This window comes from Hyphomicrobium methylovorum, from assembly GCF_013626205.1.
Classification (GTDB): domain Bacteria; phylum Pseudomonadota; class Alphaproteobacteria; order Rhizobiales; family Hyphomicrobiaceae; genus Hyphomicrobium_B; species Hyphomicrobium_B methylovorum.
Genome location: NZ_QHJE01000001.1, coordinates 1,650,691 through 1,761,823, shown reverse-complemented (window position 1 = coordinate 1,761,823; position 111,133 = coordinate 1,650,691). Strand labels below are relative to the sequence as shown.

At 59.7% G+C, this 111,133-nt stretch carries 119 protein-coding genes and 1 tRNA gene (1 of these 120 cut by a window edge); 62 read left to right on the top strand and 58 right to left on the bottom strand.

Annotated features, from left to right (window positions below; genetic code table 11):
• Nucleotides 1-2,016, bottom strand: the 5' portion of a protein-coding gene (locus DLM45_RS08660) for a hybrid sensor histidine kinase/response regulator (RefSeq protein ID WP_181336743.1). The gene continues 342 nt to the left of window position 1, outside the view; only the first 2,016 of its 2,358 coding nucleotides appear in the window; its start codon is at nt 2,014-2,016; its stop codon lies off the left edge, out of view.
• Nucleotides 2,017-2,274: 258 nt separating this feature from the next.
• Between DLM45_RS08660 and DLM45_RS08655 the strand changes: the two genes are divergently transcribed.
• Nucleotides 2,275-2,604 (top strand): helix-turn-helix domain-containing protein, encoded by a 330-nt coding sequence (locus DLM45_RS08655; RefSeq protein WP_181336742.1) that lies wholly within the window; start codon nt 2,275-2,277, stop codon nt 2,602-2,604.
• A gap of 100 nt (nt 2,605-2,704) precedes the next feature.
• Here DLM45_RS08655 and DLM45_RS08650 read toward each other — a convergent pair whose 3' ends face one another.
• Nucleotides 2,705-3,292, bottom strand: coding sequence for a glutathione S-transferase N-terminal domain-containing protein (locus DLM45_RS08650; RefSeq protein ID WP_181336741.1), 588 nt, complete (start codon nt 3,290-3,292; stop codon nt 2,705-2,707).
• Between the two features lie 233 nt (nt 3,293-3,525).
• On the opposite strand from DLM45_RS08650, the gene DLM45_RS08645 reads away from it, so the two are divergent.
• The 4 genes from DLM45_RS08645 to DLM45_RS08630 all read left to right on the top strand — a co-directional run bounded on the left by DLM45_RS08645 (nt 3,526) and on the right by DLM45_RS08630 (nt 7,661).
• Nucleotides 3,526-5,013, top strand: coding sequence for a sensor histidine kinase (locus DLM45_RS08645; protein ID WP_181336740.1), 1,488 nt, complete (start codon nt 3,526-3,528; stop codon nt 5,011-5,013).
• 28 nt (nt 5,014-5,041) lie between these two features.
• Entirely contained in the window at nt 5,042-5,455 is a 414-nt protein-coding gene (locus DLM45_RS08640; RefSeq protein WP_181338251.1) for a response regulator, read from the top strand.
• 2 nt (nt 5,456-5,457) lie between these two features.
• Nucleotides 5,458-6,486: a histidine kinase dimerization/phosphoacceptor domain -containing protein gene (locus DLM45_RS08635; protein WP_181336739.1), complete on the top strand. Its 1,029-nt coding sequence runs from the start codon at nt 5,458-5,460 to the stop codon at nt 6,484-6,486.
• Between the two features lie 95 nt (nt 6,487-6,581).
• Nucleotides 6,582-7,661, top strand: a complete 1,080-nt coding sequence (locus DLM45_RS08630) for an ROK family protein (protein ID WP_181336738.1) — start codon at nt 6,582-6,584, stop codon at nt 7,659-7,661.
• 30 nt (nt 7,662-7,691) lie between these two features.
• Here DLM45_RS08630 and DLM45_RS08625 read toward each other — a convergent pair whose 3' ends face one another.
• The 4 genes from DLM45_RS08625 to DLM45_RS08610 all read right to left on the bottom strand — a co-directional run bounded on the left by DLM45_RS08625 (nt 7,692) and on the right by DLM45_RS08610 (nt 11,925).
• Complete coding sequence (locus tag DLM45_RS08625; protein WP_181336737.1) at nt 7,692-8,228, bottom strand: RNA pyrophosphohydrolase; 537 nt, start codon at nt 8,226-8,228, stop codon at nt 7,692-7,694.
• A gap of 159 nt (nt 8,229-8,387) precedes the next feature.
• A complete protein-coding gene (locus tag DLM45_RS08620) occupies nt 8,388-8,918 on the bottom strand; it encodes an RNA pyrophosphohydrolase (protein WP_181336736.1) in 531 nt (176 codons plus the stop codon).
• Between the two features lie 98 nt (nt 8,919-9,016).
• Nucleotides 9,017-10,441: a S41 family peptidase gene (locus DLM45_RS08615; protein ID WP_181336735.1), complete on the bottom strand. Its 1,425-nt coding sequence runs from the start codon at nt 10,439-10,441 to the stop codon at nt 9,017-9,019.
• On the bottom strand, nt 10,441-11,925 hold the full coding sequence (locus DLM45_RS08610; protein ID WP_343062268.1) for a murein hydrolase activator EnvC family protein: 1,485 nt from the start codon (nt 11,923-11,925) through the stop codon (nt 10,441-10,443). The genes DLM45_RS08615 and DLM45_RS08610 overlap by 1 nt, the downstream gene beginning before the upstream one ends.
• A gap of 330 nt (nt 11,926-12,255) precedes the next feature.
• Between DLM45_RS08610 and DLM45_RS08605 the strand changes: the two genes are divergently transcribed.
• The 5 genes from DLM45_RS08605 to DLM45_RS08585 all read left to right on the top strand — a co-directional run bounded on the left by DLM45_RS08605 (nt 12,256) and on the right by DLM45_RS08585 (nt 16,098).
• Nucleotides 12,256-12,444: a twin transmembrane helix small protein gene (locus DLM45_RS08605; RefSeq protein ID WP_181336734.1), complete on the top strand. Its 189-nt coding sequence runs from the start codon at nt 12,256-12,258 to the stop codon at nt 12,442-12,444.
• A gap of 43 nt (nt 12,445-12,487) precedes the next feature.
• Nucleotides 12,488-13,069: a cob(I)yrinic acid a,c-diamide adenosyltransferase gene (locus DLM45_RS08600; protein ID WP_181336733.1), complete on the top strand. Its 582-nt coding sequence runs from the start codon at nt 12,488-12,490 to the stop codon at nt 13,067-13,069.
• Between the two features lie 370 nt (nt 13,070-13,439).
• Nucleotides 13,440-14,195 carry an electron transfer flavoprotein subunit beta/FixA family protein gene (locus DLM45_RS08595; protein WP_181338249.1) on the top strand — a complete coding sequence of 252 codons (756 nt, stop codon included), beginning with the start codon at nt 13,440-13,442 and terminating at the stop codon, nt 14,193-14,195.
• Nucleotides 14,195-15,139 carry an electron transfer flavoprotein subunit alpha/FixB family protein gene (locus DLM45_RS08590; protein ID WP_181336732.1) on the top strand — a complete coding sequence of 315 codons (945 nt, stop codon included), beginning with the start codon at nt 14,195-14,197 and terminating at the stop codon, nt 15,137-15,139. The genes DLM45_RS08595 and DLM45_RS08590 overlap by 1 nt, the downstream gene beginning before the upstream one ends.
• Nucleotides 15,140-15,168: 29 nt before the next feature.
• A complete protein-coding gene (locus DLM45_RS08585) occupies nt 15,169-16,098 on the top strand; it encodes a 3-hydroxybutyryl-CoA dehydrogenase (protein WP_181336731.1) in 930 nt (309 codons plus the stop codon).
• A gap of 48 nt (nt 16,099-16,146) precedes the next feature.
• On the opposite strand, the gene DLM45_RS08580 is transcribed toward DLM45_RS08585, so the two are convergent.
• Nucleotides 16,147-16,947: a zinc ribbon domain-containing protein gene (locus tag DLM45_RS08580; RefSeq protein ID WP_181336730.1), complete on the bottom strand. Its 801-nt coding sequence runs from the start codon at nt 16,945-16,947 to the stop codon at nt 16,147-16,149.
• 117 nt (nt 16,948-17,064) lie between these two features.
• Here DLM45_RS08580 and DLM45_RS08575 point away from each other — a divergent pair, with 117 nt between their 5' ends.
• On the top strand, nt 17,065-17,823 hold the full coding sequence (locus DLM45_RS08575) for an SDR family oxidoreductase (RefSeq protein WP_181336729.1): 759 nt from the start codon (nt 17,065-17,067) through the stop codon (nt 17,821-17,823).
• Nucleotides 17,824-17,832: 9 nt separating this feature from the next.
• Here the strand turns inward: DLM45_RS08575 and DLM45_RS08570 are convergent, their stop codons facing one another.
• Together DLM45_RS08570 and argB are read right to left on the bottom strand one after the other, a co-directional pair.
• On the bottom strand, nt 17,833-18,576 hold the full coding sequence (locus DLM45_RS08570; RefSeq protein ID WP_181336728.1) for a pyrimidine 5'-nucleotidase: 744 nt from the start codon (nt 18,574-18,576) through the stop codon (nt 17,833-17,835).
• Nucleotides 18,576-19,526 (bottom strand): acetylglutamate kinase, encoded by a 951-nt coding sequence (gene argB, locus DLM45_RS08565; RefSeq protein WP_181336727.1) that lies wholly within the window; start codon nt 19,524-19,526, stop codon nt 18,576-18,578. The genes DLM45_RS08570 and argB overlap by 1 nt, the downstream gene beginning before the upstream one ends.
• Before the next feature lie 272 nt (nt 19,527-19,798).
• Between argB and DLM45_RS08560 the strand changes: the two genes are divergently transcribed.
• Nucleotides 19,799-21,736 carry a Clp protease N-terminal domain-containing protein gene (locus tag DLM45_RS08560; RefSeq protein WP_181336726.1) on the top strand — a complete coding sequence of 646 codons (1,938 nt, stop codon included), beginning with the start codon at nt 19,799-19,801 and terminating at the stop codon, nt 21,734-21,736.
• 21 nt (nt 21,737-21,757) lie between these two features.
• On the opposite strand, the gene yihA is transcribed toward DLM45_RS08560, so the two are convergent.
• The 4 genes from yihA to rpmH form a co-directional block, all read right to left on the bottom strand.
• A complete protein-coding gene (gene yihA / locus DLM45_RS08555; RefSeq protein ID WP_181336725.1) occupies nt 21,758-22,417 on the bottom strand; it encodes a ribosome biogenesis GTP-binding protein YihA/YsxC in 660 nt (219 codons plus the stop codon).
• Nucleotides 22,418-22,474: 57 nt separating this feature from the next.
• Nucleotides 22,475-24,352: a membrane protein insertase YidC gene (yidC, locus tag DLM45_RS08550; RefSeq protein ID WP_181336724.1), complete on the bottom strand. Its 1,878-nt coding sequence runs from the start codon at nt 24,350-24,352 to the stop codon at nt 22,475-22,477.
• Nucleotides 24,353-24,443: 91 nt separating this feature from the next.
• The gene (rnpA, locus tag DLM45_RS08545; protein WP_181338248.1) at nt 24,444-24,848 is read right to left on the bottom strand and encodes a ribonuclease P protein component; all 405 of its coding nucleotides are present in this window, start codon (nt 24,846-24,848) and stop codon (nt 24,444-24,446) included.
• 229 nt (nt 24,849-25,077) lie between these two features.
• Nucleotides 25,078-25,212: a 50S ribosomal protein L34 gene (gene rpmH, locus DLM45_RS08540; protein ID WP_181336723.1), complete on the bottom strand. Its 135-nt coding sequence runs from the start codon at nt 25,210-25,212 to the stop codon at nt 25,078-25,080.
• A 419-nt stretch (nt 25,213-25,631) separates the two neighbouring features.
• Between rpmH and DLM45_RS08535 the strand changes: the two genes are divergently transcribed.
• The 3 genes from DLM45_RS08535 (at nt 25,632) to DLM45_RS08525 (ending at nt 28,842) form a co-directional block, all read left to right on the top strand.
• Nucleotides 25,632-27,089 carry a dihydrolipoyl dehydrogenase family protein gene (locus DLM45_RS08535; RefSeq protein WP_181336722.1) on the top strand — a complete coding sequence of 486 codons (1,458 nt, stop codon included), beginning with the start codon at nt 25,632-25,634 and terminating at the stop codon, nt 27,087-27,089.
• Between the two features lie 25 nt (nt 27,090-27,114).
• Nucleotides 27,115-28,629, top strand: coding sequence for a sensor histidine kinase (locus DLM45_RS16675; RefSeq protein WP_343062266.1), 1,515 nt, complete (start codon nt 27,115-27,117; stop codon nt 28,627-28,629).
• 136 nt (nt 28,630-28,765) lie between these two features.
• Nucleotides 28,766-28,842, top strand: a tRNA-Arg gene (locus DLM45_RS08525).
• 307 nt (nt 28,843-29,149) lie between these two features.
• Here the strand turns inward: DLM45_RS08525 and DLM45_RS08520 are convergent.
• Nucleotides 29,150-30,484 carry an MFS transporter gene (locus DLM45_RS08520; protein WP_425485204.1) on the bottom strand — a complete coding sequence of 445 codons (1,335 nt, stop codon included), beginning with the start codon at nt 30,482-30,484 and terminating at the stop codon, nt 29,150-29,152.
• Nucleotides 30,485-30,664: 180 nt separating this feature from the next.
• On the opposite strand from DLM45_RS08520, the gene cyoA reads away from it, so the two are divergent.
• Genes cyoA through DLM45_RS08495 form a run of 5 tightly spaced genes read left to right on the top strand, consistent with a single transcriptional unit; the run spans nt 30,665 to nt 35,380 of the window.
• Nucleotides 30,665-31,663 (top strand): ubiquinol oxidase subunit II, encoded by a 999-nt coding sequence (cyoA, locus tag DLM45_RS08515; protein WP_181336720.1) that lies wholly within the window; start codon nt 30,665-30,667, stop codon nt 31,661-31,663.
• A gap of 9 nt (nt 31,664-31,672) precedes the next feature.
• The gene (gene cyoB, locus DLM45_RS08510) at nt 31,673-33,682 is read left to right on the top strand and encodes a cytochrome o ubiquinol oxidase subunit I (RefSeq protein ID WP_181336719.1); all 2,010 of its coding nucleotides are present in this window, start codon (nt 31,673-31,675) and stop codon (nt 33,680-33,682) included.
• Nucleotides 33,679-34,311 carry a cytochrome o ubiquinol oxidase subunit III gene (gene cyoC, locus DLM45_RS08505; RefSeq protein ID WP_181336718.1) on the top strand — a complete coding sequence of 211 codons (633 nt, stop codon included), beginning with the start codon at nt 33,679-33,681 and terminating at the stop codon, nt 34,309-34,311. The genes cyoB and cyoC overlap by 4 nt, the downstream gene beginning before the upstream one ends.
• The gene (cyoD, locus tag DLM45_RS08500) at nt 34,308-34,694 is read left to right on the top strand and encodes a cytochrome o ubiquinol oxidase subunit IV (protein WP_343062265.1); all 387 of its coding nucleotides are present in this window, start codon (nt 34,308-34,310) and stop codon (nt 34,692-34,694) included. The genes cyoC and cyoD overlap by 4 nt, the downstream gene beginning before the upstream one ends.
• Nucleotides 34,691-35,380, top strand: coding sequence for an SURF1 family cytochrome oxidase biogenesis protein (locus tag DLM45_RS08495; RefSeq protein WP_181336717.1), 690 nt, complete (start codon nt 34,691-34,693; stop codon nt 35,378-35,380). Before cyoD ends, DLM45_RS08495 begins: the two co-directional genes overlap by 4 nt.
• Before the next feature lie 41 nt (nt 35,381-35,421).
• Here the strand turns inward: DLM45_RS08495 and DLM45_RS08490 are convergent, their stop codons facing one another.
• Genes DLM45_RS08490 through DLM45_RS08475 form a run of 4 tightly spaced genes read right to left on the bottom strand, consistent with a single transcriptional unit; the run spans nt 35,422 to nt 37,445 of the window.
• Nucleotides 35,422-36,315: an MBL fold metallo-hydrolase gene (locus DLM45_RS08490; RefSeq protein WP_181336716.1), complete on the bottom strand. Its 894-nt coding sequence runs from the start codon at nt 36,313-36,315 to the stop codon at nt 35,422-35,424.
• 23 nt (nt 36,316-36,338) lie between these two features.
• Nucleotides 36,339-36,785: a DUF6691 family protein gene (locus tag DLM45_RS08485; RefSeq protein WP_181336715.1), complete on the bottom strand. Its 447-nt coding sequence runs from the start codon at nt 36,783-36,785 to the stop codon at nt 36,339-36,341.
• Complete coding sequence (locus DLM45_RS08480; protein WP_246317239.1) at nt 36,782-37,237, bottom strand: YeeE/YedE family protein; 456 nt, start codon at nt 37,235-37,237, stop codon at nt 36,782-36,784. The genes DLM45_RS08485 and DLM45_RS08480 overlap by 4 nt, the downstream gene beginning before the upstream one ends.
• A gap of 10 nt (nt 37,238-37,247) precedes the next feature.
• Nucleotides 37,248-37,445, bottom strand: a complete 198-nt coding sequence (locus DLM45_RS08475; protein WP_181336714.1) for a YgaP-like transmembrane domain — start codon at nt 37,443-37,445, stop codon at nt 37,248-37,250.
• A gap of 185 nt (nt 37,446-37,630) precedes the next feature.
• On the opposite strand from DLM45_RS08475, the gene DLM45_RS08470 reads away from it, so the two are divergent.
• Nucleotides 37,631-38,386: a DsbA family protein gene (locus DLM45_RS08470; protein ID WP_181336713.1), complete on the top strand. Its 756-nt coding sequence runs from the start codon at nt 37,631-37,633 to the stop codon at nt 38,384-38,386.
• A 9-nt stretch (nt 38,387-38,395) separates the two neighbouring features.
• Here DLM45_RS08470 and DLM45_RS08465 read toward each other — a convergent pair whose 3' ends face one another.
• Nucleotides 38,396-39,061: a Crp/Fnr family transcriptional regulator gene (locus DLM45_RS08465; RefSeq protein ID WP_181336712.1), complete on the bottom strand. Its 666-nt coding sequence runs from the start codon at nt 39,059-39,061 to the stop codon at nt 38,396-38,398.
• A gap of 22 nt (nt 39,062-39,083) precedes the next feature.
• Nucleotides 39,084-39,530, bottom strand: a complete 447-nt coding sequence (mntR, locus tag DLM45_RS08460) for a manganese-binding transcriptional regulator MntR (RefSeq protein ID WP_181336711.1) — start codon at nt 39,528-39,530, stop codon at nt 39,084-39,086.
• A 119-nt stretch (nt 39,531-39,649) separates the two neighbouring features.
• Between mntR and DLM45_RS08455 the strand changes: the two genes are divergently transcribed.
• Complete coding sequence (locus DLM45_RS08455) at nt 39,650-40,510, top strand: transporter (RefSeq protein WP_181336710.1); 861 nt, start codon at nt 39,650-39,652, stop codon at nt 40,508-40,510.
• A 90-nt stretch (nt 40,511-40,600) separates the two neighbouring features.
• Here DLM45_RS08455 and ycaC read toward each other — a convergent pair whose 3' ends face one another.
• On the bottom strand, nt 40,601-41,230 hold the full coding sequence (gene ycaC / locus DLM45_RS08450) for an isochorismate family cysteine hydrolase YcaC (RefSeq protein ID WP_181336709.1): 630 nt from the start codon (nt 41,228-41,230) through the stop codon (nt 40,601-40,603).
• Between the two features lie 99 nt (nt 41,231-41,329).
• Nucleotides 41,330-42,208, bottom strand: coding sequence for a pirin family protein (locus tag DLM45_RS08445; RefSeq protein ID WP_181336708.1), 879 nt, complete (start codon nt 42,206-42,208; stop codon nt 41,330-41,332).
• Nucleotides 42,209-42,332: 124 nt separating this feature from the next.
• On the opposite strand from DLM45_RS08445, the gene DLM45_RS08440 reads away from it, so the two are divergent.
• Complete coding sequence (locus DLM45_RS08440; RefSeq protein WP_181336707.1) at nt 42,333-43,268, top strand: LysR family transcriptional regulator; 936 nt, start codon at nt 42,333-42,335, stop codon at nt 43,266-43,268.
• A 185-nt stretch (nt 43,269-43,453) separates the two neighbouring features.
• Nucleotides 43,454-44,509 (top strand): AI-2E family transporter, encoded by a 1,056-nt coding sequence (locus tag DLM45_RS08435; RefSeq protein ID WP_246317238.1) that lies wholly within the window; start codon nt 43,454-43,456, stop codon nt 44,507-44,509.
• Between the two features lie 28 nt (nt 44,510-44,537).
• Here DLM45_RS08435 and DLM45_RS08430 read toward each other — a convergent pair whose 3' ends face one another.
• From DLM45_RS08430 to DLM45_RS08410, 5 genes are all read right to left on the bottom strand, one after another.
• Nucleotides 44,538-46,280, bottom strand: coding sequence for a metallophosphoesterase family protein (locus DLM45_RS08430; protein WP_181336706.1), 1,743 nt, complete (start codon nt 46,278-46,280; stop codon nt 44,538-44,540).
• Between the two features lie 37 nt (nt 46,281-46,317).
• Nucleotides 46,318-47,769: a GntP family permease gene (locus DLM45_RS08425; protein ID WP_181336705.1), complete on the bottom strand. Its 1,452-nt coding sequence runs from the start codon at nt 47,767-47,769 to the stop codon at nt 46,318-46,320.
• A gap of 4 nt (nt 47,770-47,773) precedes the next feature.
• The gene (locus DLM45_RS08420) at nt 47,774-48,823 is read right to left on the bottom strand and encodes a patatin-like phospholipase family protein (protein ID WP_425485203.1); all 1,050 of its coding nucleotides are present in this window, start codon (nt 48,821-48,823) and stop codon (nt 47,774-47,776) included.
• A gap of 68 nt (nt 48,824-48,891) precedes the next feature.
• The gene (locus tag DLM45_RS08415; RefSeq protein ID WP_181336704.1) at nt 48,892-49,461 is read right to left on the bottom strand and encodes an HdeD family acid-resistance protein; all 570 of its coding nucleotides are present in this window, start codon (nt 49,459-49,461) and stop codon (nt 48,892-48,894) included.
• Nucleotides 49,462-49,589: 128 nt separating this feature from the next.
• On the bottom strand, nt 49,590-49,889 hold the full coding sequence (locus DLM45_RS08410) for a hypothetical protein (RefSeq protein WP_181336703.1): 300 nt from the start codon (nt 49,887-49,889) through the stop codon (nt 49,590-49,592).
• 367 nt (nt 49,890-50,256) lie between these two features.
• Here DLM45_RS08410 and DLM45_RS08405 point away from each other — a divergent pair, with 367 nt between their 5' ends.
• A complete protein-coding gene (locus DLM45_RS08405) occupies nt 50,257-50,736 on the top strand; it encodes an SRPBCC family protein (RefSeq protein ID WP_181336702.1) in 480 nt (159 codons plus the stop codon).
• A gap of 51 nt (nt 50,737-50,787) precedes the next feature.
• On the opposite strand, the gene DLM45_RS08400 is transcribed toward DLM45_RS08405, so the two are convergent.
• From DLM45_RS08400 to gluQRS, 12 genes are all read right to left on the bottom strand, one after another.
• Nucleotides 50,788-51,282 carry a DUF2165 family protein gene (locus DLM45_RS08400; protein ID WP_181336701.1) on the bottom strand — a complete coding sequence of 165 codons (495 nt, stop codon included), beginning with the start codon at nt 51,280-51,282 and terminating at the stop codon, nt 50,788-50,790.
• Between the two features lie 222 nt (nt 51,283-51,504).
• On the bottom strand, nt 51,505-51,903 hold the full coding sequence (locus tag DLM45_RS08395) for a F0F1 ATP synthase subunit epsilon (protein WP_181336700.1): 399 nt from the start codon (nt 51,901-51,903) through the stop codon (nt 51,505-51,507).
• Between the two features lie 49 nt (nt 51,904-51,952).
• Nucleotides 51,953-52,222: a hypothetical protein gene (locus DLM45_RS08390; RefSeq protein ID WP_181336699.1), complete on the bottom strand. Its 270-nt coding sequence runs from the start codon at nt 52,220-52,222 to the stop codon at nt 51,953-51,955.
• Between the two features lie 63 nt (nt 52,223-52,285).
• On the bottom strand, nt 52,286-53,719 hold the full coding sequence (atpD, locus tag DLM45_RS08385; protein WP_181336698.1) for a F0F1 ATP synthase subunit beta: 1,434 nt from the start codon (nt 53,717-53,719) through the stop codon (nt 52,286-52,288).
• A 20-nt stretch (nt 53,720-53,739) separates the two neighbouring features.
• Nucleotides 53,740-54,144, bottom strand: coding sequence for an organic hydroperoxide resistance protein (locus DLM45_RS08380; RefSeq protein WP_181336697.1), 405 nt, complete (start codon nt 54,142-54,144; stop codon nt 53,740-53,742).
• 14 nt (nt 54,145-54,158) lie between these two features.
• Nucleotides 54,159-55,040 carry a F0F1 ATP synthase subunit gamma gene (locus DLM45_RS08375; RefSeq protein ID WP_181336696.1) on the bottom strand — a complete coding sequence of 294 codons (882 nt, stop codon included), beginning with the start codon at nt 55,038-55,040 and terminating at the stop codon, nt 54,159-54,161.
• Nucleotides 55,041-55,065: 25 nt separating this feature from the next.
• Nucleotides 55,066-56,595, bottom strand: coding sequence for a F0F1 ATP synthase subunit alpha (gene atpA / locus DLM45_RS08370; protein ID WP_181336695.1), 1,530 nt, complete (start codon nt 56,593-56,595; stop codon nt 55,066-55,068).
• Nucleotides 56,596-56,707: 112 nt separating this feature from the next.
• Nucleotides 56,708-57,271 carry a F0F1 ATP synthase subunit delta gene (locus DLM45_RS08365; RefSeq protein WP_181338242.1) on the bottom strand — a complete coding sequence of 188 codons (564 nt, stop codon included), beginning with the start codon at nt 57,269-57,271 and terminating at the stop codon, nt 56,708-56,710.
• A 470-nt stretch (nt 57,272-57,741) separates the two neighbouring features.
• The gene (locus tag DLM45_RS08360; protein WP_181336694.1) at nt 57,742-58,128 is read right to left on the bottom strand and encodes a YraN family protein; all 387 of its coding nucleotides are present in this window, start codon (nt 58,126-58,128) and stop codon (nt 57,742-57,744) included.
• Nucleotides 58,125-59,066, bottom strand: coding sequence for a 16S rRNA (cytidine(1402)-2'-O)-methyltransferase (gene rsmI, locus DLM45_RS08355; RefSeq protein ID WP_181336693.1), 942 nt, complete (start codon nt 59,064-59,066; stop codon nt 58,125-58,127). Before rsmI ends, DLM45_RS08360 begins: the two co-directional genes overlap by 4 nt.
• Nucleotides 59,067-59,237: 171 nt before the next feature.
• Nucleotides 59,238-59,639, bottom strand: coding sequence for a hypothetical protein (locus tag DLM45_RS08350; RefSeq protein ID WP_246317237.1), 402 nt, complete (start codon nt 59,637-59,639; stop codon nt 59,238-59,240).
• Between the two features lie 361 nt (nt 59,640-60,000).
• On the bottom strand, nt 60,001-60,867 hold the full coding sequence (gene gluQRS / locus DLM45_RS08345) for a tRNA glutamyl-Q(34) synthetase GluQRS (protein ID WP_181336692.1): 867 nt from the start codon (nt 60,865-60,867) through the stop codon (nt 60,001-60,003).
• A 310-nt stretch (nt 60,868-61,177) separates the two neighbouring features.
• Here gluQRS and DLM45_RS08340 point away from each other — a divergent pair, with 310 nt between their 5' ends.
• Together DLM45_RS08340 and DLM45_RS08335 are read left to right on the top strand one after the other, a co-directional pair.
• On the top strand, nt 61,178-61,795 hold the full coding sequence (locus tag DLM45_RS08340) for a DNA-3-methyladenine glycosylase family protein (protein ID WP_181336691.1): 618 nt from the start codon (nt 61,178-61,180) through the stop codon (nt 61,793-61,795).
• 124 nt (nt 61,796-61,919) lie between these two features.
• Nucleotides 61,920-62,480, top strand: a complete 561-nt coding sequence (locus DLM45_RS08335) for an HNH endonuclease (protein WP_181336690.1) — start codon at nt 61,920-61,922, stop codon at nt 62,478-62,480.
• A 22-nt stretch (nt 62,481-62,502) separates the two neighbouring features.
• Here DLM45_RS08335 and DLM45_RS08330 read toward each other — a convergent pair whose 3' ends face one another.
• The 7 genes from DLM45_RS08330 to rph form a co-directional block, all read right to left on the bottom strand.
• Nucleotides 62,503-62,721, bottom strand: a complete 219-nt coding sequence (locus DLM45_RS08330; protein WP_181336689.1) for a hypothetical protein — start codon at nt 62,719-62,721, stop codon at nt 62,503-62,505.
• Nucleotides 62,722-63,568: 847 nt separating this feature from the next.
• Nucleotides 63,569-64,078, bottom strand: a complete 510-nt coding sequence (locus DLM45_RS08325; RefSeq protein WP_246317235.1) for a disulfide bond formation protein B — start codon at nt 64,076-64,078, stop codon at nt 63,569-63,571.
• Between the two features lie 31 nt (nt 64,079-64,109).
• Nucleotides 64,110-64,691: a YqaA family protein gene (locus DLM45_RS08320; protein WP_181336687.1), complete on the bottom strand. Its 582-nt coding sequence runs from the start codon at nt 64,689-64,691 to the stop codon at nt 64,110-64,112.
• 11 nt (nt 64,692-64,702) lie between these two features.
• Nucleotides 64,703-66,007: a radical SAM family heme chaperone HemW gene (hemW, locus tag DLM45_RS08315; protein WP_343062263.1), complete on the bottom strand. Its 1,305-nt coding sequence runs from the start codon at nt 66,005-66,007 to the stop codon at nt 64,703-64,705.
• An 11-nt stretch (nt 66,008-66,018) separates the two neighbouring features.
• On the bottom strand, nt 66,019-66,900 hold the full coding sequence (rdgB, locus tag DLM45_RS08310) for an RdgB/HAM1 family non-canonical purine NTP pyrophosphatase (protein ID WP_181336685.1): 882 nt from the start codon (nt 66,898-66,900) through the stop codon (nt 66,019-66,021).
• Nucleotides 66,900-67,325 (bottom strand): anthrone oxygenase family protein, encoded by a 426-nt coding sequence (locus tag DLM45_RS08305; protein WP_181336684.1) that lies wholly within the window; start codon nt 67,323-67,325, stop codon nt 66,900-66,902. Before DLM45_RS08305 ends, rdgB begins: the two co-directional genes overlap by 1 nt.
• A 30-nt stretch (nt 67,326-67,355) precedes the next feature.
• Entirely contained in the window at nt 67,356-68,069 is a 714-nt protein-coding gene (rph, locus tag DLM45_RS08300) for a ribonuclease PH (protein ID WP_181336683.1), read from the bottom strand.
• Nucleotides 68,070-68,193: 124 nt separating this feature from the next.
• Between rph and hrcA the strand changes: the two genes are divergently transcribed.
• The 12 genes from hrcA to rplS all read left to right on the top strand — a co-directional run bounded on the left by hrcA (nt 68,194) and on the right by rplS (nt 82,490).
• A complete protein-coding gene (gene hrcA, locus DLM45_RS08295) occupies nt 68,194-69,285 on the top strand; it encodes a heat-inducible transcriptional repressor HrcA (RefSeq protein WP_425485202.1) in 1,092 nt (363 codons plus the stop codon).
• A 127-nt stretch (nt 69,286-69,412) separates the two neighbouring features.
• On the top strand, nt 69,413-70,054 hold the full coding sequence (gene grpE / locus DLM45_RS08290) for a nucleotide exchange factor GrpE (protein ID WP_181336682.1): 642 nt from the start codon (nt 69,413-69,415) through the stop codon (nt 70,052-70,054).
• 409 nt (nt 70,055-70,463) lie between these two features.
• A complete protein-coding gene (gene dnaK, locus DLM45_RS08285; protein ID WP_181336681.1) occupies nt 70,464-72,389 on the top strand; it encodes a molecular chaperone DnaK in 1,926 nt (641 codons plus the stop codon).
• Between the two features lie 155 nt (nt 72,390-72,544).
• Complete coding sequence (gene dnaJ, locus DLM45_RS08280) at nt 72,545-73,699, top strand: molecular chaperone DnaJ (RefSeq protein WP_181336680.1); 1,155 nt, start codon at nt 72,545-72,547, stop codon at nt 73,697-73,699.
• 140 nt (nt 73,700-73,839) lie between these two features.
• Nucleotides 73,840-74,439, top strand: a complete 600-nt coding sequence (locus DLM45_RS08275; protein ID WP_181336679.1) for an NADPH-dependent FMN reductase — start codon at nt 73,840-73,842, stop codon at nt 74,437-74,439.
• 12 nt (nt 74,440-74,451) lie between these two features.
• Complete coding sequence (gene pyrF / locus DLM45_RS08270; protein ID WP_181336678.1) at nt 74,452-75,147, top strand: orotidine-5'-phosphate decarboxylase; 696 nt, start codon at nt 74,452-74,454, stop codon at nt 75,145-75,147.
• A 168-nt stretch (nt 75,148-75,315) separates the two neighbouring features.
• Nucleotides 75,316-76,323 (top strand): L,D-transpeptidase family protein, encoded by a 1,008-nt coding sequence (locus DLM45_RS08265; RefSeq protein ID WP_181336677.1) that lies wholly within the window; start codon nt 75,316-75,318, stop codon nt 76,321-76,323.
• 113 nt (nt 76,324-76,436) lie between these two features.
• Entirely contained in the window at nt 76,437-76,724 is a 288-nt protein-coding gene (locus DLM45_RS08260) for a DUF1330 domain-containing protein (RefSeq protein ID WP_181336676.1), read from the top strand.
• A gap of 56 nt (nt 76,725-76,780) precedes the next feature.
• Nucleotides 76,781-77,512: a tRNA (guanosine(37)-N1)-methyltransferase TrmD gene (trmD, locus tag DLM45_RS08255; RefSeq protein WP_181336675.1), complete on the top strand. Its 732-nt coding sequence runs from the start codon at nt 76,781-76,783 to the stop codon at nt 77,510-77,512.
• 118 nt (nt 77,513-77,630) lie between these two features.
• A complete protein-coding gene (locus DLM45_RS08250) occupies nt 77,631-79,244 on the top strand; it encodes a L,D-transpeptidase scaffold domain-containing protein (protein ID WP_181336674.1) in 1,614 nt (537 codons plus the stop codon).
• 117 nt (nt 79,245-79,361) lie between these two features.
• Nucleotides 79,362-81,629 (top strand): alpha/beta fold hydrolase, encoded by a 2,268-nt coding sequence (locus tag DLM45_RS08245; RefSeq protein ID WP_181336673.1) that lies wholly within the window; start codon nt 79,362-79,364, stop codon nt 81,627-81,629.
• A gap of 171 nt (nt 81,630-81,800) precedes the next feature.
• Nucleotides 81,801-82,490 (top strand): 50S ribosomal protein L19, encoded by a 690-nt coding sequence (gene rplS / locus DLM45_RS08240; protein WP_181336672.1) that lies wholly within the window; start codon nt 81,801-81,803, stop codon nt 82,488-82,490.
• Between the two features lie 152 nt (nt 82,491-82,642).
• On the opposite strand, the gene DLM45_RS08235 is transcribed toward rplS, so the two are convergent.
• Nucleotides 82,643-83,692, bottom strand: a complete 1,050-nt coding sequence (locus DLM45_RS08235; RefSeq protein ID WP_181336671.1) for an OmpA family protein — start codon at nt 83,690-83,692, stop codon at nt 82,643-82,645.
• Nucleotides 83,693-83,799: 107 nt separating this feature from the next.
• Here DLM45_RS08235 and map point away from each other — a divergent pair, with 107 nt between their 5' ends.
• Nucleotides 83,800-84,633 carry a type I methionyl aminopeptidase gene (gene map / locus DLM45_RS08230; protein ID WP_181336670.1) on the top strand — a complete coding sequence of 278 codons (834 nt, stop codon included), beginning with the start codon at nt 83,800-83,802 and terminating at the stop codon, nt 84,631-84,633.
• Nucleotides 84,634-84,648: 15 nt separating this feature from the next.
• A complete protein-coding gene (gene radC, locus DLM45_RS08225; RefSeq protein WP_181336669.1) occupies nt 84,649-85,407 on the top strand; it encodes a RadC family protein in 759 nt (252 codons plus the stop codon).
• Here the strand turns inward: radC and DLM45_RS08220 are convergent.
• Entirely contained in the window at nt 85,404-86,735 is a 1,332-nt protein-coding gene (locus tag DLM45_RS08220; RefSeq protein ID WP_181336668.1) for an MFS transporter, read from the bottom strand. The genes radC and DLM45_RS08220 overlap by 4 nt on opposite strands.
• A 131-nt stretch (nt 86,736-86,866) precedes the next feature.
• Here DLM45_RS08220 and trxB point away from each other — a divergent pair, with 131 nt between their 5' ends.
• The 3 genes from trxB (at nt 86,867) to leuC (ending at nt 90,386) form a co-directional block, all read left to right on the top strand.
• On the top strand, nt 86,867-87,835 hold the full coding sequence (gene trxB, locus DLM45_RS08215) for a thioredoxin-disulfide reductase (protein WP_181336667.1): 969 nt from the start codon (nt 86,867-86,869) through the stop codon (nt 87,833-87,835).
• Between the two features lie 109 nt (nt 87,836-87,944).
• Nucleotides 87,945-88,829 carry a LysR family transcriptional regulator gene (locus DLM45_RS08210; protein ID WP_181336666.1) on the top strand — a complete coding sequence of 295 codons (885 nt, stop codon included), beginning with the start codon at nt 87,945-87,947 and terminating at the stop codon, nt 88,827-88,829.
• A 147-nt stretch (nt 88,830-88,976) separates the two neighbouring features.
• Entirely contained in the window at nt 88,977-90,386 is a 1,410-nt protein-coding gene (gene leuC / locus DLM45_RS08205) for a 3-isopropylmalate dehydratase large subunit (protein ID WP_181336665.1), read from the top strand.
• Between the two features lie 75 nt (nt 90,387-90,461).
• Here the strand turns inward: leuC and DLM45_RS08200 are convergent, their stop codons facing one another.
• Nucleotides 90,462-91,211 (bottom strand): N-acyl amino acid synthase FeeM domain-containing protein, encoded by a 750-nt coding sequence (locus DLM45_RS08200; RefSeq protein ID WP_181336664.1) that lies wholly within the window; start codon nt 91,209-91,211, stop codon nt 90,462-90,464.
• Nucleotides 91,212-91,389: 178 nt separating this feature from the next.
• On the opposite strand from DLM45_RS08200, the gene DLM45_RS08195 reads away from it, so the two are divergent.
• The 7 genes from DLM45_RS08195 to DLM45_RS08165 all read left to right on the top strand — a co-directional run bounded on the left by DLM45_RS08195 (nt 91,390) and on the right by DLM45_RS08165 (nt 95,137).
• On the top strand, nt 91,390-92,202 hold the full coding sequence (locus DLM45_RS08195; protein WP_181336663.1) for a class I SAM-dependent methyltransferase: 813 nt from the start codon (nt 91,390-91,392) through the stop codon (nt 92,200-92,202).
• Between the two features lie 62 nt (nt 92,203-92,264).
• Nucleotides 92,265-92,699, top strand: coding sequence for a metallopeptidase family protein (locus DLM45_RS08190; protein WP_181336662.1), 435 nt, complete (start codon nt 92,265-92,267; stop codon nt 92,697-92,699).
• Between the two features lie 103 nt (nt 92,700-92,802).
• A complete protein-coding gene (locus tag DLM45_RS08185; RefSeq protein WP_181336661.1) occupies nt 92,803-93,351 on the top strand; it encodes a hypothetical protein in 549 nt (182 codons plus the stop codon).
• 84 nt (nt 93,352-93,435) lie between these two features.
• The gene (locus DLM45_RS08180; protein ID WP_181336660.1) at nt 93,436-93,867 is read left to right on the top strand and encodes a hypothetical protein; all 432 of its coding nucleotides are present in this window, start codon (nt 93,436-93,438) and stop codon (nt 93,865-93,867) included.
• Nucleotides 93,868-93,883: 16 nt separating this feature from the next.
• Nucleotides 93,884-94,492 carry a 3-isopropylmalate dehydratase small subunit gene (gene leuD, locus DLM45_RS08175; RefSeq protein WP_181336659.1) on the top strand — a complete coding sequence of 203 codons (609 nt, stop codon included), beginning with the start codon at nt 93,884-93,886 and terminating at the stop codon, nt 94,490-94,492.
• A 19-nt stretch (nt 94,493-94,511) separates the two neighbouring features.
• Nucleotides 94,512-94,907 (top strand): VOC family protein, encoded by a 396-nt coding sequence (locus tag DLM45_RS08170; RefSeq protein ID WP_181336658.1) that lies wholly within the window; start codon nt 94,512-94,514, stop codon nt 94,905-94,907.
• Nucleotides 94,908-94,924: 17 nt separating this feature from the next.
• Nucleotides 94,925-95,137: a hypothetical protein gene (locus tag DLM45_RS08165; protein ID WP_181336657.1), complete on the top strand. Its 213-nt coding sequence runs from the start codon at nt 94,925-94,927 to the stop codon at nt 95,135-95,137.
• Nucleotides 95,138-95,184: 47 nt separating this feature from the next.
• On the opposite strand, the gene DLM45_RS08160 is transcribed toward DLM45_RS08165, so the two are convergent.
• Nucleotides 95,185-95,682 carry a DUF2244 domain-containing protein gene (locus DLM45_RS08160; RefSeq protein ID WP_181336656.1) on the bottom strand — a complete coding sequence of 166 codons (498 nt, stop codon included), beginning with the start codon at nt 95,680-95,682 and terminating at the stop codon, nt 95,185-95,187.
• A gap of 72 nt (nt 95,683-95,754) precedes the next feature.
• Between DLM45_RS08160 and nth the strand changes: the two genes are divergently transcribed.
• Complete coding sequence (gene nth, locus DLM45_RS08155; RefSeq protein WP_181336655.1) at nt 95,755-96,522, top strand: endonuclease III; 768 nt, start codon at nt 95,755-95,757, stop codon at nt 96,520-96,522.
• Nucleotide 96,523: 1 nt separating this feature from the next.
• On the opposite strand, the gene hisF is transcribed toward nth, so the two are convergent.
• Nucleotides 96,524-97,300: an imidazole glycerol phosphate synthase subunit HisF gene (hisF, locus tag DLM45_RS08150; RefSeq protein ID WP_181336654.1), complete on the bottom strand. Its 777-nt coding sequence runs from the start codon at nt 97,298-97,300 to the stop codon at nt 96,524-96,526.
• Between the two features lie 145 nt (nt 97,301-97,445).
• On the opposite strand from hisF, the gene DLM45_RS08145 reads away from it, so the two are divergent.
• Nucleotides 97,446-97,778: a hypothetical protein gene (locus DLM45_RS08145; RefSeq protein WP_246317233.1), complete on the top strand. Its 333-nt coding sequence runs from the start codon at nt 97,446-97,448 to the stop codon at nt 97,776-97,778.
• 48 nt (nt 97,779-97,826) lie between these two features.
• Here the strand turns inward: DLM45_RS08145 and DLM45_RS08140 are convergent, their stop codons facing one another.
• The 3 genes from DLM45_RS08140 to hisA are packed head-to-tail and all read right to left on the bottom strand — an operon-like array spanning nt 97,827 to nt 100,402.
• Entirely contained in the window at nt 97,827-99,410 is a 1,584-nt protein-coding gene (locus tag DLM45_RS08140) for a peptide chain release factor 3 (protein ID WP_181338238.1), read from the bottom strand.
• A 42-nt stretch (nt 99,411-99,452) separates the two neighbouring features.
• Nucleotides 99,453-99,677, bottom strand: a complete 225-nt coding sequence (locus tag DLM45_RS08135; protein ID WP_181336653.1) for a hypothetical protein — start codon at nt 99,675-99,677, stop codon at nt 99,453-99,455.
• The gene (hisA, locus tag DLM45_RS08130) at nt 99,677-100,402 is read right to left on the bottom strand and encodes a 1-(5-phosphoribosyl)-5-[(5-phosphoribosylamino)methylideneamino]imidazole-4-carboxamide isomerase (protein ID WP_181336652.1); all 726 of its coding nucleotides are present in this window, start codon (nt 100,400-100,402) and stop codon (nt 99,677-99,679) included. The genes DLM45_RS08135 and hisA overlap by 1 nt, the downstream gene beginning before the upstream one ends.
• 299 nt (nt 100,403-100,701) lie before the next feature.
• Between hisA and DLM45_RS08125 the strand changes: the two genes are divergently transcribed.
• From DLM45_RS08125 to DLM45_RS08115, 3 genes are all read left to right on the top strand, one after another.
• Entirely contained in the window at nt 100,702-101,016 is a 315-nt protein-coding gene (locus DLM45_RS08125) for a hypothetical protein (RefSeq protein WP_181336651.1), read from the top strand.
• A gap of 176 nt (nt 101,017-101,192) precedes the next feature.
• Nucleotides 101,193-101,555 (top strand): hypothetical protein, encoded by a 363-nt coding sequence (locus tag DLM45_RS08120; protein ID WP_181336650.1) that lies wholly within the window; start codon nt 101,193-101,195, stop codon nt 101,553-101,555.
• Between the two features lie 258 nt (nt 101,556-101,813).
• The gene (locus DLM45_RS08115; protein WP_181336649.1) at nt 101,814-102,170 is read left to right on the top strand and encodes a hypothetical protein; all 357 of its coding nucleotides are present in this window, start codon (nt 101,814-101,816) and stop codon (nt 102,168-102,170) included.
• Between the two features lie 265 nt (nt 102,171-102,435).
• Here DLM45_RS08115 and hisH read toward each other — a convergent pair whose 3' ends face one another.
• Genes hisH through hisB form a run of 3 tightly spaced genes read right to left on the bottom strand, consistent with a single transcriptional unit; the run spans nt 102,436 to nt 104,218 of the window.
• Nucleotides 102,436-103,089 (bottom strand): imidazole glycerol phosphate synthase subunit HisH, encoded by a 654-nt coding sequence (gene hisH / locus DLM45_RS08110; RefSeq protein WP_181336648.1) that lies wholly within the window; start codon nt 103,087-103,089, stop codon nt 102,436-102,438.
• 10 nt (nt 103,090-103,099) lie between these two features.
• Nucleotides 103,100-103,576 (bottom strand): DUF2628 domain-containing protein, encoded by a 477-nt coding sequence (locus DLM45_RS08105; RefSeq protein ID WP_343062261.1) that lies wholly within the window; start codon nt 103,574-103,576, stop codon nt 103,100-103,102.
• Between the two features lie 51 nt (nt 103,577-103,627).
• Nucleotides 103,628-104,218, bottom strand: a complete 591-nt coding sequence (gene hisB / locus DLM45_RS08100) for an imidazoleglycerol-phosphate dehydratase HisB (RefSeq protein WP_181336646.1) — start codon at nt 104,216-104,218, stop codon at nt 103,628-103,630.
• Between the two features lie 182 nt (nt 104,219-104,400).
• On the opposite strand from hisB, the gene hslV reads away from it, so the two are divergent.
• The 6 genes from hslV to DLM45_RS08070 all read left to right on the top strand — a co-directional run bounded on the left by hslV (nt 104,401) and on the right by DLM45_RS08070 (nt 110,348).
• Nucleotides 104,401-104,988: an ATP-dependent protease subunit HslV gene (gene hslV / locus DLM45_RS08095; protein ID WP_181336645.1), complete on the top strand. Its 588-nt coding sequence runs from the start codon at nt 104,401-104,403 to the stop codon at nt 104,986-104,988.
• Between the two features lie 59 nt (nt 104,989-105,047).
• A complete protein-coding gene (locus DLM45_RS08090) occupies nt 105,048-106,154 on the top strand; it encodes a hypothetical protein (RefSeq protein WP_181336644.1) in 1,107 nt (368 codons plus the stop codon).
• Complete coding sequence (gene hslU / locus DLM45_RS08085) at nt 106,151-107,458, top strand: ATP-dependent protease ATPase subunit HslU (RefSeq protein ID WP_181336643.1); 1,308 nt, start codon at nt 106,151-106,153, stop codon at nt 107,456-107,458. Before DLM45_RS08090 ends, hslU begins: the two co-directional genes overlap by 4 nt.
• 119 nt (nt 107,459-107,577) lie before the next feature.
• Complete coding sequence (gene rlmN / locus DLM45_RS08080) at nt 107,578-108,768, top strand: dual-specificity RNA methyltransferase RlmN (protein WP_181336642.1); 1,191 nt, start codon at nt 107,578-107,580, stop codon at nt 108,766-108,768.
• A 72-nt stretch (nt 108,769-108,840) separates the two neighbouring features.
• Nucleotides 108,841-109,572, top strand: coding sequence for a hypothetical protein (locus DLM45_RS08075; protein WP_246317232.1), 732 nt, complete (start codon nt 108,841-108,843; stop codon nt 109,570-109,572).
• Nucleotides 109,573-109,691: 119 nt separating this feature from the next.
• Nucleotides 109,692-110,348, top strand: a complete 657-nt coding sequence (locus tag DLM45_RS08070; RefSeq protein ID WP_181336641.1) for a hypothetical protein — start codon at nt 109,692-109,694, stop codon at nt 110,346-110,348.
• Nucleotides 110,349-110,379: 31 nt separating this feature from the next.
• Here DLM45_RS08070 and DLM45_RS08065 read toward each other — a convergent pair whose 3' ends face one another.
• Nucleotides 110,380-111,069: a hypothetical protein gene (locus DLM45_RS08065; protein WP_181336640.1), complete on the bottom strand. Its 690-nt coding sequence runs from the start codon at nt 111,067-111,069 to the stop codon at nt 110,380-110,382.
• Nucleotides 111,070-111,133 lie beyond the last annotated feature (64 nt).

Genomic DNA, 111,133 nt, shown 5'->3' with positions numbered 1-111,133 from the left:
ATTTCCCCGGTCCCGCAAATCGCGGCATAGCGCGGAAACGATCAATGGATCATCATCGAGAACCATGATCGAAAGATCCTGCACGTCGGCTCCATTGGTCGCGCGCACCGGCCCCGTCGGCAAGTGTTCAACAACGCCCGCCGACGGCAGCACGATGGAAAAGCGAGAGCCGCGATGCTGGCGCGAGTTGACGACAATCCGCATGCCCAGAAGATCTGCGTAACGCCGCGCGATCGATAACCCGAGACCAAGACCATCGTTTGCGCCATGAGCCCGCTGATCCGTCCGCGCGAACTCTTCGAAGATCTTGTCGTAGCGCTCCGGCGAAAGTCCCGGCCCCGTGTCATACACGTCGACCATCCGTTGCCCGCCGCGCCACCGGGCCGCCAGAATGACCCCGCCTTGCTTCGTGAACTTCAAAGCGTTGGACACCAGGTTGCGGATAATCGTCTCGAGCAGCGCCGGATCGGTCTCGATCACCCAATCTTTTCCGACACTCAAGAACCGCAAGCCATTCTGCTCGGCTTCAACGCGCGATCCGGCTGAGATACGTTCGATGATCTGCCCTATCGATACCGGCACAAGTGTCGGCTCAATCAAACGCGCATCGAGACGCGACACGTTGAGGAGCGCGTCAAACATTCCCTTCAGCCCCCGCAATCCTTCTTCCATCTGCGCCACCAGCGTTGTTGCTTCCTCCCCGCTTACGCGTCGCGAAAGTGCGCGCGCAAACAACGTGAGCGCATGCAGCGGCTGACGCAGATCATGACTTGCAGCAGCGAGAAACCGCGACTTGGCTTCCGTCGCGCGTTCTGCATCGGCCTTGGCACGCTCGAGGCCGATATTCTGCTCCGCGAGTCGCTGCGTACGTTCCCGCACCTGACTTTCAAGTGACTGGTTCGCAGCCGCAAGCGACGCACGTTGCGCATCCAGCTCCTTCACCATCGACCTGAGAGACTGAGATAGAATTCGTGCTTCGTCGTAACCGTCGACCTGCGGAAAATCGCTTCTTTTGCCGCGTCGCAGTCCCTCGGCAGCCTCGGCAAGTTGCAGCAGAGGAAGCGCTAAGCGGTTCGCAAGTTCCCACGCGAGGATTGCCGCGATGATGGCAAACACGGCACCCGAGATCAGAATGTTCGTTTGCAGGCTTCGGACCGGCGCATACGCAAGATCGCGATCTTCTCGCACCAGCATGATCCAATGCAGACCGGGATACGAGCGATACCCATCGCTCTTTGAAAATCCGGTAACGTAAGGACGCCCGTCTGGCCACGTTTCAACGCCAAAATCCGCGCTGCCTGCACGCGCCGAGCGGATGCTCGGCAGATCGAGTGTCTTGCCAGTCAGTTCATCGGGACCAAACAGAACTTGCCGCGCGGACGTGAGCACGATCACATCCGCTGGAATCATATCCTTCATGCTGCCAAGCAGCGTGTCCTTCACTTCTTCCGCCCAGTCCGCGCTGAGCGTTGCGCCAAGAACGCCAATCGTCTTTTCGTCGTCCACCACCGGCACGGCCAGATCGATGAAGTTCGTGGCTTCGTGGCCTTTACCCGGCGCTTGAGGAGAATGAGGATCGTAAACCTTGACTTCGCCGACGAATGGACCCGCCGCGCCCTCCTTGAACCAAGGCTGATCCTTCGCACTTTGCCCTTCGAGCAGACCGCCTGTTGCACTCACGATCTTTCCGGACGGATCGGCAAATCCCACCCATGAATAATCACTGTACGCAGCTTGAAAACGTTCAAGTGACAAGCGAAGCGACGCTGGCGCTTCGATCTTCGACGGAATCTTCGCCAACTCAGTCATGTCATCGAGAGACTGAAGCCGTTCGAACATCGCACGGTCGAGCTTGTCCTGCATTTCATCAGCAAGCAGCGCGAGCGATTGCCCGATCTGCTGTTCCAGACTGCGAACAGCATCGCGCCCGATCACATAAGAGACCGCGATCGTAAGCAGCAGCGAGACCATCGAAATGGCCGCTGCAATCAGAACTCTCAACGATACGCGTCGCATTGCGCCTGCCCGCATAACTCTGACGAGTCGGAACCTGTAGTCCAAAAACGGCAACCGTGAAGCAGGCTTGAACAATCTAAACCCTCGCGCCCGCGGCCAAAGCATGGGGCCCGCTACGCACTGAACTGCAATAGGCCATCTGGTCTAACGAACGGCGATCGCATTAGGCCGCCGGTCCGAATGGCCTGAAGCTCCGTGTCAGCGCATGACTTCGACATCGTTACTAGTCATGCAAAACTCAGATTCGGGAGATTGCCGATGTTGAGTACGGAAAACCTAGCCAGCACGCCAACGAGCGACACCGCTACGATCCATTCCAAATTCGCCACGGCAATCGCCAAGCTTGCCACCTACATCGAATATCATTCTCACCAAAGCGGCCAGCGCAACGTACCTGGAGCAAACGATGTGGCAGAGATCCGGCGATCTGACGCGGAAATCGCCCAGCACCTCGACGTCTCACTGGTCGCGCTTGAACATGCCTTCGCCGACCTCGTAAGCCAAGGCGTCATCAAGCTTCGCGATGCTTACAAAATCGAAATATTGGACAGCGGACGCCTTTACGCGCTCGCACGCAATAAGGCGTAATCCGGCTTAAACATGCGCTCCGCGGCACGTCCGGTCGAGCGCGCACCAAGGGGCCCGTATCCCCCCATGCGGGCCCCTTTTTCGGGGCACGGACTGCGGATTAGCCGAGACCTTCGGCTTTCAAAACCGCACTAACGGTTGGCCGGCTTCGCATCTTGTCCCGGAAGGCATTGAGGACATCCGGCACCTTGATCCCGAATTTACCAGCCCACAACAACATTACGAAGAGATAGGCGTCGGCGGCGCTCGCATTTTCACCGAAGAGATAATCGCCTTTGAATTGCGACGCGACGTACTCGAATTTCTTTTCAAGCGCCTTGATAGCTTGCGCTTTGTCCTCGCTCGATGTGTTCGAGCCGAATAGTGGCTTGAAGCCACCGTGAAGCTCGCTCGAAATGTACGACAACATTTCGATGAGCCGATATCGGCCGAGATTTCCAGGAACCGCCAACGGCGAATAATTGTCAGCGATCATTGTCAAGATCGCAACATTCTCAGTCAGAATAGAACCGTCGTCGAACTGCAGCGCGGGAACATAACCCTTCGGATTGACGTTGCGAAAATCGCGGCCATCCTTCGTCGTGTGAGTTTTGAGATCGACCTTCTCCAGTTCAAACTTCAAACCGGCTTCACTGAGCGCGATGTGGTCCGCAAGGCTGCAGGCTCCGGGGGAATAATAGAGGATCATCTTTGGGGGTCCCGCCTCATTTACAAAATTGACCCCGCTTAATGCGGGGACTTCAACGGCGCGAACAACATCGGATAAATTTGCCCGCAATTTGGGCACAACATTCTGCCCCCCGAAAAGTTCCCGCCGTCATGCGTCGCGCCAACTGCAAATGCTTTCGCGCTTCACACTGGTGAACTTTTAATAGACTTGCTAAGAAGCCCCGCAATCGCCTTGAAGACAAAAAGGATGGCATGGCCCAAGACCCGCGACGGCTCCTGAAAATCACCTATGCATTCGGCGTCGCTGGCCTAGTGACGCTCATCGTTCTAACCGCAGCCTCATTTTGGTTTCTCAATAGAACGCAGAGCGCAAACAACAGCATTCTAAGCTCTCGCGAACAGATCAGTTCGCTCAACCGTCTGCTTTTGACGGTCTTGGATGCTGAAACCGGTCAACGCGGCTATCTGCTGACAGGCGATCCGGAATATCTCGCGCCATATGAAACGGCGATTACCGCAGTCAAGGAGCGATTGGCCATCGCATCGGAAAGACTAAAGGCCGACCCCGAATTTAATGCCGACAATCTCCGCGTTCTGTTCGACGAAAAGCTCGCCGAACTCACCAAGACGATCGAGCTTAGAAAGAGTGACAAGCTTGCGGAGGCGCTGTCGATCGTCAGGCTCGATCGCGGCCGCGATGTCATGGACAAAATCCGCGAAACCATCGAGCACGACCGAAATCGCCTGGAAGAAAAGCTCCGCAACTACATCGTAATTCAAAGCGCGAATGCCTCACTGGCACGATGGTTTTCTTTGGCTGCTGGCCTCGCGATCATCCTCACCGCACTCGGCGCGATCGCGACGATCATCAAATACACACGCGAATTGGTATTTGCCCGGTCCGAACTGGAAACTGTAAATATTAGGCTTGAGGAACGCGTCCAGGAACGCACGTCTGAACTCAAGCGAGCCAACGACGAAATTCAGCGTTTCGCCTATATCGTAAGCCACGATCTTCGCGCGCCGCTGGTGAACGTCATGGGCTACACCAGTGAACTCCAAACCAGCCTTGAAACGTTGTCGACGTTCGCGGAAGACCCGGCCATCGATCACCTTCCCGGCGGCGCGGACGCGAAGACGGCAATCGTCACCGATATGCCGGAATCGATCGGCTTCATCCGAACATCAACGACCAAAATGGACGGCCTCATCAAGGCCATCCTCAAGCTCTCTCGCGAAGGCCAGCGCGTCCTCACCCCTGAGACAATAGACCTGAACGAGTTCTTTGAATCGATCGAAGCTGGCGTTCAGCATCGGCTTTCCGAGAAGGGTGGAGAATTCCACGTCGCGAAGTCGTTACCCTCCATCGAGGGCGACCGGCTGACGCTAGAGCAGATATTCGGGAATCTTGTCGACAACGCCCTGAAATACTCGGTGCCCGACCGCCCCCCGGTGATTAACGTCCGCCAATCCTCTGCCCGCTGGGGAATGACAACTATTGATATTGAGGATAATGGCCGGGGAATAGCCGAAAGCGATAGCGATCGGGTATTTGACCTATTCCGGCGCGCGGGCCCCCAGGACCAGCCGGGGGAGGGCATCGGCCTCGCGCACGTACGAGCTTTAATACGACGTCTGGGTGGTGAAATTACAATGACATCGCAACTCGGTCATGGCACGACGTTCAGCGTTACATTACCAAATAAGTTGCCGAACCTGACGGAGCAGCAGAGTGGATGATGGTGTGGGAAAACCCGTAAAAATCGTGATGATCGAAGACGACGCCGGGCATGCTCGCCTCATCGAGAGGAACATTCGTCGGGCGGGCGTTAACAATGAGATTATACCCTTCACCAACGGTACGGATGCGCTCAACTATCTATTTGGACAGGACGGCAGCGGCGAAGTGAGCGCCAAACGGCATCTCCTCGTGCTACTGGATCTCAATCTTCCGGATATGACGGGCGTTAGCATTCTCGAAAAAGTCAAAAGCAATCCGCACACGAAGCGCACACCCGTTGTTGTGCTAACGACGACGGACGATGAGCGCGAGATCAAGCGCTGCTATGACCTCGGCGCGAATGTGTACATCACGAAGCCGGTCGACTACGACAATTTCTCCAACGCCATTCGACAACTCGGTCTATTCTTCTCGGTCATTCAGATTCCGGAAACGCAGTAAACATGTCTCGACCGAAAATCCTTTATATCGAAGACGATTTGGGGATTGGCCGCCTAGTTCAAAAAACATTGGAATCGAGGGGCTTCGATGTCGTGCTGGCAGAATCCGGTGCGCAAGGTCTCGCGCTCCTTCGTGCCGAGCCTTTTGACGTTGTGGCGCTTGATCATCACATGCCCGGACAAACCGGCCTCGAACTTATACCGGATATTCGCGCCCTCCCCATGCCGCCGCCCATCGTTTACGTGACGGGCTCGGACGACAGCCACGTTGCCGTTGCCGCGTTGAAATTGGGCGCACTGGAATACGTCTGGAAAGACGTCCAAGGCCATTACCGCGACCTTCTGGTGAAAGCCGTGAAGGCTGCACTCCATCAGGAACGCATGCGGCGCGAGAAGGAAGCCGCGGACCTCGAAATCCGCCTGGCGCGCGACCGCGCCGAGCTGCTCTTGAAAGAGGTCAACCACCGCGTTGCCAATTCACTGGCAATCGTCGCTGGCCTTGTCGGACTGCAGAAATCGACCGTACAGGATCCTTCTGCCCATCACCTGCTCGAACAGATGCGCGCACGGATACTCGCTATCGCTGGCGTGCATCGGCGTCTTTACACGTCGGACGACATCTCAACCGTCGATCTCAAGGAATACCTTGGCAGCCTCGTCAATGACCTGAAGGCGGCGATGGTCGATGAAGGCCGAACGCATCCGATCAACATCGATTGCGTGCCCGTCGCCCTACCGACGGACAAGGCGGTATCCGTCGGCATCATCGCAACCGAACTCGTAACCAACGCCCACAAATACGCCTATCCCGGAACCGACCAGGGCTCCATTCGCGTCAGCGTCAGACAGACGAACGGAGACGTCGTCTTAACGGTCGATGACGACGGCGTCGGTCTACAGCCGAACGCCGCTTCGGGCGGCACCGGACTTGGCTCCAAGGTGATCGCCTCGATGACCGCCCGGCTGCAGGGCGAGATCAGCCGCCCGAAGACGCCGAAAGGCACTCGGGTCGTCTTGCAATTCCCGTTGTAGCTCTCTTCGCACCTTGCGCGCGGGCGAAGCGCCGTCGCCAAGCGGAACAACGGGCGCCTTCAGGGGTTTTGTGACAAGCCCCCGGGAAGGAATCCATGGCAAAGCAAGAGACGACAATCCAGGCGGAACTGCCTGGACACGGCGCAAGCGTTCTGCCGAGCGTAACGATTGACAGCTTCAACGTCGAAATCGAAGACGATGATGGCTTCATCGGCGACAAGGCGAGCAAAGGGGCATTCTGGGAACTGGTCGATAAGTGGCGCAAGCCTCTCCAGGATCTCGGCGAAGACCCGTTCGAAGACAAGGCCAGTGAAGACCTCAGCAAAAGCAAGCTCGCCGAAATCCTAGCGACCGGCGACCCGGCGGCGGCCAGTCTCGTCCTCGGTGCAATCGAAGATTTCGCCCAGCAATTGGCGTTCGTCATTCGACGCTTTCTCCGTCTCAAGGATTGGCGCGACGTTGAATGCCTCGTCGTCGGCGGCGGATTTCGCGGAAGCCGCATCGGCGAACTCGCAATCGCGCGCGCGCACCTGTTGCTGCGCGCCGAAGGCATCGATGTCGACCTTGAACTCATCCATAATGACCCCGACGAAGCCGGTCTGATCGGTGCCGCGCATCTGCTGCCGGCCTGGATGCTCAAAGGGCACGACGGCATCCTCGCCGTTGATATCGGCGGCACAAACATCCGCGCCGGCGTCGTCGAGTTGAACCTCAAAAAATCGAGCGACCTGGCGAAAGCAGCGGTCGTGAAATCAGAGCTTTGGCGACACGCCGACGAGGAAACGGATCGCGATAGCGCAACCGAAAGGCTGGCTAAAATGCTTCAGGACCTCATCGACTGGAGCAAGAAAAACAAAATCGAGCTGGCGCCGATCATCGGCATCGGCTGCCCTGGCATCATCAAAGAAGACGGCTCGATCGACCGCGGCGGACAGAACCTTCCCGGAAATTGGGAGAGCGCCCGCTTCAACCTTCCTCGCGTCATCCGCGAAATGATCCCGGAAATCGGCGGCGCCGAAACGATGGTCGTGATGCACAACGACGCCATCGTCCAAGGGCTGAGCGAACTGCCCTACGTCAAAGATCGGCAAAAGTGGGGTGTCTTGACCATCGGCACCGGCCTCGGCAACGCCAGCTTCACGAACCGCGACGTGCCGACGAAATCCAAGAAGTAACCGCTGAACCCAAACCGGTTCGCGACCGCGCTATACCGCGTCGACAGGAACGACGTGGGGCGCAAACTCGCTCGTCACGCGGTCGTAAAGATCGCGCTTGAACGGGATAATGAGCTTCGGCACGAGAGCCAACGGTGCCCACCGCCACGTCTCAAACTCGGCCTTAAGGCCAGCCTTGGGACCGATGTTGACCTCGCTATCGTCACCGGTAAAGCGCATGGCGAACCACTTCTGGCGCTGCCCGCGATAGCGCCCCTTGAGCGCGATCCCGACGAGGCTTTCAGGCAATTCATATGTCAGCCACTCAGGCATCTCAGCGACGACCTCGACGCTGATGATCCCGGTCTCCTCGCGCAATTCACGCAGAGCAGCGTCTCGCGGCGACTCGTAGGGCTCAATCCCACCCTGAGGCATCTGCCAGATAAACGACGAATGATCGGCAACCCACTTGGGACGGCGACGCCCGACCCAGACAAGTCCGTCGCGATTGAACAGCAGAATGCCAACGCACATCCGCACGGGAAGCGTTGGAGCCTGCATATCTGATGCTTTGGAAAGCAACGTCATCGGTGTTTCGGGCCTGTACATAGTCTGGGACTGATTGTGCGCCATGATTCTCGTATCTTAAAGAAAAACATAGCAACGGTGTGACATTGGCTGTCACGCGCGAGACATGTTTGTGGACCATCCCAATGGTCATCACTCTACGGAAGAATTGGCACCGCTTTATGTTCCGAGCGGCCGCGCCAAAGGCGCAAATTCCGCGATCACCTCGCGGTAAACCTCGCGCTTGAACGGCACGATCAAATCCAGCAGCTCATTGACGGGGGCCCAGCGCCATTCAACGAATTCCGCCTCCAGTCCAGGCGGCGGGACGATATTGATTTCGCTGTCGCTCCCCAAGAAGCGGTAGGCGAACCATCGCTGCTTCTGGCCACGATACCGCCCGCCCCAGGCAACGCCTAGCAAATTGGGCGGAAGATCGTAGACCACCCAGCGCGGCATCTCACCGATCTGCTCGACAGAGCGGATCGCTGTCTCCTCGAAAAGTTCCCGACGCGCCGCATCAGCCGGATCTTCGCCCTTGTCGATGCCGCCTTGCGGCATCTGCCACCAAGTTCCGCGGCCCTCGGCGTCTTGCTTGGAATCGGCCCGCCGGCCGACCCAGACCAGGCCATCCGCATTGATCACCATCTGCCCTGCGCACGCGCGATAGGGCAGCGACGTTGCATCGATCTTCCGTAATTTGTCGGACATTTCGTTCCCCCGCTAAGAATTCGCGTTGTACGCCACGGGCCAGAAAAAACGAAGGGCGCCACGAGGGCGCCCTTCAAATTTATCGGAAGTGCGCGCCCTCAGTTGGGCGTCGGCTTTTTGTCGTCGTCGGAAGGCGCCGCCTTTTTATCGTCTTTCGACGTTTCGGGCGTAGCTGCGGGAGACGACGCAGGCGCGTTGTTGGCTGCGTCCGGCTCCTTCGCCGTGCCGTTCAGGAAGCTCAGCGCATACTGCAACTGCGTATCCTTGTCAGCGTCCTTGGCGACGTAAGACGACGAACCGGATTCTTCGGCCTTGGCGTCCTTGTCACTGCCGTCAGGGTTCTTCAGATGGCCCCGCAAACCGGCTTCGCCGCGCGGCTTCTCCGCACCAAGCTTATCCTTGAGATCGTCTGGGATAGCCTCGGCAACGACGATATCCGGATCGATACCCTTAGCCTGGATCGAGCGGTTCGACGGCGTGTAGTACCGCGCGGTCGTCAGCCGGATCGCGCCATTGGCGCCGAGCGGAATGATCGTCTGCACCGAGCCCTTACCGAACGAACGCGTACCGATAACGGTCGCACGCTTGTGGTCCTGTAGTGCGCCCGCCACGATTTCAGACGCCGAAGCCGAACCGCCGTTGATGAGCACGACGATCTTCTTACCGTCCGTGATATCGCCCGGCCGCGCATTCGCACGCTGCGTTTCTTCGTTGTTGCGGCCCTTCGTCAGAACGATTGCGCCCTGCTCCAGGAAGTCATCCGAAACAGCAATCGCCTGATCCAGAAGACCACCCGGGTTGTTCCGAAGATCGATGATGTAACCCTTGAGCTTCGGCCCAAGTTGCTTGTCGAGCGCTTCCACCGCCTTCACGACGTTGGCATGCGTCTGCTCGTTGAAGGTCGAGACCTTCACGTACCCGACGTCACCCTCAGCGCGCGACTTAACAGCATTGATGCGGATCACGTCACGTACGACTTTGACATCGAACGGATCGTCCCGACCCTTGCGCACAACGGTCAGCGTGATCGGCGTATTGACCGGACCGCGCATCTTTTCGACCGCCTGTTCGAGCGTCAAACCGGAGATCTGCTCGTTGTCGAGCTGCGTAATGAGGTCGTTCGCCATCAGGCCTGCCTTGGCGGCGGGCGTATCGTCGATCGGAGAAACGACCTTGATGACGCCGTTCTCCATCGTCACTTCGATACCAAGACCGCCGAACTCGCCGCGCGTCTGCACCTGCATGTCGCGGAAGTTCTTCGGGCTCATGTAAGACGAGTGCGGATCGAGCGACGACAGCATGCCGTTGATCGCCGATTCAATGAGCTGCGTATCATCCGGCTTCTCGACATAGTCGGACCGAACCCGTTCGAGCACGTCGCCGAACAGATCCAGCTGCTTATAAAGTTCGGAGTTCTGAGAAGACGTGGCCGAATAGGTCTGTGTGACGTTCAACAACGTCGTTGCACCGGCCAACCCCGTCATCAGCAGGAATGTCCAGAACGCATAGTCTGTCTTGCGCATTAGCCTTGTACCTTCTGCTGACCTGATGCCCACCAGGGATCGGGGTCGATCGGACGCCCATCCTTGCGAAGCTCGACATACAAAACGGGTCCACTCACCCGCGCCGAGGACGGCGAATTCTTTTGTCCCACACTCATTGTACCGACTGGCTCTGCGGCGAGCACGAACTGTCCCGGCTGAACGTCGATCTGCGACAGACCCGCGAGCAGCATAAGATAGCCGTCGCCGCCGTCTATGATCAAGAGTTGCCCGTAACTCCGAAACTCGCCTGCGTACAGAACCCAGCCATCGCACGGTGATGTGATCTGACCGCCATAACGCGTTTCAATCACAATACCTTTCGACTGTCCGCCGTATTGCGTGCGATCGCCGAATGCAAGCGCGCGCGCGCCCTGAGCGGGCAACGGCAGCTTCCCTTTCGCACTTCCGAAAGGGATAGCCGGTTTGATTCGGCCCGGATTTCCGGGAATAACCGACGTGCCCTCAGGGGCAAGTTCGATAACGGATCGCTTCGGCGCATCGGATCGCGCCAGAATGGCGACCTTGGCTTCGGCGGGCTTCGCTTCAGCCACGGGCTTGGGCTCGACCGTCGCTTGCGGCACCGGCTCCAGAGGCGGTGGCCGAATAACCTGCGGCCCGGGCTTGAGCGCCTCAGGAACAGGATTTTCAGGAGCGGGAGCGGGAGCAGGAGCAGCACTTGCGGTCTGGACGTTTAGCTCTGAAGCGGCCCGTTCAGCTTTGAGTTCTTTATTGTAAGTGCCGAGCCCGGTCTGCTCGGTCACGGCGGTATTCAATCGTCCGATAAGCTCGGAAAGGTTGTTGACGCTCTTTGAAATCTCGGCAGTCGCGACACGCACGGACGCAAGCTCCGTTTGCCGCTCGGCGAGCGTCAATTTTTTAACTTCCATCAGGCTCGCAAGACGCGAACGCGTTTCGTTCAACCGGTCCGTTTCAGCCTTGAGCCGTGCCCCCTCGGTGCGGATGCTGGCCATCACCGTCTGCAGCTTCTCGAGCTTGCCGGACAGCGTCACCGCCTGATCGCGAAGGTCCGGAAACGCTGAAGCAAGCAGCATCGCGCTGCGGACCATCTGGAGCGCATCCTCGCGACGGGTGACGAGAACGGGCGGGGGATTTCGGCCCATACGCTGTAGCGCCGCCAGGAGCGCCGCGATTTCCCCGTGCCGCTCACCAAGCGTGCCGCGAACCGTCCGTTCCTGGGCCTCGAGTTCCGACAGCCGGCCCTCGATCGCCGTCATCTGCGCTTCACCGCGCTGAATGAGATTGGCGGTTTCGATGAGGCGCGCATTCAGCCGCTCGCGCTCGCTACTCAACGACACCACTTCCGAACGGATCGTCAGTTCCTTGGCAGCGTTGGAATCAAGCTCTTGCTTCTTCGAATCGAGCGCCTGTCGCGCGGCCGCCGGATCGGCCGGAACTTCGTCTTGCGCGCGCAGTTGGGTTATTGCGGATAGGGATAAAGCCACCGCCGCCCCGAGAACCATCGACGCGCGCCCTGCCTCGCGGGCAAAGCGGCCCCGTCCATCTCGATTTGCCGGAAGCTGATTTGCCACTGGGCCTCAGGTCAAAACGCGCGAAAGGGCGGATAACGACGGACCGTTCCGCCTCGAAATGTCATGCTGATACGATGCACGGGAAGGATTAAGCCATTTGCGCCGGAGGGCAAATTTCAAATGCGTAATGCGGCGCGTTAGCCCCAGGAACTGGGGCGCTGGCCCCGATGCGCGCTCGTGAACATTGCTCGGCCACCGGCAAAGGCCTAAGCAGGCTGCGACCTCAGATTGCGGAAACTTCCAATGGATACTGTGCTCTACCACGCTACCACCGTTGCCGTGCTGGCCGTCTTCATCGTGCTACTCTTCGGATTGTACACGATGATCAAGGGCGAAAACCCCAACCTCAGCCAAAAGCTGATGCGCTGGCGTGTAGGGCTGCAATTCCTCGCCATCCTGATTATCATTGCCTACGTCATTGTGGCCCACTAAAGGCCGCGCAGCAGCGTTCGCCGCTCTACCAGGATGATCACCGATGGTCGTACTCAATCGCATCTACACAAAAACCGGCGACGCCGGAACGACGGCCCTCGGCTCTGGCGAACGCGTGCCAAAAACGTCGCCGCGCATCGCCGCCTACGGCACCGTAGATGAAACCAACGCGCTGATTGGTGTCGCGAGAACCCATGTGACCGAGGCCGACGCGGACGTCGATGCCATGCTGCACCGGGTCCAGAACGATCTCTTCGACCTCGGCGCTGACCTCTGTGTGCCTGACCGCGGCAAGGAACTGCCCTACGAACCGCTCCGAGTTGCAGATGGTCAGGTGAAGCGCCTCGAAGACGAAATCGACCTGATGAACGGCGCGCTGCAGCCGTTGCGCTCGTTCATTCTGCCGGGCGGCAGCTCCTGCGCCGCAGCGCTCCACGTTGCCCGTACGGTATCGCGCCGCGCCGAGCGCCTTATGGTTGAGCTGGCCGCGATCCCCGATGAACCCGTCAGCGCGCCCGCTCTGAAGTACATCAACCGGCTCTCGGATTTTCTGTTTGTCGCGGCTCGCTACGTCAACGACCACGGCAAGGCCGACGTTCTGTGGGTGCCCGGCAAGAACCGCTAGACGCGCTCCTGCCGCAACGCCACGCCGCCCATGGGTGGCACCGCCGAAGCCACTTTTACCAACCAACCAAAATCCCGACGCCGGGCGGAGCAACCCCCGCACCCTGAAACGCGCCTAACCCGCCAAAAAGCTGCTGTTTGAAAGCCGCTGACCGCGACGGAAGCGCCATTGACTTGCTCTCGCCCCACCCCTAGTTTTCGGCCTTCGCAAATGCGAGAACCCGCCTCCTTGGCAGATACGGCATTGCATCGCTTTCCGAGCGAGTTCGGGGTCGATCAGCTATATCGCGGCGGTGTCGCGCCGCAAAACTTGCGCCCGTCCAAGCGCAGGAACAACAACCAATAGGAGCGCCAGTACGCTGGTGAAGGACATGAAGATCGTTGTGCCGGTAAAGCGCGTCGTCGACTACAACGTCAAAATCCGCGTTAAGCCGGATGGCACCGGAATCGACCTCGCAAACGTCAAGATGTCGATGAATCCCTTCGACGAGATTGCAATCGAAGAAGCAGTCCGTCTCAAAGAAAAAAGCGGCGCACAAGAAGTGATCGTCGTTTCGATCGGCCCTCCGAAAGCCCAGGAAACACTCCGCACCGCTCTCGCAATTGGCGCCGACAGAGCCATTCTCATTGAAGTTCCGGACGGCACGACCGTTGAACCGCTCGCAGTCGCAAAGCTGCTGAAAGCTGTTGTCGACGCAGAGAAGCCGGATCTCGTCATTCTCGGCAAGCAAGCGATCGATGACGACAGCAATCAAACCGGACAAATGCTGGCGAGCCTTCTCGACTGGCCGCAAGGCACGTTCGCATCCAAAGTCGTTCCCGACGCTGGCACCGTTTCGGTTACGCGCGAAGTCGACGGCGGACTCGAAACTGTGAAGCTGAAGCTTCCTGCAGTCATCACCACAGACCTCCGCCTCAATGAGCCGCGTTATCCTTCGCTGCCGAACATCATGAAGGCGAAGAAAAAGCCGCTCGACGTCAAAAAGCCGGACGACTTCGGCGTCGATGTCAGCCCGCGGCTCAAAGTTTTGAAGACGACGGAACCGGCAACGCGCAAGGCCGGCGTCAAAGTCGGCAGCGTTGCCGAACTGGTTGAGAAGCTCAAAAGCGAAGCGGGAGTCCTCTAATGTCAACACTCCTTCTCGCTGAACTGTCCTCCGGCGCGCTGGCACCCGCCACCGCCAAGGCCCTGACCGCTGCGAAGCAGCTCGGCGGCGACATCCACATTCTCGTCGCCGGTGCAGACGCCAAAGGCGCGGCGGAATCCGCAGCCAAGCTCGAGGGCGTGGCGAAGGTTCTGCATGCCGATGCGCCTCATCTCGCCCATGGTCTCGCTGAAGACCTGAGCGCGCTGATCCTTTCGATCGCGCCGAACTATACGGCAATCGTTGCGCCAGCCACCGCATTCGGCAAGAACGTGCTGCCCCGCGTCGCCGCTAAGCTCGACGTCATGCAGATTTCCGACATCACCAAGGTCATCTCTGCCGACACATTCGAGCGTCCGATTTACGCGGGCAACGCAATTCAAACGGTGCAGTCGGGCGACAAGACGAAAGTCATCACCGTTCGCACCGCGGCTTTCCCAGCCGTCAGCGAAGGCGGCTCGGCCGCGATTGAATCGCTCTCAGCACCAGCTGCGAACGGAGTTTCGACCTTCGAGAATGCCGAGCTGACGAAGTCCGATCGTCCGGAACTGACCTCGGCGCGCATCATCATTTCCGGTGGTCGCGGCATGGCGAACGGCGAGAACTTCACGAAGTACATTGAGCCCGTCGCGGATCGCCTTGGCGCCGCAATGGGTGCGTCACGAGCCGCCGTCGATTCAGGGTTCGTCCCGAACGATTGGCAGGTCGGGCAGACGGGTAAAGTCGTCGCCCCCGATCTCTACATCGCTGTCGGCATCTCGGGCGCCATTCAACATCTCGCAGGCATGAAAGATTCGAAGATCATCGTCGCGATCAACAAAGATGGCGAAGCGCCCATCTTCCAGGTCGCGGACTATGGCCTCGTGGCAGATCTCTTCCAGGCCCTGCCAGAACTCGACGCAGAGCTGCAAAAAGCCGGACGCTAGCTGTCTGGGATTAAGTGGGACGCATGGTCATGCCGCAAGCTCAGAAGCCTATCGACAAGAGCAAAGGCGCCATTCGGCCCGCACGCACAATTAGTAAGGTCGGCGTTATCGGCGCCGGCCAGATGGGCAGCGGCATCGCCCACGTAGCGGCCCTCGCGGGATACTCGGTCGCCCTGAACGACCTCAAGCGAGAAGCGTTCGACCACGGCATCGACCTTGTCGACAAAAATCTCGCACGCCAGATCGCCAAAGGCACGATCAGCGAAGAAGACCGCAGCCAAGCCCTTGGACGGATCGTCTACGCTCCAAATCTCGAGGCCTTCGGCGACTGCGATCTCGTAATCGAAGCCGCGACCGAGGACGAGGCGCTCAAACACAAGATTTTCGCCGCGCTCTGTCCGCATCTGAAGCCGACGGCGATGCTTGCATCCAACACGTCGTCGATTTCCATCACGCGTCTGGCCGCCACAACGGATCGGCCGGAAGACTTCATCGGCATGCACTTCATGAATCCGGTGCCGCTGATGGAACTGGTGGAACTGATCCGCGGCATCGCCACGGAAGACGAAACGTTCTCGACCGCAAGAACATTCGTCGAAAGCCTCGGCAAAACGACCGCCGTTTCTGAAGACTTCCCGGCCTTCATCGTCAATCGCATCCTGCTGCCGATGATCAACGAAGCCGTTTACACGCTGTACGAAGGCGTGGGCACGGTCGAAGCGATCGACAAAGCCATGAAGCTCGGCGCGCACCACCCGATGGGACCGCTGGAACTCGCGGACTTCATCGGTCTCGATACCTGTTTGAGCGTGATGCAAGTCCTTTACGAAGGCCTATCGGATTCGAAATATCGCCCCTGTCCGCTGCTGGTAAAATACGTTGAAGCAGGTTGGCTGGGCCGCAAGACGCAACGCGGCTTCTACGACTATCGGGGCGAGGTTCCGGTCCCGACCCGCTAACAAAAGCGTGCGAAGCGCGACATCTCCAGAAACTCGCGAAACAGGCCTTCAGCCTAAAAGCGAACCTAAAACGCCCGCGACATTCCCCTGCTCTACGATGTGCGTAAGACCAGGATAAACGACCAACCAAGACAGTGCCGCAGCCGCCAGCGTCACGCCAACCGCGATGGGCCAAGACATGCCCCAGAAGCGCCGGTGGCTCGCCGCGACAAACGCCAAAATCGCCAGGGACACGAGTATCGCTAACCCTTGCCACACGTTCGCGAGATCGAGCGCAATTCCAAATTTGAAAACCGCCATCGCAATGCCTGTGAATAGGAGTGCAACAAGCGTCGATAACAGCGCGCAGAAACTGACGCTCAACACGCAGAGCTTCACATATTCCATTGGCGCCCGCCGAACGCTGCCCAAAGCTCGGCAAAGATAAAACTGGATCGGCGTCAGGATCACCATCCCGACGTACTGAACGATCTCATTCGTGACGACCGCGCCCGCATTCGCCGTATCGGGAAGATTGAAAAGTCTCGCGTAGAGATGCGGCAGCAAAACATGCACGAGGGTCAGCTGCGTGCCGACCATTGCGGTCAGAAACTTCCAATGCCCGCGATAAGCAGGATTGTCCGTAAGCCGAATGATGGTGTCCACCGGACGATGCAGAAACGACAGCACCGTGCCGAGGATGCCAAGCCGCCGTTCCTGGCTCAAAAGCTCGCCCGTCAAACCAGACCAACCGTCGCGAGGCGCGGGCGCGGAAACCGTCCCAGCCGCCGTCCCGCAACTCGCGCAGAACCGCCCGGCTAACGCCGTGCCGCAAGACGTACAAAATCTGGCTTCGCTCGACCCGGTCATGTCGCCCCCACTGGCACCATCTAGCGCAAAATATCATGCCGCCACGACGGCAGAAACTGGCGTAAGGCATGTGTCCGCGTTATTCAGAATTTCTCAGCCCAACGAAAGGATTGACCGATGCCGGAAGCATCGCGCGTCGCGCTCGTCACAGGTGCAGGTTCCGGGATTGGACGTGCTGCCGCTCTCAAGTTGCAGGCCAACGGCTACAACGTCACCCTGCTTGGCCGCCGAAAAGAAACACTGGACGAAACCGCTGCGGCGGCATCCGCAAACGGCGGCCGCTTTCTGGTCACACCGGCAGACGTCGCCGACGAAGCTGCCGTCAAATCCGCATTCGCAAGCACCATCGACGCATTCGGGCGGCTTGATCTCCTCTTCAACAACGCCGGAAAGTTCGCGCGCGGCGTGCCGCTTGACGAACTCTCGCTCGACGAATGGCAGCGCGTTGTGAACGTCAATTTGACGGGCGCGTTTCTCTGTTCCCGCGAAGCTCTCCGCGTGATGAAAGCTCAGAAGCCGAAAGGCGGCCGCATCATCAACAACGGCTCGATTTCCGCACAGGTGCCACGGCCATTCTCAGCGCCGTACACTTCGACGAAGCACGCGATAACCGGATTGACGAAATCGCTCTCGCTGGATGGGCGGGCACACAACATCGCCTGCTCCCAGATTGACATCGGCAATGCCGCGACCGACTTCACGGAAAAAATGGCGACCGGCGTGTTGCAGGCCAACGGCAGCATTCTCGCCGAACCGCGAATGGACGTCGCCCACGTCGCCGACGCGGTGCTTTACATGGCGAACTTGCCGCTCGATGCCAACGTCCAGTTCATGACGGTCATGGCCACCGCGATGCCATACATCGGTCGCGGGTAAGCGGCGCGCCTAAGCCGGAACGGAAACAATTTCTGCTTCCAGAAACCCGGTCAGATCCCGCGTCAGATAGTGAATGTGCGCGGGCAGCGCCCGCCAGTCGCGAATTTTGAGCTGCGCAGGGTGGTCGATGTAATCGGAATGTACGAGAACCGTCGTCATGCCGAGGTCCGACGCCGCCACGAGATTTTGCGGCATGTCTTCAAACATCGCTGAGCGCTCCGCGGCAACTCCGTGCTGCTTGATCATGCTGTCGAACGCGTCGCGCTGCGGCTTCGGCACGTAACCGAGCGCCGTGATATCGCAAATGTCTTCGAATAGATCGAGCAAGCCGACACGCTGCGCCACGTTCTCCGCATGACGCCGCGAACCGTTCGTAAAGATCAGCCGCCGTCCGGGTAGCTTGGCGATCGCCGCGCGCAGTTCAGGCAGCTCCGGCAAAACCGACAGATCGATATCATGCACATAGTCCAGAAACGGCCCCGGCGGCAGCTTGTGTACCTTCATTAAGCCGGACAACGTCGTCCCGAACTGGCGATAGTAAGCCTTCTGCAGATGACGCGCGTGCTCCTTCGGCACGCCGATTGTCCGCGCGATGTACTCGCTCATTCGCCGGTCGACTTCGGCGAACAAGTTGCACGACGCAGGATACAGCGTGTTATCGAGATCGAAGATCCACGTATCGACGTGACGGAATCCACGCCGCGCATTTTCCACCGCGGCCACAAGATCCGCGGATGGAAGATCCCTCGCCATCAGACTTTGCTCTTTTTACGTTCGGCACGCCGCACCAGCGTACCGACACCGTGCTCGGTGAAGAGTTCGAGCAGAACGCAATGCTGCACGCGCCCGTCGATAATGACGACACCTTCGACTCCGGCTTCAACAACCTCGATGCAGCCTTCGATCTTCGGAATCATGCCGCCCGAAATCGCGCCGCTCTGAATCATGCTGCGCGCGTCGTCGGTCGAAAGCTCGCGAATAACCTGCTTCTCCGCATCGAGAACACCGGCAACATCCGTCAGCAACAAAAGCCGCTTAGCCTGCATGCGCGCGGCGAGCGCTGACGCAAACGTGTCGGCATTGATGTTCAGCGTCTCACCCTCTCGGCTGATGCCGACGGGCGCGATAACCGGAATGAGATCCGACTTCGAAATCACTTCCACGATGTGCGGATTGACTTCAACCGGATCGCCAACGTAGCCGATGTCCACGGCCTGCATCAGGTTCGACTGCGGGTCGGGCATTTCGGTGATCTTCCGCGCAATCATCAGATTGGCGTCTTTGCCGGAAATGCCGACCGCCTTGCCGCCCTGACGGTTGATCGCCGAAACGATTTCCTTGTTGATCTTGCCCGCCAGAACCATCTCGACGACCTCGACGGTCGGCTTGTCCGTGACGCGGAGCCCATGCACAAAATCGGATTTGATTTGCAGCTTGTTGAGCATGCTCGCGATCTGCGGTCCGCCGCCATGCACGACGATCGGATTGATGCCAGATTGCTTCAGGTAGACGATATCCTGCGCGAACGCGTTCGAGAGCGCTTCATCGCCCATCGCATTGCCGCCGAACTTCACGACGACGGTTTCCTCGTCGTAGCGGATCAAATGCGGAATAGCCTCCGCGAGGATTTGCGCCTGCTGATGCGCAGACGGCCGTCCCTCGTCAGGACCAGTCTTTTGAGAAGAGCCTTTCGCTACCGTCACGCGCTTATCCAATATCGTCAGACCTGTGCCCTGGGCCGCACTCACGTTGCGGTCTTATAGCTCGCCGGTGAAATGCCTCAACGAATTTCATGGCTTGCCGTTTACGGGGCGTTCCGACGCAGGGTTCAAAGCCACACATCCGGACACCTTCTGGGGACTCTCGGCGTTCCGGTCTGCAAAGACCGAATCGAGTGCTATAACCTTGGTTCGCCGACGTGTTTCGACGTGTCCCCTTGCGCGGCCCGAACGGTGTTGACATCCTTGGAGACGCAATGGGCGTAACAGCGGCAGATCTGGGTCAAATTCCGATGTCGCCCGATTTGGGCGCAACGCTGGCGCGCGGCGCGGAGTTCTCCGCGGGTGCCGGCGCACCGGAAGTCACCCTGGAGCACCTGCTCGCCGGCCTCTGCGACGATCCGGACGCAATCGCCGTGCTCGATGCGAGCCAGGTCGACATCGCCGCCCTGAAAGCCGACGTGATCAGCCGATTCGCGCTGGAGCCCGGTCCGCACCAGCCGCCGGACGATTTCGGCGTGTCACAGGGCGTACGCCGCATCCTCGAAGCCGCTGCAGCCGCCGCCCGTGGCAGCCGCCGCCGCGATATCAATGGCGCGATTGTGCTCGCCGCCATCGTGGGCGACGCGCGCAGCATGGCGGCCGAAATTCTCCAAGGCCACGGCCTGACATTCGACAGTGCAATTCGCGCGCTGCAAACGGCTCTCGCAGCCCCGGCGCGCGCACCGGCGGCTCCGCCGCAGCAGCAAATTCCTGAGGACGTTCTGGCCCGCGCCCGCGAACGCGTTCAGTCGCGATCCGCACCATCGCTCCGCGACCTAATGAAGGACATGCCGCGTCCGGCGACACCGCCTCAGCTCTCGCAAGAACACGCAGCTCACCCCGATGCAGCCGGCGACGATTCCGATGCGGAAACGGCTCCGCCGCCATCCGGATACAGCGCACCCTCAGCAGCACACACGACCCAACCGGCCGCGCAACCGAACGACGCCTCCGATAGCTATGCGCGACCCGTGCCCGCACCGCCCCCGCCGACGCACGCACCACGGCACGAGCCGCAGCCCCCTGTGCCGCAACCGGCGTCGCCCTCGCTCTACGAATTCGATGACAGCGAGACGACACTCGGCACGCCCGCAATTCCCGACGCGCACGAAAGCGCGCGCCCGGCCGCGCCACGAGCCGAACCTTCGCTTTCGTTTCCCAGCGCTCCGCCAAAACAAGCCGGAGATCGCCCGAGCGATCCGCGTGGTTTCGCGCCGCCGCCGGGAACGCCGCCGCATCCCGGGCAAGCACAGCCTCCGCGCGGCATGCCGTTAGACCTGCCGCGCCCCGTCCCACAGGGCGCGCACCCGCCGCCAATTCCTCCCCCCGCGCCGATGGCTCCGCCTCCCGGAATGCGAGGCCGTGCGGCTGATTTCGGTCCTCCAGGAGGTCCGGCTCATGGCCAATTCCCTGGCCAGCCGGTCGAGCCGTCGTTCGGATCGCAGGACCGGTCAGGATCGCAGAACACGCCGACAGGCCTGCAGGCCGATGCGCCGTTCGAACCGCCGCTTGGCCCGCCGGGAGCACCGGCATCGGGCCGTCCGCTGCCGCGTCCACCAGCGCCCGCGCCCGCAAATCGTGCTCCCGCCCGCAAACGCGGCAAGCGAGCGAAGGTCGAAGCTGGCCAGCTTGCCGAGAACATCCCGCGCACGATGCGCGTCGGACGCACGGAGCGCGTCGAGATCCGCATCGCCAAAGCGACCGTTCCTGCGCTGACCGAGGGCCTTGATGGCGGCGGACAAGCGCGCCAGCATCAGATCGCCATCACCAAGGCGATGTCGGTGCGCATCCGCGCGCCCGACGGCGGCTTCTTCATCGAGACCGCATCGCCCGAAACGCAATGGATCGAAAACGGCCTCGAACTTCAGGGCGACGATTTCGCGAGTTGGCGCTTTCTGATCACGCCCCAGGAGCGTGGCTGGGCAACGCTGCAGATCGTCGTGTCCGCACGCACGATCGGCGCCGAGGGAGTTGCGGCCGAAACGGCGCTTCCCGATCAGGTCGTCGAAGTGAAGGTCCGGCGCAATCTGAAGCGCATGTTTGCGCGCATCTTCGGTTGGAGCGTCGCGGCCATACTCGGCGGCGCGCTATCGACGTTTGGCGAAGGTGGGATGACGGCCGTGAAGGCGCTTCTTCAGCGATTGGTCAACTAAGGCCGCAGCGCTTAGACAAATTCAGCCGCCATGCGCTTCGAGAAGTTTCGCGATCGTGGCGCGCAGAACTTCAAATCCGGTTCCCTTGTCCGCTGACGTCGCAATGACATCAGGATACGCGGCCGGATGCTTCGCAAGGCTGAGCTTCGATTTCTCGATGACGCGAGCGAGTTCTGTCTCTTTGATCTTGTCGGCCTTCGTCAGCACAACCTGATACGAGACGGCTGCGCCATCCAGGAGGGCCATGATCTCGTTGTCGACGGCCTTCAGGCCATGGCGCGCATCGACCAGAAGAAACACTCTGAGCAGCGACCGACGCCCAGCCAGATAGCCGCGAAGCGTACGGTTCCACGCCGCCACTTTGTCCTTAGGCGCTTCGGCGAAGCCGTAACCGGGCATATCGACGAGATAAAGAGCGCGCTCGGGCTCGACGAAGAAGTTCAGCTCTTGCGTCCGCCCCGGCGTGTTCGAAGCTCGCGCCAACCCATGCTGACCGACAAGCGCGTTGATCAGCGTGGACTTGCCGACATTCGAACGCCCCGCGAATGCAATCTCCGGCCGATCGTCCGGCGCAAGGTGATCGAGATCCGGCGAACCCCGGGAAAACGTCCAGGCGCGCGCGAACAGTAACCGCCCTGCCTCGATGTCTTCCGGCGACGGTCCTTCGTCAGGCAGCGGCATGGCGAAACCGGATACGCTGCCGCGTTGCCGCCTGACGACTACGATTTTGCATCGTCCTCATTTTCCGGAACCACTGGCCCCGAACAATCTCAAGAGCGGCAAGAATGTCCGTTTGAGATTATCGAGCAGATGCACTTCAGCGCCGTTGCGCTTGTTGATGTGAATCTGCTGCGCGATCGAAAGCGTGTTGCTCCAGGCCCAGTAGATCACGAGACCAGCGGGGAAGCTCGCCAGCAGGAACGTGAACATCACGGGCATCCACTGGAAGATCTGCTGCTGGATGGGATCCGGCTGCGGCGGGTTGAGTTGCATTTGAACCCACATCGTCGCGCCCATGATCAGCGGCCAAGCGCCGATATGCAAAAACGCGGGCGAGTCGAAGGGAAGCAATCCGAAGAGATTGAACAGCGACGTCGGGTCCGGCGCAGAAAGATCGTGGATCCATCCGAAGAACGGCGCATGCCGCATGTCGATGGTAACGAACAGCACCTTGTAGAGCGCGAAGAAGACCGGAATCTGCAGCAGGACCGGCCAACACCCGGCAAGCGGATTGATCTTCTGCGTCTTATAGAGGTCGAACACCTCTTTCTGCTGTCGTTGTGGGTCGTCCTTATACGTCTCTTTGATCCGCTGCATTTCCGGCTGCAGCTTCTTCATCCGCGCCATGCTCTCGTATTGCTTGTTGGCAAGCGGATAGAAGGCAGCCTTCACGATCAGCGTCAGGATGAGAATCGTGATTCCGAAATTGTGAACGATACCGTTGATGAATTCCATCAACTGAAACAGCGGCCGGGTGATGAAGTGGAACCATCCCCAGTCGATCATCTTGTTGAACTTGAGAATATTGAGCGACCGCTCATAACCATCGATCAGGGTCGCCTGCTTGGCGCCCGCATAGAGATGGCCTTCCACGCCCTTACGCGCACCCGGAGCAACCGTCACAGCGCCGCGCAGATAGTCCGTCTGGAACGCATCCTTGCCCGCCGGATCGCGCGCCGCGAGAGCGGAATACATCGCCCGGTATGGCTGCTTCTGATCGGGAACGAGCGACGTTCCCCAATACTTGTCCGTAATGCCGAGCCAGCCGCCGACAACGTTTTCGAAGGTCGTCGGCACGCCGCTCTTCAGCGCATCAGCGAACCGGAATTCCTGCAAGCCGTGATCGCCCGACACACCGACGAGGCCTTCATGGAGAACCGAATAAAACTGAGACGGCGGATGGCCGGTGCGATGCACGCGTGCATACGGCATCAGTGTAACGTCGGCGCCGGTCTTGTTCTCGATCTCATCGACGACCTTGAACATGTAGTCTTTGTCGACAGAGATCGTGCGATGGAAAACGAGGTCGCTGCCGTTGTCCCACTTCAACTGAACGGGCGTTTCGGCGGTCAACGTCGAGCCGTTCTCAACGGTCCAAAGTGACTCCCGATCTGGCGTCTTCACGCCGGTGCCCGATTGCGGCACCCAACCGTACTCGACGAAGTAAGGGTCGGGAGATCCGGCCGGCGAAAGGAGCGTAACCTTCGGACTATTGGGATCGACCGTCTCGCGATACTTGGCGAGGATGAGGTCGTCGATGCGACCGCCCTTGAGAGCGATCGAGCCTTCGAGAGACGGCGTCGCGATCGCGATCCGCGGCGATGCCTTTAGAGCTTCGTCACGCGAAACAGGAGCGGCCGGTGCGGCGCTCTGATTAACCTGGGGCATATCCGTGGTCGGCGGCGCGACGGGCGTATTGGCGACGTTCGGCGGATTACCGGAAGACTCCGTGCCCTTGTTCTGCGCATCGAGTTTTCGGCTGTATTCCTGGCGCGCCTGCTCCTGCTCGATCTGAGGACGCGCGAAAAAGTACTGCCAGCCCATGAGGAAGAGAATCGACAGGGCGACCGCAAACATCAGATTGTTGTGGTCTTTTGGATCGTTAGGAGCGCTCATCAAGTCCTCGGGTCAGCGTCGCCGTCTGCGCCTGTCTTCAGGCCCCGGAAGCGATGGCCGAAACTGCTCATAAAAGGAAGGGGTCACCCCGTCACGTTCGGCTTTTTTTGACCTTATCTACGGTCGGCCGGGCCTTGGAGGCGGGATTCCGCCGGTCGGTGACAGGGTCGTGAAGCGATTTCAAAGCCCGGGCCACGTCATCCAGTAATTGCGGATAGGGCCTCTCAAGAGCCGCGAGACGCGCCACGATCACATAATCGCAGCCCTGTCGCGCCTCCTGAGCGGCCGTCGAGGCAAAAGCCGCCTTCAGACGCCGTCGAATGCGGTTCCGAACGACCGCGTTCCCGATCTTCTTGGTGATCGTAAAACCGAACCTGGGGCCGCCCGCATCGCCGCTGGCACCGCGCGACCGCATCTCGATGAGAAACGCCGGAGTCGAAAAGCGCTTGCCGCCGCGAACCGCCAGAAATTCGCTTCTGACTTTGAGCGTCTCCAGAACGGGAATGCGCGCCTCCGTGCCGCCGAGCCAACAACCGGTTTCAGATACCTCAGAACCGGCTCGACCACACCGGCAAATGGGTCAATTGCCCTGATACTCTGCTCGGAAACCATCGTCCGGCGCTAGCAGCGCGCTGGCGCCGTTCAGCCGACACACAATCAAACGCATTTCGCGCGGCCACTCATCGCGACCGCGCGTTTGGATGTCTGGTATGCGGTATAAGTGACTAGGCCGAAAGGCGCTTACGGCCCTTGGCGCGACGGCGAGCCAGAACTCTCTGACCACCAGCGGTCAACATCCGCTTGCGGAAACCATGGCGGCGCTTGCGAACGAGCCGGCTCGGTTGATACGTGCGCTTCACGGAACTCTCCGTCCAAAATAGGCTTCGCATTCGCCTGTTTGGGCGAAGCAAAAAACTGTTGCTTTTCCGATGCTTAGATAAGCACTGCGCGGCGAGCTTGGGGCCCGGGCCGAAACGCAAGTGCTCCGGAATTCGCGGTTCTTATAGGTTGCACGCGAGGCCAAGTCAACGCGCTGCACCTGCGGTCGAACGGCTCTTGTAGCACAAATTTCAGCCTCGGCACCTTCTCCCGCCGGTCACGAGGCTTTCCGAAGCCGAAGCGCCAAGCATCTGGCGACCGGTAGAGTTGCTGATGCTTTTCCCCACGCAACGCATACGCCCGTTCTAGTCTCGCTCGGCGTTCACCTTTAGCGTGCGCCGAGAGTGCCGCAAGCCCGAAGCCGGACGACCCCCGGCAAGCGCGCGATGGAAAGACGGATATGCCGAAGGACACGCCAATCAAGGACGCAAACGGTGCTGAGACCATCGATACCGACTTCTGCATCATCGGCGCGGGAGCGGGTGGCTTAACGCTCGCTCTGATGCTCGCCGCCTTCGGCCAGCGCGTTGTCGTGGTCGAAAAGCACAAGATGGGCGGCGAGAGCTTGAACTACGGCACGATCCCGTCGAAAGCGTTGCTGGCGGCCGCGAAACGCGCGCACGCCATGCGAACGGCCTCACCTTTCGGCGTTCGCGGCGTCGAACCGATTGTCGATCACGCGCTGGTCCAACAGCACATCCGGCAGGTTGTAACGCGCGCATCTTTGAACGCCGCCCCAGAGCGCTTCGCGGGCCTCGGCGTCCGCATTATCACCGCCCCAGCCCGCTTCGTCGACAAGTCCACCGTCGCCGCTGGAGACGCCCGCATAAGCGCACGCCGGTTCGTCATCGCCACCGGATCATCGCAACTTGTGCCGCCAATTCCGGGCCTATCCGACGTCGCTTATCTCACAAGCGCATCGATCTTCACCAACACCGCACCCATCCCGCACCTGATCGTCATCGGCGCGGGCGCGACCGGACTGGAAATCGCGCAAGCCTATGCCCGCCTTGGATCGCACGTGACTGTGCTGGATAGCACCCAGGCGCTTGCTGGTGAGGATCCGGAACTGTCCGCAGTGCTTCTCACGCGACTGGCAGGCGAAGGAATTGCCATCCATGAAGGCGTGCGCATCCTGCGCATTTCCGGAGAGCGCGGCAACATCACCGTTGAGCTTGAAGGGCAGGACGGTCCTTTTCGCATCAGCGGAAGCGACATCTTCCTCGCCACGGGGCGAAAGCCGAACGTTGCCAATTTGGGGCTCGAAGCGGCTGGCATTCGTACGGATGCACGCGGCATCCAGGTTGATGCTGGCCTGCGCACGCGCAACCGGCGCGTCTACGCAATCGGAGACGTCACGGGCGGACCGCAGAACGCCCACGTCGCGGACGAGCAAGCAAACGTCATCATGCGCCGCGCTCTCTTCCGTCTTCCCGCCAAAACGCTCGGCAAGAGCGCACCACGCGTCGTCTTCACCGACCCCGAGCTGGCGACTGTCGGCCTCTCCGAAACCGACGCCCACGCCCGCTACGGCAAAGTGAACGTGCTGCGCTGGCCCTACCATGAGATCGACCGCGCCCAGGCCGAACGCGAGACAGACGGTCACCTCAAAGTCATAACGACGAAGCGAGGCAAGATCCTTGGTGCGGCGATTGTTGGCGCCGGGGCTGGCGAGATCATCCAGATGTGGTCTCTGGCCATCTCCAAAGGGCTGAATATTCGGGCGATGGTCGAATGGACCGCCCCAACCCCAACATTCACCGAAATTAACAAACGCGCGGCTTTCCGTTACTTTGCAACGGCGCCAAGCAGTCCGTTTGTGCGTAAGATAATTAGCTGGCTCAGCAAGCTCGGTTAATCAACCTGGGACTAGGCTCTCGTTCGTGCAACGTGCGATTCCCGACAGCAGTGAAGTAAGCGAAAAGAACGCGGCGGATACCAGTGGGTCCGGCGTGAGCTGGCGGGGCATGCTGCGCTTTTGGAGCAACCGCGGTCTGGCGGCGAAACTGATCGCGTTGACGGCTCTTTTCGTGCTGATCGCAGAAACGCTGATCTTCCTGCCCGCCATCGCCAACTACCGCGTGAGGTGGCTGCAAGAACGGTTGACGGCAGCTCAACTCGCAGCCCTCGCCTCGGACGCATTCCCCGGCGGCCAGATCCCGTCAGCATTGCGCGCCGACCTGCTGCGCACAGCCGAGGTTCGTGCGATTGCCTCCCGTCGCGAGGGCGAGCGCCGCCTCGTGCTACCCGCTCAGGGCGATCTCACGATCGACTACGTTTATTACCTCCAGCGTGAACCGGACTCGTTCTGGGAAGGGCTTGGGCTGAAGATCTCGCAAGTCAGCGATGCCATCACCACACTGACGGACGGTGGCGGCCGCACCATCCGCGTGGCCGGGCACGCAGGACCAGACAACAATGATCTGATCGAAATCGTAATACCCGAAGCGCCGCTCAAAGCCGCGATGGTGCGTTACGGCCTGAACATTCTGTGGCTCTCGATCATACTGTCGCTGATGACGGCTTTCGTCGTCTACTTCGCGCTGAGCCGCCTCTTCGTAAAACCGCTGACGCGCCTGACACGCAACATGCTGCACTTCTCCGAAGACCCGGAAGACGCTGCACGCATCATGCCCGAATCCGGACGCATGGATGAAATCGGCATCGCCGAACGCGAGCTTGCATCAATGCAACGCCAGCTTTCCGGCTTGCTCTCCCAGCGCAATCGCCTCGCGCAACTCGGCCTAGCCGTTTCGAAGATCAATCATGACCTTCGCAACATGCTGGCCAACGCTCAGCTTATTTCCGATCGTCTCGTCGACATTCCTGACCCGACCGTGCAGCGCTTCGTTCCAAAGCTCATCGCCTCTCTCGACCGCGCGATCCAGTTTTGTAATTCGTCACTGCAGTTCGGCGCTGCGTCAGAAGACGCGCCTCGCCGCGAGCTTATGTTGCTGAAGCCACTGGTCGAGGAAGTGGCAGACAGCCAGGGCCTCCCCCGCGAAGGCGCAATCGCCTTCGTCGATGACGTCGATCCCACGCTCCGGGTCGACGCCGACCACGAGCATCTCTTCCGCGCGATGAGCAACCTCGTCCGCAACGCCATGCAGGCCATCGAGGGGATCGAGGGCAAAACCGACGGCGAGGTTCGCATCAGCGCACACCGCGAGGGCCGAAAGGTCATCATCGACGTCCGGGATAATGGCGCGGGCGTGCCGCAGAAGGCACGCGAAAACCTGTTCAAGGCGTTTCAGGGCTCGACGAAAAAGGGCGGCACGGGCCTCGGCCTCGTCATCGCCGCTGAACTTGTGCAGGCGCACGGCGGCCGTCTGACCCTCGTGGATAGCCGCATTGGCGCACATTTCAGGATCGTCCTGCCCGACCGTTCGGTGGATTAGGCGGCACCAAACGAACATGCGGCGGATTTGCGCGATGCTCGGCCCTTTCGGGCACTTGCGTATCCGAACCTGACCCACTAGACAGTGGTGCTTCGTCGCCCGGCTACGGCCCGGGTTCGCCCGCAGCGACGACCGCGCGCCCGTAGCTCAGCTGGATAGAGCACCAGACTACGAATCTGGGGGTCAGAGGTTCGAATCCTTTCGGGCGCGCCATTGATTTCAATGCCTTAGCATTGATGCCGACCTCGCAGACGACCTTGGTTTGTCGGCATCTCGGTCGCACCAGCCCACAATTCGCAGCGTCGTAGGCCGTCGCACGCAAGCTCGCTCTTCGCGTGCTCACTTGCCTTTGGTTCTACGGAGCTGACGTCGAATGCATTCAGTCGCTGGGGATTGCGTCGCGTTCTTTCACACCGACGTCTTCGCGAAACTCTGATGGGCGAGCGGCGAGCGACACCGGTCGACCTGATGAAGCTTCATCGAAGAGCCGCAACACTCACGCACGAGCAGAACGAATTCCTCACTCGTGCTCGAGGCCCCAATCGCGATTGATCATCAAGGCGGCCAACGTGCAAATCACACCGGAGAGCAAGTACAGGCCGACGGACCAAAGACCGAAGCGGGTCGACAGAAACAGCGCGACGAGCGGAGCGAAACCTGCACCCACTAACCAGGCAGAATTGGCGACGATCGCAGCACCGGTATAGCGATGCTCGATTGGGAAGCGATCATTGACGAGGCCGGTCGATTGCCCAAACGCCAAACCCAGCAGGGCAAATCCCAAGAGCATGTATGTCGTCTCGCCGACGGGCCCTGCGTTCAGCAGTTGTGGCGCGAAGCCGCTGTACGCACCAATCGCAATCGCCGACATAGCCAGCAGCTGACGCCGGCCAATGCGATCTGCCAACAGACCGGAGGCAACAACGGCAAGAACGCCAACCATCGCGCCAACGATCTCGATCATGAGAAACCGAACGGCATTCTCTTTTGCAAACAGCGTCACCCACGACAGCGGGAATACTGTGACGACGTGGAAAAGAGCGAAGCTGGCAAGCGGCGCAAACGCGCCCAACGCAATCGTGCGCCATTCGCTGAAAAGCGTTTCAAAGGGAGGCGATGGCTGAAGCTCGCGGCTCTCGAACAGACGTTCGAACTCAGGCGTCGCAACCAAACGCAACCGCGCGAACAACGCGACGACATTGATGGCCAGCGCGACGAAGAACGGATAGCGCCATCCCCAACTCAGAAAATCTTCACGCGTCAGGCTCATCAGAAAGTAGGCGAACAGACCCGCTGCAACGATGAGGCCGAGCGGCGCTCCGAGCTGCGGAATCATCGCATACCAACCACGCTGCTTACGAGGCGCGTTCAACGCCAACAGCGTCGGCAAACCATCCCAAGCGCCGCCAAGAGCCATACCTTGGCCGAAGCGGAAGGCGCCGAGCATGACGACCGAAAACAATCCGATCTGCTCATAAGACGGCAGCAAAGCGATCGCCATCGTCGCCCCGCCCATAAGAAAGAGCGCCAACGTCAGCTTCACGCCGCGTCCATGATTGCGGTCGATCCATATGAATAAAAGTGTCCCAAAAGGCCGTGCAATGAAGGCCAACGGAAACAGCATGAACGAGTAGAGCGTACCGGTGACGGGGTCGACGAATGGAAATACGACCGACGGAAACACCAGAACCGAGGCCAGAGCGTAAACAAAAAAATCGAAGAACTCGCTCGTCCTGCCGATGATGACGCCTATGGCAATTTCGCCAGGCTTAATCGTGTGATCATCTGCGTTGATCTGTCGAGCATCTCGTTCGAGTGAGGTCGAGTTTGCTGCACCGGTGAGTGCGCTCATCATTCAACTCCAGCATCGTTTCGAACGCGAACAAGAGGTGCAATTCGATGAGGATCGGCTTGCTCCTTTGCTAGCAAAGTGTCAATAGAATCCCTGTGGGGTGCGATCTTGCCGCCGGACATTGTGTCCAGTTGTGTCTCGAAGCACGACCAGAATATCAGCGGTATCATGAGAGAGCGCATCATGAGTTTCCCGCGGCGCCTAGGCGGCATTACCGTCATACTCCTCTGCGGACTGCTCGCAGGGTGTCAGGGAGACGTGCTGGATCCTGCAGGCGACATCGCCCTCCAGCAGCGCAATTTGATTTACATATCGACCGTGCTGATGCTGTTGATCATCGTACCGGTCCTAATACTGATCGTTCTGTTTGCTTGGCGATATCGCGAAAGCAACAAGGACGCGTCCTATGATCCAAAGTTCCATCACTCAACCGGGCTTGAGCTGGTAATCTGGTCGATACCGCTGCTGGTTATCATTTGCTTGGGCGCAGTCACTTGGTCGAGCACTCACCTGCTCGATCCATTCCGTCGCCTGGATCGCATCGCCGAAGGTAAGCCAGCGGACCGCAGTCAAGCGCCTCTGGTCATCCAGGTGGTGTCGTTGGATTGGAAATGGCTTTTCATCTATCCAAAACAGAACGTTGCATCGATCAATGAACTGGTTCTGCCGGTCGATCGCGAGGTTCGCTTCGATATGACGTCGGCCAATATGATGAATACGTTTTACGCTCCGACGCTCGCCGGAATGATTTACACAATGCCCGGAATGCGCAGCCAGCTTCATGCGGTGCTCAACAGGCCGGGCGAATATCAAGGGCTCTCGGCAAACTACAGCGGCGCTGGTTTCTCAGACATGCGCTTCCGCCTGCGCGGAATTGCGCAGAGCGAATTCGACCAATGGCTACGTCAGAAGCAGGCGACGAGCACGCCGTTGACCACTCGTGACTACCTGAAGCTGGCAGCGCCGACCGAGAAGAACGCGATCCAGTGGTTCAGCGCTGCGCCGGAAGGTCTCTTCGATCGCATCGTCAATCGGTGCGTGAAGCCCGGTCAAACCTGCATTTCAGAGCACATGAAGCATGCGGGCCATAACGTTCCCTCAGCCTCAGCAGAAGATCGGGGCTCCGCAACAGCCTCGCCACATCCGCCCTCTTCGGATGACGTTCACAACGGATCTCATTAGGCCGACGACATGTCAGAGCATCACGCCAGTCCGACTTCCGTCGATCCGATATTCGGACGCCTGAGTTGGGACTCGATCCCGATTCACGAGCCGATCCTTGTCGGCACATTCGCAGTGGTCGCCGTTATAGGCCTCGCGGTCTTGGGACTCGTCACGCGTTACAGGCTTTGGGGCTGGCTTTGGCGTGAATGGTTCACCAGCGTGGACCATAAGAAAATCGGCATCATGTACATCATCCTGGGCATCGTCATGCTGCTGCGCGGCTTTGCCGACGCGGTGATGATGAGGCTTCAGCAGGCGCTCGCCTTCGGCGGTTCCGAAGGGTATCTGAACGCGCACCATTACGATCAGATCTTTACCGCACACGGTACGATCATGATCTTCTTCGTGGCGATTCCATTGATCGTCGGCGTCGTCAATTTCGTGATGCCGCTTCAGATCGGAGCGCGCGACGTCGCTTTTCCATTCCTGAACAATCTCAGCTTCTGGCTCACGGTGGCCGGGGCGTTGCTCGTTATGGCATCGCTCTTCATCGGCGAGTTTTCGACGGCTGGCTGGCTGAACTACGTGCCTGTGGCAAACGTCGAGAACAGTCCAGGTGTCGGGCCAGACTATTATTTATGGGCGCTTCAGATCGCGGGCATCGGCACGACTCTGTCCGCTATCAACATGGTCACGACAATCTTCAAGATGCGCGCGCCCGGCATGGGCCTGATGAAGATGCCCGTCTTCGTGTGGACGGCACTGTGCAGCAACGTCCTCGCCATCGCGATCTTCCCAGTGCTGACCGCGGCCTTCGCGCTTCTGATGCTGGACCGCTACGTCGACACCAACTTCTTCACCAACGACCTTGGCGGCAACGCCATGATGTACTGGAATCTGGTGTGGATCTGGGGACACCCTGAGGTGTACGTCCTGGTTCTCCCCGTATTCGGAATCTATTCGGAAATCGCCCCGACGTTCTCCGGCAAGCCGCTCTTCGGCTACACGTCGATGGTCTACGCGACGGTCGTCATCACCATTCTGAGCTACCTCGTCTGGCTGCATCACTTCTTCACGATGGGAGCTGGCGCGAGCGTCAACTCCTTCTTCGGCATCGCCACGATGGTCATCTCGATCCCGACCGGCGCGAAGATATTCAACTGGCTGTTCACGATGTATCGCGGCCGGATACGCTTCGAGCTGCCGATGATGTGGGTTGTCGCCTTCATGATCACGTTCGTGGTCGGAGGCATGACCGGCGTTCTGCTGGCCGTTCCTCCGGCAGACTTCGTGCTGCACAACTCCTTGTTCCTGGTCGCACACTTCCACAACGTGATTATCGGTGGCGTGGTGTTCGGCTTGTTTGCCGGAATGACCTACTGGTTTCCCAAGGCCTTCGGTTTCAAACTCGATCCGTTCTGGGGCAAGATCTGCTTCTGGGGTTGGGTAATCGGCTACTGGGTGGCTTGGACTCCGATTTACATCGTTGGTCTGATGGGAACGACGCGACGGGTACGCTACTTCGAAGACCCATCGCTCCAGCCCTGGTTCCTCGTCGCCGGGATCGGAGCGCTGATCATCCTCGTCGGCATTCTGGCGTTCGTCATTCAAATCGCCGTCAGCATCAAAAACCGCGACAAGCTACGCGACACGACGGGCGATCCCTGGAACGGGCGAACTCTGGAATGGTCAACGACGTCTCCGCCGCCAGCCTATAACTTCGCATTCACACCAGTCATCCGCGAACTGGACGCTTGGCATGACATGAAGACTCACGGCTACAAGCGCCCCACATCTGGCTTCCGCCCGGTTCACATGCCGAACAACACCGGCGCAGGCGTCATCATGTCGGCCCTTGCGTTGATCCTGGGCTTTGCAATGGTCTGGTACATCTGGTGGCTGGCGGCCCTGAGCGCCGCGACGTTGCTCGTGTACTCGATCTACTTCACCTTCGGCTACGATCGCGGATATTACGTGCCGGTCGATGAGATCGCCGCCGATGAACGCGCACGCGGCCTTATGGAGGCCCGAGCATGAGCGTAGCGCTTGATGAAAAGGCGTCGACGCCGACCTTCTACGTGATTGAAGACGAACATCACGATCACTCGGACGAAGGTCCGACGATGCTCGGATTCTGGATCTACCTGATGAGTGACGCACTCATCTTCGCGACGCTCTTTGCGACGTATGGCGTTCTCTTCACGGCCTACGCGGGCGGGCCAACCCCGCGAGAGCTGTTCGAGCTTCCGCTGGTTGCGTTGAACACGGCCTTCCTGTTGATCTCGTCGATCACTTACGGCATGGGCATGATGGCCATGCGGGACGGCGACCAAGCCAAAGTACAGATGTGGCTGGTCCTGACGTTCCTGTTCGGCTTAGCCTTCATATCCGTGGAACTCTACGAGTTCTCTCATATGATCGCCGAGGGAGCCACACCACAGCGCAGCGCATTCCTGTCTGCCTTCTTCACGCTCGTCGGCACTCACGGACTGCACGTGACGTTCGGACTGATTTGGATCGCCGTCATGTTGGCGCAAGTCGGAATGCACGGCCTCATTCCCGACAACCAACGACGCCTGATGTGCCTCGGCATGTTCTGGCACTTGCTCGACGTGGTCTGGATCGGCGTGTTCACCTTTGTTTATCTGCTGGGAGTCATCCAGTGACTGTTCGAAACAACACTCACGACGCTGGACTCGCGGCCCACAAGCATAAATCCGGGCATGGCTCGCGCCGGGACTACATGATCGGCTTTCTGCTGTCGGTTGTGCTGACGGCCATTCCGTTCTGGCTCGTGATGTCGGGCGTGCTCAGCGCCGCGCCAACAGCTGTGCTGGTGACTTTGCTGGCCGTCATTCAGGTCTTGGTGCACACGGTGTACTTCCTGCACGTCGACACGCGCTCCGAAAGCGGCTGGACACTTGTGGCGCTGATTTTCACCGCCATCATCGTGCTCATCGTCATTTCTGGATCGCTCTGGATCATGTATCACCTGCACGGAAACATGATGCCGCCGGCGCTTCCGCCAACGGCCGCACCGCCGATGTGAAGCGGACTCTTTTCCTAGTCCTGTGCGTGGTTCTGGCGGCCCTGTTCGCCGGACTGGGTGTCTGGCAAGTCGAACGCCTGCACTGGAAAACTGCTCTTATCGCAAACGTCGAGGCGCGCCTCTCCGCGCAACCGATCCCAGCCCCTCGTTTCGCCGACTGGACTCCGGATGACGCTTACACACGCGTAACAGTCCGCGGCGTTTTTCTGCATGATCGAGAAACGGCCGTTCAGGCTGTGACCGAATTGGGTCCAGGATGGTGGATCATCACACCGTTACGCACCGACGCGGGTATCGTGCTGATCAACCGAGGCTTCGTACCCCAAGATCGCAAACACGCCGCAGACCGCGCCAATGCACTGCCCTTAGGGAGCGTCGAGGTCCAAGGCCTCCTGCGCGCCAATGAACCAGGCGGCGCTTTTCTCCGTTCCAACGCTCCAGCAGAAGACCGATGGTACTCGCGAGACATTCAGGCCATCGCTCATGCGCGAAATCTCTCAGGCCCCGTCGCACCTTATTTCATCGATGCCGATGCGACGCCAAACCCGGGAGGCTACCCGGTCGGCGGTCTCACGATCGTTCGCTTCCACAACAGTCACTTCATCTATGCAGTGACGTGGTTCAGCCTATGCCTGCTCTGCCTCGTCGCGACCGGATTGTTTTTGCGGCGTCAACCATCCGCATGACGACGGACGGAACCGCTGCAAACAATCCCATCCGTTAGCCGTCAGAGTTCGTTGATCGGCACCTTCAGGTGACGCTTTCCCTGCTCGTCAGGTTCCGGCAGATTTCCGCCCCGCATGTTCACTTGAATAGACGGAATAATGAGCCTCGGTAGGTCGAGGGTCGCATCGCGTGTCGTCCGCATCTTGACGAACTCTTCCTCGCTCACACCATCACGGACGTGAATATTCTCGGACCGCTGCTCGGCAACGGTTGTCTCCCACTTGATGTCGCGCCCGCCCGGACCATAGTCGTGGCACATAAAGAGACGCGTCTCTAAAGGCAGCGAGAGAACGCGCTTCGTAGACCGATAGAGAATATGTGCGTCACCGCCGGGGAAATCCGCGCGCGCGGTGCCGCCGTCCGGCATAAACAGAGTGTCGCCAACAAAAGCGGCGTCGCCGATCACATGCGTCATGCACGCGGGCGTGTGTCCCGGCGTCAGCATCGCGAACGCCGTCATGCCGCCGATCTGGTAGGTATCGCCGTCTTTGAACAAGCGATCGAACTGACTGCCATCGCGCTGGAATTCAGTACCTTCGTTGAAGATCTTACCGAACACATCCTGCACGATTTTGATGTTCTCACCGATGCCAAGCTTCCCGCCGAGCTTTCCCTGGATGTAGGGCGCTGCGGAAAGATGGTCGGCGTGCGCATGGGTCTCGATCAGCCACTCGAGTTTAAGCCCGTGCTTCTGGATAAACGCGATGATCGCATCCGCCGACTCGTAGCTGATGCGGCCCGCCGCGTAGTCGATGTCCATCACGCTATCGATGACGGCACAGGACATCGATGCAGGATCTTTGACGACATAGCTCACAGTATTGGTGAGCGGATCGAAGAAGGCAGTCACCTCCGGCTTCATCGAGAGATCAACGGGATGCGGAATTGCATTCATGGGGGTCTCCTGAGCTGTCGGAGTTAGCGAGGTTTCGGTTTCATAACCGGAGCAGGTTGAAAGGCTACGAACGAGCGAGCCGCAGCCATCCCGGCAAGCATGGCAAGAGCAAACACGAACGTAGGCGTAGCACCGACCGGGAGCGCGGCCACAAGAGGTCCGGGGCAGAACCCGACCAGTCCCCAACCTAGGCCGAAGATCAGAGCGCCTGCCACCAAGCGGCGATCAACCCTGCCCGTCGGCGGGACATGAAATGTCTTATCGAGCAACGGCGCACCCCGCGCGAAGACCACGCGGTAGCCCGCCCACGTTGTAAGCACAGCGACGGCCATCGTGATGGCAAGGCTCGGGTCCCATGCTCCTGCGATGTCGAGGAAGCTCTGAACCTTCGCCGGATTGATAAGCCCCGATACGGCGAGGCCAACGCCAAACAGCAATCCGGAAACGAATGTCGCAAGGATGCGTGTCATTGGACCCCCAAAACATGGCGCATGAGAAACACTGTCGTCATCGCCGTAGCTAAGAACAAAAGCGTTGCAACAATGGAGCGGACAGAAAGGCGCGCCGTGCCGCAAACGCCATGGCCGCTGGTGCAGCCGCTGCCAATGACCGTACCAAGACCAACAAGAAACCCGGCAGCCATAAGCAGCGGGACATTCGATGTAACATCGACTTCGGTAGGCGTGCCGCTCGTAAACGCGTAGATCGCTGGTCCCGCAATGATGCCCGCGACGAATGCGACGCGGACAAGAAATTGACCGTCTTCATACGGTGGCAAGAGGCGCGATACGAAGCCGCTAATACCTGCGATGCGCCCCGTCGTTGCCATGAGGAGCACGCTCGCGAGACCAATGCATAGGCCGCCAATCGCTGCGGATATTGGAGAAAAGCCACTCATTCCGGTGCTCAAAAGCAAGTGCATGGCTGCCTCCTTAGGGCTGGCTGGAACGACGGCAGGTGCCGACGCCGGCGATGCAATAGGCCGGACAGAAGCGAACCAGACCTGTGAGCAACGGCACAATGCCGACCAGCTCCCAAAGCGTTTTGGGTCCAACGAATACGAGAGCGAGTAGCGCAATCCCCACAACAATGCGGACGTAGCGGTCGATGGTGCCAATATTTGCCGTCACAGCAGGCCTCCTGACGAAAGATCGAGAATAATCCTTAGAAGACCATCCGGCAGCCGTATGTGACCAAGTCACAGACCGACAAAAGCAAATAATTCTATATCACGTCAGGATCGCAAATTAGTGTTCCTTGGCAAGATTCGGTGCCGAAGCGCCGCGCCGCTCCCCCCAACACTCACGAGGACAACATGCACTCATCGAGCTTCAAGCGGCTTCTGGCCGGCATTCTTGGTGCGGGCCTGCTCGGGCTCAGTTGCTCCGCAATAGCGGATCCGGCTCCGACAGATCGCTCCGAGCTCGACTCGCACATCCGCGAGTACCTCATGGCCAACCCGCAGGTTATTCGCGACGCGCTCCTTAAACTCGAAGCCGACGAGCAAACCGCCAACACGAAGCGCATTCTGCGCGATCTGAAGGGCGACATTTACAGCGCCGGTTCACCTGAGATTGGCGCTACCGATGCGAAAGTCATCATCGTCGAGTTCTACGACTACAACTGCCCTTACTGCCGGGCAGCGTACCCGAAGATCAAAGACTACCTGAAGGCCAATCCCGATACGAAGCTTGTCCTGAAGGACATCGCCAGCCTCGGCAAGGATTCCGAAGCCGTGTCGCGGATCGTTATCGCTGCGACCAAACAAGGAAAGTTCGAAACCCTGCACGACGCGCTCATGACGCAGAAGGGTCAGATGACCGAAGCGCGCGCCGTCGAGATTGCAACAAAGCTTGGGCTCGACATCGAGAAGCTCAAAAAGGACGCGCGCACTCCCGAAACAAGCGACGCCCTAAGCCGTGCACAACAGCTTGCCGACCGCCTCAACGTCCCGTCAACGCCGCTTTATATCATCGGCCACAACGGCATCTCTGGCTCACCGGAAGAACTTATCGCGCAAATCACGCAGCATGCGAATGAGATCCGCAAAGCAGGCTGCGACGTCTGCTGAAGTAGATCGTCAAGGGGCGGCAGCAAGCCGCCTCAAGCCATCGGTGTTGAGAACATCGATGGCGCCGCGGGAGGTGGCGATCCATCCCCGCCGCTGAAACTCATTGAGCTGTCGGCTTATCACCTCGCGCGCGGTGCCGAGTTCCGCCGCCAATTGCTGCTGCGTCAGCTCGATATGATTTGTATCGCCGGCGCGTTCGAGCAAACGCTGCGCAAGTCGCACGTCCAAGCGGGCGAATGCAATATCTTCGATGACCCGGAACAAGTTCGTAATGCGGACACTGAAGGCCGTGAATACGAAACGCCGAAACGCTGCCGAACTCGCAATCAGCGTATCAAATGTCGCCCGCGGGATCGCCACCGCCTCGACGTCAGTCTCGGTTACACCTTCGGCCTGATATTCTTCGTATCCCATCAGGCAAGCCGTGGTCAGGGCGCAGCTCTCTCCCGCGGCCGCACGATAAAGCACGATCTCACGGCCAGTCTCAGACACCTGCTGAACGCGCACAGTGCCCTCAAGTAGCAGCAAGTAAGCTTCGGGCGCCTGACCGGGACCAAAAATGCGCGTGCCAGCCGGAAGTCGCACGATCTGACTGGACGCGATCAGCGGCTTTATAATCTCAGGCTCAAGCTTTTGAAGTCCGGGGAAGGCGGCAATCCAATCTGTACCGGTCATCTGGTCTCTACTTGTGAATTGCCTATCGCGAGCGTCGCGGTTTGCTGAGGAATTTGCGAAACGCCTCGAGCGTAGCTTCGCTTACATGGTGCTCGATGCCCTCGGCGTCCATATCCGCCGTATCCGCGTCAACGCCGTGCGCAATCAAAAATTCCCTGACGATCCGATGCCGTTCCTTTGAAATGACGGCGAGGCGCTTACCCTTCTCGGTGAGAAAGATCGCGCGATAAGGTTCGCTCTTTACGAAGCCGTCGCGTTGCAAGCGATGAATTGCATTGTTGACCGTCGGCTTGCTGACGCCGAGGCACTCCGCGAGGTCAACGACCCGCGCTTCGCCTTTTTGATCGATGAGATCGGCAATCAGTTCCACATAGTCCTCTGCCATCTCCGTTTGGTGCGCATCGCGAACGCGCTGAAAGCGCTCGGCTGGCTTGGCTCCGATGGTTGCTGGGTCGTCGGCCGAGGTCATGGTCTCTCTCTGAGTTTTAACTCCCCCGATCTTACACCAAGCCCGCCTTGACTCAAAAGTTAGTCATAGATAACAAATAGAGTCTCGGCTAATTTGAGTCGAACTCAATGGGGTATCGGGTGAAGCATCTCCTCATCGGCGCTGCTCTGTTTATGGGAACGCTGTCGAGCGCATTGGCGGGGGAAAAGAGCCAGTATTCGCTCTTCAATCCCACGCCCGGACATCAGATGCGGGAAATGAGCACGGATCGACCGGATACCGTCGAAACGCCATTCACAGTCGACGCCGGACACATCCAGTTTGAGACCAATCTGTTCGGTTACGCGCGCTCGCGCCCCAGCGCCGATGGCACGATCAGCCACGCGTACGATCTCGCAGCCACCAACATCCGAGTTGGACTCACGAACGCCGTTGAATTCAACGCCGTCTGGCAGCCGCACGGCATCGTGCACACGCGCCAGCGAAATCCTTTCGCGCGATCCCGCGAGTCTGGAATCGGCGGCGTTGACCTTCGCACCAAGATCAATCTCTGGGGCAATGATAACTTCGATGAGACGGGCTCAGCACTCGCGCTTCTGCCCTATGTCAGCCTGCCAGTGGATCGCAACAACGGCATCAGCCCAGATCACGTCGAAGGCGGCCTGATCATACCGCTGGCACTCAAGCTCTCGGAGACGTTTGAATTTGGCTTCAATGGCGGCGCGCGCTGGATCAAAAGCGACACAAACGCTGCCTATCATACCGAGTATCTGGCATCCGCATCGCTGGCGTACGCATGGACGGATAGGTTCGGCACCTACTACGAGGTCTCGACCATGTTCAACGTCGATGATCCACGTGGCAGCAACGTGGTCGTGGTTGGAACCGGCGTTACCTATGCGGTGACGGACAACCTGCAGCTCGATGCAGGCATGAACTTCGGCGTCACCGACGCATCCGATCGCATCAACCCATTCATTGGCTTTTCGCAGCGCTTCTAGACGCTGAACGCATTACGTCAGATCGGGCCAGAAGCAATACGCTTCCGGCCCGATCGAACACGTCGTTTTCATCCGAACACTCGGCGAGCGTTACGCCTTCGCGCCCTTGAGCGTGCTGTAGGCCGTAATCAAATTGCGGTAGTCAGGAATGTGGTTCGATAGGAGCGTACCAAGACCCTCGACGTCATTGCGCCAATCGCGGTGCAGTTCGCAGGCCGTTCCAAACCACGTCATGAGTTGAGCGCCCGCCGCCTCCATTCGTCTCCACGCTGCATCACGCGTCATCGCGTTGAACGTGCCCGAAGCGTCCGTGACGACGAAAACCTCGTAACCTTCCTCAAGTGCCGACAACGCAGGAAACGCTACGCACACCTCTGTCACCACGCCCGCGATGATGAGTTGCTTCCTGCCGGTTGCTTTCACTGCTTTGACGAAATCCTCGTTGTCCCAGGCGTTGATCTGGCCGGGCCGCGCGATGAACGGCGCGTTGGGAAACTGCGCTTTCAGCTCCGGCACGATCGGCCCGTTGGGACCATCCTCAAAACTCGTCGTCAGGATCGTCGGCAATTTGAAGTATGCGGCAAGATCCCCAAGCGCCAACACGTTGTTCTTGAATTTATCCGGCTCAATATCGCGCACCAGCGAAAGAAGTCCCGTCTGATGATCGACAAGCAGCACAGCGGCATTGTCCCTATCGAGACGGACGTACGGCGTAGGCATGTCTTGCTCCTTGCTTCAATAAATAGATTGGATCGTGAGCGCCCGCTGGGAACGGTGCATGGCTCGTACGGCCCGGCGTAGCAGCCGGGCCGCACGTGTTTAGGGCAAGCGCGCCTCATCGATCGCGCCGAACTTGCCAGCCTGGAAATCGAGCATGGCCTGCTTGATCTCTCCGACAGTGTTCATGACGAACGGACCGTGCGCCACGACAGGCTCGTCGATCGGCACGCCGCTGAGCACCAGCAGCTTGGCATCGCTTTCGGCCTCGATGGTAATTCCGCCGCCATCGCGACTAAGGATCACCGTCTGCGCCTCACGCACGACTTCGCGTCCATCGATCTTTACGCTGCCGGACAGCACCATCACCGAAAGCGTGTGCCCATCCGGAACGTCCAGCGTCGCCGACTTATCGCGGACGAGACGAACATCCCAGATGTTGATCGGCGTAAACGTCCGCGCCGGTCCTCTAGCAGATTCGAATCCTCCCGCGATCACGCGCACCCTGCCCGCACCGTTCGCCAGATCGACCGAGGGAATGTCTCCGTCGAGCAGGTTCTGATATCCGGGTTTCGCTGCCTTGTCTTTTTTCGGCAAGTTGACCCAGAGCTGCACCATCTCGAAGTTGCCGCCCGTCCGAGCGAACTTCGGAGAGTGGAACTCCTCATGCAGAATGCCCGAAGCCGCCGTCATCCATTGAACGTCGCCAGGTCCGATCGTTCCACCGGCTCCAGTGGAATCCCGATGCTCAACCTCACCCTCGTAGACAATGGTAACGGTCTCGAATCCCTTATGCGGATGCTGACCCACGCCGCGCCGCGCTGATGTCGGTGCGAACTTCGCCGGACCCGCATAGTCCAGCATGATGAAGGGGCTGATGTGAGCGCCCTGGTCATGGTGCGAAAGCATCGTGCGAACGGGAAAACCGTCGCCGACCCAATGCTGCCGGGGCGCGCTATAGATGCCGAGGATCTGTCGCATAGCTGTCTCCTTTCGGGGGCGCCTGGGGAAGCGCCCTTTGTTGAAACAGAACCTAGTTTCGGAACGACATTGCCACTAGCTATCGATAATTGACCATATCGTCCCATTTATGGGACAATACGGCATGCAAGACCTCAACGACTTCTATTACTTCGTGCAGGTGGTGGACCATGGCGGCTTCGCTGCTGCCGGCCGGGCGCTCGGTATTCCGAAATCGAAACTGAGCCGCCGCATCCAGGAGCTCGAAGAGCGCCTCGGCGTGCGCTTGCTGCAGCGATCGACGCGCAAGCTCGCCGTTACTGAGATCGGCCAGGAATTTTACCGCCACTGCGTCGCCATGCTGGTCGAGGCCGACGCTGCGCAGGAAACAATCGAACGATCCCGCTCGGGGCCGCAGGGCCTCATCCGCATCAGCGCGCCCCCTGCGCTCGTCTGCTTCGAAGTCGGATCGATGATTGCCCGCTACATGGCCGCCAACCCGCGCGTCACGGTCGAATTGGAATCCACGTCGCGTCGCGTCGACGTCATCGGTGAGGGAATCGACGTTGCGTTGCGCGTTCGCTTTCCGCCGCTCGAACAATCCGACCTCGTCATGCGAACACTGGGAAAAAGCCCGCAACGCATGGTGGCGAGCCCCGGCTTGGTCAAAGGTCTCCCATTGCCGCTCGTGACAGCGGACCTCGGCGCATTGCCGAGCCTCGATCTGGCGCCCGCCATGGCGAAGCACACATGGGAGCTTCATGGCCCAGACGGCGCGTCCGTTCGCATCACGCACAAACCACGTCTCATCACGGACGACATGGCGCAACTTCTGAGCGCGGCGATCGAAGGCGTCGGCGTGGTCAAGCTGCCGACGATGGTCGTCGACCCGCACGTTGCCTCAGGCGCGCTTGTGGACATCACGCCGAATTGGGCGCCGCGCAGCGCCATCGTTCACGCCGTTTTCCCATCGCGACGCGGCCTGCTCCCATCCGTCCGGAGCTTCATCGATTTTCTAGCAGCAGAATACGAGAGATTGCGCGGGCAACGCGCCCCCGAAGCATCCGGCGTCACGATCTGATCGGACCAAATCCGGCGCAGCGATAACGGAAGACGGCTTTATCCATTCCCGGTCCTCGCCTTAACGCAAACATCACCACACGCACAATCGACCCCTTCTGGCGGCCGTGCCGATAGCGATTTAAGCGTCGCGTTGTAGAGGGGGTGCTTGACGGTCTGAAGCCGCGTCGTCAAACATTCCGCCTTATGACAGCTGAGCCAACGCCCTCACAATCGCACGAAAGCCGCGCTCTTGTCGCGATGGTCGGCATTGGCACCATCGTTCTGACAGCCTGGGCGCTGTACACCGCAGAAGCCGTGTTCGCGCCGTTGGCATTCGCCCTGTTTGTCATTGCGATTGCGTGGCCTCTTCAGCGGCGGCTTCAAACCAGCCTCCCGAATCTCCTCGCCCTGGCGTTGACGATGATAACGACCATCCTCGTGGTCGTTGCGTTCGCGATGTTGATCGCTTGGGCCGCAAGCCGCATCGGCCGGTTCATCGTCAGCGACGCCGCGCGGCTGCAGGAGCTGTACACGTCGATGGCTGTCTGGCTGGAAGGTCACGGCATCGCGCTTGCCGGGCTGTGGTCGGAGCATTTCAGTGTCAATCGGTTGCTGCGTTTGGTTCAGCAGATTTCATCGCGACTGAACTCGACGACCACCTTCATGATCATCGTATTTATCTACGTCCTGCTCGGCTTGCTCGAAGTGGATGACGCACAACAAAAGCTCCGCACGTGGCGTCACGGCATCCTGGGTCGCGTCCTGCTCGTCGGCGGCACCGAAACAGCAGTCAAGCTTCGCCGGTATATGCTTGTCCGCACTCTGATGAGCGCGATCACAGGCGTACTGGTTTGGGCCTTCGCGAGCCTCGCGGGCCTGCCGCTCGCCATCGAATGGGGCGTGATTGCATTCGCTCTGAACTTCATTCCTTTCATCGGTCCGTTCATCGCGACAGTCTTCCCGACGATATTCGCCGTAACCCAATTCGACTCCTGGCAGATGGCCGTGATTGTCTTCGCGTGCCTCAACGTCATCCAGTTCGTGGTCGGAAGCTATCTCGAACCGAGGTTCGTTGGAAACGCGCTGTCAATCTCACCGTTCATCGTTCTGTTCGCGGTCTTCTTCTGGACCTTCCTCTGGGGTTTTCCGGGCGCATTCATCGGCGTTCCGATCGTCATCGCAATCCTGACGCTCTGCGAGCAGCATCCCTCCAGCCAATGGATTGCCGACCTGTTCGGCAATCCCGACAAGTCTGGCTGATGCGCCTCGCATCCAACTCCGTGCGCGCTTAATCCGCGAGACGGCCCGGCAGATCGATGCGCTCGGGTTCGCACAGAACAAGCTTTCCGTCCGCGTCCGTCGTCAGATTGTGGATGTAGAAATGCGTGTCCTTGTCATCTGTCACATCCATCACGGGCGACGGTGCGGATACGACGACGAGCCCGCCGCATCGCCCAATCCAATCAATATGCCGATGCCCATGCATGATGATCACGCGCCGCGACAGATCCTGCATTCGGCGAACGAACCACGTTCCATTGACCAGTGCCGTTCCAATACGCTCGGACAGCGCTTTGGGAGCCTTTGGATATTCGACGACATGATGATGTTGCGCCACGATCCAGCTTGCCTTCGGAAAGCGCGCTGAGATCTGTTCGATGGCCCGTGTCTGCTCCCAGGTCACGAGCCCAAGCGCATTCGTAAACGAAAAATGCGTTTGCGCGTTTGAATCGAGAAGAATGACCCCAAGCCCATCGTCTTCTTTCGGCGGCAGGACCATGGGAAACGCCTTTGGCCAAAGCTCGGCCAATTTCCAGCCCAGGTAAGCTGTGCCCCGATCCGCGAAATCGACGATCTCCTCACCCTTGGTGTTGAGATAAGCCGCAAGCGTGGGACCAAGCGCACCCGTCGAATGGTCGACAATGTGCACGTCGTTTCCTCGAACAGCCGCCATCATCGACAGAGCGCGGATTTGCCGAAGACGCTTCTTCGGGCTCGTCGGCAAATCGAGACGCGCGGGATTGGCTCTATCGATCACATTGAGATCGTGATTTCCCGGAAGGATCACAACCAGCTTTGCTAATTCCGGAAAGGGCGTCAGCGCATCTAGGAATTCGGCCCATTCTGGCGAACGGCCCGCATCGGTAATGTCCCCGGTGATAACGATCATGTCGAGCGGATCGCGCAAATGGGCAGCATCAAGTTGCGCCATCACCTGCTTGAAGCGCTCGTTTCCTCTCGGACCGGATCGCCCACCCTCGATCCGAAAACCAAATCTTTCGCCCACGAAATGAATGTCGGAAAGATGCGCAACTCGCCACGATTTTCCAGATCCAATACGCGGCGCAAAAGCTGGAAGATCGTTCGGCTGCGTCATCACCGTATCGGCCACGCCCCAGACAAGTCCCGCTGCCGCGAGGTAGCCGGCGACAATGACGATGCTGTTGCAAATGCCTGTTTTGATGAGCGCCCACGGCGCAGCCAGATCGGCGAATGTGCCGGTCCACCGCGTATGCGGCCAGACGATCGCGATAACCCACAGCGACAGTCCACAAATCAGCAAACCCGCCACCGCGGCGCTGATCGCCCGCACGCGATCCCGCCTCGTCTGCTGGACGTCAGCCGGCAGAAAGCGCTCGGACACTTGGCGCAGGGCTTCGCGCGCAATCGCATAAGCTGGCTGAACCGCAAGCGCATTCAACGACCAGAAGTTCGTCTCGATCAGCCGCCACAGCGGTCTACCGCCGAACCAGCCGACCGCGATGAGACCGAGCGCCAGGAGTGGCGCTAAAAGCCCCGTATAGATCGCCGCCACCTTCGAAGAGACTGTGCTGAACCAGATCGATGCCAGCAGCGGCGCCGCACCAAGCAGCGCGGCAGGCAGAATGATCAGGATAATCCAAGCGGCGAGCAGCTTCGCAAAGCTGATCTCTGCCAACAGACTTCCAGCCAACGAAATAAGCGTCCGCCGCTTTGTGCTCGACGCATCGTCCTCAACGTCGCCCCGCCGCGGATCTGCGATCGGCCGCATCCCGTCCATCTCCCTGCATTCCGCCGATCTCAGGATCTCAGAATGATCCAAACACCGTGCCCAAACCAATCACTGCCACTAAGGCAATGATTGCCCCGACAATGGCAACCATTACGATATCGAAATAGCTCTCCCGATGCGTTGCCCCGCAAACCGCCAGCAACGAAACGACGGCGCCATTATGCGGAAGGCTGTCGAGTGTTCCGGCCCCGATCACGGCGACACGGTGCATCAACGCGGGATCAATCCCGTGCTCTGCGGCCAGATTCAAATACGTGGGACCGAGTGCATCGAGCGCGATCGTCAATCCACCGGAGGCCGAGCCCGTCAGCGCCGACAGAATGTTGGTAGCAACCGCCAGCGATACGAGCGGCCCGCCGCCAATGGACAACACCCAATCCCGCACCATCTCGAAGGCGGGCAACGCCGCAACGACAGCACCAAACCCGACAAGACTTGCCACGCTGACAGCGGGCAGAACGGATGCGTTGGCACCCGCGTCCATACTCTTCCTAAGTTCCGGCAGGCGCGGCCTGTTGATCGAAATCAACGTCACGATGGCAGCAAACAGCGCGACGATGACGGACCACACACCGCCGATCGACGCAAGCGAGGTCGCGCCCCATCTCTGCTCGGCCAGAAAGCTCGCATCCATTGCTGGCAAAACAACAAACGACATAAGGAAGTTTACGCTCACAACCACGATCAACGGCAGCGCGGCCAACAGGATCGAAGGAGAGGTGTCGCTCTGATGGCCACGGCGAATTTCCTTCGGGTCGAATTCTCTCGCCACCGTCGCCCGCTCACGCACCAGTTCGTCGTCTGGCGCCGCTGCGGCAATAATCTGCGAGCTGCCGGAGCCGTTTCCATCACGTCGGGCCACGGCTTCGGCACGGCCAAGCCACCACAATCCGAACGCCAGCATGACAGCGGATGCAATGATGCCAAGCCCCGGGGCCGCGAACGGCGTCGTACCGAAGAACGGCATCGGGATCGCGTTTTGAATTGCGGGTGTGCCAGGCAACGCCGACATCGTGAAGGTTGACGTCCCGAGCACAATCGCAGCGGGCATCAGTCTGAGGGGCACGCCCGCATCCTGAAACAAGGCTCGAGCCATCGGCGCCAGCACAAAAAACGCAACGAAAAGGCTGACACCGCCGTAGGTCACAATGGCGCCCGCAAGAACAACAGCCAGGATCGCACGCTTCGTTCCGAGCCGCTCGGTCATGAAAGCGGATATGGCCGTGACGGAGCCGCTATCCTCCATCAGCTTTCCAAAAAGCGCACCGAGCAGAAAGATTGGAAAGAATTGAGCGAGAAAATGCGACGCGCTGCCCATGAACGTTTGCGTCCAATGCGCCAGCACCGGCTCTTGAGAAAATGCCGCTGCGATAAGCGCGGCAGCAGGCGCAAGCAGCAAGACACTCCATCCGCGAAACGCGAACCAGATAAGCAGCCCGAGGCCAACGAGAATGCCAGCGAGCCCCATCGCCTCAAACTCCTTCCAGCAGCATATCGAGATCGAAGGTCGAGTTTATTCCGATGCTCTTTCCGTCAGTCTGCAGAAACGCCTCGGCTGAACGCCGCCCCTCGTCACGCAACATGCACAGAAATTCCCACTCGGCGTTGAGCTTCGACGAATAACCGAGTGACGCCATGATATCGCCCGCGATGCGATGGATCCGCATACCGGCCCACTTCGCGCCTTCGCAGTTCCCCGCATCCGCGACCTGTCTTAGCATCGCGATCATGCGCAGTTCTTTCAGCAGGACCGCATTGAAGGAAACTTCGTTGAGCCGATTGAGAATATCGCGCGCGGAGCGCGGTATCTCGCGCCGTTCAATCGGATTGATCTGAACAAGTATCGTATCCTGCGACGAACATTCCCGGACGAGCGGCGTGATTGTGGGATTGCCGGAGTAGCCACCGTCCCAATAGCTTTCTCCATCAATCTCAACCGCCTGAAAGAGAGACGGCAAACACGCCGAAGCAATAAGCACATCCGGGGTAATATCTTGATTGCGGAAGACGCGACCGCGACCCGTGTGCACGTTTGTTGCCGTCACGAACAGTTTGATCGGCGCATCTCGGAGCCGATCAAAGTCGATGCATTCGGCAAGAATGTCATTGAGAGGATTTGCACCGCCGGGATTCAAATCGTAAGGCGAGAAAACGCGCGACATGAAATCCATCGCGACAAACACCGGCGACGTATCGAGCGTCCACCGCCCAAGCATCACATCGAGAGGCGTCCGCTGAAACGGACTAAAGCGTGCCGCCCGCGCGACATTGCTCCAGTACGTATCCAAGGCGGCTCGCGCACCTTCCGCTCCGCCCTTTGCATAACCGGAAACCAGAACAGCAGCGTTCATCGCCCCCGCCGACGTACCGGATACGCCGTCGATGGTGAGCCACGGCTCCTCGAGAAGGCGATCAAGCACACCCCAAGTGAAAGCGCCGTGTGAGCCGCCCCCCTGTAATGCCAAATCAACGAAACGAGTCTCTCGCACCGGCTTCTTTCGAGCCGCAGACTTTCCAGCCATCATCACTCACGTTGAACACCGGGACGCAGCGCCGCGAATGGGCCGCGCCCCAACCTGCAAAGATTATCTTAGGCGGGTACGACCTGTCGCTCCCGGCGCAATCGGCCAACGAGCGAAAGCCACCAAATACCGTGGAGCACCAGATCGACACCAACAACGGCACCAAGCACCCACAGTCCGCTGACAGGCCATTTCGCGAGAATGACCAAGCCCGCAAAAACCCCAACAATACCGGAGAAAAGCAGCAGCCCGCCGAACCAACGCCAATACTGAAATGACTGAGCGATACGGACGATACCGGACGCAATAAGCGCCAAGGCAAATACGAACGTGAGCGCAACTGAGCCACGCGCAGGATCTGTTATAAGGATTACACCGCACACGGCGTACATAATTCCGACGAGCAGTCTGAGCATGAACCCGCGCCAGTGCTGAGCCGAGAAGGCTTGAAACACTTCCGAAATGCCAGCCACCAGCATCAAGATGCCAATTAGAAACGCGCTGATGACCGTGCTTGCCACGACATCACCAAGCACCACGAAGCCCGCAAAAATAAAAACGACCCCCAGAAGAAGCGCCCCCCACCAACTGGGATCTGCAGCCTGAGAAGGCGTCTCAGAGATTGTTCTGTTCGTCATGAAAATCTCCAATTCCAAAGAGTAATGAGGCAAACACGCTTAGCGACACGCAATCGCTCCCCTTCGCGAAATGGAGTGGGAAGCGATTGCGATATCGAGAAAACGGCGAGTGTCTCGCCGGATTGCACTCAGTCTCCTGACTGTTGCGGCTTCTGCATTTTGGGAACTTCGCCGCTCATGGAATCGGTCGCGGGCAACTTGCCGTCATCGCCCATGCGAAGAGACGAACCTTCGGTGCCGGAACCAGTGCCGGTCACCGCGCCCATATCGGGAACACGACTATTGGTAGCACCGCTTGCCGGTAGCTTTCCTTCATCACCCATTCGGTGACGAGCTCTCTCGCCCGCCGATTGATCATCGGCGATTGACGGTGACGCTGCGAATGCAAGTAGAAGAGCGGTGGATGCAATAGCGATCAGATATCTCATAGCACGTGCTCCTTGGTTATCGGCTGTGCGCCGCCAAGTACCCACCCGTCTCTTAAGACTATAGTCGAAAATGCACGCGAGTATAATGCGTAGACGCATAAGTATTGCGCCAACATGAAACTATCGCTAACCGCACGCCCTTTGAGCGATCTGCCAATGGCGCCGGAATATTAATATCTCGCCGCAAAAGGGCGGATTTCATCGCGTTCTATAAGAACGCTGGCGATTGATATCGCCTTGAGATCAAGGGCCGGAAATTTCTTTTGCCCCGCTTGTCGGATAGAGCGCTGCCCGAACGTCTTGATAGCAGAAGGCGGACACAACGTACGACAGCCGCTGATCTGAACGATGCAAAAAGGAGCATGTCATGTCCGAAATGAAGCCTCAGAATTCGGCTGCAACGTCCAAAAACACCGTCAAACTGCACCGCGTTTTCGCGGCCAAACCGGAGAAAATTTACCGCGCGTTCCTCGATGCCGAGGCAATGGCGAAGTGGCTGCCGCCCGCCGGCTTCACTTGCAAGGTCCACCATTTCGACGCAAAGGTCGGCGGCAAATTCAAAATGTCGTTCAAAAACTTCACAACGGAAAAGGAGCATTCGTTCGGAGGCGAGTATCTTGAACTCGTTCCCTCAAAGCGCATTCGCTACAACGACAAATTCGACGATGCGAATCTTCCCGGCGAAATGGAAGTTACGGTAATTCTCAAGGAAGTTTCGGTCGGCACCGAAATCAACATTGAGCAAGCAGGTATTCCAACCGTTATTCCACTCGAAGCGTGTTACCTCGGCTGGCAGCAATCTCTCGCCCAGCTCGCGCAACTCGTCGAGCCAGATATCGCCGAATAGCTTTCTTAATTTACAATCGCACTGACTGCAGGCCGCGCACGACGCGGCCCGCTAGTGATCGCAGTCGGGCTGATTGAGAAGAATGAGAACAGCAAGAACAGACATGTAAAAGCGGAACGCGGCCTCCTGCCCGTTCCACGTCTTCGACTCCCACATGCCGAACCACTCTCCACCGACGACAGTGAAGCCGAAGAACCAAATCAGAAAGGCCAGCGTTCCCGCTGCGATGGCGTAGCCTTTTGCGCGGTTGAACACCTCAGCGGAGGCCAAGCGATGCCGCCACAGCTTCCCCGCGCCAATAACGAACAAAACGCCGGTAATGGCTTCAGCGGCAATGATCGAAGCGTAGGCAAGCTGCCAAATGACCGGGTTCGTGATCGCGCGATATTTGATGCCACTATCGGGAAACGTCGTGTCCATGCTCAGCACGTGCTGAACGAATTGGTAGTTCGTCCCGTAGTTCGTCACGTTGTCGAAAGCCACAAGCAGGCAGAACAGACCGAGCGATAAACACATCACGATCTTGGCGAGGCGCGTGATCAGCATGAGGCGGCTCCAGGAAAAGGCGGCCTCAAAAGACTATCACAGCACGCTGATGATGTCTGAACGCCCGCGCGCTCGACGCAGGCCGCATCTCGCGCGACACGAATAGCCGGGCGCAAGCATCCCGGCTTCCTACAGAGAACTGGCAAATACTGAATAAGAAGGTGAAGCGGCAATAGCGATTGCCGCTTAATCAAGAAACCGGTGCGTTATTAAAACGGCCGATTAAGCGGCCCGAGGCGACAGACGCTTCAACTCGCTAACGAGCGTATCCGCCATCCGCTTCGCATTGTCGTCCTTCGCGGCTGCAAGTTCGGCCTCAGCCGACCTCAGCTCTTCCGCGATCGTCGCAGCCGAAAGCTCGTCCACGTCGTAAGCGGATTCCGCGAGAACCGTCAGGCGCGACGGATCAACCTCGGCAAAGCCAGACTTCACAAACAGACGGCGCTTGGAACCGCCCGCCGTCACATCAAGCACGCCCGGCCTGAGCGTCGCGATAACCGGTGCATGTCCTGCGAGAACGGCGAAATCACCGTCAGCGCCAGGAACCACCACCTGATCGGCGTCAATCGACAGCAGCACCCGCTCCGGGGAAACGAGTTCGAACTTGAATGTGCCTGCCATGGTCTATCCGCTTATCCTGCGACGTGTTTCTTCAAACGGGACGAACGCTTCAAGCGTCCCGGGTCTCTTCGCCATCGCCCTCGGCGCCGGCTTTAGCTCTCACCTCTTCCGGCGTCTGCAGCTTGGTGCCACAGAACGGGCAGAAGAAAAGCGGGTGATCGACAAGGCCCGGCTCTTCTTCGTCAAGGTCGACGAGCCCGACGGTCATGTAGATGACGCCATCGGGCCCAACCGTAACCAACGGCTCGAAGTCGCCGCCTTCAAGAGCTTCCTTCAGCTCCTCACAGCAACTTCCGAATGTCGTCGCGGCTTCCGCCATAACTTAAAGTCTCCTGATGCGCGCGACGTTGCCGGAACATAGCCCCGGCACTTCGCCAACCGATTAGGCGGCTTCCGCCAGCTTCTCGGCCTTGGCGATCGCCTCTTCGATAGTACCCACCATATAGAAAGCGGGTTCCGGAAGATGGTCGAATTCGCCTTCCGTAAGCCCCTTGAAGGCCTTGATCGTATCGGGAAGCGAAACGAGCTTGCCCGGCGAACCGGTGAAGACTTCAGCGACGTGGAACGGCTGCGACATGAAACGCTCGATCTTACGAGCGCGTGCAACGGTCAGCTTATCCTCTTCGGAAAGCTCGTCCATGCCGAGAATTGCGATGATGTCCTGCAGCGACTTGTACTTCTGCAGAATGGCCTGGACCTTACGCGCAACCTGATAGTGCTCCTCGCCGACGACGCGTGGGTCGAGCATGCGCGACGTTGAGTCGAGCGGGTCGACGGCCGGGTAGATGCCCTTTTCAGCAATCGAACGTGAAAGAACCGTCGTCGCGTCAAGGTGAGCGAACGATGCGGCAGGCGCAGGGTCGGTCAAGTCGTCGGCCGGAACGTAAATGGCCTGAACCGAGGTGATCGAGCCCTTCTGCGTCGTGGTAATGCGTTCCTGCAGCGCGCCCATGTCCGTCGCAAGCGTCGGCTGATATCCAACCGCCGAAGGAATACGGCCAAGAAGCGCGGACACTTCCGAACCCGCCTGCGTGAAGCGGAAGATGTTATCGACGAAGAAGAGAACGTCCTGGCCCTGGTCGCGGAAGTGCTCTGCAACCGTCAGACCGGAGAGAGCAACGCGAGCACGTGCGCCCGGCGGTTCGTTCATCTGACCGTAAACGAGCGCGCACTTGGAGCCCTGAGCCGAACCGTTGTTCTTCTTGGGGTCTTTGTTGACGTTCGATTCGATCATTTCATAATAGAGATCGTTGCCCTCACGCGTGCGCTCGCCGACGCCAGCGAACACCGAATAACCACCGTGAGCCTTTGCAACGTTGTTGATCAGTTCCATGATCAAAACGGTCTTGCCAACGCCGGCACCGCCGAACAGGCCGATCTTACCGCCCTTCGCGTAAGGCGCGAGAAGATCGACAACCTTGATGCCCGTAACCAGAATCTGCGCTTCAGTCGCCTGTTCAGAGAACGTCGGCGAAGGCTGATGGATTGCGCGAAGAGAGCTCGTCTTGATCGGACCAGCTTCGTCAACAGGCTCGCCGATGACGTTCATGATGCGGCCTAGCGTTTCGTCGCCAACCGGAACCGAGATCGGTGCGCCGGTATCAACCACTTCTTGACCGCGAACCAGACCTTCCGTCGAGTCCATCGCGATGGTGCGCACGGTGTTCTCACCGAGGTGCTGCGCGACTTCGAGAACCAGGCGCGTGCCATGGTTCTGCGTTTCAAGCGCGTTCAAAATCTCCGGCAACTGACCATCGAAATGCACGTCGACGACGGCACCCGTCACCTGGTGAATTTTGCCAACATTCTTAGCCATTTTTATCTCCAGAGAATCGCTCAGACGACGGTCAGCGTCACGTTGATGTTGTTCCGCGTCGCCTTGGAATAGGGGCAGATCTGGTGCGCGTCCTCGAGAAGAGCCTGCACCTTTGCCTTGTCGGCACCGGGAATCGAAAGTGAAAGTTCAGCCTTGAGCGCGAAGCTCGTAGCGTCTTTGTCGAGTTCGACGGCGCACGTCACTTTCGCAGCCTGTCCATCTAACCCATGTTTCTTGGCAAGCAGAAGAACGGCTTGGCCGAAGCAGGATGACCAGCCGAGAGCAAAGAGCTGTTCAGGATTGTGTCCCTCACCCGAACCGCCAAGCTCTTTCGGCAGCGCCATTGCGAGCGCCAGCTTGCCGTCATCGAGTACGGCGCGCCCGTCCCGTCCACCTTTGGTCGTTGCTCGCGTCTGATATGCCATCGGTTCTCTCCAGATCAGAGCGCTTCAGCGCCAGAGATGATCTCGATAAGTTCCTTGGTGATATTCGCCTGACGCTGACGGTTGTACTTGATCGTCAGCTTGTTGATCATGTCACCGGCGTTGCGCGTGGCGCTGTCCATGGCGCTCATCTGAGAGCCATAGAAGGACGCCGAGTTCTCAAGCAAACCACGGAAGATCTGCGTTGAGATATTGCGCGACAGCAGGAAGCCAAGAACCTCTTCCTCGCCCGGCTCGTATTCGTGGATCGCGGCGGCGCCCTTCGCGGGCTCCGTCGATTCCGAAACCGATGCCGGAATGAGTTGCAGTGCCGTCGGCTTCTGCGAAATGACGGACTTGAATTCCGAGAAGTAGAGCGTGGCAACGTCGAATTCGCCCGCTTCGAACATCCCGAGCACGCGCTGCGCAACACCCTCGGCATGAGAGAAGTTAAGCTGACGAACGCCCTGGAAATCCTTGCGCTCGACAATATTCTTGCCGAGATCGCGGCGCAGGTTGTCCGCGCCCTTACGGCCGACGGTCAAAATCTTGACCGTTTTACCAGCAGCAAGAAGACGCTGCGCATCCGCGCGCGCAAGCTTCGCAATATTCGAATTGAAGCCGCCGCAAAGACCGCGCTCTGCGGTCATTACGATCAGAAGATGAACCTGGTCCTTGCCGGTACCGACGAGAAGCGGCGAAGCGCCGTTCTTGTCCGCAACCTTCGAAGCCAAGCTGCCGAGCACGGTGGCCATGCGCTCCGCATAGGGCCGCGCGGCTTGCGCAGCTTCCTGTGCGCGGCGCAGCTTGGCCGCAGCCACCATCTGCATCGCCTTGGTAATTTTCCGCGTCGCCTTAACGGAGGCGATGCGGTTTCGCATTTCTTTTAAGCTCGCCATCGGGCGCTCTCCTTAAGAGGTCCGATCAGGCCGAGAAACCCTTGGCAAACTTGTCGAGGAAGTCGACGAGCTTCTTCTCGGTATCAGCAGAAAGCGCCTTCTCTTTCGCAACCGATTCAAAGATCGACTTTTCCTGACGAAGACCTGCGAGCAGGCCTTCTTCGAACTTACCGACTGCCGAAACCGGAATACCGTCGAGGTAACCGCGCGTACCGGCGAAGATAACAGCAACCTGCTCTTCCATCTTCAGCGGCGAGAACTGCGGCTGCTTGAGAAGCTCCGTCAGACGAGCGCCACGAGCCAGCAACTTCTGCGTTGCGGCGTCGAGATCGGAACCGAACTGTGCGAAGGCCGCCATTTCGCGGTACTGCGCCAGCTCGCCTTTGATCTTGCCCGCAACCTGCTTCATCGCCTTCGTCTGTGCCGACGAACCAACGCGCGACACCGAAAGACCGACGTTCACGGCCGGACGGATACCCTGATAGAAGAGATCCGATTCAAGGAAGATCTGTCCGTCGGTGATCGAAATCACGTTCGTCGGAATGTAGGCCGAAACGTCGTTTGCCTGCGTTTCGATAACCGGCAGCGCCGTCAGCGAACCGTTGCCGGCCTTGTCGCCGAGCTTCGCAGCGCGTTCGAGCAAGCGAGAGTGGAGATAGAAAACGTCGCCCGGGTAAGCTTCACGGCCCGGCGGGCGGCGAAGAAGCAGCGACATCTGACGATAAGCAACGGCCTGCTTCGAAAGATCGTCATACGCAATCACGGCGTGCATGCCGTTGTCGCGGAAATACTCGCCCATCGTGCAACCGGTGAACGGCGCGAGGTACTGCATCGGTGCCGGATCCGAAGCGGTTGCAGCGACGACGATCGAATACTCAAGCGCGCCGCGCTCTTCGAGAACCTTGACGAACTGCGCAACGGTCGAACGCTTCTGACCAACGGCAACGTAAACGCAATAGAGCTTCGCGCCCTCGTCAGTGCCTGCGTTCAGCGCCTTCTGATTGAGGAAGGTGTCGAGAACGACAGCGGTCTTGCCCGTCTGGCGGTCGCCAATCACAAGCTCGCGCTGGCCACGACCGATCGGAATAAGAGAGTCGATTGCCTTGAGGCCCGTTGCCATCGGCTCATGCACTGATTTACGCGGAAGAATGCCGGGCGCCTTGACGTCGACGCGCATTTTCTTGTCCGACTTGATCGGACCCTTGCCGTCGATCGGGTTGCCGAGGCCGTCCACGACGCGACCCAGAAGACCCTTACCGACCGGAACTTCCACGATGGCGCCGGTCCGCTTGACCGTATCGCCTTCCTTAATCGTACGGTCGTCGCCGAAGACCACGACGCCGACGTTGTCGGCTTCAAGGTTCAGCGCCATGCCGCGAATGCCGCCGGGGAACTCAACCATTTCACCGGCCTGGACATTGTCGAGACCATAGACGCGGGCGATACCGTCACCAACGGACAGCACCTGACCGATTTCGGAGACCTCAGCCTCCTTGCCGAAGTTCTTGATCTGATCCTTGAGGATCGAAGAAATTTCTGCGGCCCGGATTTCCATTGACGAAGACCTCTTCCCTGGTCGTTTTCGGTTATGAAGCCGCAAGCGGCCCTATTCAATTCTAGCGACAAACGCCGCCCGGATATGATCCGCGCGGCGCGAAAATCTGCAGTCAGGCGCTGGTTTCGTTGAGCGCCGCCTTCATATTCTGAAGTTTGGTTTTAAGCGACGAATCGATCATGCGGCTGCCAAGCTTGACGACGAGTCCGCCGAGCAGGCTCGGGTCGACGCGCGTATCGAGCGTCACATCCTTGCCGACCGATGCCCGCAGGGCTTCTTTAAGCTCGGCAAGCTGCGCTTCGCTCAGCGCAACCGCGCTCGAAACCTCGGCTGAGACTTCGCCGCGCGCCTTCGCTGCAAGCGAGCGATAAACCTTGATGATGTCTTCTACTGCGAAGAGGCGACGGTTCCGCGCCAGAAGCAGCAGGAAGTTCGAAGCAAGCCCGCTGATGCCACCCTTTTCCAGAACAGCACTAAGAGCGCGGCTCTGATCGCTGCTCGAGATAACCGGGCTACGAACCAGCCGGACCAGATCCGGGCTTTCTTTCAGAAGGTCCTGAATCTTCACGAGATCGCCTTCGACCTCGGTAAGTTTGGAGCTTTCTTTCGCAAGATCGAACAGCGCGGAAGCGTACCGCCCCGCAACCCCGTCCACGCTCGTATTGTTCGTCGCCACGTCGCTCACCGTCACGCCCTCAGGGCGCATAGGGGGCTGGGCATAGAATCTGCCCGAAATCGCGCCCGCTTCAAGGGAAGGCTTCCGACGAAGAGAGAGCGCGTGCAGCTGTGCCACCAACCGCCCCCGAAAGCCGCGGTTCCCTTAACATGCACTCTGGCAGCCTTCAACGCCCATCCTTAGGGGCGCGTTGCCGCATAACCTCATATCTCAGACCCACTTGACCGATAGTTCGGCGCATTGTCCCCGCCGACACGAGGGTCTCGTCCCGAATACCCTACGAAAGCCGCATCCGAATATGAACAGAGCCCTGCCCGACCGTTCAAAGACCGTTCAGCTGAAAGTCCTTAGAAGGGATCCCGAAACCGGCGATGCCGGTCGGGTTTGCTAGTCGTCTTTGCACTCGCCTCTCTGAACTCCAGGCTCGCTTCGGCGGGCCTTTCTTTTTCCGGACCGCCTTATTTGGCCCGTCAGAGCGCATCTCGCATGACGATCGGAAAGCGCCAGGGCACGACGAAAACCAGATCGAACCCGACGTCACAATTCTGATACTTCGGATTGTGTGCCAGCCACAGGTCGGCCGCGCGGCGGACACGGCGGCGCATCGTCAATGTAATAGCGTCTTCGGCATCTTCCTGGGTCGGACGCCGTTTCACTTCCACGAACGCAATGCGCTTGCCCCGGATCGCAATAAGATCGATTTCTCCCACCGGGGTTTTGAAGCGCCGCCCAAGAATCCGGTGGCCAAGCAGCATATAAACCGCTGCAACGATCCGTTCGGCTGAATGCCCGCGCCGGTACCGTCGGCGGCGCTCAAGCTGCGGGCGAAGCTCGTTGTCGTTGACATTCGAACTCAAGACAGCTGGTCCTTCGCCTTGAGGCCGAGCGCATAAGCCCGCGCCTTGGGAATATCCAACTCACCGGCCACCGCTTTCGCAGCATCTTTAAGAGACATATCACTTAGCAATTCGCGAAACCGGGCCTCAACTTCATCATCGGTGACCGTCTTCGGCTCACCCGCGCCGATCACAATAACGACCTCGCCCTTCACCGGCTCGCGCGTGAACGCGTCCGCAAGCGTGAGCAGCGGCCCCCGAGAAAGAGTTTCGTGCAGCTTGGTCAGTTCGCGCGCGATCACCGCCGGACGATTCCCGAGAACGTCCGCCATATCTTGAAGCGCTTCGCCCAGCCGATGCGGAGCCTCGAACAAGACCAGACTTCCCGGTATCCGCGCCAATTCCGCGAGGCGCGTTCGGCGCGCACCTTCTTTTGCTGGCAGAAATCCCGCGAAGAAGAATGAGTCCGTCGGAACGCCACTGCTCGTCAACGCTGCCAACGCGGCGGACGGCCCAGGGATCGAGAATATATCGATGCCGCGAGACGCCGCCGCCCGAACAAGCCGAAAGCCCGGATCGGAAAGCAGAGGTGTTCCCGCGTCGGAAATCACGGCAATACGCTTCCCCGCCTCAACCTCTCCTAACACGCGCTCGATCTCGCGATCCTCGTTGTGTTCGTGCAGCGGCCGCGTTCGAGCCGCGATCGCGTAGTGCTGCAGAAGCTTCGCAGAATGCCGCGTGTCTTCACAATAGACGGCGTCTGCACGCGAAAGAATGGAAATAGCCCGCAGCGTAATATCCGCGAGATTGCCGATCGGCGTCGCGACGAGATAGAGCCCGGGCGCCAACGGTGTCTCGATGAGGTCCGCGAGAACGCCTGCAGCGCACGCCTCAGTCCGGCGCACAGATGCAGCCGGTTCGGTTGCGGACGGTGTTTCAAGATCTTTTGCCACGAACATGCCCTTTGCCTTCGCAGGCACATCAAACCAACGCTTGGGGCTCGGAAACGCAGGGCACCTGCCGCCTCGAAAAGCACCGCAGCGCCGTTGGTTATTGCTTATCGTCAATCCAGCCCGGCCGCCAGTCTCGCATGTAGGGCGAGCCGCTGAGCCAAGTGCCGCGCGCAAGTTTTAAGCGGCGATGGCGTCGCCGAATGGCCGCGGCGTCATCGGAGGCGTCGGCTGCAATTCCAAAACATGGACATTGCTTCGCCGCCGGCGATCACCAACGTCCATGACGGCAGCCAATTCATCGACCAGCGAGATAAGAGCGTATTGCGCCAGATCAATCTGCAGCGCTGCGGATGCATGAGCCCGCCCAGCGTCTTCAGCACGAGTAACGGCGCCTCGAACGATCGTCGCCAGCCGGTCCCATTGTTCCGAAAGCGAAAGACGGCGCGGCTCGACAAATGGAGTTTCGCGAGCGTCTACGACCCGCTTATTCCGGAACCAATTGCCGGCAACAGCCGTAGCCAGAACGCCCGAAAGCGCCTTCGGCATGTCGACAAGTATTTTCGTCGCCGAATAAAGCATGGTCCGCAGAATCAAGGAGAAAAATTAGTAGTCAGTTAAAGCTGCGGTGATTTGCGGAAATACACAAGTAGAGGAATACAAGGAGATTTAATTATTTTAATTGAGCCATCCAAAGCTGAAGCCAATTGCGGCAATATGCAGAGATAATCATCGACGCGAATAGGCGAGAAAATATCAAGAAAATTCAATCATATGCCGCCTGCTGCGCGAATACACTCATCCGGATAAATACCGGATTCTCGTTCGCATCCAATTCACGGAACGAGCGTCGAGTTGCAGCGGCTAACTGAATCCAAAACGCCAAAAAATGAATCGGCGGAGTCCGGTTTTAATAAGTTTCGCGCGAAAATCGCCGAATCAATCAGGCCGACATTCCGATAACGCGGCGAATATCCGCCGCCGTCGCGCCCTCGTCACGTAGCGCGCGCAACCCCATATCGCGATTGGACTTCGAAAGCTTCCGCCCATCCGCCCAGCAGATCACGCGGTGGTGGGTATAGATCGGAACAGGGAAACCCAGAAGCTCTTGCAAAAGCCGCTGCAGATCCGTCGCCCGGAAGAGATCTTCGCCGCGTGTCACGTGCGTCACGCCTTGCCGCGCATCATCAACGACGACGGACAAATGATAGCTCGCCGGAACGTCCTTGCGCACGATAATGGCGTCACCCCAGTGCTGCGGCTCAGCAGCAACCGTCCGCTGCGATCCGTCCGCAGCCACCTCGACAAACGTCAACGGCTCATCGCCCCGTTTTGCTTTCAGCGCCTGCATCGCGGCAGCCATATTCAACCTCAGCGCCGGGGCATCTCCAGCCGCCATCCGTGCGCCGACACTCTCTGCCGATGCGCCGCGCCAAAGGCCCGGATAGACAGGTGCGCCATCCGGATCGACCACGTCGGCGTCAGCAGCCGCGAGAATTTCAGCGCGCGTGGAAAAGCATGGATAGAGCAAGCCCAACGCGATGAGTTTGTCGGCCGCCGCAAGGTACTCTTTGAAATGTTCCGACTGATGCAGAACGGGCTCTTCCCACGTCAAGCCGAGCCAATTCAGATCTTCAAATATCGCTGCAATGTATTCCGGGCGTCTGCGATCGAGGTCGATGTCTTCAATGCGAAGAAGAAACCGTCCGTCCGCCGCACGCGCCGTGTCATGCGCGATCAACGCCGAGAGCGCGTGCCCGACATGCAAATATCCGTTCGGTGATGGCGCAAAGCGTGTGATCACTGTCATTCGCTGATATCCGTCCCGCCGGTGGTCGGTTTGAACTGCCCGTCCAATCGCTGTGATAACGCGAGCCTCGGTGCGCCCATCGTTTGGAGAGAATGCGGCAACGGACGATACGGCCCACGTCCTTTTTGAGCCGCTACCAAAACACGCAACGCAGATGGCGCATATTCATTCCGCAATTTACCCACGCCGCCCAGCGCTTTAAAGTGTCGTGCAGGAGTAACTGTCTGTGCCTCAACCGCGACACGCGACCTTCACAAGCAATCGCCAATTCAACACTGCCATCACTGCTTTGGCGCGTGATTGCAAAATCATGGCGTTGATTCTGGAGCGCACAGGGCTGCCGCCTCAACGAAAGTTTCCCTTAGGATTTGCCGGATTATCTCGGATCATCATTGGTCAGCAACTTTCTATTCAAAGCGCTGCGGCGATCTGGTCGCGTTTTGAGAGTTCACTTTTACCGCTTCAACCCGAAACACTTCTCGCGCGCACCGACGCAGACTTCCAAGGCATTGGACTGTCCGCAGGCAAGCTCCGCACGCTCAGAGCATTATCGCGCGCCATCGTTGACGACGGCCTCGATCTCGTTTCGCTCGACAACGCGGACGATGCCACCATCGTCTCGCGACTGACCTCGGTGCACGGTATCGGGCCGTGGACCGCCGACATCTATTTGATGTTCGCACTCGCTCGCCGCGATGCGTTTGCCTGCGGTGACCTCGCATTGCAGCTCGTCGTTCAACATCACCTGCGCCTCAAGAGCCGCCCGACCACGAAAGACATGGAGCGGATAGCCGAACGCTGGCGCCCGGCGCGCGCAGTTGCCGCGCATTTGCTGTGGGCAGACTACGCCCACGCGCGCACCGCACTTCTGAAAAAAACGAAAGATTCTCCTTTTACGCGCGCGCCTAAGCCTCGGGCGGAGCCGTAAAACCGACGGTTTGGCGAGAATTCTGCTGATGCTTCACAGAATTGATATGCGCCGCTAGTATCCCGGCGACTTGAATGACCACAGACGCGATTCGAGGGTCTAAAATCCACGAGGCTGCGATACCGTGAATGCACATGCGACAGTCCCGGATAATTGTCCGGCTTTAGTTCTGAACGCCGACTTCCGGCCGCTCAGCTACTATCCTTTGTCGCTTTGGAGCTGGCAGGACACGGTCAAAGCGGTCTTCCTCGACCGGGTCAACATCGTCTCCGAATATGAGACGTACGTCCGCAGCCCCTCGTTCGAACTCAGGCTGCCGAGCGTCGTATCCCTGAAAACATATGTGAAGCCCGCGCTCTATCCTGCCTTCACGCGGTTCAATGTTTTTCTGCGCGATCGCTTCTCTTGCCAGTATTGCGGCGACAAAAGCGATTTGACGTTCGATCATCTCATCCCGCGCTCACGCGGCGGCCAAACCCGCTGGGACAACGTCGTTACGGCGTGTGCACCGTGCAATTTGAGAAAGGGCGGAATGATGCCGCGTGTCGCTGGCATGTTTCCCGCCCATGAGCCGTATCGGCCGACCGTATTTGAACTGCACAGGAACGGCCGGCTGTTTCCGCCCAACTATCTGCACGAAAGCTGGATGGACTATCTCTACTGGGACACCGAGCTGGAGCCCTAGGAAAGATCGCGCCGCGCCAATCCTACGCTGCGCGTCGCATCGGGTGCGAGCATATCTCCGCCGCGATCAGATCAACGGCGCGCTGCCATGAGATCGAACCCGCAGCCTCCAGCCGGAAAGCCGTGAGCGCATCCTGCGCGCTACCGCCGTCTTTGAAGATCCGCGCACATTCCTGTCGGCTGACGGCGACTGCCTGCTGCCATTGGATCGGATTGATGTGGTCGGGAACCGAGGGGGTCATGAACAGCTCCGCTTAAATTGACTATCTCTTGGAACTTCCGGAACGCAATCACGTTCCCAAACGTGAGGCAGACACACAGAGCGCTATGACATCATTACGCGAGACCTTGTCACATGATGTCTGGATTGAGGGCTAACTCTAATCACGCTCCGTGTGTCTGCCAGCTCTTGGGAAAGCTGGCCGCTTTCCAATCTAGTAGGTCGTTCGCCTCGAACGGCGATACACACAGGAACGCTACACTTACATTCCAAGCCAACGCGCTACGGCGCCCGGCCTAGAGTCGTTTCTCGTGCAAGGCCTTCAACAAGACGGCCTTGGCGGCATCGCCAACGGATTGCCAATCCGAACTCTCTCCATTCGTCCCGCCGAGCGCCTCGATAGCTGCAGCTACGTCGGGAGTGCGGGCGAACCGCCGGGACATACGCATCGACTTTCTTGTCGAGACGGTTCGCCTGGATTTGTGGAAAATTCCGGACAAGGCATCTTTCGGCGTCTGTCCGTACACATACTCAACGCTACGCAACCGACGCATACGAAACGCAACAACGCTACGCTTACTCAAAGACGGAGTGCGAACGGACAACGGGCCGTCGCGGAAGGTAGAAAGGGCCGAAAGCGAACTCGAACACACAAACTCCGACGCCACCAAACCAACTCCCTCCACGCTTGGACCGGAGCCGATTGGGCTTCGTGTCCGCGAACGAAGCAAGAATAGCCGTCACATTCGGGCAACTGGAAGGCGCGATTCTGTCTGCTCGATGAATTTCGATTGACAGTCTCGACAGGGCAACGATTTCAACGTTTTTTCGGAAATGGCAGTTGTGGAAAATCGGCTGACGCCAAAATCCTAGCCTGCGCGTCGTTGCCGAACGGCTTCCGCACCCGCGCGCCAGCACAGCAGCGCCAGAAATAACGACACGACAACGTTCCAGCCTGCAAACGACAGTCCGGCAACGCGGAGTGACGCCTCATCGCAGCGCATAACTCGGATGGACTGGAGATCGTTCAGCAGATTGCCGGCAGACGTTGTGAGCGATTCCCCACCGCCGCACGCCGCCGGACCGGGCCAGAACTTCCATTCGGCGCCCGCGTGGTACCCGGCAAGAATAGCGTTCGCCAAGAACGCCAGCGCAACGACATAAAACAGCGCCGCCGCCACCCCGCGATTGCCCCCGGACGTCAGCGCCAAGGCAATGAAAAGCAACGGAATTGCGAGATAGTACGCATACCGCTCCCAAAGACACAGCATGCACGGCACATAGCCGCCGATATACTGGAACCCCAGCGCCGCCAGGATCACGCCCGTGGTGATGAACAGTGCCGCTGCACCGAACCGGTAATCCGAACCGCGTCCCATTGTACCGCCAGGACCCATACGCAAACTCCGCTTAGAAGATATAGCTCACCGCAACGAACCCGCCGACGAGAAGCACCACGAACGCCGTCATGACCAGCGTCAGCCGCTTTTCGATGAAGGCCCGGATGGGCTCGCCCGCGAAATAGAGCAGACCGGCAACGATGTAAAACCGCATCGCCCGCGCCACAATGCTCGCACCGATGAAGGACAGCAGGTCCATATGGCCAACCCCGGCCGCAATGGTCACGACCTTGTAGGGGATCGGCGTCATGCCTTTGATGATCACCGCCGCGACACCGTAGTCATGAACGAACTGAGTGAACCCATCGAGCGCGTTCTCTTTGCCGTAGAACCGCAAGACGGGCAGGCCGACGCTGTCGTAGAGAAAATAGCCGATCGCGTAGCCGAAGACGCCCCCAATCACGGACGCAACGGTCGCGATCGTCGCGTACCACCACGCCTTCTCCCGTCGACTGAGCACCATCGGGATCAGCATCACGTCGGGCGGGATGGGAAAAAACGAGCTTTCGGCAAACGACACGCCGGCAAGTGCGGCGGGCGCCTTCTTGTCTGCGGCGGCCCGCATCGTCCAGTCGTAGAGCTTCTTCAGCATGGCGACCGTGCTTAGCGGTCGGCCGCTGTGTTGTCCATGGACGCGATAGGGCCCAGTGTCCGCGCCAACTCCGCCACGACCGCATTCAGAACCAGCCGCCCCGAACGCGTGGCGCGCAGCACGTCTCCAGACAACACCGAACTTCGCTCTCCGAAAACATCGGGAGCAAGCCCTGGCCCGGCGCAGGCACGTATCTCCTCAAAGCCGGTTCTGTCCGCATCCGAAGTGTCTCTGCCATTCTGAGCAGCCACCCCGACACGCTCCAGCAAACCGAGCCCGAGCAACGCATCGATGCTTTGAGCATCCGGCCGCACACCTCCCAACGCAGCGAGCCGACCGAGATCGACGCCCTCGCTGAGGCGCAATCCCATGAGCAGCATTTCATCGGCCTGCTCCTCGCGCGAAAGCGTCGTCCGTTCGACGATGCCATGCCCGTCCGCCGCAACGCGCGCCGCCCACGCTTCCGGATTGCGTTCCGTCACGGTCGCCGTTCGCACGCCGTCAACAACGATGCGGCCGTGCGCGCCGGGCCCCACGCCCGCATACTCACCATATCGCCAATAGAGCAGGTTATGACGGCTTTCAGAGCCGGGCCGCGCGTAGTTCGAAACCTCGTACGCGGCGAAGCCTTTCGCAGCGGTCAACTCGTCGGTGATCTCGTAAAGCGCGCGGGCAGCATCGTCGTCTGGAATGACGAGCCGTCCCTTCGCGTGGAGCGCGGCGTAAGGCGTGTCGGGTTCGATCGTCAGCTGATAGAGCGAGAGATGATCGCCCGCGAGCGCCAGCGCTTCGGTAAGCTCGGCACGCCAAGCATCAGTTGTCTGACCAGGGCGGGCGTAGATCAGATCGAACGAAAACCGCGAGAACGTTTGCCGCGCAACGTCGAGTGCGACCTTGGCTTCGGCAACGCTGTGAATGCGTCCCAGCTTGCGCAATTCGTCATCACGAAGCGACTGCACGCCAACCGACACGCGATTGACACCCGCGGCGCGAAACCCGCGAAACCGCTCCGCCTCAACGCTGCCGGGATTGGCCTCGAGCGTAATTTCCGCATCATCCGCAATCGACCAACGCTTGCCGATGTGCTCCAGGATCGCCGCCGTCGTTTGCGGTTGCATCAATGAGGGCGTGCCACCGCCAAAGAAAATGCTTGTAACGCGCCGTGGTCCGATCGACTCGGCCACCCAATCGATCTCGCGCTTGTAGGCGGCAAGAAATTGCGCCTCGTCCCAGCCGCCAAATCGAACATGGCTGTTGAAGTCGCAGTACGGGCATTTCTGCGCACAAAACGGCCAATGCACGTAAACGCCGAACACAGGTTTAGCTCCTAACGCTTCGCGCTGGCCGCAAGCAGCGCGTGCGCGACTTGCCGCCATGCCGGTCCGTCGCTTTTCGCATCTACCGAGAGTTCGCGAGAAAGACTTTCGAGAAAGTCTTCAAGGGTTGCATTTCCCCAGTCTCGTCCGTGATCCGCGAGATCGCCACGCAACCGCGCAACGAACGCCGCAAGCTCTGGCCGCGTCGAAAGGCTTGCCGCCGCCGCAAAGAATGCGTCCCGGTCGCCTTCTGATGCGCCAGATGCACTTTCGTTTGGCGCGATCTGATCCAGCATCTCCGATTTGAACTGAGCGAAGGCGCGCGTGCGATGCGAGATCGCATATTTGGCCGCGGGCTCCATCTCGCCAAAGGTATCCGAAGCACCATCGGCAACGAACATCGGATCGTAACCGAAACCGTTTCCACCGCGCGGTGGCCAAACCAGATGCCCGAACACTCGGCCTTCAAACACGCGTGTTTCGCCGGAAGGCCACGCAAGACAGAGCACCGAAATGAAATTCGCACGCGGTGGCGTTTCCCAGCCGTTACGCGCGGTGATCTCGTCCGCCACCTTTTTCATCGCCACGCCGAAGTCTTTGCCCGGCCCCGCCCAACGCGCCGAGTAAATCCCCGGCGCACCGTCCAGGCATTTGACTTCAAGACCGGAATCGTCCGCAAGCGCCGGAAGGCCAGACCCTTCGGCAGCGGCCACCGCCTTCAATTGCGCATTGCCTACGAATGTCGTTGCGGTCTCTTCCGGTTCGGCAAGATCAAGATCACCAGCCGAAATGGCATCGAGCCCATAAGGCGCGAGAAGCTGCCGGATCTCCCAGACCTTGCCAGGGTTGTGGCTCGCCACCACCAGACGCGTGCCAGCCGCAAGTTTTGCCATTAGATAGACGCCCAAAGAAAAATAACGACAGCCACGGCGCCAAGCAGACTGCGCACGGCGTGAAGCCTGCCCCAACGCTCAAGCATCTCGCGGGTCTCGAAGTTAGCCCCTTCGCCGCCGCGCGCCTTGAGTGCGTTGTTCGTCGGCATGATTGAGACGAACGTGTAGGGCACGTTTGCGAAGAGGATGAGCGCGCCCAGCAGCCAGATCACGCGTCCCGTCATCATCCATTCGAGCACGCCGAGCACCGTTCCGATCAGCGCCAACGATGCCTGCATCAACGCCGCGGGAGGATAGCTCGTATTGAACTCATCGACGGCCGAACGATCATCCAGACTAAGCCGCGCGGGATGCTCAGACACGCTCACGTAAATTGCCGCGCCCGCAAAGAGCGCGGCAGCAACGAGTGCAAAGGGTCCAAACATCCGTCACCGAACCAGTGCTGACCAACAGGGCTAACCAACAGTCAGCTTTTGCAGTTCAACCAATTCGCCGATGCCTTTTTTCGCAAGCCCCAGCAGTTGCCCGAACCGTTCCTCCGAGAACGGCGTCGTCTCGGCCGTTCCCTGGATTTCGACGATTCCGCCCGTGCCGGTCATAACGAAATTGGAATCGGCATCCGCATTGCTGTCTTCCGCGTAATCGAGGTCGAGCACCGGCTCGCCCTTGTAGATCCCGCAAGAGACGGCGGCGATGTGATCACGCAGCACGCCGTCCTTCACCATGTCGCGCATTTTCATCCATTGGATGCAATCGTAAAGAGCAACCCAAGCGCCCGTGATGGACGCCGTGCGTGTGCCGCCGTCAGCCTGGATCACATCGCAGTCGACGGTAATCTGTCGCTCGCCGAGCTTCGGCAGATCGACGACGGCGCGCAGCGCACGCCCGACCAGCCGCTGAATTTCCTGCGTCCTGCCGGACGGATGCCCGCTTGTAACCTCGCGCCGCGAGCGCTCATGCGTGGAACGCGGCAGCATCGCGTACTCGGCCGTTACCCAGCCACGGCCCTGGCCCTTGAGCCACGGCGGCAAACGCTCTTCGAGGCTGGCAGTGCAAAGGACGTGGGTATCACCGAACTTAATCAGGCAAGAGCCCTCGGCATGTTTGGAAACGGCGCGCTCAATAGAAACACGGCGCAGCTCATCGGGCTTGCGTTTAGAAGGTCGCATTTTGTTCCTGAAGGTTCTAAGGTTCAATCGAAGCTAGAGAAGTCGCTTGCGCCCTTCAACCCTAAAGCCGGAAACCCGGCAAGGCGATTTGGTGCAAGCCGCCAGCATTCATAGATTTTTGCGCGTGAAACTGGACGAACAAGCCCTGGCCGCGACACTGCTCGACGGCAAAACCGAGTTGCAGAAGCTTAACGAACGGTCGCGGACGATCCTCCGTCGCATCGTCGAGAGCTATTTGACAACGGGCGAACCCGTCGGCTCACGCAACTTGTCGCGGGCGCTGCCGATAGCGCTTTCCCCGGCCTCGATTCGCAACGTGATGTCGGATCTCGAGCAACTTGGCCTCATCACCTCACCACACACCTCCGCCGGACGGCTGCCTACCCAGCTCGGCCTGCGCCTGTTCGTCGACGGCCTGCTTGAGGTCGGAGACGTCACCCAAGAAGAACGCCGCCAAATCGAAGCGCAGATCGCCTACCGCCGCGACAAATCCGTCGATCAACTGCTGGCGGAAGCCGGCGAACTGATCTCCGGCCTGTCGCATTGCGCCGGCATCGTTCTCGCTGAGAAACAGGTCGCGCGCCTGCGCCATATCGAATTCGTGGCGTTGGAACCGGGACGTGGGCTCGTTGTCTTGGTCGACGAAGACCAGAACGTCGAGAACCGCATTATCTCGCTGCCGAACGGCCTTCCGCCCTCCGCGTTGCAGGAAGCGTCGAACTATTTGAACGCGCACGTGCGCGGATTGACCATTTCCGAAGCCAAGGACGAACTCGAAAAGTCGCTGACGGCCGCAAAGGCCGAACTGGATCAACTGACGCAGAAGGTGATCAAAGCGGGCCTTGCCGAATGGTCGGGCGTTTCCGACGACCGGAAGAGCCTGATCGTCCGTGGACAAAGCAACCTGCTGAAGGATGTGACGGCCACCGAAGATCTGGAACGCATCCGTCAACTGTTCGACGCCTTCGAGGCCAAACGCGACATCGTGCAACTGCTCGGCGCATCCGACCGGGCCGAGGGCGTACGCATCTTTATAGGCTCGGAAAATAAGCTCTTTTCGCTTTCCGGCTCGTCGCTCATCGTCGCGCCATTCCGCGACGAAACCCGCCACGTCGTCGGCGTGCTCGGCGTCATCGGGCCGACGCGCCTCAACTATGCCAGGATCATCCCGATGGTGGACTACACCGCCAAACTTGTGAGCCGGCTGATACCATGACGTACCCCCGGCCCCACGCCATCGCTGCCTTGAAGCGACTTGATTTTTAATATCTGGCGGCCGATATCCCAGCACCCGCCCGTATCCCGGCTCGGGCTCCTTCAACATGCAGGCCAAGCGAAACACTATGAGCGACGACAAGCAGCCCATCGAAGACTCTTTGCCTCCGGCGTCCGAGACCGAGAACGGTGAGGTGACGGTAGAGCAGCTCAAGGCGATGATCGCCGCGCTTCAATCCGATCTCGAAAACAAAGCGACGGAAGTCACGGCAAAGCACGACCTCTATCTGCGTGCCGTCGCCGAGACAGAGAACGTGCGCCGCCGCCTGGACAAAGAGCGCCAGGATACCGCGAAGTACGCCATCACGAAGTTTGCGAAGGAAATTCTGTCGGTTGGCGACAACATCCAGCGCGCGATAGCAGCCGTACCGAAAGAGGCTGTCGAAGCAGATCCCGCACTTAAGACGCTGCTCGACGGCGTCATTCTGACCGAGCGAGACTATCGCGGCGTGCTCGAACGCAACGGCATCGAGGCCATCGATCCCGTCTCTAAGCCTTTCGATCCCCACCAACATCAGGCGGTCATGGAACAGGAGGACGCCACCGTCCCCGCTGGCACCGTCCTACAGGTTTTCCAGGTCGGATATCTGATCGAAGACCGCTGCCTCCGCCCGGCGATGGTCGTCGTGTCAAAGGGTGGCCCGAAGGGGCAAAAGCCAGAGGAAGCACCCCGCGGCGGCAGTTCCGAGAACGAACCGCCGGGAGCTTAACACTTTCTTTCGGCACTCTGGCTAAATGGGCGAGACGAGGGGAAAGAGGGGAAAAAGCGCGCCGACACGCCGCTGCGACGCCATCACTGGCGAAGGCGCGGACAGTGCTCCGCGCGAAACATTCCTTCCATTCCAAGCACAATCGGCGCTAGCCTAACGCCGGAAGAATTTGGGCAATTCGCAAGAATTCGCCAGGAGGAGATTGTATTAACGCCGCGCAACAGAGTAGCTTCAAAGTTGACTGCTTCGAGCCTCGGCAGGCGTTGCACGCCGAAAACAGCTCCTTATATAACCGTCGGTCACACCAATTGAAATCCTGGGGACCGGTGCTTGAGCCCCTCGTGGGCTGGCACGTTGGATGCCGAACAGGGTCCACCCGGTCTGCCATAACTGAGAAGGGTTTACGCGAATGGGTAAAGTAATCGGTATCGACCTCGGCACGACCAATTCGTGCGTCGCTGTGATGGAGGGCGGCAAACCGAAGGTTCTGGAGAACGCGGAAGGCGCCAACACGACGCCGTCTATCGTTGCGTTCACAGCCGACGATGAACGTCTTGTCGGCCTGCCGGCCAAGCGCCAGGCGGTCACGAATCCGACGAACACGCTGTTTGCCATCAAGCGCTTGATCGGCCGCCGCTTTGACGATCCGGATGTCCAGAAGGACGTGAAGCTCGTCCCGTTCCACATCGTCAAGGGAGCGAACGGCGACGCTTGGGTCGAAAGCCACGGCAAGCAGTATTCTCCGCAGCAGATTTCCGCTTTCATTCTTCAGAAGATGAAGGAAAGCGCCGAAGCCAAGCTTGGCGAGAAGGTCACGCAGGCTGTCATCACCGTCCCGGCATACTTCAATGACGCGCAGCGTCAGGCAACGAAGGACGCGGGCCGGATCGCAGGCCTTGAAGTTCTCCGCATCATCAACGAGCCGACGGCAGCAGCCCTCGCCTACGGCCTCGACAAGAAAAAAGACGCTCGCACGATCGCGGTCTACGACCTCGGCGGCGGCACGTTCGACGTGTCGATCCTCGAAATCGGCGACGGCGTCTTCGAGGTGAAGTCGACCAACGGCGACACGCATCTCGGCGGCGAAGACTTCGACATGACGCTGGTCGGCTACCTCGCCGACGAGTTCAAGAAAGAGCAGGGCATCGACCTTCGCTCTGACAAGCTTGCACTTCAGCGCCTGAAAGAAGCGGCCGAAAAAGCCAAGATTGAGCTTTCCAGCGCCTCGCAGACCGAAATCAACCTGCCCTTCATCACGGCTGACGCTTCAGGTCCGAAGCATCTGACGATGAAGCTCACGCGCGCCAAGCTCGAAAGCCTCGTCGACACGCTCATCAACCGCACCAAAGGTCCGTGCGAAAAGGCGTTGAAAGACGCTGGTCTCAAGGCTGCCGAGATCGACGAAGTCGTTCTCGTCGGCGGCATGACGCGCATGCCCAAGGTGCAGGAAGTCGTCAAGCAGCTCTTCGGCAAAGAGCCCCACAAGGGCGTCAACCCGGATGAAGTCGTCGCCGTCGGCGCCGCGATCCAGGGCGGCGTTCTGAAGGGCGAGGTCAAGGACGTTCTGCTTCTCGACGTGACGCCGCTGTCGCTCGGCATCGAAACGCTGGGCGGCGTGTTCACGCGTCTTATCGACCGCAACACGACGATCCCGACCAAGAAGAGCCAGACGTTCTCGACCGCTGAAGACGGCCAGAACGCCGTGACGATCCGCGTCTTCCAGGGCGAGCGCGAAATGGCAGCGGACAATAAGGTCCTCGGTCAGTTCGACCTGCTCGGTATTCCCCCGGCGCCCCGCGGTGTCCCGCAGATCGAAGTCACCTTCGACATCGACGCGAACGGCATCGTTCACGTTTCGGCGAAGGACAAGGCAACCGGCAAGGAACAGTCGATCCGCATCCAGGCATCGGGCGGTCTGTCCGACGCTGACATTGATAAGATGGTCAAGGATGCAGAGGCACACGCCGCCGAAGACAAGAAGCGGCGTGAGGTCGTCGAACTGCGCAACCAGACGGAAGCGCTGATCCACGGCACCGAGAAGTCGCTCGCCGAAAACGATTCGATCCCGGCAGTCGCCGCGATCAAGGGTGACGTCGAAAGCGCCATCGCCGCAGCCAAGACTGCGATCGAAGGTGAAGATGCGGAGGCCATTCGTTCGGCCACCACCGCGTTGACCCAGATCGCAATGAAGATCGGCGAAGCCGTCTACACTGCCAAGGGCGGTGCGGAAGGTTTCGATGGCGCCGAAGCCTCGTCGGAGAAATCCGCTGACGGTGAAGACGTCGTCGACGCAGATTTCGAAGAAGTCAAAGACGACAAGAAGAAATCGGCTTAAGAGTCGATTGCATAACGAATCGCCTTCGGTCGGCCGCCTGGTTTCTTGAAACCGCGGTCAGCCGGAGGCGAACTCCATAAATGTCCGGGCGTACTCAACAGCAGCGACCGTTCTTCCGGCACAAACCTGAACATAGGTCTTGAGAACAGCGCCCCATGGCCAAGCGCGATTATTACGAAACTCTCGGCATAAAGCGGAACGCCACAGAGCCTGAGATCAAATCCGCATATCGGACTCTCGCCAAGGAATTCCATCCGGATCGCAACGCGGGCGATAAGGAGGCCGAACGCCGCTTCAAGGAGGCCAACGAGGCCTACGAAGCGCTGAAGGATCCGCAGAAGCGAGCCGCTTACGATCAATTCGGTCACGCTGCATTCGAAGGCGGCATGGGCCCCGGTCGCGGCGGACCAGGCGGCTTCGGACCCGATTTCGCCTCCTCGATGTCGGACATCTTCGACGACCTCTTCGGCGAGTTCATGGGTGGCCGCCGAGGTCAAGCTGGCCGCAGCCGCACGGGCCGTGAAGCCGGTGCCGACCTCCGCTACAATCTCGAAATCACACTGACCGAAGCCTTCACCGGCAAGACGGCGCAAATCCGCGTCCCGGCCAGCGTCAAATGCGAAACCTGCAGTGGCACCGGCGCCAAGCCGGGTACGAAGGCGCACGCCTGCGCCACCTGCGGCGGCATGGGCAAAGTCCGCGCCAGCCAAGGCTTCTTCACCATTGAGCGCACGTGCCCGGCCTGCCAGGGTCGCGGCGAAACGATTGACGATCCCTGCGCGGATTGCAGCGGCTCAGGACGTGTCCAGAAGGAACGCACCCTCTCGGTCAACATTCCGCCCGGCGTTGAAGACGGAACGCGGATTCGTTTGGCTGGCGAAGGCGAAGCCGGTCTGCGCGGCGGCACCGCCGGTGATCTCTACATTTTCCTCTCGATCAAGCCGCACGAATTCTTCCAGCGCGATGGGGCCGACATCTTTTGCAAGGTGCCGATCTCGATGACGACGGCAGCGCTCGGCGGACAGATCGACGTGCCGACGCTGGAAGGCCGCACGACACGCGTCAAAATTCCGGAAGGCACCGAGAGCCACAAACAGTTCCGGCTGCGTGGAAAGGGTATGCCTGTGCTCCGCGCGAAGGTGACGGGCGACATGTACATCGAGGTCGATGTGGAAACGCCGAAAAACCTCACACGCCGCCAGCGCGAGCTTCTCGAAGAATTCGAACGCGCCAGCCACAAGGAAACGAGCCCCGAAAGCGCCGGTTTCTTTTCGCGCGTGAAGGAATTCTTCGAAGGCAAGAGCAGCTAAATCGGGCGGGTCTCAGGTCTAAGCCGTGGCCCGCTAGACATCGCGCCCGCCGACACGGATCTATGGCCTCGCTTGCCAAAAAGCGCTGAAACGCTAGGCTTGGCCTATTCGTCATTCCCCCCGCCTTGGATCATTCTCGCATGTCAGCTCAAGACGAACGCGCGCCGCGGCTCCTTTTCTTTGCGGGAAGCATCCGCAAGAATTCATTCAACAAGCGGGTTGCGAAGCTGGCCGCATCGATGGCCAACGGCTTGGGCTTCTCCTCGACATTCATCGACCTAGCCGACTATCCGATGCCGTTCTACGACGGTGATCTCGAAGCACAGTCAGGCCAGCCCGAAAACGCCCGCAAGCTGAAAGATCTGATGTGCGCGCACCAGGGCATCATGATTGTCAGCCCTGAGTACAACGCCTCGTTCGCGCCGCTGCTTAAGAACACAATCGACTGGGTCAGTCGCATCCGCGACGAGGGCGAAGAACCCTTGGCTGTCTACCGCGACCGCGTCTTCGCGCTGGCGGCAGCATCCCCCGGAGGAACGGCGGGGCTGCGCGGGCTGATGCAGTTTCGTCAGGTCCTCGAACTCGGGATCGGCGCATTGGTGCTGCCGAACCAGTTTCTTCTCCCGCGCGCGGCAGACGCCTTCGACAACGACGGCAATCTCAAGAACCACGATCAGGAGCAGCAGCTTCAGGCCGTCGTCAAAAAGCTCGAACACGCCGCACGCGTGTTCGCAATTTGAGCGAGGGACGCAATGACCCGCGCCAGTGACAAACTCATCGTCGCGCTCGACCTGCCGACCTATGACGCAGCGCGCGACCTCGTGAACAAGCTCGGCGACACGGTCAGCTTCTACAAAATCGGCTTGGAGTTGCTGTTCTCAGACGGCCTCACGCTGGCGCGCGAACTGAAACACGAGGGCAAGCGCGTCTTCCTGGACATGAAGCTGCTCGACATCGGCAACACCGTGGAGCACGCCGTCGCGTCGGCCGCGCGGCTTGGCATCGATTTCCTCACGGTCCACGGACACGATACGAAAACGCTCGAAGCCGCTGTGCGTGGACGCGGCACCTCCAATCTGAAACTTCTCGCCGTCACCGTTCTAACAAGCCTGGACCAGAACGATCTCGACGAGCAGGGACTGTCGCTTACTCCGGGCGCGCTGGTCATTCGTCGCGCGCAAATGGCGAAGAACGCTGGGTTCGATGGGGTGATCGCGTCGGGCCAGGAAGCTGCCGCCGTCCGCGCCGAGACAGGCCCCGATTTTCTGATCGTGACGCCTGGCATCCGGCTGCCCGAAAACGAAACGGGCGATCAAAGCCGTCCCGCAACACCAGAAACGGCCCTCCGTGGCGGTGCGAACCACCTCGTCGTTGGCCGCCCCATCAACAAAGCGGCTAACCCCAAAGCCGCGGCCCAGGCCTTCCTGAAGCACATCGCCGCCGCTTGACCGGCCAACCCATCCGCGAAATCCTCAGCCCGATCATAGCCTTGCCACATCCTCGCCTAGCTCCGGCCGCGGGCTGCCCATACTCGGCTTTTACTCTGGCGTAACTGTCTGGCGGCTAATCTCGCGCTGGACAGCCCAGGGGCACGATACGGCGGGGTTCACGGTAAGATGCGTTGGCATTCGGCCAGGCGGGCAAGTTGGCTCGCTACGGTTCTTTTCATTTTCGCTGCCCTCACCGTGTCCGGACATGCGCGCGCCGAAGAGAGCGCTGCCGAAAAGCCGCTTCCCGCATCCGTCGAAGCTGCGCTCCTGATGAAGGACATCGTCCCCGAAGCGCCGATTTACATTCGCGTGTTCAAAGAAGAATCCGAACTCGAAGTCTGGAAGGCGCGCCCCAACGGCCGCTACGCGCTCATCAAGACATTCCCGATTTGCAATTGGGGCGGCACGCTTGGCCCGAAGCAGGTGCGCGGCGATAGCATGTCGCCAGAAGGCTTCTACGGCGTCACGCCTGCTGGCCTGAAGCCAGACAGCAAATATCACCTTGCCTTCAACATCGGCTATCCAAACGCGCTCGATCGCTCGCTCGGCCGCACAGGCAATTATATCATGGTGCACGGCGATTGCCGCAGCGTCGGATGCTTCGCGATGTCGGACAAACTGATCGAAGAGATTTACGCCTTCGTTCGCGACGCGTTCGCAGCCGGCGAGTCGTTCGTGCCCGTCCACGTCTTTCCGTTTCGCATGACGGCCGCCAACATGAAGCGCCACGCCGACAATTCCGCGCGCTCCACCTGGGGACCGCTGAAACAGGCCTACGACGACTTCTCGACAAGCCGCGAACCACCCAAGATCGGCATGTGCAGCAAGCGCTATGTCGTGAATGCGATCACGCACGTCGGCATGGACCCGAATGCGGCCTGCCCGACGCTGATCGGCCGCCGCGTCGCGCCGCTCTCCCCGCGCATGTCGAAGCGGTTGGTCACCTCCGATCCCCGCCTGCAGGCTCAGGGTCAAAAGCTGAAGCAGGCGCAGGCAAGCTCGAGCTTGGCGAGCTTCTTCACCGGTTCCATGATGCTGGGCGCCTCGGAAACCAAGACCGCCGCCACAGAGCGCAAACCCGTCCGCAATCCGGACGCAAACCTTGGCTCGATGCAGCCTTTCCTCAATCGCTGACGTTCGCGAATTGCCGCTCCCTTCAGGATGTTGGCGGGCCTTGCCTTGCCGAAGCCGCCCTGCTCCGGCTATGCCTCCTCTCAGAAAACACTGATTGAGAGAGAAGAAGAAAAATGCCGAAGGGATATGTCATCGCGCACGCGACCGTCACCGACCCGCAGAAGTGGTCGGAATACGTCGCCAAGTCCAAGATCGCGCTCGACAAGTATGAGGGCAAGCCGATCATCCGCGGCGGCCGCTGCGCCATCGTCGAAGGCAACGGCGTCGAACGCAACGTCGTCCTCGAATTCCCGAGCTACGAACACGCCCACGGCTACGCCACGTCACCTGAATACGCCGCCGCGAAAGCGCTCCGCCAGGGTGCCGGTTCGATCGACATCGTCGTCGTCGAAGGCGTCTGATTATCCGCGCGGCCCGAGCGGCTCGCGCACCTCATCGATAAACGACAGAAAGCGCCATGCCGCATATTCCGACGAGTGACGGACGACCGGCATGGCGTGCGCAAGTGCTGACGTTATTCCCCGAAATGTTTCCGGGGCCGCTTGGCATTTCACTCGCTGGACAGGCACAAGCCGCAGGCATCTGGTCGCTCGACACGATCCAGATCCGCGACTTCGGCTTGGGCAAGCATCGTCAGGTTGATGATACCCCCGCGGGCGGCGGCGCCGGAATGGTGCTCCGGGCTGACGTGCTGGGCCCCGCGCTCGACCACGCGCAAACACACTCACCTGATGCTCCGCTGATCTACCTTTCTCCGCGCGGAACGCCCCTGACGCAAAGTCTCGCACGCGACTTGTCGGCAGGCCCGGGCGTTACCCTGCTCGCCGGGCGCTTCGAAGGCATCGACGACCGCGTCATCGGTGCGCGTGGGCTGAAAGAGATTTCGATCGGAGATTACGTACTCGCGGGCGGTGAAGTCGCGGCGATGGTGCTGATTGAAGCCTGCGTCCGCCTGCTGCCGGGAGTCATCGGCGCGGCCGAAAGCCTGACCAGCGAAAGCTTCGAGACTGGCCTTCTCGAATACCCTCAGTACACCAAGCCCCGCATCTGGGAGGGCCGCTCCATCCCGGACGTGCTGCTTTCCGGCGATCACAAGAAAATCGCGGAGTGGCGCGACCGCGAGGCCGAACGCCTGACGCGCGACCGGCGTCCCGACCTGTTGCATCGCAACGACCAAAAAGGCTCCTGAAGCCCCAAATCCGCCTTCGCCTTTGCATGGCCGGGATTTCCTAGGCAGATTGTCGCCCGCGGGGAAGATTCGCGGCCGACGGTGCTCGGCCGGTGCGCGTGACGATCGGGACAGGGTGATGGGGACTTGGACACGAATTCTGGTCGGTGCCTTGGCCGGGCTGGCAATGGCGCAATCGACCTTGGCCGCAGAGCCAAGTGAGACTGCACCGCCGACACCCGCCGAAACGGCAGCGCCAACCGCAACCACCGAGTCCTCCGCAATCTCCGACGATCCGGTTCTGACAGCCATCCGGCTAAAACTGAACGACGCGACCAAGGACGGCGACGAGTACGAAAGAAATGATCGTGCGGCGCTGGCAGATTTCTATGCCGCGCGCCATGGCGAAGCCCTTTGGGTCACCGCCGCCGGATTGAAACCCGAAGCCAAACCGCTCATCGCCGAAATCGAAAATGCCGGGTCATACGCACTCGACGCTGACGCCTTCAAACTTCCCAAACTCGAAAACGGTGCGCTGACCGCAACCGACACCGACGCGCTTGCGACCGCAGAACTGGAATACTCGACGGCCGCCCTACTTTACGCGCGCCACGCCCGCGGCGGCCGCATCCCCGATCCATCCGAGCAATTGAATTCCAACCTCGATCGGCGCCCGCAATGGATCGAACCAAAGATCGTCATAAATGCGTTGGCCGAAACGCGCGAGCCCGACGCATATCTGCGCAGCCTTCAGCCGCAACAGCCACAGTTCGAAAAATTGCGCCAAGCCTATCTGGAGCTGCTGCCGAAGGACGGAAAGCCCGCATCCTTGAGCGCGAAAGCCAAGCGACTGCGCGCAAACATGGAGATGTGGCGCTGGATGTGGCTCAACATGGGCGACTTCTACGTCCTGAACAACATCCCCGAATTCATGCAGTACGTCTATAAGGACGGAAAAATCGTGCGCTCGGCGAAGATCGTTGCCGGTGAACTCGACAAGCAATCGACGATATTCTCGCGGCCCTTGAAGTACGTTGTGCTGCGACCAGCGTGGAGAGTTCCGGAAAGCATCATGGTCAAAGAGCTTTGGCCAAGCCTGCTGAAAGGCGGCGGACTGATGCGGCAGTACGGTCTCGAAATTCAAACGAAAAGCGGCCGCCGGGTTGATTGGCGCAGCATCGATTGGGCCACGTCAGACATTCGCAATTACGACGTGATCCAACCGCCGGGCGCGAAGAGCGTTCTCGGACACGTCAAGTTCACGTTCCCGAGCCAGCACACGATCTATATGCACGACACGCCGGACAAATGGATGTTCCGCTCTTCGGTGCGAACTCTCAGCCACGGCTGTCTGCGCGTTCAAAAACCGATGGAACTCGCAGAGATGGTGCTGGCTGAAGATAAAGGCTGGGATACCGCCAAAATTGCGCAGCTCGACCGCTCCGGCCCGCTGAACAACGAGATTCCGATCACCAAGGAAATCCCAATTCACCTCGTCTACTTCACGACCTGGGTGACGGACGACGGCAAGCTGAAAATGTTTCCCGACATCTACGGTCACGAAAAGCGCATAACGCAAGCGCTCGACGGCGAATGGGATAAAATCAGAAAAGGCCGAAACCACCTCGCGGCCGTCGAACCAAACTTCAGCCCGTCAGCCGTCGCTCGCTCACGCGGACAGAACCGCCCATCGCGTACAGCCCGCAAAGAAGCGACGGTGGGCGACATTATCGGCAACGCGTTGGGCTTTTAGAACACCATCCAACGACAATCCGCCCACGAAGCTTGTCACACGAGTGACGCCCGATTATTTTAGCGCCCTCTGAGTACGGCAATTGGTGACGCGTCTTGCTGACGCGAAGGGGGCGCAATGATCGACAGGTTCAACCTCATCATTGCAGCGATTCTCGCAACGCTCTTCACGTCCACAGCGGCGCTCGCTTGCGATATGAGCAAGCTTCCCACGCCTGAGCAGAAGAACATCTGGTACTGCCATTCGTCGTCCGACACGACGATCGTTTTCGTTCACGGTCTCTTTTCAAACAGCCGCGAAGCGTGGCTTCGCGAAGGCGCAGCACCAACAGATCCGCCAAAAGCATTCTGGCCGCAGATAGCCGTCGACGATAAACGTCTCGGCGGCGCCGCGATATTTCTCGGCGGCTTTTACAGCAAGCTCGACACAAAGGATTTCGGTGTCCGCGAAGCTTCAAACGAACTCTTCTCAGGCTTATCGACGCCGATAGACGGCAACGCGCCCGTACTCGACCAGAAGAACATCATTTTCGTCGCGCACAGCCTTGGCGGCGTCGTCGTGCGCGATCTGCTGGTTCGCCACACGGAAGCGTTCAAGGAAAAGCGCGTCGGCCTCCTGCTCGTCGCGTCGCCAACGGGCGGCTCCGCTTACGCGCGATTGGCCGAGTACATGCCGACCGTCAGCGGTGGTGCGCTCATCGATCAGTTGCAGCCGAATAGTACGTACCTGCGCGGCCTCGATCTCGACTTTCGCGATCTTCTGAACAACCGCAAAATTCCGAGCCTGACAGGCAAAGAGCTGGTTGAACATTTCGCCTTCGATCCGAACAGCCCGGCAACGGCGTCGTGGTACAAGCGGCTCGCGAATTACTTCGTCGACGACAAGATCGTCCCGCGCCAATCCGCGTCGCGATATTTTCCAAACGAAGCTCTGATCCCGGACTCCGACCATTCCTCGATCGCCAAGCCCGAAGGCCAGAATAGCGACGCACACCTGCAATTGGTCAACCTGTACGAGCAGGTTCAGAGCGCTACGGCGCCCGAGTGCGCGGCTCCGCCCTACTTCAAAGTGCAGCTTGACCTCGCCGTCGCACAGGCATCGAACAAAGTGCAGGACGGACAAGCAGCAGCGCTGGCGAATTATCTGCCCGTCATCAGCGTCGAGCGGTTGGATCAAGATGGGCGCAAGCTGATTGGAACGACAAACGTCGCCGTGATGCGCGATCCCCAATCCGGATTGCACGAATACGCGCCGAGCCCGCCATTCCCGTGCAGCGGCGAAATCTTCCAAGCGCGCTTCCGCGCCGCGCCGATATCGGGCGGCAGCTTCCTGACGGAGAACGCGGCCGACGCAACATCGCTCTGCTTCAAGCGCTCGCGCAGCAAATCGAACGAACGAACCGCCGCGCTTCGCTGCGTTGAAGGGCAGACGTGCTCCGTTGCACCAAACGCCGGAATGGCCGAAGCGTGCAATGAGCGAGCGGGCTTAAACTTCTCGACCGGCTTCATCACTCCGGCGCACGCAGAACCGCATCCCGCGTCGGCGGAGCAAGAGACGTCGGGCCGCCAGTGGATGGTGCCCTCTCTCGATACGATCCAGAAAGTGCCGGCCGAGCTGCGCGCCGGCTACACGGAATTCGGCATAAAGACCCTGCCGCTCAAGGGGGTCGAACACGCGACGCACTTCACCTATGGCGTCCGCGTCAACGGCATCCCGCTGCACTTTGATGGCTGGCCGCCGTTTTCAAACGAGACGCTCTTTTCGGGCGCCGATGGCCTCAAGCTCGCATTTGCCGTTGAGAACCTCGGCTTCTCCGGCGGGCAGGACGGACACGAAAACATCGAGGTCGAACTGCGCATCTTCGATAAGCAGACGTTGCTTCGCACCGAAGTGCTGAAGCGTGACGACTACGTCTCCTATCGTCACGCAGACCCGCGCGAACTTACGCTGTCGCAAGGCGAAGAGGCCGTCTGGACCGGACTGTACCGTCCCGCCGCCTCTCAGGATCGTTTCGAAATCATCCTGGCAACGGCCGGTCAGGCCCCAAAGATCATGCAAGATCGGAAAGACATCCAAAACCGCGTCGCCTACGAGGATCATCCCGTGATTGGCGTTATCCGGCCGGGCCGCGCCGACAACCCCCAACTCGGCCTGTCATTCGGACTGAAGCTGAAATCCGGCCAGGTCCGATCGGTGTTCTCCAAGGAGCAAGCGACCGACATCTGCCGGTTCGTGCTCGACCAGGCCCAAACGAAAAAACTGCCGCGTTGGCTGGGCAAGAGCGCCTACATTTACGAATTCGATACCGAGCGCATCACAGATACAGCCGACCGTGGCGTATACAGGGGAACCTGCCAAAAGCTGCTCGCTCAGAACGCTCGCTGAATTGCCGTGCGGCGCCGTCAGCCGCTCGACAAACGCGGGATCTTCGGCTATCACGCAGCCCAACAAGCATTCCCCTAAACCGGGTGGCCCGTGTGGCCTGCATGAACGGATCCGGCGCATAGCGCCAGGCCGCTCCTCTGCGTCATCAAAAAACGTAATGGAATCAACAAGATGAATATCATCCAAGAGATCGAACGCGAGCAGATGGACGCGGTGCTCGCGAAGCGCGGCATTCCCGAATTCGGCCCCGGCGACACCGTCAAGGTCATGGTCAAGGTTGTCGAGACCGACGACCCGAAGGACAAGAAGAAGGGCGCGGCGAAAGGGCCCACCGTTCGCTTCCAGGCCTACGAAGGCGTCGTGATCGCGCGCTCCGGCAGCGGCATCAACGAGAATTTCACGGTCCGCAAAATTTCTTACGGCGAAGGCGTCGAGCGCGTATTCCCCGTCTACTCGCCCTACATCTCTGAAATTGAAGTTCTCCGCCGCGGCAAAGTTCGCCGCGCGAAGCTCTATTACCTCCGTGGCCGTCGCGGCAAAGCCGCCCGTATTTTCGAACGTACGGACGCTCGCGCTCGCCGCCTGAACGCCGCTTGGAAGGGCTTCAAGAAGCCGAAGGGCGAGCCGGATGACCTGACGCAGATCAAGGGGATCGACGTCGATCTGCAGACCCGCTTGAAGCACCTCAACTGCTACAAGGTCGAGCAGATCGCGAACCTCTCGGACGAAGATATCTCGAACCTCGACGAGTCGTTGAACCTCAAGGGCGCCATCGAGAAGCAGGACTGGGTTGGACAGGCACAGCGCCTCGTCGCCGAACTTACGGCAGGCGAAGTCCCGGCAGAAGAGCCGCAGGCCTGATCTCGCCTCGCGCGATCTTCGCAACTGAATTTGATAAGCGCCGGGCAATCGTCCGGCGCTTTTCTTTTTGCCGCTATCTCAACGCCCGCCACATATGAGAACGGCGGCCCTACAGCCGCCGTCCGTAAACTTCACGCGCAACGCGCCTCGCACTATTGTCCCGTCGTAATCTGCACCTCGACGCGGCGGTTCTTCGCCCGGCCGTTGGCTGACGAATTGTCGGCAACCGGATTTTCCTGGCCGTGTCCGACAGCTTTCAGCTTGCTCGAGTCGACCCCAGCGCCGACCAGAAACTCAACGACCTCTTTCGCGCGCATTGCCGAGAGCGTCTTGTTGCTCTCCGGCGAACCAACGCTATCGGTATGGCCCGCGATTTCGACCATGACTGCGCCGCACGTTTTGAGCGCTCTCGCAACCTTATTGAGCGCCGCGCGCGCCTCGGCCGAAAGCCCAAACCCAGCCTCGTTGAAGAACAACCGCGCGTCCTTAACCGCGGTCGTGACGGCGCTGCGGCATTCCTCAACCGCAGCACTTCGCACTGAATCCGCCGCAGCAGGTTCGGGCGCCGTAGCAGAGCCGGACGAAGAGGCGCCGCTACTATAGTCAGGATTCATCTTTGCTTCTTCAGCCCAGGCTGGCGTGCCGGTCGGTTTCGAGCCGCCGTAGAATGACGTTGTCGCCTGGCCACCGAGAGAAGCAGGAGCCGCCTCTTCTGCAGCCGCTGCGGCAGGCTGTGCTGCTGGCGCTGCCGCCTCATCCTTATTGTAGTTCGGATTCATCTTTGCTTCTTCGGCCCACGCCGGTGTGCCGGTGGGCTTCGTGTCGCCGTAGAATGACGTCGTCGCCTGTCCGCCAGTCGAAGCGGAAGCGTCCGCCACCTGCGGTTCTTCTGCAGCCGGCGCCGCGGCCGCCGCGCCATCGTTGACGTAGTCGGGATTCATCGTTGCTTCAGCAGCCCAAGCGGGCTTCGATGAATTTCCATCGTTCTCCTGCTGGGCGAGCCGGATCGGAAGCCGGGCAACAGACCGCTCCGTCATCTGATCCGAAAAGAACTGCGGTGAGGTGAAACCTGTAATGCGCGCGTCATAGCTTCCCGACGCCTCGACCGCGGACACGGCATGGCCTATATCCGCAGCACCGAATTGCAAACCAAGGCAGACAGTGCAAACTCCCGCCAGAATGGCGGTACGAGAGTGAATCATGACTTCCTCCAGTGTGAGAGGCGTCGTTGCGCGACGCTCTTTTTGCGCTCCCGCATTTTTGCACTAAATTAGAAGTTGAGCCATATGGCTTCCGGAGCCGGAACAAGATGTCGAACGTTGAAGTAAATCGAAGCGCGAGCCGGGACGGGAAGATTCCCCTGCACAGCGAGGACGCTTTTGCTGCAATGCGCAAAGCCGGTCGCCTCGCGGCTGAAGCCCTCGATATGCTGGTGCCGATTGTACAGCCCGGCGTCACAACGAATGAGATCGACGCTCTGGTTCTGGCATTCGCTTTGGATAACGGCGCACTGCCAGCCACCCTCAACTATCGCGGCTACCGGTATTCCACCTGCACGTCGATCAACCATGTCGTCTGCCACGGCATGCCGAACGAAAAGCCATTGCGCTCAGGCGACATCATCAACATCGACGTGACGTTGATCGTCGATGGCTGGCACGGAGACACCAGCCGAATGTATCCCGTTGGCGATGTCTCGCGCCGCGCGGAACGCCTGATGGAAGTCACCTATGAATCCCTGATGCGCGGGATCGCGGCCGTCCGTCCGGGCAACACCACCGGCGACATCGGCTCAGCGATCCAACGCTTTGCTGAAGGCGAACGCTGCAGCGTGGTACGTGATTTCTGCGGTCATGGCCTCGGCCGCGTGTTTCATGACCGGCCAAATATTCTGCATTACGGCGAACCGGGTGAAGGCATCATTCTGGAACCCGGAATGCTGTTCACGATTGAGCCGATGATCAATCTCGGAAAGCCGCACGTCAAAATCCTCGCCGATGGCTGGACCGCCGTAACGCGCGACCGTGAGCTCTCAGCGCAATTCGAGCACACCGTTGGCGTTACGGAAACGGGCTGCGAAATCTTCACCGGCTCCCCGGCGGGATATGATCTTCCGCCCTATAACGTTCGCGCCGCCGCATAAAACTGGAATGATGGAATGGCGCGTTCGGGGGGACGGCGAGACGACAAGGCAGGTGTCAATGAACAGGCCGGCCTTTTCACCGCCGCCACGGAACGCCCCGTTGTCGACGACAAGATTGGACATCGAAAGCGGCTGAGAGAACGCTTCGACAACGGTGGCGCCGAGGCGCTGCCGGACTACGAACTGCTCGAAATGATCCTGTGCCGCGCCTTTCCGCGTATCGACACAAAGCCGATCGCCAAGCGCCTGCTGGCAAAGTTCGGCTCGTTTGCAGATGTTATTTCCGCGCCTGCTGAACGGCTGAAGGAAATTGACGGCGTCGGTGATCGCGCCGTCACCGAACTGAAACTCATCAAAGCTGCAGCCGAACGCTTTACGAAAGGCACGATCCAGGCGCGCTCCACTCTCTCATCATGGACGAGCGTGCTCGATTACCTTCGTCTCGCGCAGGGCTTCGAAGCGCGCGAGCAATTCCGCATCCTCTTTCTCGACAAAAAGAACCAGCTTATCGCCGATGAGGTCCAAGGCAGCGGCACGGTTGATCATACGCCCGTTTACATCCGCGAAGTCGTAAAGCGTGCGCTCGAACTTTCCGCCAGCGCCATCGTCCTCGTACACAATCATCCCTCGGGCGATCCGACGCCATCACGCGCCGACATCGAGATGACGCGCGAGATCGTTGCCGTCGCAAAACCGCTCGGCATCGCCGTGCACGATCATATTATCGTCGGCCGCAACGGCCATTCGAGCCTGAAAGCGATGCAGCTCTTCTAACGCGGTCTCTCATCCATCGCGCTATCGTTGCGCGTATCGCGCATCGATGCGTAGACGATCAGCGACACGGCGATTGCACCAGACACATACCAGTAGAAATCAGATTCACGCCCCGCCTGCTTCAGCCACAGCGCGACGTATTCCGCTGTGCCACCGAAGATCGCGACCGTCAGCGCATATGGAAGCCCAACACCCAGCGCTCTGACGGACGTCGGAAAGAGTTCGGCTTTAACGACTGCGTTGATCGCCGTGTAGCAGGAGACGACCGCCAAGCCCGCAAGAACGAGTCCGAACGCCGTTAGCGGATCACGCACTTCGCCAATCGCCGTCAGCAAAGGCACCGTCAATGTTGCACCCAGAACACCGAAGGTAATGAGTATCGGTCGCCGCCCGACGATGTCGGAAATAACACCGACGACCGGCTGCATCAGCATGTAGATGAACAGCGCCGACGCGGAAATGAGCGTCGCGGTGTCTTTCGGAAAGCCCGACGTATTGACGAGGAATTTCTGCATGTACGTGGTGTACGTGTAAAACGCGAGCGTGCCGCCGAGCGTCAGTCCAACCACAATCGCGACCTCGCGCGGATGCGCGAACAGCGCGCGCAGCGATCCCTCACGTTTCGTCGAACGTCGGAAGGCTTCCGTCTCAACGAGATCGCGGCGCATGAAATACGCGATCGCCGCAAGAACGGCTCCGATAGCGAATGGAATGCGCCAACCCCAATCCTCGATCTCTTCACCAGTCAAAACGAACTTCTGCAGAATGATGAGCACCGTCATCGCCGAAAGCTGCCCGCCGATCAGCGTGACGTACTGAAAGCTAGAATAAAAGCCGCGCCGCTCCGGCGTCGCCATCTCCGAGAGATACGTCGCGCTCGCACCGTACTCGCCGCCAAGGCTCAGCCCCTGAATCATCCGCGCGAGAAGCAGAATGATCGGCGCAGCGATCCCGATGGTTTCGTAGACCGGCGTAACGGCAATGACCGCCGACCCGAAGCACATCAGCAGCACAGCAGCCGTCAGCGATAGTCGACGCCCCCGCCGGTCCGCGAGACGGCCGAAATACCAGGCTCCGACAGGCCGCATCAAAAAGCCGACTGCAAATATCGCGGCCGTATTGAGCAATTGTGCAGTCTGGTCGCCTTCAGGAAAAAATGCCTTGGCGAAATAAAGCGAGAAAGCCGCGTAAACGTAGAAATCGTACCATTCGACAAGATTGCCGGACGACCCGACGAGGATCGCCTTGATTCGCTTCGCTGTGGTGAGCGGCGCTTCTTGGTGAACGCTCGGTTCACTTTCCGTCGATCCCTCGGCAGTCTCTTTCACGCGGCTGATCCCTAGGAATGGACGGGTAATTCGGCAATTCGCGTCGCCCCAATTGCCACAGCTTGCCCGCCCAACATTGACGTTCCGCTCCGGTCACCCCTAATTATGACCCGTATCTCGGAGCTCCAATCATGACCAATAAACCTCACCATTCCAAGGTGATCGTGCTGGGCTCCGGCCCCGCGGGATATACAGCAGCTATTTACGCCGCCCGCGCCATGCTTGAGCCGACGCTCATCCAAGGCTCGCAGCCTGGCGGCCAGTTGACCATCACCACCGACGTCGAAAACTATCCGGGATTTGCCGATCCGATTCAGGGCCCCTGGCTCATGGAGCAGATGCAGGCGCAGGCCGAGCACGTCGGCACAAAGATCGTCATGGACTACGTCAACAAGGTCGATTTGAACACCCGCCCGATCCGGCTGGAAGGCGACAGTGGCGACATCTACACGTGCGACGCACTCATCATCGCCACCGGTGCGCAGGCACGCTGGCTTGGGCTGCCCTCGGAAGAGGCATTCAAGGGCCACGGCGTCTCCGCATGCGCAACGTGCGACGGCTTCTTCTACAAGGGCAAACGCGTCGCCGTTATCGGCGGAGGCAACACCGCCGTTGAAGAAGCGCTCTTCCTGACCAACTTCGCGAGCCACGTCACGCTCGTGCATCGCCGCGACTTCCTCCGTGCCGAGAAAATCCTGCAGGACCGCCTCTTCAAGAATCCGAAGATCGACGTCGTTTGGGATTCGGCACTGGACGAAGTGACCGGCACTGAGCTTCCGCGCTCCGTAACCGGCATGCGGCTTCGCAATGTCAAAACCGGCAAGACCTCCGAATTGCCGGTCGATGGGGTGTTTGTCGCCATCGGTCACGCGCCCGCCACCGAGCTGTTCAAAGGCCAGCTCGAAACGACGCCGTCTGGCTACCTGATCACGGCACCCGACTCGACGGCGACGGCTATCCCCGGCGTGTTCGCGGCGGGTGACGTTAAGGATGAGGTCTATCGCCAAGCCGTCACTGCGGCGGGCATGGGCTGCATGGCGGCACTCGAAGCCGAGCGTTATCTCGCAAAAGTCGAAAGTCAGGCAGTTGCTGCGGAATAGGATACCTTGATAAGTCTACAGCGTTGCAACCCAATTGCCTTGGGATAGACTTGCCCGCCGTTTCGTAAAATCCCCCTGAAAAGTTATCTCAGCGAAAGCTCCCCCAAAAATGGACTGGGATAAATTACGCATCTTCCACGCCGCAGCGGAGGCAGGCAGCTTTACGCACGCAGGCGAACAGCTTCACATGAGCCAGTCTGCCGTTAGCCGGCAGATCTCGGCGCTTGAAGCTGCGTTGAAAGTCACGCTGTTTCATCGCCACGCCCGCGGCCTGGTGCTGACTGAGCAGGGCGAGCTTCTCAATCGCACCGTCTCGGAAGTCTTCGCCAAATTGCAGACGGCCGAAACGTTGCTGTCGGATTCGACATCGAAGCCGTCGGGCGATTTGCGCGTCACCGCGCCGATCGGCTTCGGCACGATCTGGCTGACACCGCGCTTGCAAGAGTTCGGCGAACTCTATCCCGACATCCGCGTCGAGCTGATCTTGAACGACGAGCAGGTCGATATCGGCATGCGCGCGGCCGACGCCGCCATATGGACGCGCGAACCGGAACAGATCGATCTCATTCGCCGCCCGCTGTTCGAGAGCCGCCTGCGCGCGTTCGCCTCGTCCCAGTACCTTCGCAAGTACGGCACACCGCAATCACTGACGGATCTCGATAGCCACCGCATCATCGCCTACTCGGGCATTCCGGCTGTCCATCTCGACACGATGGCCTGGATCGAAACCGCCGGACGGGATGGCCTCGGCCCCCGCGAAGCGGCGCTTAGGGTCAACAGCGTGGTGGCCATCAAATACGCGATCAAGGCCGGTATTGGAATTGGCATGCTGCCCGACTACATGACCGACCAGCAATCGGACCTCGTCCCGGTCCTGGCGGATATTGAGCAGCCGTCGCTCAATATGGTGTTCGCCTACCCTGAGGAATTGCGGAATTCCAAGAAAGTCCAGCTCTTGCGCGACTTTCTGATCTCCAAGATTCCGAGGAAATAGGCATCGGGACTGCAGATTGGCCCCAGGGGCCAGAATTCCCCTGATCGGCGCTGCGACCACGGTTGATTTGTGCTATCGCCCCTCTGACGCTATCTAACCACCTTGTGCTCGTGCACTGTCCAGCTCGGCTAAAGCCACAGAAACCCAATGGCAAAGACCCTTTACGATAAAATCTTCGACGATCACGTCGTGGAGCGCGCTCCCGACGGAACGTGCCTGCTCTACATCGATCGTCATCTCGTGCACGAGGTAACGAGCCCGCAAGCCTTCGAAGGCTTGCGCATGGCCGGCCGCAAGGTTCGCGCACCCGAAAAAACGCTCGCTGTCGTCGACCATAACGTGCCGACGACCGATCGCTCGAAGGGCATCGCAGACGAAGAGAGCCGCATCCAGGTCGAAACGCTGGCGCAGAACGCGCGCGACTTCGGGATCGAATATTTCAACGAGCGCGACAAGCGCCAGGGCATCGTCCACGTCGTGGGCCCAGAGCAGGGCTTCACCCTGCCGGGCACGACGATCGTCTGCGGCGACAGCCACACCTCAACGCACGGCGCATTCGGTGCGCTCGCGCATGGCATCGGCACATCCGAGGTCGAGCACGTTCTCGCGACTCAGACGCTGATCCAGCGCAAGGCGAAGAACATGCTCGTGACCGTGGACGGCGTTGCGCCGAACGGCGTCGGCGCGAAAGACATCATCCTCGCGATCATCGGCGAAATCGGCACGGCGGGCGGAACCGGCTCGGTCATCGAATATGCGGGCGAAGCCATTCGCGCGCTATCGATGGAAGGCCGCATGACGGTTTGCAATATGTCGATCGAAGGCGGTGCTCGCGCCGGCATGATCGCGCCGGACGAGAAAACATACGCCTTCATCAAGGATCGTCCCAAGTCACCCAAGGGTGCGAACTGGGATGCTGCGCTTCGCTATTGGGAGACGCTCAAGACCGACGATGGCGCCCACTTCGATCGCGAAGTTCGCCTCGACGCAGCCAAACTGCCACCAATCGTGTCCTGGGGCACAAGCCCTGAGGACGTCATGGCCGTCACCGGAACGGTGCCGGACCCCGCGATTGTGCACGATGAGAACAAGAAGGCTTCGATCCTGCGCGCGTTGGACTATATGGGCCTCGCGCCCGGCACCAAGATGACGGACATCCCGCTGGATGTTGTCTGGATCGGTAGCTGCACCAACGGCCGCATCGAAGACCTGCGCGCCATCGCCCGCATCGTAGACGGCAAGAAAATATCGTCTCGCCTGGACTACGCAATGATCGTCCCAGGCTCGGGTCTCGTGAAGGAACAGGCGGAAGCGGAAGGTCTGGACAAGATCTTCAAGGAAGCCGGATTCGAATGGCGTGAGCCGGGCTGCTCCATGTGCCTCGGCATGAACCCGGATCAGTTGAAGCCGGGCCAGCGCTGCGCTTCGACCTCGAACCGGAACTTCGAAGGCCGCCAAGGCTACAAGGGCCGCACGCACCTCGTCTCGCCGGTCATGGCAGCGGCGGCGGCGCTCGAAGGTCACTTCGTCGATGTGAGGTCTTGGGGCGACGCCTGATACGCATCTAAGCTCGGCGGCCAAATCCCGGATCGGGAGTCGCCGAGCTCAATCAAAAAGAACGTCCTTGGCAGGTTAGCTGACGACGCGGAGTTCCGGCGCCGCAGTCCGCGCCATCGCAGGCGCAATCGCCCGCTCCATGCTCGCGATCTCTTCGTTCGAAATCTTGAAGAACCGGTTCTGCAGCTTCTGCCGCATCTGCGCCTGTTCCAGGCTGCCGCCAAGCAGCGTGATCTTGAAATCACCCGGCGGATAAAGCGCGGCGTCGCCGATCTGCTTGAAGCCGAGCATATACGTGTAAAACCGCACCCAGTCCGGGCGCGTAGCGATCAGCAGCATCGACACACCAGCCGCAAGAGCCGCCGTGAGCGAAGCACGCACGAGGAACGCATACAGCGTCGTGCGGTAAGACACATTGTTAAGGCCCGGCTCAATCGACAGCCGGGAAACTTCGACGAGACCGTTCGGCTGCTGAGCCTTCACATCATTCAGCGCCGGATAATGCGAAGCACACGGCAGCGTCGAAAGCGATTGCCGGGGATGCGAGAAACAGAGGCGCACGCAACCGACGAGGCGATTTTGATCGTACGCACCGAGCAACACCGTCGTCGGCATATCATCGAATTCATCGCGATACTCGCCGTCGACGCAATCAATGTTGTAGCCGATGCCCGAATAAGCCCGTCCACGCAACCGAAGCGCTTCGCGAATGTCGCTTGAGGAACTCAGAGCGCGCAGATCGAAGTTCTTGGCATCACCGTGCCAAGATCCTTCCTCAGTCGGCAAGGTGTCTTGCCGGGGACGAAACGCCAGGGGTTGGGACATGAATGAAAGGTCTCAACTAATTTGAATTGGCCCGTATGTAGTTCGAAAGAAATAGAGATTGGCTAACGGCAGAACGATGCGGCAAAATTTCTTTTTGGGAATTAGCATTACGTAGTGACGCCTTGAGCACAAAGGCTTTTTTTTTAAGGCGGTATTAACTAAAACAAGGATTACGGAATTGGCCTCTGATTCAAATGCGCTGGTGAAATCACAATTCGGTGTAGCGGCCGCCGATTACGCTTCATCCGACGTTCATGCCAAAGGTGAAAGTCTCGATCGAATCGTTGAACTTGCTGCGCCGCAAGCGAATTGGCGCGCCTTGGACGTCGCCACCGGCGCGGGGCATATGGCTGCCGCGTTCGCGCCATTCGTTCGAGAAATTATCGCGAGCGATATCACCCCCGAAATGCTTCGCGAAACGGCGACGCTGGCCGCTTCTCGCAATCTCACCAACATGACGACGGCAACTGCCGAAGCAAGCGCACTGCCGTTTCCCGATACTTCGTTCGATCTTGTCTGCTGCCGTTTGGCTGCGCATCACTTCCCAGATCTCAAGGCGTTCGTCGCGGAAGTGCAACGAGTGCTGAAAATCGGCGGCCGCTTTGCACTCGTAGACAACGTGGCACCAAGCGTGGAAACGCTTCCCGACGCGAACGAAACGGATCTGGCTGAAGCAACCGCTGCCTATAACGCGTTCGAAAAACTTCGCGACCCGAGTCACGGCAACGCGCCACCCCCGTCGGTTTGGCTTCGCTTACTTGCTGACGCTCACATAAACGTCATCGCGCGCGAGCAATTCGGCAAAGACCTCGATTTTGATTCGTGGGTGACCCGAATGCGTTGCTCAGAAAAAACAATCGAGAAACTCCGCCATATTCTAACCGAGGGCGCACCGCGACTCCGCGAATTTCTGCGCCCCCGCCACGAAGAAAGCGGTGCTTTATATTTCACGCTGCAGGAATTGTTGCTCGTCGGAACGAAAAATGCTTGAGCCAAATGGCGAAGCGAATGACACGACTGTCTTTCCGCGCCGCCAATTTGGAGTTCCACCCAATGTCTGCACAATGGATGCACGCCAAATCGCCGTCGCTCGCGGATTTCGAAATACTCGTCGCCACGGCCTGGGAGAGTCTTCCAGCGGAATTCCGCGAATTGGCGAATGACGTCGTGATTCGCGTCGAGGAATTTGCAACGACCGAGGTGCTCGAAAGCCTGGGTATTGAAGATCAGTTCGAACTGACGGGTCTGTACCAGGGTGTCAGCCTGGACCGGCAAAGCCTGTCGGACGTGGCGCGCGAGCCCGAAATGGTATTCCTCTACCGTCGCCCTATCCTCGACGAATGGGCTTCAGGCGAGGAAGAGCTCGGACATCTCGTCGCCCATGTGCTCATTCACGAGATCGGCCACCATTTCGGCTTTTCCGATGAGGATATGGAAGCCATAGAAGAACTGGCAGCATCTGAGGGCACGGGCGCCACAGACGCTTAACCTCATTGAAGTTACAAGTCCGGTAGAGTTGAGCCGAAACAGGTTTCACGCCATGTTGTAGGGGCCTGTTCGGTACGGGGCGTTTTTCTGAAGTGGAAGCGGGATGACAATACGGTTCTCTGGCCGGATCGCACGGCGTATCGGTGCGGGTCTTGCGCTGACGCTCGCGGTGACTGTTGCCGCAGTTGCACAAGACTTGAACGCACCGAAGGACGGCGTCCCGACGCCTGAGCAGTATGTCGCGACCGCGGGCGGAGACAGTCGCATCCTGCAGAAGGGCGAATTCGTTCTCGATGGACATCGGCCGCAGTGCGGACACCGACCGACCGTGGTGGACAGCAAGCTCGACGACTATGGCGCCGCCTACCCGGGCTTCATCATCATGAACCCGAAGTACCTCGCCAAGGTCTCGACGCCCGTCAAAATGTGGATTTACGCGCACGAATGCGGCCACCAGTTTCGCGGTCCGGACGAGCAAACCGCAGACTGTTTCGCCGTGCAACGCGGACGCCGCTACGGCTGGCTGACTCAGGAAGGGCTGGAAGAAGTCTGCTCGTTCATCGCCCCAGCGAAAGGTGACGCGATGCACTTTTCCGGCTCCTACCGCTGCGATTACATGCGCAAATGCTTCGCGGACCCAAGCATCCGTTAACGCAACGACGGTTGCCGGCATTACTTATCCCCGCCCTGATGCGCGGCGTTAAAGTCTTGTGGTTGTTTGCCTGGGGCTTTTTCGATGCGGTTCGCTCACTACGTCCAGCGCCTGTCTGAACTTGCCCAAACGGTCCACCGCTGGCTGGCGGAGCTCGCGCGCCTCGACCGGCAGGGACGAGAGAAGGTCGCCCTTTACGCCGAGGAAATCGCAGCAACCCTTGCCCGTGCCGCAGCCGCGCTCGGCACGCTCGAAACCTCCCCAGGCGACCGCTCGGCGATCCTCTCCGCCGCACGTGAACTTGGCCGGGTTTCAGGCTATGTAGAAACCATCATGAGCGCGCTCGAAGACCAGCTTGACGGCAGGAAGCGCGCGGGCATTAAACGGCGCCTGGAACACCTGGAACCTTTCGACCTCGAAAAGGCGATCCGGGAGGTGGGCGCTTTCCGGCACGCCCGGCGGCTGACGGCGGCGGAGGGCTATTTCCGCGCCCTCGCCGATACGTTACGCATTTGAACGACAGGAGACGACGATGGAAAAATTCACGGTTTTGACAGGCGTCGCCGCCCCGATGCCGATCCGCAATGTCGATACCGACATGATTATTCCGAAGCAGTTCCTGAAAACGATCAAACGCACAGGCCTCGGAAAATCGCTGTTCTACGAAATGCGATACGACCCCGCGACGGGCGAAGAACTGCCGGACTTCGTGCTGAACAAACCGCAGTACCGCAACGCCACGATCCTCGTGACCGGCGACAACTTCGGCTGCGGCTCCTCGCGTGAGCACGCGCCCTGGGCCCTGCTCGACTTCGGCATCCGATGCGTAATCGCAACCGACTTCGCCGACATTTTCTACAACAACTGTTTCCAGAATGGCATTCTGCCGATCCGACTGCAGCAGAGCGACGTCGACAAGCTGTTGGATGACGCCTCGCGCGGCGCCAACGCGACGATCACGATCGATCTCGAAGCGCAGGAAATTCGCGGCCCCGATGGCGGCGTTGTCCGTTTCGATATCGATCCCTTCCGCAAGCACTGCTTGCTGAACGGCCTGGATAACATCGGACTGACGCTCGAAAAGGGTAAGGCGATCTCATCGTTTGAATCGTCTACCGCCTCGGAGCGCCCCTGGCTTTAAGCCGAGACGGAGAAGAAGCATGGCAAAAGCAATTCACATGATGGTGCGCGTTCTCGACGAAGCGCGCTCGGTGAAATTCTACGAAGACTGCTTCGGCCTCAAAATCTCCGAGCGCCGCGACTGGCCGGACTTCACCCTCATCTATCTGAAGAACGCCGAGAACGATTTCGAACTCGAGCTCACCGTCAACAAGGGCCGCACCGACGCCTACGACCTTGGCAACGGTTACGGCCACATCGCGTTCGTCGTCGATGATCTGGAGGCCGAGCGCGCCCGCATCGTCGCCGCGGGCTACCAGCCGAAAGACATCAAATCGATGAGCCACGACGGCAAGCCGTTCGGCAAATTCTTCTTCATCGACGATCCGGACGGCTACAAAATCGAAGTCCTCGAACGCGGCGGCCGGTTCCAGTAACAGGAAGATCAATAGCGATGGCGGACGACGACTTTAAGTTTGACGCGGCGATGCTCGGCCGTCTCTCCGGCGCGCTGTCGTTCATCGTCGGCGCCACGCATGCCGCGACCAAGGCGTTGAAAACCGCGTCCGAAACCGGCAGCGACAAAGACATCAAGGCTGCGCGCAAGGAGTTTCTAAAGCTGAAGCCGGGCGATCGTCGCGCCGCGCTGACGATGCTTTCGGACTAGCGCGCGCATTGGTGCCAAGCTCCATGGACGGAACTCACGGGCACACGTCAGAATACAGCGCCTCGTGTCGTCACCAGCGCACCGGACAAAGCATCGGCAAACTCGCGCCGCTCGTCATCCGTCAGGAACTGACCGAACAACACCGCTTTCCCCCGCTCCATGAGCCGAAGAGACGTTCTCCCGTCCGGCCGATCCGTCGTGCAGCGCACACGCGCCCAATACGGGTTGAAGCCAAACGTCTCCTGCCGGCCCGACGGATGCACACGCGTTAGAATGAGTTTCTCCCGCGTCAATGAAATGGTCTCGTAGATACGGCCCGCACGATAATTCAGCCGGAAGGCGAGATAGACCAGCAGCACATCAAGGCCGCAAAAGCCCACAATCGGCCAAGCGCCAAGCAGAAAGAAAACGAGACCCATGCTAAAGCACACCGCGCCGATGAAACTCATAAGAATGAGAAATCCCGTCGGCGACAGGGATCTATGCGGATGCAGCACGAACCGCCTTTCGCGCTCGGATCTCTGTTCAAAAGACTCGTTCGTCATGAGAGCGTTTCTTTGAATCTAGGATACAGCCATAGTGCGTCGAGTTCCCGACGCCGTACCGGATGAAAGCGAATGGCCAAGGCCGCCGAACCAATACGTCAGCGGAACTTCTCCGGTTCCAAGGCAAAAGACAATACGGGAAAGCCCGCACCTTCTGCCGCAAAATCGGGCAAGCGGGGCCGCTCTCCTCTCAGCGCGTCCGAAATCCGCGAAATCTTTCGCCGCTTCCATTCGGAAAACCCGGAACCCAAGGGCGAACTGGAACACATCAATTCGTTTACGCTGCTGGTTGCCGTTGTCCTCTCGGCGCAGGCAACGGACGCAGGCGTTAACAAAGCCACGCGCGCTCTGTTTGAAGTTGCACCGACGCCTGCCGCCATGTTCGCGCTCGGCGAAGAGAGCCTCCGCGACTACATCAAGACGATCGGACTCTATCGCACCAAGGCGAAGAACGTCATCGCCCTCTCCCAGCGCCTCGTCGAGGAATTCGACAGCACGGTGCCGGACGATCGAGACATTCTGGAAACCCTTCCGGGCGTCGGCCGCAAGACGGCGAACGTCGTGATGAACATCGCCTTCGGGCATCCAACGATGGCGGTCGACACGCACGTCTTTCGCGTCTCCAATCGTATCGGCCTATCGCGAGGCGCAACGCCACTGGCCGTCGAGGAAGACCTCGTTCGCATCATTCCGGCAGACTATGCGATGCACGCGCACCATTGGCTGATTCTGCATGGCCGCTATCTCTGCAAGGCGCGCAAACCCGAATGCTGGCGCTGCCTGATCGCAGACATCTGCCGCTTTCCCGACAAGACGCCCGCACCGGCGGCCACAGCCTAATTCAGGAATCGAGCCGCACCGCCAAACCTGCCTTCGCGAGATGCGCCTTGGCTTCGGGGATCGAATACGTTCCGAAATGGAAGATCGAGGCCGCCAGCACCGCGCTCGCGTGTCCATCTCGTACTCCCGCCACGAGATGATCGAGCGTGCCAACACCCCCCGAGGCGATCACGGGAATCGGAACAGCGTCTGCAACGGCACGCGTTAGCGCAACGTCGAAGCCCGCCTTGGTGCCATCCCGGTCCATCGACGTCAGCAGAATTTCGCCGGCACCGAGAGACGCAACCTGGCGCGCAAAGTCGACCGCGTTGATGCCCGTCGGCTTGCGTCCGCCGTGTGTGAAAATTTCCCAGCGCGCCGTCTCGCCGTCAGCCGAGACTTTTTTGGCGTCGATAGCAACGACGATGCACTGCGTACCAAACTTCTCACTCGCTTCTTTGACGAACTCTGGATTGTTGACGGCCGCCGTGTTGATCGAAACTTTGTCCGCGCCCGCCTCGAGCAGCTTGCGGATGTCTTCGACGGTCCGGACGCCGCCGCCAACGGTTAGAGGCATGAAGCAGCGGTTCGCTGTCCGCTCCACCACATCGAAAATCGTATCGCGGTTCTCGTGGCTCGCAGTGATGTCGAGGAAGCAAAGCTCGTCTGCACCTGCCGCATCATAGGCTGCGGCAGCTTCGACTGGGTCGCCCGCATCGATAAGATCAACGAAATTCACGCCTTTCACGACGCGACCGTCCTTAACGTCGAGGCAGGGAATGATCCGAACTTTCAGCATAGGCTTTTATTTTCCTAAACCGCGGGCGCGAACAGAGGTATGATGCTCATCAGCGGGGTATCTTATAAACCAACACCAACTGGAACTCTTTCTTCAACTCAGAGTTTGTGTGTTTTGCGGAATTGCGCAAACTTTGGAGTTGCTATTGCACAAGGAAATTCTCTCGATGGGCGACGAATTCGCACCTCTAAACCTCCGCGCGCGTTTGGCGTCTCTGCAAGATCGTATTGCGCAGGCGCGGACCCAGCTTGAGGCTCACGGCGCTATCGGCGACCATTCCGATGCGTTAACGGAGCTTGTAGCAGAGCACGACGCAATCCGCGGATCACTCGACGGCGTAGCGACGGTAACAGAGCTTCACCATAGCAAAGCATCGGCGCAAACGGACGCGCTCGAAAAGTCGCTGCACCGGTGGCTCGAATCCATCGAACACAAATTCAACGACCCAACTCCGCGTAAGCCTTCCGCTTCGGTGTAGGCGCATCTGACGCACGGCCGGATACGGCAAGCGATCATGACGGAAACCTTATTCGCCGCGCTCCCTGAGTGCGGCGAATTTGATATCCGGGAACTTCTCGCTTTTATACTTCAGCATCCACGCGCTCTCCGCCAGGAACACCAGCGCGTCGTCACGGTCACGTGCAATCTCGCCGCGATGCGCATTGATGAACGCGTCAAGCTTTGCCGGATCGTCGGCCGAAACCCAGCGCGCAAGTTCGAATGGCGATTGTTCAAGCATCACCGGCACGCCGTATTCGACTGAGACACGCGACTGCAGCACTTCGAACTGCAGTTGCCCGACAACTCCGAGAATCTGCCGCCCGCCCGCGATCGGTGTGAACACCTGAACGATGCCTTCTTCCGCGAGGTCGTCCAGCGCGCGGTTGAGCTGCTTCGCTTTCATCGCATCCGCAATGACAACGCGGCGCAAAAGCTCGGGCGCGAAGTTCGGAATGCCAGTAAATTTCAGGCTCTCTTTTTCCGTCAGCGTATCGCCGACTCGCAGCGTTCCGTGATTCGGCACGCCGATGATGTCGCCCGCATAGGCTTCGTCCGCCGTCTCGCGCCCTTGACCAAAAAAGAACGTCGGCGAAGACACCGTCATCGCTTTGTTATCGCGCACGTGAAGCAGTCGCATGCCGCGCCGGAACTTGCCCGAGCACAGCCGCACAAACGCGACGCGGTCACGGTGGTTCGGGTCCATGTTGGCTTGGACCTTGAACACGAAGCCCGTCACCTGATCTTCACTGGCGTTGACAGTCCGCTGCGTCGCCTTTCGCGGCAACGGGCTCGGAGCCCACGCACCGAGCGCATCGAGCAATTGCTCGACTCCGAAATTCTTGAGTGCGCTTCCGAAAAAGACCGGCGACAGATGCCCTTCGCGGAACGCTTCGAGATCGAACGTCGGCAACGCACCCTGCGCCAGCTCAACGCCTTCGAGCGTGCGGTCCGCGATGCGCTCGTCGATCCCTTCGATCTTGCGAATATCTTCGAGCGAATCGAGCGCTACGACCCGGCCATACGGAGCGCCGCGCTCTTTGCTCTCCGGCATCAGCAAGCGTTTGCCGACCAGATCGAGCACACCGCGAAAATCGGTACCCATCCCAACCGGCCACGCCATCGGCACGAGGTCGAGCGCAAGGTCAGCCGCAATCTGATCCAACAACGTCAGCGGATCTTCCGCCTCGCGGTCGATCTTGTTGATGAACGTGATGATCGGAATATCGCGCAAGCGGCAAACTTCGAACAGCTTGCGCGTCTGCGCTTCGATGCCCTTCGCCGCGTCCATCACCATCACAGCCGCGTCGACAGCCGACAACGTGCGATAGGTATCTTCGCTGAAATCGGAGTGGCCCGGCGTGTCGAGCAGGTTGAAGACGATGCCATTGCGCTCGAACGTCATCACCGAAGACGTCACGGAGATGCCGCGCTGCTGCTCGATCTGCATCCAATCCGAGCGCGTGCGCCGGCGCTCGCCGCGCGCCTTCACCGCCCCGGCCATCTGAATAGCGCCACCGAACAGCAGAAGCTTTTCGGTCAGCGTCGTCTTACCGGCATCCGGATGCGAAATGATCGCGAACGTGCGCCGTCGCGCAATCTCGGGCGGCATGCCGGGCTCGGCCGGAGCAGCTTGCAGCGTCGAATTCAAATGTCAGGCCTCGATGAGAGTCAGTTGGCTCGGTGCGAGCCAGATTTGATGCTGTTTGGCAGGTTTGCCGAAAACTTCGCCGACGTGCAGCTCGACCAGATCACCATCGAAATTGATGATCGGAAACGTGCGGCCGACGCAGCCTTGAAACAACGCCGCAAGATGCTTGTCATCTGGCGGCAATCCATCCGGAACGCGCTCTACGCGAACCATGTCGCCGATGTTCATCACGCCTCCAAAAGTTCGAGCGCCGCTTTGGGGTCGATACGCCCGTCATAAAGAGCACGCCCGGTAATGGCGCCTTCAAGCATCGCATATTCGGGACGCATCAGCTCGCGCACATCGTCGATGGACGCAAGCCCGCCAGACGCAATGACCGGTATTCGCGTCGCCCGCGCCAACTCGGCCGTCGCCGGAAGGTTCAAGCCCTTCAGCACGCCGTCGCGCTCGATGTCGGTATAAATGATGGCGGCGACGCCAGCATCCTCGAAGCGCTTCGCAAGCTCGATCGCTGTGAGCTCCGACGTCTCGGCCCAGCCTTCGACCGCGACCTTGCCGCCCTTCGCATCGATGCCGACTGCGACCTGACCCGGAAACCGCCGCGCGGCCTCCTTCACAAGCGCCGGATCGCGCACGGCGATGGTGCCAAGGATCACCCGGCGAATACCCTTTTCGAGCCAGCTTTCCACCGTCGCCAGATCGCGAATGCCGCCGCCGAGCTGTGCGGGCATCGAAATGGCTTTGAGGATCGCCTCGACGGCGGTGGCATTGACCGGCTTTCCGGCGAACGCCCCATTGAGATCGACGATGTGCAGATATTTGAAGCCTTGAGCTTCGAACGAAGCCGCCTGCGCCGCCGGGTCGTCATTGAACACGGTGGCCGCGTCCATCTCACCGAGCTTCAGCCTGACGCACTGCCCATCCTTCAAATCAATCGCAGGAAATAAGATCAATTGGTCCTCAAATACGCTGTGCTTGCCTTGCGCTTTCCAAAACAGAAAGGCCTTGGCCGCGTCGGCTCACCCTCTTCACTTTGGCGAGGGCCCGGTGAGGGGTGTGACCCTTGCCTCGTCCGGTCACGGCCACCTTTTCCGAAAAGGAGAACAAACGGCCATCAGTTTGCTATCTTCAGGGGCGATCAATAGCGCTTCGGCGCATCCGTCAAGGTCCGAGCACGACGGGCGCGCCGAATCGAAGCTGATCCGGCCGCATCTCGTTGCCCGCAGCCCGCGAAAAAGACTGAGTTCCGCGTATGGCCACCATATTTCTCGATAGCCCGCCGCCCGCGATTGCGCGTCGCTCATTAACCGAAGACGACGCTGTCGATATCTGGATCGCCCGCTGGCTCCGCATCCGCCCCGTCGATCTGCAGCGCCGCTACGCGTGCGATCCGCGCCGTCTCTATGAGATCTGGGAAGAATCGCGCTTTCCCGGCAGCCGCAGGCGCGCGCTGATCGAGTTCTCCGCACGTTTCCCTGGCCTGGAACCGCGCTTCGATCCCGGCCCGCATCGCCGCATCCCGCTGAGCCCGCACCCCGACCAATTGAGCCTGTTTTCCGAGGCCTAACGGCAGCTTGGCTCTACCACTGCGTTAAGAACTTCACAAGAACATTTTTAGAACATTCACTAGACAACGCCCCTGAGTCGTGTCATGTTCTTCCTATGTTCCGGGCGCCCCAAAAGAGCCCAATCACGGGTCAGAGTTGCGTAACGACCCTCCCCCTCGTGACTAGGAGACCCCCGATGCGCACCTATCTCATCTCGTACGATCTCGCCAAGCCGAACCGCAATCAGCACGTGCTCGCGCAAGTGATCATGGGCCTCGGCGACAAGTGGGCCCGCCCTCTCGTCAACACCTGGTACGTCGCCTCCGATCGCGATGAAACCGATCTCGAAGCCGAACTCCGCGAGTTGCTCTCGGAAGACGATGGCTTGCTGATCCAGGCAACGAAGCGCGACGCCGTTCTGACGAATACGTCTCTCCGCTGGTTCCGCCAGCGCCGCGCAGCGTTTGACCTCGCGCCCGATGGTAATGTGATCGCGTTCCCCGCGCCGCCGATGCCGGAACCTGTCGAGCCGGAATTGCCGTTCGCAGAGGCCGTCTGAGAAAGCCTCGCTGTACGCGCTCAAGAGTGTTCTGGTCTTTGGGCGGGGCGAGCTTCTCCCCCTTCCGTTCCCACCGGGTTCGTCCCGCTCAAAGACCCAGTCCCGGGGAGCCCGGAGTTCCGCCCCCCGGTTCCGGGCTCCCACTTTCTCGCTTCTCCGTAGCCTCGGCTCCGGACCATCACGTCAGAAGTCTGTAGCTGTTGCGTTCTTGCGTACCCCGCTCCCCCAAAAAGCCCCCCAACGCTCCGGAATGCCGGCATGAAAACCTTCCTCATCCATCACACCCCACGAACCGCCGATCAGGACACCTGGGCCGTTTCGTTCTCGCTTCCCTACATCGCCGCCGAGTACGCTCCCGTAAGCCCCGGCGTCTGGTACATCCGGACGTGGCTCGGTGCCGATCAGATCAAGCGTCGCCTCGCGATCCTGTTTGATTCCCCCGACGAACTCGGTGTCCACGAGCTCGGCCGCACCGACGCCGCGGTCGCCTCGCGACTGAAGTGGCTGCAGGGCCGCCTCGAAGATGACGAGCCCGTCGTCAACTGGCAGATGCCGCGTGGCGTCTGGTCTGTCTTTCAATCTGCTGTGCAAGCCGTCGCCCGCCCGGCGACATAGATAGGCACCCCGCGCTGGCGGCCGGCTCTGCGGAGTGGGTTCGCCAGCGCCAAACGCCAAGCTCAAGCCGAAGCCGGATCAGCACGGCCCGGCTTGAGCCCACGCGTTGCCGTTGGAGCGAGTCGATATAACGCTCGCTCGAATAGGCTCGATGATTGAACAGAAAATAAAACTGCCGAGGCGCCTCTGATGCGCCCGCCACGCGCACGCTCTTCGCATCCCGGAATTGTTTGGCTAGCCCCTACCGCGCGAAAGAAGCGCTTGCTTACGGCTTCCAGTTCAGAAAATTCGCGATCAACTTCAGCCCGAGCTTCTGGCTCTTCTCGGGGTGAAACTGAGTGCCCGCGATGTTGCCATCCGCAACGAGCGCCGTGATCGCCCCACCGTAATCCGTATCCGCCACCACCACGCGCCGGTCGGTTGGCGCGAGTTGGAACGAATGCACGAAATACGCGTGCCAGCCGTCGCGCCCTGTAGGGATGCCATCAAGCAGCGCGTGCTCGTGCTCAACCGCGAGCGTGTTCCATCCCATATGCGGAATCTTGAGCGCGGGATCTGAGGGCTCGATCGCCCGAACCTCACCCTTAATCCAACCGAGCCCGTCAGTGACCGCGAATTCGCGCCCTCGTTCACTCAACAGCTGCATACCGACGCAAATGCCCAGAAAAGGCCGTCCGTTTTGGCGTACAGTTTCTTCGAGCGCCGCGATCATCCCGGGAACGCGCTCCAGCCCGCGCTTGCAGTCGGCGTAAGCACCGACGCCGGGAAGCACGACGCGATCAGCCCGCAGCACGTCCTCCGCACGCGAACTGACGACGATGTTGGAAGCGATCTCGCTCTCGCGCGCCGCGCTCTCGAAGGCCTTCGCCGCCGAGTGGAGATTGCCCGAGCCATAATCGATGATGACGACGTTCTGCATGGATTTCAGCTTAGCCGCGCGCTCCGAACGGCCAGAACCGCGAGCCGCGTCGAGGAGCTGTGTCGGCGGCGCGAGTGTTGCTCGGCTCGTTCGAAAGGATCGGCTGATTCGGAAGCCAGCTCTCGAAGAACCGGCGCTCGCAATCCGCAATTGTCTTGCCGGTCACGACGCCCAGCGTCTGCCATCCCGTTTGCGACAGCATCCACCGCTTCAGCGAGGACACTTCAAACCCGAGATAGAAGTTGAGCCCCAAAAACAGCAAGCCCGTCACCTGCGGATCGACTTTCCACGCGCTGAGCGCCCACGCGAGCACACCCGCCAAAAAGAAATAGCCGATGGCGAACAGCCAAAGTCCGTTCGCCAGAAAACCGAGTGGCGGACAAATCGCCGTCAGCCACGAAAAGCCGTCTTTGATGAACGCGAGTTCAACGCCGCGATCGACGCGATCGGAACCCGGCGTCAACGGCTCATGAACGGTATAGGTCACCACGGGCTTTGGCTCCTGGAGCGAAGTGTTGTCAGTCTGCGAAACGCGGGCCTAAAGCGAACCCTTTGTCGAAGGAATGCGCCCCGCCTGCCTCGGATCGAGCGAAATGGCCGTCCGAAGTGCCCGGGCCAGCCCCTTATAGCAAGTCTCGGCTATATGGTGATTGTTCTCGCCGTAGAGATTCTCGACGTGCAGCGTAATCCCAGCGTTCTGCGCAAACGCCTGGAACCACTCGCGAAAGAGTTCGGTATCCATTTCCCCGACCTTGTGGCGAGAAAACTCTGCCTTCCAGATCAGAAACGGCCGCCCCGACACGTCGAGCGCGACGCGCGTCAGCGTCTCGTCCATCGGCAAATGGACGTCCGCATACCGCACGATCCCCGCCTTGTCGCCGAGCGCCTGTGCGATCGCTTGCCCGATGACGATGCCGGTATCTTCGGCGGTATGGTGAAAATCGATGTGCAGGTCGCCCTTGGCGCGCAGCGTGATGTCGATCAACGAATGGCGAGCGAGTTGCTCAAGCATATGATCGAGAAAGCCGATACCCGTCTGGATGTCGTAAGCCCCGTTTCCGTCGAGATTAACGGTCGCGGAGATTTCAGTCTCCTTAGTCTTTCGCGTTATCGTCGCCTGGCGCTTCACAAGTCTCTCCGCCTCACGTCACAATTCGTCCTGCCGGGTCGCGCTAAAGCAAGCCCGAACCGGCACCCGAGCATGTATCAGGAACCGTCCCGTCCCGCCAAGCTGGACCTCAAGGCCCGAAAGCCGCACAAACCCGGGAACGACTTGTATCTTGCCCGCAAAACCTTAATTGACCGGCACACATGACCCAAACCAGCCCAAATTCTTCCCACGCCTCCTGGCACGCCACCACGATCCTGACCGTCCGCAAGGGCGGGCGCGTCGTAATCGCGGGCGACGGTCAGGTCAGCCTCGGCCAGACGATCATCAAATCGAACGCCAAAAAGGTCCGCCGCCTCGGCAAGGGTGACGTGATCGGCGGGTTCGCGGGAGCAACCGCCGACGCGTTCACGCTGTTCGAACGCCTCGAAGGCAAGCTCGAGCAATATCCCGGACAGCTCACACGCGCCGCCGTCGAACTCGCGAAGGACTGGCGAACGGACCGTTTCCTGCGCCGCCTCGAAGCCATGATGATCGTTGCCGACGCCAGCACGACGCTTGTCCTGACCGGCACCGGCGACGTGCTCGAACCGGAAAACTATGTCATGGGCATCGGCTCCGGCGGCAACTATGCACTTTCCGCCGCCCGCGCACTCCTGGATCAACCGCTCGACGCCGAAGCGATCGCCAGGAAAGCCATGGCAATCGCCGCTGAAATCTGCGTCTACACGAACACCAGCCTCGTGCTTGAATCGCTGGAATCGAGCGTATCCGACCCAACCCAAGCGTAACCTCAGTCTCCGAACGATATGACGATGGCCCTCCTCGCTCCGTTGCCTCAAGGATGACGATGCCGAACGCTTCAACACCCGGCGCCTCGACGCCCGACGACCTGCAAGCGGCCGTGGACGCAGGGGTTATCGATGCCGCTCAAGCCGAAAAGTTACGCGCCCTGCGCGCGAACAATCCAAACGTCCCGCGTGAGGCAACGCAAATCGGTCCCGACGGTGAGCCGGCGCTCGCCGACGAAGAACGCTTCCGCTTCCTGAATGGCTTCAACGACGTCTTTCTGACGATTGGTGTTCTGCTCGTCGCCGGCGCGTTTCTCTCCGCCGCCGCTCCGGCTTTCTCGCTGAGCATCGTCGCGGTTGCTGCGGTGACGTTCTGGCTCTTGAGTGAATTGCTCGTTCGCCGTCTACGCGCCGTGCTTCCCGGCATGGTCCTCGCGGTCCTGTTCACGGTCTTCGCAGCCGCTGCCGTCGTGATCCAGTATCACGCGCAAATATTTGCCGACGCGAACCGTGACCTCTATTCCGACCTGGTATTCTGGCGAAACCCGACACTGCTGTTCGCGACACCTGCACTGATTGCCGCCACGCTTTACTATGCCCGCTTCCGCCTGCCATTCGCGCTCGCGCTGATCGCCTGCTTTGGTTACTTCGTCTTGAACTGGCTCATCGCCGCCACGACCGGCTGGACGCTACTCGCCTTCGGTTACGGCCTCGCGCTCTTCGCCATCGCGCTTGTCTACGATTCACACGACAAGGAGCGCCGCACGCGCCTCTCCGATTGCGCGTTCTGGCTGCACCTCGTTGCAGCCCCGATGATCGTTTCGCCCGTTCTCGCGATGGTGAAGGAATCGACCAACGGACCAAGCACATCCGGCGCCGTCCTGCTCACCGTTCTAATCCTCGGGCTCATCGCATTGCTGATTGACCGGCGCGCGATCCTGGTATCGTCGCTGTTCGCGTTTACGATCGCCGTTTATGACATTCTGAGCCGAGGCGACATCAGCCAGAGCGCAACTGGAATACCGTCGTCGTTTGTAATGACGCTCGCCTGCGTTGGCGGCTTCGTGCTGCTGCTTGGCGTTTTCTGGCATCCGATCCGGAAGCGCCTCCTCTCCTTGTTTCAATCCACCGGGCTCGCCCGTCATCTCCCACCGGCAAGGCAATGACCAACTTTTCTCCGCGTGAAATCGTATCCGAACTCGATCGCTACATCGTCGGCCAGAACGACGCCAAGCGCGCCGTCGCAATCGCACTCCGCAACCGCTGGCGCCGCCAGCAGTTGACGGGCGATCTGCGTGACGAAGTGCTGCCGAAAAACATTCTGATGATCGGCCCGACTGGCGTCGGCAAAACAGAAATCTCACGACGACTGGCGAAGCTCGCAGGCGCACCGTTTCTCAAGATCGAGGCGACCAAGTTCACCGAAGTCGGCTACGTCGGCCGCGACGTCGAAAGCATCATCCGCGATCTCGTCGAAGTCGGCATCGTGCTCGTCCGTGACATGAAACGAAAAGACGTACGTGCACGCGCCGAGAAGGTCGCCGAAGAACGCGTGATTGATGCGCTGGTCGGCAGCAACGCATCCCCGGCAACGCGCGAAAGCTTCCGCAAAAAGCTGCGCAACAATGAGCTGAACGACAAGGAAATCGACATTCTCGTCGCCGATCAGGCGCCGCAGATCCCGATGTTCGATATGCCGGGCGGCGCGTCGATGGCCTCGATCAACATCGGTGAAATGCTCGGCAAGGCCCTCGGTCAGCGCACCAAGCCGCGCCACGTGACCGTCAAGGACAGCTATGAAATTCTGATCGCAGACGAAAGCGACAAGCTGATCGACAACGAGCAAATCACGGCCGATGCGGTTGCCGCCGTTCAAAACAACGGCATCGTGTTCCTGGATGAACTCGACAAGATCTGCTCGCGCGGCGATGGCACACGCGGCGGCGCAGACGTCTCGCGCGAAGGCGTGCAACGCGACCTGCTTCCTCTCATCGAGGGCACCACCGTCACGACCAAGCACGGCCCCGTCAAAACAGACCACATCCTCTTCATTGCGTCGGGCGCATTTCACGTTGCCAAACCGTCGGACTTGCTCCCCGAACTGCAGGGGCGATTGCCGATCCGCGTCGAGTTAAGCGCTCTCACGCGTGACGACATGAAACGCATTCTCACCGAACCCCAGGCGAGCCTTATCAAGCAGTACATCGCTCTGATGGCGACGGAAGGCTTTACACTCGAGTTCACGCCGGACGCCATCGACGCTTTGGCGGATGCTGCCGTCGAAGTAAATTCAACCGTCGAGAACATCGGAGCGCGCAGGCTGCAAACGATCCTCGAACGCGTGCTGGACGACATCTCGTTCGAGGCGTCAGACAGAACCGGGCAAACCTTGGTTATCGACCGTGCCTACGTCACAGACCGCGTCGGCGCACTGTCGAAAAACGCCGATCTGAGCCGGTTCATCCTCTAATCGTGGGCGCTCCGGGGGCGTCGAGCGCGCCCCCGGCGACCATGCGCCAGCTATTCACAATCCCCGAACGGTTATAGAAGACGCTGGAACCCTGAAATTCCGGACAGCATTAGACCGTCATGACCGCCGCGCCGCTCATCAATCTCGATGCCGTGCCAGCCTCCGCGAAACCCTCGCTGGCGGGGCTGACGCGCGACGGGCTGAAGGCCGCGCTCACCGCCGCGGGCGTGCCTGAAAAGCAGCTTCGCATGCGCGTCGGCCAGCTCTGGAGCTGGATCTATGTTCGCGGCGTCACCGACTTCGATCAGATGACCGACGTGTCGAGAGATCTGCGCGCACACCTCAAGACGGCCTACACGCTCGATCGCCCTGAGATCGTGTCCGAACAGATCTCTATCGACGGTACGCGCAAATGGCTGCTCCGCTTGGCGAAGCGCGGACATGAAGCCCGAGCGCCGGAAATCGAAACTGTCTACATCCCCGAAAGCGGCCGCGGCACGCTTTGCATTTCGAGCCAGATCGGCTGCACGCTCACCTGCTCGTTCTGCCACACCGGAACCCAGCGCCTTGTGCGCAATCTTGATGCGGCCGAGATCGTTGCGCAGATCATGCTGGCGCGCGACCGCATTGGCGATTGGCCGGGCGCGGCAGGCCCTGCCGACGGGCGGCTGCTTCCCAACAGCGACCGCAAGATCACCAACGTCGTTCTGATGGGCATGGGCGAACCGCTCTATAATTTCGACAACGTGCGCGCCGCGATGGAAGTCGCGTCCGACGGCGAAGGGCTGTCGCTGTCGAAGCGGCGCATCACGCTTTCGACGTCTGGCGTCGTTCCCGAAATTCCTCGTTGGGGCGAAGAAGCCGACACGATGCTCGCAATTTCGCTGCACGCCACCAATGACGCGCTGCGCGACGAACTCGTGCCGATCAATCGCAAATACCCGATCGCACAATTGATGGACGCCTGCCGGAATTACCCCGGTCTCTCCAACGCGCGCCGCATCACGTTCGAATACGTCATGCTGAAAGGCGTGAACGACAGCCTGGCCGAAGCCCGCGCGCTCGTGAAGCTGCTCGCAGGCATTCCGGCGAAGATCAACCTGATCCCGTTCAATCCTTGGCCCGCAACACGCTACGAGTGCTCGGACTGGGAAACGATCGAGCGCTTCGCCGAGGTCGTCAATCATGCAGGCTACGCGAGCCCCGTCCGCACACCGCGTGGGCGCGATATTCTCGCAGCTTGCGGTCAGCTACGATCGGAAAGCCTCAAATTGCGTGCAAGCGAACGCCGCGATGCCGATCCGGCCTGAAGGCAACAGTCGATCTGCACTCGCACGACGCTGCCTATATTCCTATTGAGACCGGGCCGAAGCCCCCATTAAATGACCCCGTCTTGGGGTCGCGTGCGTACGGGGGTCGCGGTGTTGAAGTTCCTTGCGGCGTTGGCGCGCGTGCTATTTGGATTCGTGCTTGCCTGCATCGCAGCCGGATTCGTGACGGTTCTGTTCGTCAATACGCCGATCGGCGTTCTGGCCGAGCCGATCGATCGGCTACCTCAAACAGCAAGCGAAATCTTCGATCTCGCTCTTTTGACGGCGACGCACACTGCGCTGTTCGCCTTCGTATTCGTGCTGATCATCGCGGCGATGGCGGAATGGCTCTCGGTGCGCAGCCTACCCTATTATCTGATCGCAGGTGCCGCCATTTCCGCACTCGGCTTTTTCGCCCAGTACTCGAGCGAAGTTTCCGGCCAACCGACCATCCTGAACAACTACGCTTTGAAGACATTCCTGACGTCGGGCTTCTTCGGCGGATTCGTCTATTGGCTCGCCGCTGGTCAATTTGCAGGGCGCGCTCCGCAAGATGCGCGAAACTCGGATCCGGTTGAAATCGTGCCGATCGACTCCAGAACTACGAGCCGCATGGCCGACGCGAGCGATGCTGAAACCAAACCCGTCGTCGCCGATCCTGAGCCCGCAACAGAGCGGACATTCAACTCCGCATCCCTGCTGAATCGCCTCAAGCTTTCACAGCACGCTACGTCTTCGGCCAAGGCCGAAGACGACGAAGAAAGCAGACACGAAGCCGGTGCCGAGCGTCGCGAAGCGACCTGAATTTCGGACGCGCGCTTGGTGCCCTCGCCCAAGAAATTTACAGCGTGCGAACAATTAACCATCTTATCGTTGCTGCGATGCAACAGATCTGCTATGGGTAATTTTTCGGGGGCATCGCTGTGTTCGATTTCGCGCTCCACTTCCGGTTCATGGAAAAGGCAACGGAAGCCTTTTTCGAACTATCGCAAGCCTCTGTCGCGGCGAACCTCGCGTGGCAGAGCAGTCTCCACAATCAGTTTAACTCAGCCTTCGGCACTGGGCCGGTCGCGAGCGCATGGGATATACCCCAACCGCGTCGGCCGGAGCCGGTGCATGTCGCGATCCCGATGGACCCGGCCGGAGCCTGGCAGGCAGCAGCCGACGGCTGCGCGGCCTGGAAATCGTGGTTCGAGGCGTGGGCCGGTCAGCCGGCAAAACCCGCGCTCCCATCGTTCACACCCAATTGGGTTACACCACAGCCCGCAGCGCAAGCATTCTGCGCCAACGACCCGACCGGTCTCACCGCAGCAATGATGGAATGGCAATCGTCCGTCGCAATGGCGATCTGGAACAACACGCCGCGCAGCTTCTACCAAGCGCCGATGATGGCGTTCATGCTGTCGTATGGCGTGCCCTATGCCGTCGCCGCGCCGACCGCCCGAGCCAGCACATCGGCCATGGACGCTGCGGATGCGGCGTGCGCGCAATGGCGATTGATGCTGACGGGCAAGAACGATCCTTCGTCCACCATCCGACAGTTGATGTCACCGATGGGCTGGTCTGTGTCCGTTCACTAGGGACATATCGACCGCTGCGCCCGCAACGGCATCACTGAGCGGCGGCCGGTGCCGCCTCTGAAGCGCCGGTGGTGCCATGCACAGCCGCAGCCTTATTGCCCGAGCCCGATGGCGCGGCCGGTGCAGCTGCCCACGGCAGCACTTCGTCTTTCGCAGCTTTCGCGTGCTTTTTCGCTTCTTTCTTCATGAGAGCCAGTGAGCGACAGCTCGCCTTCGTGTCGTCATTCGCGGCGGTTGTGCCGGTCGTTTTCACGGCGGTCGCATCGACCACCCAGATGCAAAGCTTGTTTTTCCCGCATGCGTCTGCGTCGAGATCCTTGCAGGACTTTGCCGTCTTCTTGGGCTTCGCCGGAGCAATCGCCGCCTTAGGCGCCACGCTCTTTTCGGCGGGCGCTGGTGCTTCTTCTACAGCATGCTGAGGTTCGGCGGCAGGCGCAGGTGCCTCGACCACCGGAGCCGGAGCCTCGGCCTCTGCGGCCGGAGCAGCAGCGGGAGCCTCTTCGACGTCGGGTGCCGCCGATGCGCCGGACGTATCTTCCGCAACAGAAGCTGGCGCCGCCGGTTCCGCGTATTCGACTTCGTGCGTCTCTGCCGCCTCGGCAGGAGCTTCAGCAGGCGTATCCATCGGAACAGTTACGGTGATTTCCTCGGCCATCGCCGGAAACACCGCGACAGCGCCTGCCAGAAGGAACGCTGAAAGAAATCCGATATTTCTCGACACGATTCACCCCGCAGAATTATTCCCGTCCGTTTATCACCTCAAATTGAGCAGAGACACGAAAAAT

What these genes read in the sequence shown, in the direction of transcription:
- DLM45_RS08350 (WP_246317237.1), bottom strand. Translation starts at nt 59,639, where the DNA reads ATGCTTTATTCGGCGACGAAAATACTTGTCGACATGCCGAAGGCGCTT.
- pyrF (WP_181336678.1), top strand. Translation starts at nt 74,452, where the DNA reads ATGACCCGCGCCAGTGACAAACTCATCGTCGCGCTCGACCTGCCGACC.
- DLM45_RS08605 (WP_181336734.1), top strand. Translation starts at nt 12,256, where the DNA reads ATGGATACTGTGCTCTACCACGCTACCACCGTTGCCGTGCTGGCCGTC.
- DLM45_RS08470 (WP_181336713.1), top strand. Translation starts at nt 37,631, where the DNA reads ATGCACTCATCGAGCTTCAAGCGGCTTCTGGCCGGCATTCTTGGTGCG.
- DLM45_RS08380 (WP_181336697.1), bottom strand. Translation starts at nt 54,144, where the DNA reads ATGGCATATCAGACGCGAGCAACGACCAAAGGTGGACGGGACGGGCGC.
- DLM45_RS08655 (WP_181336742.1), top strand. Translation starts at nt 2,275, where the DNA reads ATGTTGAGTACGGAAAACCTAGCCAGCACGCCAACGAGCGACACCGCT.
- DLM45_RS08640 (WP_181338251.1), top strand. Translation starts at nt 5,042, where the DNA reads ATGATCGAAGACGACGCCGGGCATGCTCGCCTCATCGAGAGGAACATT.
- DLM45_RS08580 (WP_181336730.1), bottom strand. Translation starts at nt 16,947, where the DNA reads ATGACCGGGTCGAGCGAAGCCAGATTTTGTACGTCTTGCGGCACGGCG.
- leuC (WP_181336665.1), top strand. Translation starts at nt 88,977, where the DNA reads ATGGCAAAGACCCTTTACGATAAAATCTTCGACGATCACGTCGTGGAG.
- DLM45_RS08235 (WP_181336671.1), bottom strand. Translation starts at nt 83,692, where the DNA reads ATGATTCACTCTCGTACCGCCATTCTGGCGGGAGTTTGCACTGTCTGC.
- DLM45_RS08440 (WP_181336707.1), top strand. Translation starts at nt 42,333, where the DNA reads ATGCAAGACCTCAACGACTTCTATTACTTCGTGCAGGTGGTGGACCAT.
- dnaK (WP_181336681.1), top strand. Translation starts at nt 70,464, where the DNA reads ATGGGTAAAGTAATCGGTATCGACCTCGGCACGACCAATTCGTGCGTC.
- DLM45_RS08340 (WP_181336691.1), top strand. Translation starts at nt 61,178, where the DNA reads ATGGCGTTGATTCTGGAGCGCACAGGGCTGCCGCCTCAACGAAAGTTT.
- trmD (WP_181336675.1), top strand. Translation starts at nt 76,781, where the DNA reads ATGCCGCATATTCCGACGAGTGACGGACGACCGGCATGGCGTGCGCAA.
- DLM45_RS08390 (WP_181336699.1), bottom strand. Translation starts at nt 52,222, where the DNA reads ATGGCGGAAGCCGCGACGACATTCGGAAGTTGCTGTGAGGAGCTGAAG.
- atpD (WP_181336698.1), bottom strand. Translation starts at nt 53,719, where the DNA reads ATGGCTAAGAATGTTGGCAAAATTCACCAGGTGACGGGTGCCGTCGTC.
- DLM45_RS08480 (WP_246317239.1), bottom strand. Translation starts at nt 37,237, where the DNA reads ATGCACTTGCTTTTGAGCACCGGAATGAGTGGCTTTTCTCCAATATCC.
- DLM45_RS08165 (WP_181336657.1), top strand. Translation starts at nt 94,925, where the DNA reads ATGGCGGACGACGACTTTAAGTTTGACGCGGCGATGCTCGGCCGTCTC.
- DLM45_RS08275 (WP_181336679.1), top strand. Translation starts at nt 73,840, where the DNA reads ATGTCAGCTCAAGACGAACGCGCGCCGCGGCTCCTTTTCTTTGCGGGA.
- DLM45_RS08185 (WP_181336661.1), top strand. Translation starts at nt 92,803, where the DNA reads ATGACAATACGGTTCTCTGGCCGGATCGCACGGCGTATCGGTGCGGGT.
- DLM45_RS08585 (WP_181336731.1), top strand. Translation starts at nt 15,169, where the DNA reads ATGCCGCAAGCTCAGAAGCCTATCGACAAGAGCAAAGGCGCCATTCGG.
- yihA (WP_181336725.1), bottom strand. Translation starts at nt 22,417, where the DNA reads ATGCCGCTGCCTGACGAAGGACCGTCGCCGGAAGACATCGAGGCAGGG.
- DLM45_RS08595 (WP_181338249.1), top strand. Translation starts at nt 13,440, where the DNA reads ATGAAGATCGTTGTGCCGGTAAAGCGCGTCGTCGACTACAACGTCAAA.
- hisF (WP_181336654.1), bottom strand. Translation starts at nt 97,300, where the DNA reads ATGCTGAAAGTTCGGATCATTCCCTGCCTCGACGTTAAGGACGGTCGC.
- grpE (WP_181336682.1), top strand. Translation starts at nt 69,413, where the DNA reads ATGAGCGACGACAAGCAGCCCATCGAAGACTCTTTGCCTCCGGCGTCC.
- rdgB (WP_181336685.1), bottom strand. Translation starts at nt 66,900, where the DNA reads ATGGCAAAACTTGCGGCTGGCACGCGTCTGGTGGTGGCGAGCCACAAC.
- gluQRS (WP_181336692.1), bottom strand. Translation starts at nt 60,867, where the DNA reads ATGACAGTGATCACACGCTTTGCGCCATCACCGAACGGATATTTGCAT.
- DLM45_RS08570 (WP_181336728.1), bottom strand. Translation starts at nt 18,576, where the DNA reads ATGGCGAGGGATCTTCCATCCGCGGATCTTGTGGCCGCGGTGGAAAAT.
- DLM45_RS08445 (WP_181336708.1), bottom strand. Translation starts at nt 42,208, where the DNA reads ATGCGACAGATCCTCGGCATCTATAGCGCGCCCCGGCAGCATTGGGTC.
- hslV (WP_181336645.1), top strand. Translation starts at nt 104,401, where the DNA reads ATGACCCAAACCAGCCCAAATTCTTCCCACGCCTCCTGGCACGCCACC.
- DLM45_RS08600 (WP_181336733.1), top strand. Translation starts at nt 12,488, where the DNA reads ATGGTCGTACTCAATCGCATCTACACAAAAACCGGCGACGCCGGAACG.
- DLM45_RS08520 (WP_425485204.1), bottom strand. Translation starts at nt 30,484, where the DNA reads ATGATGAGCGCACTCACCGGTGCAGCAAACTCGACCTCACTCGAACGA.
- DLM45_RS08075 (WP_246317232.1), top strand. Translation starts at nt 108,841, where the DNA reads ATGACCCCGTCTTGGGGTCGCGTGCGTACGGGGGTCGCGGTGTTGAAG.
- DLM45_RS08260 (WP_181336676.1), top strand. Translation starts at nt 76,437, where the DNA reads ATGCCGAAGGGATATGTCATCGCGCACGCGACCGTCACCGACCCGCAG.
- yidC (WP_181336724.1), bottom strand. Translation starts at nt 24,352, where the DNA reads ATGAGCGCTCCTAACGATCCAAAAGACCACAACAATCTGATGTTTGCG.
- dnaJ (WP_181336680.1), top strand. Translation starts at nt 72,545, where the DNA reads ATGGCCAAGCGCGATTATTACGAAACTCTCGGCATAAAGCGGAACGCC.
- atpA (WP_181336695.1), bottom strand. Translation starts at nt 56,595, where the DNA reads ATGGAAATCCGGGCCGCAGAAATTTCTTCGATCCTCAAGGATCAGATC.
- DLM45_RS08650 (WP_181336741.1), bottom strand. Translation starts at nt 3,292, where the DNA reads ATGATCCTCTATTATTCCCCCGGAGCCTGCAGCCTTGCGGACCACATC.
- rplS (WP_181336672.1), top strand. Translation starts at nt 81,801, where the DNA reads ATGAATATCATCCAAGAGATCGAACGCGAGCAGATGGACGCGGTGCTC.
- DLM45_RS08200 (WP_181336664.1), bottom strand. Translation starts at nt 91,211, where the DNA reads ATGTCCCAACCCCTGGCGTTTCGTCCCCGGCAAGACACCTTGCCGACT.
- DLM45_RS08180 (WP_181336660.1), top strand. Translation starts at nt 93,436, where the DNA reads ATGCGGTTCGCTCACTACGTCCAGCGCCTGTCTGAACTTGCCCAAACG.
- DLM45_RS08375 (WP_181336696.1), bottom strand. Translation starts at nt 55,040, where the DNA reads ATGGCGAGCTTAAAAGAAATGCGAAACCGCATCGCCTCCGTTAAGGCG.
- DLM45_RS08615 (WP_181336735.1), bottom strand. Translation starts at nt 10,441, where the DNA reads ATGCGCAAGACAGACTATGCGTTCTGGACATTCCTGCTGATGACGGGG.
- hisH (WP_181336648.1), bottom strand. Translation starts at nt 103,089, where the DNA reads ATGCAGAACGTCGTCATCATCGATTATGGCTCGGGCAATCTCCACTCG.
- DLM45_RS08435 (WP_246317238.1), top strand. Translation starts at nt 43,454, where the DNA reads ATGACAGCTGAGCCAACGCCCTCACAATCGCACGAAAGCCGCGCTCTT.
- DLM45_RS08135 (WP_181336653.1), bottom strand. Translation starts at nt 99,677, where the DNA reads ATGAACATCGGCGACATGGTTCGCGTAGAGCGCGTTCCGGATGGATTG.
- DLM45_RS08420 (WP_425485203.1), bottom strand. Translation starts at nt 48,823, where the DNA reads ATGGCTGGAAAGTCTGCGGCTCGAAAGAAGCCGGTGCGAGAGACTCGT.
- DLM45_RS08405 (WP_181336702.1), top strand. Translation starts at nt 50,257, where the DNA reads ATGTCCGAAATGAAGCCTCAGAATTCGGCTGCAACGTCCAAAAACACC.
- DLM45_RS08210 (WP_181336666.1), top strand. Translation starts at nt 87,945, where the DNA reads ATGGACTGGGATAAATTACGCATCTTCCACGCCGCAGCGGAGGCAGGC.
- DLM45_RS08485 (WP_181336715.1), bottom strand. Translation starts at nt 36,785, where the DNA reads ATGACACGCATCCTTGCGACATTCGTTTCCGGATTGCTGTTTGGCGTT.
- DLM45_RS08140 (WP_181338238.1), bottom strand. Translation starts at nt 99,410, where the DNA reads ATGCCGCCCGAGATTGCGCGACGGCGCACGTTCGCGATCATTTCGCAT.
- DLM45_RS08320 (WP_181336687.1), bottom strand. Translation starts at nt 64,691, where the DNA reads ATGCTGAAGAAGCTCTACGACTGGACGATGCGGGCCGCCGCAGACAAG.
- radC (WP_181336669.1), top strand. Translation starts at nt 84,649, where the DNA reads ATGGCGCGTTCGGGGGGACGGCGAGACGACAAGGCAGGTGTCAATGAA.
- DLM45_RS08625 (WP_181336737.1), bottom strand. Translation starts at nt 8,228, where the DNA reads ATGACGTTGCTTTCCAAAGCATCAGATATGCAGGCTCCAACGCTTCCC.
- DLM45_RS08620 (WP_181336736.1), bottom strand. Translation starts at nt 8,918, where the DNA reads ATGTCCGACAAATTACGGAAGATCGATGCAACGTCGCTGCCCTATCGC.
- DLM45_RS08410 (WP_181336703.1), bottom strand. Translation starts at nt 49,889, where the DNA reads ATGAGATATCTGATCGCTATTGCATCCACCGCTCTTCTACTTGCATTC.
- ycaC (WP_181336709.1), bottom strand. Translation starts at nt 41,230, where the DNA reads ATGCCTACGCCGTACGTCCGTCTCGATAGGGACAATGCCGCTGTGCTG.
- trxB (WP_181336667.1), top strand. Translation starts at nt 86,867, where the DNA reads ATGACCAATAAACCTCACCATTCCAAGGTGATCGTGCTGGGCTCCGGC.
- DLM45_RS08465 (WP_181336712.1), bottom strand. Translation starts at nt 39,061, where the DNA reads ATGACCGGTACAGATTGGATTGCCGCCTTCCCCGGACTTCAAAAGCTT.
- DLM45_RS08120 (WP_181336650.1), top strand. Translation starts at nt 101,193, where the DNA reads ATGCGCACCTATCTCATCTCGTACGATCTCGCCAAGCCGAACCGCAAT.
- DLM45_RS08430 (WP_181336706.1), bottom strand. Translation starts at nt 46,280, where the DNA reads ATGCGGCCGATCGCAGATCCGCGGCGGGGCGACGTTGAGGACGATGCG.
- DLM45_RS08590 (WP_181336732.1), top strand. Translation starts at nt 14,195, where the DNA reads ATGTCAACACTCCTTCTCGCTGAACTGTCCTCCGGCGCGCTGGCACCC.
- DLM45_RS08190 (WP_181336662.1), top strand. Translation starts at nt 92,265, where the DNA reads ATGTCTGCACAATGGATGCACGCCAAATCGCCGTCGCTCGCGGATTTC.
- DLM45_RS08160 (WP_181336656.1), bottom strand. Translation starts at nt 95,682, where the DNA reads ATGACGAACGAGTCTTTTGAACAGAGATCCGAGCGCGAAAGGCGGTTC.
- DLM45_RS08535 (WP_181336722.1), top strand. Translation starts at nt 25,632, where the DNA reads ATGCCGAAGGACACGCCAATCAAGGACGCAAACGGTGCTGAGACCATC.
- DLM45_RS08575 (WP_181336729.1), top strand. Translation starts at nt 17,065, where the DNA reads ATGCCGGAAGCATCGCGCGTCGCGCTCGTCACAGGTGCAGGTTCCGGG.
- rph (WP_181336683.1), bottom strand. Translation starts at nt 68,069, where the DNA reads ATGCGACCTTCTAAACGCAAGCCCGATGAGCTGCGCCGTGTTTCTATT.
- DLM45_RS08425 (WP_181336705.1), bottom strand. Translation starts at nt 47,769, where the DNA reads ATGGGGCTCGCTGGCATTCTCGTTGGCCTCGGGCTGCTTATCTGGTTC.
- leuD (WP_181336659.1), top strand. Translation starts at nt 93,884, where the DNA reads ATGGAAAAATTCACGGTTTTGACAGGCGTCGCCGCCCCGATGCCGATC.
- DLM45_RS08400 (WP_181336701.1), bottom strand. Translation starts at nt 51,282, where the DNA reads ATGCTGATCACGCGCCTCGCCAAGATCGTGATGTGTTTATCGCTCGGT.
- DLM45_RS08250 (WP_181336674.1), top strand. Translation starts at nt 77,631, where the DNA reads ATGGGGACTTGGACACGAATTCTGGTCGGTGCCTTGGCCGGGCTGGCA.
- DLM45_RS08170 (WP_181336658.1), top strand. Translation starts at nt 94,512, where the DNA reads ATGGCAAAAGCAATTCACATGATGGTGCGCGTTCTCGACGAAGCGCGC.
- DLM45_RS08560 (WP_181336726.1), top strand. Translation starts at nt 19,799, where the DNA reads ATGGGCGTAACAGCGGCAGATCTGGGTCAAATTCCGATGTCGCCCGAT.
- DLM45_RS08305 (WP_181336684.1), bottom strand. Translation starts at nt 67,325, where the DNA reads ATGTTTGGACCCTTTGCACTCGTTGCTGCCGCGCTCTTTGCGGGCGCG.
- map (WP_181336670.1), top strand. Translation starts at nt 83,800, where the DNA reads ATGTCGAACGTTGAAGTAAATCGAAGCGCGAGCCGGGACGGGAAGATT.
- DLM45_RS08125 (WP_181336651.1), top strand. Translation starts at nt 100,702, where the DNA reads ATGGCCACCATATTTCTCGATAGCCCGCCGCCCGCGATTGCGCGTCGC.
- DLM45_RS08395 (WP_181336700.1), bottom strand. Translation starts at nt 51,903, where the DNA reads ATGGCAGGCACATTCAAGTTCGAACTCGTTTCCCCGGAGCGGGTGCTG.
- DLM45_RS08325 (WP_246317235.1), bottom strand. Translation starts at nt 64,078, where the DNA reads ATGGGACGCGGTTCGGATTACCGGTTCGGTGCAGCGGCACTGTTCATC.
- cyoA (WP_181336720.1), top strand. Translation starts at nt 30,665, where the DNA reads ATGAGTTTCCCGCGGCGCCTAGGCGGCATTACCGTCATACTCCTCTGC.
- DLM45_RS08265 (WP_181336677.1), top strand. Translation starts at nt 75,316, where the DNA reads ATGCGTTGGCATTCGGCCAGGCGGGCAAGTTGGCTCGCTACGGTTCTT.
- DLM45_RS08415 (WP_181336704.1), bottom strand. Translation starts at nt 49,461, where the DNA reads ATGACGAACAGAACAATCTCTGAGACGCCTTCTCAGGCTGCAGATCCC.
- DLM45_RS08330 (WP_181336689.1), bottom strand. Translation starts at nt 62,721, where the DNA reads ATGACCCCCTCGGTTCCCGACCACATCAATCCGATCCAATGGCAGCAG.
- mntR (WP_181336711.1), bottom strand. Translation starts at nt 39,530, where the DNA reads ATGACCTCGGCCGACGACCCAGCAACCATCGGAGCCAAGCCAGCCGAG.
- cyoC (WP_181336718.1), top strand. Translation starts at nt 33,679, where the DNA reads ATGAGCGTAGCGCTTGATGAAAAGGCGTCGACGCCGACCTTCTACGTG.
- hslU (WP_181336643.1), top strand. Translation starts at nt 106,151, where the DNA reads ATGACCAACTTTTCTCCGCGTGAAATCGTATCCGAACTCGATCGCTAC.
- rsmI (WP_181336693.1), bottom strand. Translation starts at nt 59,066, where the DNA reads ATGTTCGTGGCAAAAGATCTTGAAACACCGTCCGCAACCGAACCGGCT.
- nth (WP_181336655.1), top strand. Translation starts at nt 95,755, where the DNA reads ATGGCCAAGGCCGCCGAACCAATACGTCAGCGGAACTTCTCCGGTTCC.
- DLM45_RS08635 (WP_181336739.1), top strand. Translation starts at nt 5,458, where the DNA reads ATGTCTCGACCGAAAATCCTTTATATCGAAGACGATTTGGGGATTGGC.
- DLM45_RS08090 (WP_181336644.1), top strand. Translation starts at nt 105,048, where the DNA reads ATGCCGAACGCTTCAACACCCGGCGCCTCGACGCCCGACGACCTGCAA.
- DLM45_RS08245 (WP_181336673.1), top strand. Translation starts at nt 79,362, where the DNA reads ATGATCGACAGGTTCAACCTCATCATTGCAGCGATTCTCGCAACGCTC.
- DLM45_RS08645 (WP_181336740.1), top strand. Translation starts at nt 3,526, where the DNA reads ATGGCCCAAGACCCGCGACGGCTCCTGAAAATCACCTATGCATTCGGC.
- DLM45_RS08115 (WP_181336649.1), top strand. Translation starts at nt 101,814, where the DNA reads ATGAAAACCTTCCTCATCCATCACACCCCACGAACCGCCGATCAGGAC.
- cyoB (WP_181336719.1), top strand. Translation starts at nt 31,673, where the DNA reads ATGTCAGAGCATCACGCCAGTCCGACTTCCGTCGATCCGATATTCGGA.
- DLM45_RS08630 (WP_181336738.1), top strand. Translation starts at nt 6,582, where the DNA reads ATGGCAAAGCAAGAGACGACAATCCAGGCGGAACTGCCTGGACACGGC.
- rlmN (WP_181336642.1), top strand. Translation starts at nt 107,578, where the DNA reads ATGACCGCCGCGCCGCTCATCAATCTCGATGCCGTGCCAGCCTCCGCG.
- DLM45_RS08490 (WP_181336716.1), bottom strand. Translation starts at nt 36,315, where the DNA reads ATGAATGCAATTCCGCATCCCGTTGATCTCTCGATGAAGCCGGAGGTG.